General features: G+C 62.1%; 95 protein-coding genes and 2 tRNA genes (2 of these 97 only partly in view). 55 read left to right on the plus strand and 42 right to left on the minus strand.

Features of this window, described 5'->3' with window-relative positions:
* From HNQ40_RS15595 to HNQ40_RS15620, 6 genes are all read left to right on the plus strand, one after another.
* Positions 1 to 182, plus strand: the end of a protein-coding gene (locus HNQ40_RS15595) for an NADH-quinone oxidoreductase subunit J family protein (protein ID WP_184678752.1). Its footprint begins 724 nt before the window's first position; the window shows 182 of its 906 coding nt (coding positions 725-906); the start codon falls outside the window, past its left edge; the stop codon is at positions 180 to 182.
* Complete coding sequence (gene nuoK / locus HNQ40_RS15600) at positions 179 to 505, plus strand: NADH-quinone oxidoreductase subunit NuoK (protein WP_184678753.1); 327 nt, start codon at positions 179 to 181, stop codon at positions 503 to 505. Before HNQ40_RS15595 ends, nuoK begins: the two co-directional genes overlap by 4 nt.
* 122 nt (positions 506 to 627) lie before the next feature.
* Complete coding sequence (gene nuoL / locus HNQ40_RS15605) at positions 628 to 2700, plus strand: NADH-quinone oxidoreductase subunit L (RefSeq protein WP_184678754.1); 2073 nt, start codon at positions 628 to 630, stop codon at positions 2698 to 2700.
* A gap of 95 nt (positions 2701 to 2795) precedes the next feature.
* Entirely contained in the window at positions 2796 to 4604 is a 1809-nt protein-coding gene (locus tag HNQ40_RS15610) for an NADH-quinone oxidoreductase subunit M (protein ID WP_184678755.1), read from the plus strand.
* Entirely contained in the window at positions 4601 to 6226 is a 1626-nt protein-coding gene (locus HNQ40_RS15615; RefSeq protein ID WP_184678756.1) for an NADH-quinone oxidoreductase subunit N, read from the plus strand. Before HNQ40_RS15610 ends, HNQ40_RS15615 begins: the two co-directional genes overlap by 4 nt.
* 137 nt (positions 6227 to 6363) lie before the next feature.
* A complete protein-coding gene (locus HNQ40_RS15620; RefSeq protein ID WP_184678757.1) occupies positions 6364 to 7065 on the plus strand; it encodes a toxin-antitoxin system YwqK family antitoxin in 702 nt (233 codons plus the stop codon).
* Between the two features lie 42 nt (positions 7066 to 7107).
* Here HNQ40_RS15620 and HNQ40_RS15625 read toward each other — a convergent pair whose 3' ends face one another.
* Positions 7108 to 8085 (minus strand): hypothetical protein, encoded by a 978-nt coding sequence (locus HNQ40_RS15625; RefSeq protein ID WP_184678758.1) that lies wholly within the window; start codon positions 8083 to 8085, stop codon positions 7108 to 7110.
* 197 nt (positions 8086 to 8282) lie between these two features.
* The gene (locus HNQ40_RS15630) at positions 8283 to 9317 is read right to left on the minus strand and encodes a DUF4437 domain-containing protein (RefSeq protein WP_184678759.1); all 1035 of its coding nucleotides are present in this window, start codon (positions 9315 to 9317) and stop codon (positions 8283 to 8285) included.
* A 390-nt stretch (positions 9318 to 9707) separates the two neighbouring features.
* Here HNQ40_RS15630 and ilvA point away from each other — a divergent pair, with 390 nt between their 5' ends.
* Positions 9708 to 11252, plus strand: coding sequence for a threonine ammonia-lyase, biosynthetic (gene ilvA, locus HNQ40_RS15635; RefSeq protein WP_184678760.1), 1545 nt, complete (start codon positions 9708 to 9710; stop codon positions 11250 to 11252).
* A gap of 63 nt (positions 11253 to 11315) precedes the next feature.
* Here the strand turns inward: ilvA and eno are convergent, their stop codons facing one another.
* Together eno and HNQ40_RS15645 are read right to left on the minus strand one after the other, a co-directional pair.
* Positions 11316 to 12617, minus strand: a complete 1302-nt coding sequence (eno, locus tag HNQ40_RS15640; protein ID WP_184678761.1) for a phosphopyruvate hydratase — start codon at positions 12615 to 12617, stop codon at positions 11316 to 11318.
* Between the two features lie 268 nt (positions 12618 to 12885).
* Complete coding sequence (locus HNQ40_RS15645) at positions 12886 to 13101, minus strand: hypothetical protein (RefSeq protein ID WP_184678762.1); 216 nt, start codon at positions 13099 to 13101, stop codon at positions 12886 to 12888.
* Between the two features lie 128 nt (positions 13102 to 13229).
* Between HNQ40_RS15645 and HNQ40_RS15650 the strand changes: the two genes are divergently transcribed.
* Positions 13230 to 14210 carry an MBL fold metallo-hydrolase gene (locus HNQ40_RS15650; protein ID WP_184678763.1) on the plus strand — a complete coding sequence of 327 codons (981 nt, stop codon included), beginning with the start codon at positions 13230 to 13232 and terminating at the stop codon, positions 14208 to 14210.
* Here HNQ40_RS15650 and HNQ40_RS15655 read toward each other — a convergent pair.
* The 9 genes from HNQ40_RS15655 to HNQ40_RS15695 all read right to left on the minus strand — a co-directional run bounded on the left by HNQ40_RS15655 (position 14207) and on the right by HNQ40_RS15695 (position 22184).
* Positions 14207 to 14581 carry a hypothetical protein gene (locus HNQ40_RS15655; protein ID WP_184678764.1) on the minus strand — a complete coding sequence of 125 codons (375 nt, stop codon included), beginning with the start codon at positions 14579 to 14581 and terminating at the stop codon, positions 14207 to 14209. The genes HNQ40_RS15650 and HNQ40_RS15655 overlap by 4 nt on opposite strands.
* Entirely contained in the window at positions 14581 to 15927 is a 1347-nt protein-coding gene (locus tag HNQ40_RS15660; RefSeq protein WP_221435571.1) for a nucleotide pyrophosphatase/phosphodiesterase family protein, read from the minus strand. Before HNQ40_RS15660 ends, HNQ40_RS15655 begins: the two co-directional genes overlap by 1 nt.
* Positions 15928 to 16722, minus strand: a complete 795-nt coding sequence (locus HNQ40_RS15665; RefSeq protein ID WP_184678765.1) for a UbiA family prenyltransferase — start codon at positions 16720 to 16722, stop codon at positions 15928 to 15930.
* Positions 16719 to 17906, minus strand: a complete 1188-nt coding sequence (gene eboE, locus HNQ40_RS15670; protein WP_184678766.1) for a metabolite traffic protein EboE — start codon at positions 17904 to 17906, stop codon at positions 16719 to 16721. Before eboE ends, HNQ40_RS15665 begins: the two co-directional genes overlap by 4 nt.
* Before the next feature lie 190 nt (positions 17907 to 18096).
* Positions 18097 to 18897, minus strand: coding sequence for a TatD family hydrolase (locus HNQ40_RS15675; RefSeq protein WP_184678767.1), 801 nt, complete (start codon positions 18895 to 18897; stop codon positions 18097 to 18099).
* A 31-nt stretch (positions 18898 to 18928) separates the two neighbouring features.
* Positions 18929 to 19237, minus strand: a complete 309-nt coding sequence (locus tag HNQ40_RS15680) for a hypothetical protein (RefSeq protein ID WP_184678768.1) — start codon at positions 19235 to 19237, stop codon at positions 18929 to 18931.
* An 11-nt stretch (positions 19238 to 19248) separates the two neighbouring features.
* On the minus strand, positions 19249 to 20418 hold the full coding sequence (locus HNQ40_RS15685; protein ID WP_184678769.1) for a 3-dehydroquinate synthase: 1170 nt from the start codon (positions 20416 to 20418) through the stop codon (positions 19249 to 19251).
* Between the two features lie 32 nt (positions 20419 to 20450).
* Positions 20451 to 21794, minus strand: coding sequence for a 3-phosphoshikimate 1-carboxyvinyltransferase (gene aroA, locus HNQ40_RS15690; RefSeq protein WP_184678770.1), 1344 nt, complete (start codon positions 21792 to 21794; stop codon positions 20451 to 20453).
* A gap of 60 nt (positions 21795 to 21854) precedes the next feature.
* Positions 21855 to 22184: a co-chaperone GroES gene (locus tag HNQ40_RS15695; protein ID WP_184678771.1), complete on the minus strand. Its 330-nt coding sequence runs from the start codon at positions 22182 to 22184 to the stop codon at positions 21855 to 21857.
* Positions 22185 to 22373: 189 nt separating this feature from the next.
* Here HNQ40_RS15695 and HNQ40_RS15700 point away from each other — a divergent pair, with 189 nt between their 5' ends.
* The 3 genes from HNQ40_RS15700 to HNQ40_RS15710 all read left to right on the plus strand — a co-directional run bounded on the left by HNQ40_RS15700 (position 22374) and on the right by HNQ40_RS15710 (position 26460).
* Positions 22374 to 22943 (plus strand): DinB family protein, encoded by a 570-nt coding sequence (locus HNQ40_RS15700; RefSeq protein ID WP_184678772.1) that lies wholly within the window; start codon positions 22374 to 22376, stop codon positions 22941 to 22943.
* Positions 22944 to 23026: 83 nt separating this feature from the next.
* Entirely contained in the window at positions 23027 to 23770 is a 744-nt protein-coding gene (locus HNQ40_RS15705; RefSeq protein WP_184678773.1) for an NRDE family protein, read from the plus strand.
* Positions 23767 to 26460 carry an alpha/beta fold hydrolase gene (locus HNQ40_RS15710; protein WP_184678774.1) on the plus strand — a complete coding sequence of 898 codons (2694 nt, stop codon included), beginning with the start codon at positions 23767 to 23769 and terminating at the stop codon, positions 26458 to 26460. The genes HNQ40_RS15705 and HNQ40_RS15710 overlap by 4 nt, the downstream gene beginning before the upstream one ends.
* 12 nt (positions 26461 to 26472) lie before the next feature.
* Here HNQ40_RS15710 and HNQ40_RS15715 read toward each other — a convergent pair whose 3' ends face one another.
* From HNQ40_RS15715 to HNQ40_RS15730, 4 genes are read right to left on the minus strand one after another with little or no spacing between them, the layout of a single operon-like run.
* Complete coding sequence (locus HNQ40_RS15715; RefSeq protein WP_184678775.1) at positions 26473 to 27216, minus strand: hypothetical protein; 744 nt, start codon at positions 27214 to 27216, stop codon at positions 26473 to 26475.
* Positions 27206 to 28288, minus strand: a complete 1083-nt coding sequence (locus HNQ40_RS15720) for a ferric reductase-like transmembrane domain-containing protein (protein WP_184678776.1) — start codon at positions 28286 to 28288, stop codon at positions 27206 to 27208. Before HNQ40_RS15720 ends, HNQ40_RS15715 begins: the two co-directional genes overlap by 11 nt.
* The gene (locus HNQ40_RS15725; protein ID WP_184678777.1) at positions 28285 to 28470 is read right to left on the minus strand and encodes a hypothetical protein; all 186 of its coding nucleotides are present in this window, start codon (positions 28468 to 28470) and stop codon (positions 28285 to 28287) included. The genes HNQ40_RS15720 and HNQ40_RS15725 overlap by 4 nt, the downstream gene beginning before the upstream one ends.
* Positions 28467 to 28715 (minus strand): hypothetical protein, encoded by a 249-nt coding sequence (locus tag HNQ40_RS15730; RefSeq protein ID WP_221435573.1) that lies wholly within the window; start codon positions 28713 to 28715, stop codon positions 28467 to 28469. Before HNQ40_RS15730 ends, HNQ40_RS15725 begins: the two co-directional genes overlap by 4 nt.
* A gap of 73 nt (positions 28716 to 28788) precedes the next feature.
* On the opposite strand from HNQ40_RS15730, the gene HNQ40_RS15735 reads away from it, so the two are divergent.
* Positions 28789 to 29256 carry a YHS domain-containing (seleno)protein gene (locus HNQ40_RS15735; protein WP_184678778.1) on the plus strand — a complete coding sequence of 156 codons (468 nt, stop codon included), beginning with the start codon at positions 28789 to 28791 and terminating at the stop codon, positions 29254 to 29256.
* 47 nt (positions 29257 to 29303) lie between these two features.
* Here HNQ40_RS15735 and HNQ40_RS15740 read toward each other — a convergent pair whose 3' ends face one another.
* A complete protein-coding gene (locus HNQ40_RS15740; protein ID WP_184678779.1) occupies positions 29304 to 31103 on the minus strand; it encodes a lysophospholipid acyltransferase family protein in 1800 nt (599 codons plus the stop codon).
* A gap of 183 nt (positions 31104 to 31286) precedes the next feature.
* Here HNQ40_RS15740 and HNQ40_RS15745 point away from each other — a divergent pair, with 183 nt between their 5' ends.
* The 3 genes from HNQ40_RS15745 to HNQ40_RS15755 all read left to right on the plus strand — a co-directional run bounded on the left by HNQ40_RS15745 (position 31287) and on the right by HNQ40_RS15755 (position 34065).
* Positions 31287 to 32033 carry a YwaF family protein gene (locus tag HNQ40_RS15745; protein ID WP_184678780.1) on the plus strand — a complete coding sequence of 249 codons (747 nt, stop codon included), beginning with the start codon at positions 31287 to 31289 and terminating at the stop codon, positions 32031 to 32033.
* A 100-nt stretch (positions 32034 to 32133) separates the two neighbouring features.
* On the plus strand, positions 32134 to 33723 hold the full coding sequence (locus HNQ40_RS15750; protein ID WP_184678781.1) for an MFS transporter: 1590 nt from the start codon (positions 32134 to 32136) through the stop codon (positions 33721 to 33723).
* Between the two features lie 258 nt (positions 33724 to 33981).
* Positions 33982 to 34065 (plus strand) — tRNA-Leu (locus tag HNQ40_RS15755).
* 81 nt (positions 34066 to 34146) lie between these two features.
* Here the strand turns inward: HNQ40_RS15755 and HNQ40_RS15760 are convergent.
* The 3 genes from HNQ40_RS15760 to HNQ40_RS15770 form a co-directional block, all read right to left on the minus strand.
* The gene (locus HNQ40_RS15760; RefSeq protein ID WP_184678782.1) at positions 34147 to 36201 is read right to left on the minus strand and encodes a hypothetical protein; all 2055 of its coding nucleotides are present in this window, start codon (positions 36199 to 36201) and stop codon (positions 34147 to 34149) included.
* Between the two features lie 67 nt (positions 36202 to 36268).
* Entirely contained in the window at positions 36269 to 37273 is a 1005-nt protein-coding gene (locus tag HNQ40_RS15765) for a S1C family serine protease (protein ID WP_221435574.1), read from the minus strand.
* Between the two features lie 5 nt (positions 37274 to 37278).
* Positions 37279 to 39570: a hypothetical protein gene (locus tag HNQ40_RS15770; protein WP_221435575.1), complete on the minus strand. Its 2292-nt coding sequence runs from the start codon at positions 39568 to 39570 to the stop codon at positions 37279 to 37281.
* Positions 39571 to 39944: 374 nt separating this feature from the next.
* Here HNQ40_RS15770 and aroF point away from each other — a divergent pair, with 374 nt between their 5' ends.
* From aroF to HNQ40_RS15785, 3 genes are all read left to right on the plus strand, one after another.
* Positions 39945 to 40976 carry a 3-deoxy-7-phosphoheptulonate synthase gene (gene aroF / locus HNQ40_RS15775; RefSeq protein ID WP_184678785.1) on the plus strand — a complete coding sequence of 344 codons (1032 nt, stop codon included), beginning with the start codon at positions 39945 to 39947 and terminating at the stop codon, positions 40974 to 40976.
* Positions 40977 to 41051: 75 nt separating this feature from the next.
* Complete coding sequence (locus HNQ40_RS15780; protein ID WP_184678786.1) at positions 41052 to 42002, plus strand: ABC transporter ATP-binding protein; 951 nt, start codon at positions 41052 to 41054, stop codon at positions 42000 to 42002.
* Complete coding sequence (locus HNQ40_RS15785; protein WP_184678787.1) at positions 42003 to 43781, plus strand: hypothetical protein; 1779 nt, start codon at positions 42003 to 42005, stop codon at positions 43779 to 43781.
* Here the strand turns inward: HNQ40_RS15785 and HNQ40_RS15790 are convergent.
* Genes HNQ40_RS15790 through HNQ40_RS15805 form a run of 4 tightly spaced genes read right to left on the minus strand, consistent with a single transcriptional unit; the run spans position 43729 to position 46799 of the window.
* On the minus strand, positions 43729 to 44676 hold the full coding sequence (locus HNQ40_RS15790) for a UbiA-like polyprenyltransferase (RefSeq protein WP_184678788.1): 948 nt from the start codon (positions 44674 to 44676) through the stop codon (positions 43729 to 43731). The two genes, HNQ40_RS15785 and HNQ40_RS15790, sit on opposite strands and share 53 nt — an antisense overlap.
* Positions 44677 to 44691: 15 nt before the next feature.
* Positions 44692 to 45333: a UbiX family flavin prenyltransferase gene (locus HNQ40_RS15795; RefSeq protein ID WP_184678789.1), complete on the minus strand. Its 642-nt coding sequence runs from the start codon at positions 45331 to 45333 to the stop codon at positions 44692 to 44694.
* A gap of 48 nt (positions 45334 to 45381) precedes the next feature.
* The gene (locus tag HNQ40_RS15800) at positions 45382 to 46140 is read right to left on the minus strand and encodes a hypothetical protein (protein WP_184678790.1); all 759 of its coding nucleotides are present in this window, start codon (positions 46138 to 46140) and stop codon (positions 45382 to 45384) included.
* Positions 46137 to 46799, minus strand: coding sequence for a hypothetical protein (locus HNQ40_RS15805; protein WP_184678791.1), 663 nt, complete (start codon positions 46797 to 46799; stop codon positions 46137 to 46139). Before HNQ40_RS15805 ends, HNQ40_RS15800 begins: the two co-directional genes overlap by 4 nt.
* A 17-nt stretch (positions 46800 to 46816) precedes the next feature.
* Here HNQ40_RS15805 and HNQ40_RS15810 point away from each other — a divergent pair, with 17 nt between their 5' ends.
* Positions 46817 to 47623, plus strand: a complete 807-nt coding sequence (locus tag HNQ40_RS15810) for a hypothetical protein (protein ID WP_184678792.1) — start codon at positions 46817 to 46819, stop codon at positions 47621 to 47623.
* 35 nt (positions 47624 to 47658) lie between these two features.
* Here HNQ40_RS15810 and HNQ40_RS15815 read toward each other — a convergent pair whose 3' ends face one another.
* The gene (locus tag HNQ40_RS15815; RefSeq protein WP_184678793.1) at positions 47659 to 49011 is read right to left on the minus strand and encodes an aspartate kinase; all 1353 of its coding nucleotides are present in this window, start codon (positions 49009 to 49011) and stop codon (positions 47659 to 47661) included.
* A 174-nt stretch (positions 49012 to 49185) separates the two neighbouring features.
* Between HNQ40_RS15815 and HNQ40_RS15820 the strand changes: the two genes are divergently transcribed.
* Both HNQ40_RS15820 and HNQ40_RS15825 read left to right on the plus strand, forming a co-directional pair.
* Positions 49186 to 49271 (plus strand) — tRNA-Leu (locus HNQ40_RS15820).
* A gap of 142 nt (positions 49272 to 49413) precedes the next feature.
* A complete protein-coding gene (locus tag HNQ40_RS15825; RefSeq protein WP_184678794.1) occupies positions 49414 to 50433 on the plus strand; it encodes a DUF4380 domain-containing protein in 1020 nt (339 codons plus the stop codon).
* A gap of 9 nt (positions 50434 to 50442) precedes the next feature.
* Here HNQ40_RS15825 and hslU read toward each other — a convergent pair whose 3' ends face one another.
* Positions 50443 to 51846, minus strand: coding sequence for an ATP-dependent protease ATPase subunit HslU (gene hslU, locus HNQ40_RS15830; protein ID WP_184678795.1), 1404 nt, complete (start codon positions 51844 to 51846; stop codon positions 50443 to 50445).
* Positions 51847 to 52038: 192 nt separating this feature from the next.
* Here hslU and pilM point away from each other — a divergent pair, with 192 nt between their 5' ends.
* The 12 genes from pilM to HNQ40_RS15890 all read left to right on the plus strand — a co-directional run bounded on the left by pilM (position 52039) and on the right by HNQ40_RS15890 (position 67279).
* Positions 52039 to 53142 carry a pilus assembly protein PilM gene (gene pilM / locus HNQ40_RS15835; protein ID WP_184678796.1) on the plus strand — a complete coding sequence of 368 codons (1104 nt, stop codon included), beginning with the start codon at positions 52039 to 52041 and terminating at the stop codon, positions 53140 to 53142.
* Positions 53143 to 53252: 110 nt separating this feature from the next.
* Complete coding sequence (locus tag HNQ40_RS15840) at positions 53253 to 54020, plus strand: PilN domain-containing protein (RefSeq protein ID WP_221435576.1); 768 nt, start codon at positions 53253 to 53255, stop codon at positions 54018 to 54020.
* Positions 54021 to 54112: 92 nt separating this feature from the next.
* Positions 54113 to 54667 carry a type IV pilus inner membrane component PilO gene (pilO, locus tag HNQ40_RS15845; protein WP_184678798.1) on the plus strand — a complete coding sequence of 185 codons (555 nt, stop codon included), beginning with the start codon at positions 54113 to 54115 and terminating at the stop codon, positions 54665 to 54667.
* A gap of 75 nt (positions 54668 to 54742) precedes the next feature.
* A complete protein-coding gene (locus tag HNQ40_RS15850; RefSeq protein ID WP_184678799.1) occupies positions 54743 to 55492 on the plus strand; it encodes a hypothetical protein in 750 nt (249 codons plus the stop codon).
* Between the two features lie 59 nt (positions 55493 to 55551).
* On the plus strand, positions 55552 to 57342 hold the full coding sequence (locus HNQ40_RS15855) for a GspE/PulE family protein (protein ID WP_184678800.1): 1791 nt from the start codon (positions 55552 to 55554) through the stop codon (positions 57340 to 57342).
* Positions 57343 to 57895: 553 nt separating this feature from the next.
* The gene (locus HNQ40_RS15860) at positions 57896 to 59818 is read left to right on the plus strand and encodes a right-handed parallel beta-helix repeat-containing protein (protein WP_184678801.1); all 1923 of its coding nucleotides are present in this window, start codon (positions 57896 to 57898) and stop codon (positions 59816 to 59818) included.
* A gap of 92 nt (positions 59819 to 59910) precedes the next feature.
* Entirely contained in the window at positions 59911 to 60312 is a 402-nt protein-coding gene (locus tag HNQ40_RS15865; RefSeq protein ID WP_184678802.1) for an acyl-CoA thioesterase, read from the plus strand.
* 122 nt (positions 60313 to 60434) lie between these two features.
* Positions 60435 to 61244 (plus strand): cysteine peptidase family C39 domain-containing protein, encoded by an 810-nt coding sequence (locus tag HNQ40_RS15870; protein WP_184678803.1) that lies wholly within the window; start codon positions 60435 to 60437, stop codon positions 61242 to 61244.
* Positions 61245 to 61548: 304 nt separating this feature from the next.
* Positions 61549 to 64242 (plus strand): pyruvate, phosphate dikinase, encoded by a 2694-nt coding sequence (gene ppdK / locus HNQ40_RS15875; protein ID WP_184678804.1) that lies wholly within the window; start codon positions 61549 to 61551, stop codon positions 64240 to 64242.
* A 244-nt stretch (positions 64243 to 64486) separates the two neighbouring features.
* Positions 64487 to 65374 (plus strand): DUF2167 domain-containing protein, encoded by an 888-nt coding sequence (locus HNQ40_RS15880; RefSeq protein ID WP_184678805.1) that lies wholly within the window; start codon positions 64487 to 64489, stop codon positions 65372 to 65374.
* 24 nt (positions 65375 to 65398) lie between these two features.
* A complete protein-coding gene (locus HNQ40_RS15885; protein WP_184678806.1) occupies positions 65399 to 66583 on the plus strand; it encodes a hypothetical protein in 1185 nt (394 codons plus the stop codon).
* Positions 66584 to 66673: 90 nt separating this feature from the next.
* A complete protein-coding gene (locus HNQ40_RS15890) occupies positions 66674 to 67279 on the plus strand; it encodes a DnaJ domain-containing protein (RefSeq protein ID WP_184678807.1) in 606 nt (201 codons plus the stop codon).
* A gap of 68 nt (positions 67280 to 67347) precedes the next feature.
* On the opposite strand, the gene HNQ40_RS15895 is transcribed toward HNQ40_RS15890, so the two are convergent.
* A complete protein-coding gene (locus tag HNQ40_RS15895) occupies positions 67348 to 68139 on the minus strand; it encodes a rhomboid family intramembrane serine protease (protein WP_184678808.1) in 792 nt (263 codons plus the stop codon).
* A 65-nt stretch (positions 68140 to 68204) separates the two neighbouring features.
* Between HNQ40_RS15895 and mltA the strand changes: the two genes are divergently transcribed.
* The 4 genes from mltA (at position 68205) to HNQ40_RS15915 (ending at position 72704) form a co-directional block, all read left to right on the plus strand.
* Positions 68205 to 69395 carry a murein transglycosylase A gene (mltA, locus tag HNQ40_RS15900; RefSeq protein ID WP_221435577.1) on the plus strand — a complete coding sequence of 397 codons (1191 nt, stop codon included), beginning with the start codon at positions 68205 to 68207 and terminating at the stop codon, positions 69393 to 69395.
* Between the two features lie 136 nt (positions 69396 to 69531).
* Positions 69532 to 70227, plus strand: coding sequence for a (d)CMP kinase (cmk, locus tag HNQ40_RS15905; protein ID WP_184678810.1), 696 nt, complete (start codon positions 69532 to 69534; stop codon positions 70225 to 70227).
* On the plus strand, positions 70224 to 70904 hold the full coding sequence (locus HNQ40_RS15910) for a lysophospholipid acyltransferase family protein (RefSeq protein WP_184678811.1): 681 nt from the start codon (positions 70224 to 70226) through the stop codon (positions 70902 to 70904). The genes cmk and HNQ40_RS15910 overlap by 4 nt, the downstream gene beginning before the upstream one ends.
* Before the next feature lie 216 nt (positions 70905 to 71120).
* Positions 71121 to 72704, plus strand: coding sequence for a cation:proton antiporter family protein (locus HNQ40_RS15915; protein ID WP_184678812.1), 1584 nt, complete (start codon positions 71121 to 71123; stop codon positions 72702 to 72704).
* A gap of 18 nt (positions 72705 to 72722) precedes the next feature.
* Here HNQ40_RS15915 and HNQ40_RS15920 read toward each other — a convergent pair whose 3' ends face one another.
* Complete coding sequence (locus tag HNQ40_RS15920) at positions 72723 to 74402, minus strand: sulfatase family protein (RefSeq protein WP_184678813.1); 1680 nt, start codon at positions 74400 to 74402, stop codon at positions 72723 to 72725.
* 71 nt (positions 74403 to 74473) lie between these two features.
* Entirely contained in the window at positions 74474 to 76954 is a 2481-nt protein-coding gene (locus HNQ40_RS15925) for a sialidase family protein (RefSeq protein WP_221435578.1), read from the minus strand.
* A gap of 380 nt (positions 76955 to 77334) precedes the next feature.
* Between HNQ40_RS15925 and HNQ40_RS15930 the strand changes: the two genes are divergently transcribed.
* The 3 genes from HNQ40_RS15930 to HNQ40_RS15940 are packed head-to-tail and all read left to right on the plus strand — an operon-like array spanning position 77335 to position 80003.
* On the plus strand, positions 77335 to 77862 hold the full coding sequence (locus HNQ40_RS15930) for a hypothetical protein (RefSeq protein ID WP_184678815.1): 528 nt from the start codon (positions 77335 to 77337) through the stop codon (positions 77860 to 77862).
* A 33-nt stretch (positions 77863 to 77895) separates the two neighbouring features.
* Positions 77896 to 79278, plus strand: coding sequence for a Gfo/Idh/MocA family oxidoreductase (locus HNQ40_RS18665; protein WP_221435579.1), 1383 nt, complete (start codon positions 77896 to 77898; stop codon positions 79276 to 79278).
* Positions 79275 to 80003 (plus strand): discoidin domain-containing protein, encoded by a 729-nt coding sequence (locus HNQ40_RS15940; protein WP_184678816.1) that lies wholly within the window; start codon positions 79275 to 79277, stop codon positions 80001 to 80003. The genes HNQ40_RS18665 and HNQ40_RS15940 overlap by 4 nt, the downstream gene beginning before the upstream one ends.
* A gap of 79 nt (positions 80004 to 80082) precedes the next feature.
* On the opposite strand, the gene HNQ40_RS15945 is transcribed toward HNQ40_RS15940, so the two are convergent.
* A complete protein-coding gene (locus HNQ40_RS15945) occupies positions 80083 to 80832 on the minus strand; it encodes a glycosyltransferase (RefSeq protein ID WP_184678817.1) in 750 nt (249 codons plus the stop codon).
* Positions 80833 to 80879: 47 nt separating this feature from the next.
* On the opposite strand from HNQ40_RS15945, the gene HNQ40_RS15950 reads away from it, so the two are divergent.
* The 8 genes from HNQ40_RS15950 (at position 80880) to HNQ40_RS15985 (ending at position 92649) form a co-directional block, all read left to right on the plus strand.
* Positions 80880 to 82445, plus strand: coding sequence for a glycosyltransferase family 39 protein (locus HNQ40_RS15950; protein WP_184678818.1), 1566 nt, complete (start codon positions 80880 to 80882; stop codon positions 82443 to 82445).
* Positions 82438 to 83286, plus strand: a complete 849-nt coding sequence (locus HNQ40_RS15955; RefSeq protein ID WP_184678819.1) for an FAD:protein FMN transferase — start codon at positions 82438 to 82440, stop codon at positions 83284 to 83286. The genes HNQ40_RS15950 and HNQ40_RS15955 overlap by 8 nt, the downstream gene beginning before the upstream one ends.
* Positions 83287 to 83417: 131 nt before the next feature.
* Positions 83418 to 84821, plus strand: a complete 1404-nt coding sequence (locus HNQ40_RS15960) for a Gfo/Idh/MocA family protein (protein ID WP_184678820.1) — start codon at positions 83418 to 83420, stop codon at positions 84819 to 84821.
* A gap of 48 nt (positions 84822 to 84869) precedes the next feature.
* Complete coding sequence (locus HNQ40_RS15965; RefSeq protein WP_184678821.1) at positions 84870 to 85715, plus strand: 3-keto-disaccharide hydrolase; 846 nt, start codon at positions 84870 to 84872, stop codon at positions 85713 to 85715.
* Positions 85715 to 88834 carry a PSD1 and planctomycete cytochrome C domain-containing protein gene (locus HNQ40_RS15970; RefSeq protein ID WP_184678822.1) on the plus strand — a complete coding sequence of 1040 codons (3120 nt, stop codon included), beginning with the start codon at positions 85715 to 85717 and terminating at the stop codon, positions 88832 to 88834. Before HNQ40_RS15965 ends, HNQ40_RS15970 begins: the two co-directional genes overlap by 1 nt.
* Positions 88835 to 88852: 18 nt before the next feature.
* On the plus strand, positions 88853 to 90340 hold the full coding sequence (locus HNQ40_RS15975) for a DUF1501 domain-containing protein (RefSeq protein ID WP_184678823.1): 1488 nt from the start codon (positions 88853 to 88855) through the stop codon (positions 90338 to 90340).
* Positions 90340 to 91833 carry a c-type cytochrome domain-containing protein gene (locus HNQ40_RS15980; protein ID WP_184678824.1) on the plus strand — a complete coding sequence of 498 codons (1494 nt, stop codon included), beginning with the start codon at positions 90340 to 90342 and terminating at the stop codon, positions 91831 to 91833. The genes HNQ40_RS15975 and HNQ40_RS15980 overlap by 1 nt, the downstream gene beginning before the upstream one ends.
* Before the next feature lie 57 nt (positions 91834 to 91890).
* Positions 91891 to 92649 carry a 3-keto-disaccharide hydrolase gene (locus HNQ40_RS15985; protein WP_221435581.1) on the plus strand — a complete coding sequence of 253 codons (759 nt, stop codon included), beginning with the start codon at positions 91891 to 91893 and terminating at the stop codon, positions 92647 to 92649.
* Positions 92650 to 92783: 134 nt separating this feature from the next.
* On the opposite strand, the gene HNQ40_RS15990 is transcribed toward HNQ40_RS15985, so the two are convergent.
* The 8 genes from HNQ40_RS15990 to fmdA all read right to left on the minus strand — a co-directional run bounded on the left by HNQ40_RS15990 (position 92784) and on the right by fmdA (position 101561).
* The gene (locus HNQ40_RS15990) at positions 92784 to 94184 is read right to left on the minus strand and encodes a Gfo/Idh/MocA family oxidoreductase (RefSeq protein ID WP_184678825.1); all 1401 of its coding nucleotides are present in this window, start codon (positions 94182 to 94184) and stop codon (positions 92784 to 92786) included.
* 349 nt (positions 94185 to 94533) lie between these two features.
* A complete protein-coding gene (gene urtE, locus HNQ40_RS15995) occupies positions 94534 to 95226 on the minus strand; it encodes an urea ABC transporter ATP-binding subunit UrtE (protein ID WP_184678826.1) in 693 nt (230 codons plus the stop codon).
* 60 nt (positions 95227 to 95286) lie between these two features.
* On the minus strand, positions 95287 to 96033 hold the full coding sequence (urtD, locus tag HNQ40_RS16000) for an urea ABC transporter ATP-binding protein UrtD (protein WP_184678827.1): 747 nt from the start codon (positions 96031 to 96033) through the stop codon (positions 95287 to 95289).
* A 102-nt stretch (positions 96034 to 96135) separates the two neighbouring features.
* Positions 96136 to 97251: an urea ABC transporter permease subunit UrtC gene (gene urtC, locus HNQ40_RS16005; RefSeq protein ID WP_184679274.1), complete on the minus strand. Its 1116-nt coding sequence runs from the start codon at positions 97249 to 97251 to the stop codon at positions 96136 to 96138.
* A gap of 142 nt (positions 97252 to 97393) precedes the next feature.
* Positions 97394 to 98347 (minus strand): urea ABC transporter permease subunit UrtB, encoded by a 954-nt coding sequence (gene urtB / locus HNQ40_RS16010; RefSeq protein WP_246402909.1) that lies wholly within the window; start codon positions 98345 to 98347, stop codon positions 97394 to 97396.
* Positions 98348 to 98566: 219 nt separating this feature from the next.
* Positions 98567 to 99787, minus strand: a complete 1221-nt coding sequence (gene urtA / locus HNQ40_RS16015; protein ID WP_221435636.1) for an urea ABC transporter substrate-binding protein — start codon at positions 99785 to 99787, stop codon at positions 98567 to 98569.
* Between the two features lie 172 nt (positions 99788 to 99959).
* A complete protein-coding gene (locus HNQ40_RS16020) occupies positions 99960 to 100283 on the minus strand; it encodes a zinc ribbon domain-containing protein (RefSeq protein WP_184678828.1) in 324 nt (107 codons plus the stop codon).
* 57 nt (positions 100284 to 100340) lie between these two features.
* Entirely contained in the window at positions 100341 to 101561 is a 1221-nt protein-coding gene (gene fmdA, locus HNQ40_RS16025; RefSeq protein WP_184678829.1) for a formamidase, read from the minus strand.
* Positions 101562 to 102471: 910 nt separating this feature from the next.
* Here fmdA and HNQ40_RS16030 point away from each other — a divergent pair.
* Positions 102472 to 103386 carry a hypothetical protein gene (locus tag HNQ40_RS16030; RefSeq protein WP_184678830.1) on the plus strand — a complete coding sequence of 305 codons (915 nt, stop codon included), beginning with the start codon at positions 102472 to 102474 and terminating at the stop codon, positions 103384 to 103386.
* 157 nt (positions 103387 to 103543) lie between these two features.
* On the opposite strand, the gene HNQ40_RS16035 is transcribed toward HNQ40_RS16030, so the two are convergent.
* Both HNQ40_RS16035 and HNQ40_RS18425 read right to left on the minus strand, forming a co-directional pair.
* Positions 103544 to 104551, minus strand: coding sequence for a cytochrome-c peroxidase (locus HNQ40_RS16035; protein WP_221435582.1), 1008 nt, complete (start codon positions 104549 to 104551; stop codon positions 103544 to 103546).
* 192 nt (positions 104552 to 104743) lie between these two features.
* Complete coding sequence (locus HNQ40_RS18425; RefSeq protein ID WP_246402911.1) at positions 104744 to 105517, minus strand: type II secretion system protein; 774 nt, start codon at positions 105515 to 105517, stop codon at positions 104744 to 104746.
* A 375-nt stretch (positions 105518 to 105892) separates the two neighbouring features.
* Here HNQ40_RS18425 and HNQ40_RS16045 point away from each other — a divergent pair, with 375 nt between their 5' ends.
* The 3 genes from HNQ40_RS16045 (at position 105893) to HNQ40_RS16055 (ending at position 112273) form a co-directional block, all read left to right on the plus strand.
* Positions 105893 to 107458, plus strand: coding sequence for a hypothetical protein (locus HNQ40_RS16045; protein WP_184678832.1), 1566 nt, complete (start codon positions 105893 to 105895; stop codon positions 107456 to 107458).
* A gap of 166 nt (positions 107459 to 107624) precedes the next feature.
* Complete coding sequence (locus tag HNQ40_RS16050) at positions 107625 to 108578, plus strand: sulfurtransferase (RefSeq protein WP_184678833.1); 954 nt, start codon at positions 107625 to 107627, stop codon at positions 108576 to 108578.
* Between the two features lie 527 nt (positions 108579 to 109105).
* Positions 109106 to 112273 carry a sulfatase-like hydrolase/transferase gene (locus HNQ40_RS16055; RefSeq protein WP_184678834.1) on the plus strand — a complete coding sequence of 1056 codons (3168 nt, stop codon included), beginning with the start codon at positions 109106 to 109108 and terminating at the stop codon, positions 112271 to 112273.
* A 445-nt stretch (positions 112274 to 112718) separates the two neighbouring features.
* Here HNQ40_RS16055 and HNQ40_RS16060 read toward each other — a convergent pair whose 3' ends face one another.
* Positions 112719 to 112886 (minus strand): hypothetical protein, encoded by a 168-nt coding sequence (locus HNQ40_RS16060; protein ID WP_184678835.1) that lies wholly within the window; start codon positions 112884 to 112886, stop codon positions 112719 to 112721.
* Between the two features lie 189 nt (positions 112887 to 113075).
* Here HNQ40_RS16060 and HNQ40_RS16065 point away from each other — a divergent pair, with 189 nt between their 5' ends.
* The 3 genes from HNQ40_RS16065 to phnE form a co-directional block, all read left to right on the plus strand.
* Entirely contained in the window at positions 113076 to 114008 is a 933-nt protein-coding gene (locus HNQ40_RS16065) for a phosphate/phosphite/phosphonate ABC transporter substrate-binding protein (RefSeq protein ID WP_184678836.1), read from the plus strand.
* 142 nt (positions 114009 to 114150) lie between these two features.
* Positions 114151 to 114981 carry a phosphonate ABC transporter ATP-binding protein gene (gene phnC / locus HNQ40_RS16070; RefSeq protein WP_184678837.1) on the plus strand — a complete coding sequence of 277 codons (831 nt, stop codon included), beginning with the start codon at positions 114151 to 114153 and terminating at the stop codon, positions 114979 to 114981.
* On the plus strand, positions 114978 to 115343 hold the beginning of the coding sequence (gene phnE, locus HNQ40_RS18670; RefSeq protein WP_184678838.1) for a phosphonate ABC transporter, permease protein PhnE. It continues 672 nt past the right edge of the window; the window shows 366 of its 1038 coding nt (coding positions 1-366); it begins with the start codon at positions 114978 to 114980; the stop codon falls past the right edge of the window. The genes phnC and phnE overlap by 4 nt, the downstream gene beginning before the upstream one ends.

The raw sequence follows: 115343 nt of genomic DNA on the forward strand, positions 1-115343 counted from the left end.
TCGGCCTCGACCTGTTCCAAGCCCACCCGCTGGCGATCGAACTCGCTGGCGTGATCCTGCTGCTGGCCCTGGTCGGCGCCGTCGTGATCGCCAAGACGCAGATCCACGATGAGGACGAGGGCGAAGACGAACCCCAGACCGCTGATTCGTCGGCCTCGACGGAGGTGGCGGCCCAATCATGAGTTCACTGCTCGCCCTGTCCAGCCCGATGCTCTCGCACTACCTCCTGACCGGGGCGGTGTTGTTCGTGTTGGGGATGATCGGCTTCGTCAGCCGACGCAACCTGATCGTGATGTTCCTGTGCACCGAGATGATGTTCCAGGGCGTCGTGGTCACGCTGGTCGCGTTCAGCGCGTTCCACGGCAACTACACCGGGCAGACCTTTGTGATCTTTGTGCTAACCATCGCGGCGGCAGAAGCGGCTTTGGCCTTGGGCCTGGTCGTGCTGCTGTTCCGCCGGAAACAGACCCTCGACGCCTCGGCGTGGTCGAGTATGCGTGGTTAGGTATTGGGGGCTTGGAGATTGGGGGCTTAGGCTCCAAGCCATGTACTGAGAGATGACCGACCGATGGATGCATTCCGAAGTTCAACCCAAGCCCCTAACGCCCAAGCCCCTAACACCGACTAATGAGTAATCTCGCCGTCATCCTGATCCCCTGGCTCCCCGCACTCGCGGCGCTCTTGATCGCTGTGATCGCGCTGAAGGAGAAGCTGCAGAAGCTGGCGGCACCCATCTGTGCCGCGGCGATCGGGGCGTCGTTCGTGATCGCGATGATCGTCTGGTCGAACCTCGGTGGCCCCGAGACGGTCGACTTCTACAACTGGATCGCCTTCGGCGACTTCCGCCTGGGCATGTCCTACTTCCTCGACCCGCTCACGATGGTGATGCTGGGCGTGGTGTGCGGCGTGGGTTGCCTGATCGCGATCTACGCCACGGGCTACATGAAGGGCGATCCGGGGTATTGGCGTTTCTTCACGTACGTGGCGTTGTTCATCTTCTCAATGACTACGCTGGTCATGGCCGACAACCTGGTGCTGCTGTTCCTGGGTTGGGAGGGCGTGGGGGCGTGTTCGTACCTCTTGATCGGGTACTACTACGACAAGCCCTTTGCGGTCTCGGCGGCGAAGAAGGCGTTCATCGTCAACCGCGTCGGCGACTTCGGCTTCCTGCTGGGCATCTTCCTCTGCTACCAGCGCTACGACACCGTCCAGCTCAGCGTCATGCTCGAAGCGGCCCGGCACAACGTCGAGATGCTCGCGGCGGGGGCGTACAACCCGACCGCGGCGGACCTCTGGATCCCGTTCCTGCTGATGGTGGGGGCGTTCGGTAAGTCGGCCCAGATCCCGCTGTACGTCTGGCTGCCCGACGCAATGGCCGGCCCGACGCCGGTGTCCGCCCTCGTCCACGCCGCGACCATGGTCACGGCTGGCGTGTACCTGATTGCCCGCTGCATCCCGCTGTTTGAGCTGTCGCCCGCAGCGCTGCCGACCGTGGCGGTGGTGGGGGGCTGCACGGCCCTCTTCGCCGCGACCATCGCGTTGTGTTGCAACGACCTCAAGGGGGTATTCGCGTACTCGACGGTGTCCCAGCTGGGGTACATGTTTGTCGGCGTCGGGGCGCTCTCGACCGACGGGGCGGTGTTCCACCTATTTACCCACGCGTTCTTCAAAGCCCTGCTGTTCCTCACCGCGGGCAGCGTCATGCACGCCCTGGCGGGCCAGCTCGACATCCGCACGATGGGCGGGCTCCGGCACAAAATGCCCGTGACGTGTTGGCTGATGTTCATCGGCTGCCTGTCGCTGGCGGGCTTCCCCTTCATCACTGCGGGCTTCTGGTCCAAGGACCTGATCCTCGGCGACGCCCTGGCCTACGGCCTGGACCACAACCAGCTCTATCTCTTCGTCACCCTGCTTGGCGTCATCACCGCGTTCCTCACGGCGTTCTACACCTTCCGCCTGTGGTTCACCGTCTTCATGGGCGAAGAGAAGTTCGAGATGGGCGATGAGCACCATCACGAAGAGCACGAAGAAGAAGCCCACGCCGAGGGCGACGAGGCGCACGGTCACGATGATCATCACGCCCACGAGCCGCACGAGATGCCCTGGCTGCCGATGAACGCCCCACTGGTGGTGCTGGCGATCGGCGCGATCATCTTCGGTGTGCTCGGCTACAAGCTGCACTGGTTCGAGAACATCATTGGTTACTCCACCGCCAACCCCGTGACCGTACCCGTCCTCGACGTCGCCCATCACGGCGACGGCCACGGTGCCCACGGCGACAAGGCCCACCACACTTACATCATGGGCATGGACCCGCACGACTTCATGATCGTGCTGAGCTCGATCCTCGCCATCGCGGGCATCGCCCTCGCCGCGTTCTTCTTCTGGCTCAACCGCCCGCTGACCGACCGTCTGGCCAAGACGTTCGCCCCGGTGGTCCGCGTGCTCGAAAACAAGTATTACGTCGACGAGCTGTACGACATGGTGTTCGTCCAGCCGCTCAAGCGGGCCGGCGGCCTGTTCTACGTCGTCGACGCGATGATCATCAACGGCCTGGTGTCGTTTGTCGCCTGGGTCCCGGCCATGATCGGCCGGGGCGTACGGCCCGCGCAGTCCGGCCGGCTCCAGGGCTACGGCCTGGGCATAGCCATGGGCGTGGCGATCTTCGCCCTGTTGATCTTCATGGCCGTCAACCGTTAACCCCTGGCCCCCGGAAAGAAACCCGGCGGCCGCCTGACCGTTTACCGACCCCGACCTAAGCTTCGCCGAACGCGACCCCGAGAGACCCTCACCCGATGTTGGACCCCGCCTGGATCATTTCGCTGCAGCTCTACCTGCCCGTGCTTTTTGCCGCCGGGCTCCTGCTGCCGATCCCCGCCCTGAGCCAACGCAAGGTCGCTTGGATCTACTCGGCCACGACGTCCAGCATTTCGTTGCTGATGACCTGCATCGTGTTCTGGGCCTTCGACTGGTCCCGGCCCCACGAGATGCAGCTCTTCGCCGAGGTGCCCTGGCTGCCGCAGTTCGGCCTGACCTTCCAGTTCGGCGTCGACGGCGTGTCTATCTGGCTCGTCGGCCTGGCCACGTTCCTCATGCCCGTCGTCGTCCTCGGCTCGCTGCTCGAAGTCGACCACGACATGCGGGCCTTCCACTTCTGGCTGCACATCCTCGAGGCCTGCCTCATCGGTACGTTCATCGCCCGTGACGTGCTCATGTTCTACGCCTGCTTCGAGTTCAGCCTGATCCCGCTGCTGTTCCTCATCGGGATGTTCGGCCACAAGAACAAACTCAAGGCCGCGAAGGTCTACTTCTACTATTCGTTCACCGGTTCGGTCTTCCTGCTCGCGGGCATCCTGTATGTCGCGTGGTTCCACTTCGACACGCAGGGCTTCTGGTCCTTCAATATTGTCGAACTGATCGCCGCTGGCCAGGCCATGAGCGTCACCGAGCAGTGCTGGGTGCTCGCCTCGTTCCTCGCGGCGTTTGCGATCAAGACGCCCATGTGGCCGTTCCACACCTGGCTGCCCCTGGCCCACACCGAAGCCCCGACCGCCGGTTCGGTCGACCTCGCGGGCCTCGTGCTCAAGCTCGGGCCCTACGGTCTGCTGCGGATCGCCATTCCGCTGGCCCCTGCAGCGGCGGCGCTCTTCGCCCCGTACCTCGGCGTCTTTGCCGTGCTCGGCGTAATCGTCACGGCCCTGATCTGCTGGGTCCAGACCGACGCGAAGAAACTCATCGCCTACTCGTCGGTCTCGCACATGGGCTTTGTCATGCTGGGCCTCTTCGCCTTCGACGGCGGCGACATCGGCGCGACCGGGGCGATGTACTACCTGATCGCCCACGGCCTCGCGTCCGGGGGCCTGTTCCTCTGCCTCGGCATGCTCTATGACCGCTTCCACACCCGCGACCTCCGCGAGATGGGTGGCCTCGCCAAAGAGATGCCGATGTGGTCGTTCTTCTTCATCCTGTTTGCCCTGGCCGCCGTCGGCCTGCCCGGCCTCAACGGCTTCGTTGGCGAGTTCCTCACGATGATGGGCACCGCCAACTCACCCGACGGTGTGCTGGGCTGGTCCTTCGCCGTGGCCGCCGCAACGGGCGTGATCCTCGCGGCGATCTATATGCTCTACTGCGTCGGCCGGCTGTGCTTCGGCCCGCTGAAGCTGCCCGAGTACGTCCCACAGAAGGAAGTCTTCGAGACCGCGATCAGCAAGCGGACGTTCCACGGCATGTCCCGCCGTGAGGTCATGACCGTCGGCCCGATCTCGGTCGCCTGCGTCGTCCTGGGCCTCTACCCCACCCCGATGCTCAGCAGCATGGAACCCGTCGTCCAAGCCAACACCGCCGCGGTGAAGGCCGAGATCGCCAAGCTCCACGGGGCCCCAACTTCAACGGGTGAAGCTGTTGTGATTGGTACGGTTCCCACTCCGGAAGAAACTATTGCGGCTTGGGCCGAAATTATTGAAGAAGCCAATACTGATTTGGAACTCAAGCCTGTAACGGCGGATCGTAAAAGCGATATCGAAGATAACGATGATGTGAAGTCATACACCTGGTCTAAGTACGACCAGAAAGCGGAGAGTTCGTTACGGGAGGCTGCCCAGTGAACCCCTTCCTCGACAAACTCGCCACGCTCTGGCCCGAGATGATCATGCTCACCGGTGCGGTGCTCTGCCTCGTCACCGGGCTCGCCCCGCAGCTGTCGTGGCGTAAGGCCACGCCGTGGGTCGCCGGCGTCACCATGGCCGTCGCGTGGATCGCCACGCTGCTCTCGCCGGTGGAATCCCACCCCCTGGGCTTCGGCGGGATCGTGCCGTACGTCAAATGCCTCGCCCTGGCGATGGGCTTGCTGCTGCTCATGGTCAACGTCGGCGTGCCCGAACGCCTCCGCCAGAGCCTGTCCTCCGAATCCGCCGCCAAGTTCAACCCCGGCGACGCGGTCCGCGGCGAGTTCTACAGCTTCTTCCTGCTCTCGATCACCGGCGTCATGCTCACCGCCGGGGCGACCGACCTCGTCTGGCTGTTCCTCGCCCTCGAGCTCACCAGCCTGCCGACCTACGTCATGATCGCCACCAGCCGCGACCGCCTCGCGGCCCAGGAATCGGCCATCAAGTACTTCTTCCTCGGCGCCCTGTCCGCCGCAGTCTTCCTCTACGGCTTCGCCCTGATCTACGGCGCGACCGGCTTCACCGAGTTCGGCCAGATCGCCGAGGCCGTCGCCGCGATGGAACGCGGCCCGTCCTCGCTGATGATCCTGGGCATGGTGCTGGCCATCCTCGGGCTCTGCTTCAAGATCGCCGCCGTGCCGATGCACGTCTACGCCGCCGACGTCTACGAGGGCGCCGCCACCCCGGTGACCGCCTTCCTCGCGGTCGTGCCCAAGACCGCCGGCTTCGCCGCGCTGATCCTCGTCATCGGCCTGGTCGGCTGGAACCCGCTGCCCGAGCCGATCGCGTACCTGCTTGTCGGCATCGCCGTGCTCACCATGACCGTGGGCAACGTGCTCGCCTTCATCCAGACCAACATCAAGCGGGTCCTCGCCTACAGCTCGATCGCCCACTCCGGTTACCTGCTGGTCGGCCTCGTCGCCGGGTTCACCACCGAGAACGTCGCGACCAGCTCGGAAAACGTCGTCGGCGGCGCGATGGGCAACGGCGTCTCGGCCGTGCTGTTCTACCTGCTGGCCTACGGCATGGCGACGGTCGGCTCCTTCGCCGTACTCGCCTGCATCCGCGCCAAGCACCCCACCATCGAGGGCGGGGACACCGAGCACGACACCATCACCTACGACGACATCGCCGGCCTCTGGTGGAAGAACCCCGTCCTCGCCGGCATCATGCTCGTCGCCATGCTCTCGCTCGTGGGCATGCCCCCGCTCGCCGGCTTCGTCGGCAAGGTCTACCTCATCGGCGCGACCTTCACCGCCGACTACTGGCCGCTCGCCGTCGCCATCGTGATCAACTCCGCCATCTCCGCCGGCTACTACCTCCGCATCGCGATGACCTGCTTCTTCGGCCAGACCAACGAGAAGGTCCACTACCTCAAGGCCCCGACCCTCACCGTCAGCGCCGCCATCACCACCGCCGCCGCCTTCGCCCTCGGCGGCTACGCCGCCAACGGCATCATCACCAAGTCCCATGATGCGGTCGTCCCCCAATCCGCTCCTGCCGAAGCGCACGTCGAACCTCAGCCAGAAATCACCGAGACTCAACCCCAAACCCCCGCTTAGCGGGTGCTTGGGTAGAGCGATACTTCGGGTAGAATTATTAGATTGATGTTTGATTCGCTTTTCTGAATCTTTATTGATTTAGCGTTTGTGTCATTGAACTGTTCCGGTCCCATCATCCCGTTTTCCTAGGGGTACATATGAAATGTGTCCATTTACTGGCCCTTGCAGCAATTTGCTTGGGAGTCGCAAGTGGTGATGCTGAAGAAGCAAAGCGTTCAGACATCGGCACCGCAGCGCAGCCGATTCGGTGCGATCAACCCGATGGAGAGCATTGGTATCTCTCTCGACTGCGACTACCCGATGGCACCGAATTAGATTGGTGGAGACTAGGGTCGGGAGGTGATAACGACTACGACGATCACATCACCGATATTTACAAGACGGATCATGGTCAAACACTATTGATGGATATGTACCACCCTCGGTATGTGGAAATCCTAGCGCCCGAAGGCTTACGGCTTCTGACGGAATGGTCCGATTCTTATGAGTACGTCAATGGCATCATCCATGATTATCCCGAAGGCCATTTGACCGACGGTGAGCTCGAATTGATCGATGAGCACGGCTGGAAGACCCAGGTCAAAGTTGTCAAAGGCATCATCGACGGCGAAATGAGGGAGTATCACGCTAACGGCCAGCTTATGCGTGTATGTGTCTATGAAAATAACCGTCGTCACGGGAAAGAACTGTGGTTTCACGACACCGGAAAGCCATGGGCAATGTATCACTATCGAGACGGAGAGCTACATGGTGATTATGAGCTCTGCGACGAGGAGGGAGTTGTTGAGGACTCTGGTCGGTACGAAGATGGGCAGCTTGTCGTAGAAGCGAGTAATTAGACACGGGTAGCTTTGCTGACCTTATAGGAGACCGTATGTCTTCTACACCGAGCGTCGGGTGATCAACAATGTCATCAATGCGAAAACACTCGCCGTAGTGGGCTCCGGAATCGGCGTGGCGATGAAGCCGTAGTGGGTGCCGTCGGGGGCGACGGCTTCGCCGACGATTTGGCCGAGGTCGTTGAGGCCGATGGGGATGGTGGAGGTGGCGCCGATCAGGTCGAAGGGGAGGAAGGTGCCGGTGGCGTCGCGGATGAAGCCGCGGGCGGGTTGGGATTCGGGGGAGCCGAGGGCGGCGAGCCAGGCGCCGACGAGGACGCCGTCGTTGTTGATCCCGCCGACGAGGGTGCTGACCGCGGCGGGGTCGGGGTGGTCGATGGTCGTGAACGCGAGGCCGTCGTGGCTGACGTAGCCGTGCAGGGCCCCGGTGGCGTCGGCGTAGAACCCGGCGATACGTCCCGCGTCGTTGATCGCCCGGACGGTGGTCGACACGGCACCGGGTACCGTGACGGTCTGGAAGGTTCCGCTCGAGGACGGGGAGAGTTGCACGAAACCCCGCTGCACGCCGCCGGCGTCGTCGTATTCCCCGACGAAGTCGCCGGGGTTGTTAAGACCGCGGATGGTGGTGCCCTGGGTCGTGCCGGGGGCGTCGTAGGTCGTGAAGGTGGGGCCGGTGAGGACAAAGCCGTGCGAGCCCGAGTTGTTGAACGAGCCGACCACGGTGCCGGCGTCGTTGTTACCGAACGCCCGGCGGTCGGTGAGTGAGGTGGGCGGGTTGATCGTTTCGGGCACGCCGCCGACGATCCGCAGCGCGTTGGCGGTGTTGAAGTCGGCCGCGTCGGTCTGATAGTAGCCCACCACATCGCCGGCCGCGTTGATGTCACGGAACCCGGTGATCGGGGCCCCGGGGAACTGGTAAGTGGTGACGGTGTACCCCGCGATCGACATCGCCGAGGCGGGCGAACCCGCCGCGGTCAGCACGATCGCATACGCAAAGACCAGCCAGCGACGCGGTTTCATCCTCTTCTCCAGCAGGCGTGCGGAATCGGGAAGCACTCCCCGTGCATGATAAAGCGCGAGCGCTGGAGCGCAAACCATTCTTTGGCCACGGGGCTGAGTCGGCATGGGTGGGCGAGGCTCCTGCCGAGCCGTAAGGTTCAGACGACACCCGGCTCGGCGGGAGCCTCGCCCTCCCGATTAATCACGTCTACCCGTCGTTACTCGTCATCGCGCATGCTGCTGAGAATCGTGGGGGCTTCGGGCTTAACGAAACACACCGGGCAAGATTCGTGCAGGTCGCCTTCGAGGAAGACCCGGTTCTGAGCCGGGGCGGCTTGGTTTGTGGTGGTGAGTGCCGGCTCGGCAACTTCTGTCTTGGCCGCGGTGACGGGGCCGATCTCGCCGGTGACGGTGTATTTGCCTTCGATGCGCACGTAGAGGGTGGCCGCTTCGTGGCTGTTGTTCGTGAAGGCGTGGGCAGTGACGCCCTGGGAGTCGAAGCTGCTGCCGGGGGCGAGGGCCTGGGCGTCGGCCTTGCCGGGGACTTCGTGGGTGGGCTCGCCCTGGATGACCACGGCGTTCAGGGGCGCGCCGTTGGTCTGCAGGTAGCCGGTGAAGCCGGGGGGGAGTTTGAGCATGCTGGCATTAAGCTCGCCGTTGGCGGGGGTGCCCCAGAGGTGAACGAGCTCGGGGCCCTCATCCGAGATCCAGGGGGTGTTGGACGCGTCGAGCCAAACGAAGTTGCTGGGGTCGACGTTGACGGGGCGTTCGCCGTTGTCGAAAGCCTCGGCCGGCGGCATCACGAGGTAGGGCCCCTTGGCGATCTCGATGAAGGCGACGTTGGTCTGGCCGGTCGCGGAGGTGATGTGGACCTCGCCAGCGGGCTGGGTCCAGTAGGAGCCGGGGGGCATCCACATGTTGGCGGCATCGGGGTCGTCGTTGTGGACCAGGCCGTGGATGACCACGCCGCGATAAGTGACGTTGTGGATGTGCGGCGGGGAGGAGAAGCCGTCCACAAACTTCACGAGGAAGCCCGTGGGCACCTTGCCCTTGCGGTCGCCCCAGATCGTGCCGGCCTGCGGGCTCTTGTCGCCCCGCGCGGGGTTCAACGCGGTCCACGGTACCTCCGACGCGGGCAGGACGTTCACGGTGGCGTCATCCGCGGTGCGGGGGCCACTCACGTACGGGGCGGTGGAGCAGCCGGTCAGGAAGGCGGCAGAAGCGGCGAGAGCGAGCAGGGGGCGGGTGTTCATGAAAGGCTCCGGGATCGAAACGGAGGATGGGTGATGACAACAGGGTAGGCACCCAATCAGCAAGACGGGCGAAATCGCAATGATTTTAATTGAAATCACGCAGGCCAGTTGCTTGTAGCTGCTTTTGAGAAAATGAGTCAGTAGCCTCAAATATTTTTTTGGATTAAGAGCGAAAACGCTGCGAGGGTGCGCACCAGGCGGTCGCGGGGGCCCTGGGTAGCGGGGCGGTGTTCTTTGACATGTGGAGACGGCAATTGCAGGCGTGCATCATTGGAACTGGTCTGGTTTTGGTCTGATCGTGGTTGGGCGGCAGACCAGACCACCAAAACCAGACCAGTGGATGAGTAGCAGAGCGGGACGGTGCAAGAGGGTTGTGCCATACTGGCCCGCATGAGCAGCGAATCATTGCGGCAGCAACTCTTCAACGAAATCCTCCTCGCCCGGCAGCGGGTTTACGCGGTGCGGGAGCCTACGCCGTTGGAGCGGTTGGACATCGGGACGGATGCCGAGGTCTGGGTGAAGCGTGAGGACCAGCCGCCGATTCACGCCTACAAGTGGCGGGGGGCGTACAACAACATGGCCACGCTCAGCGAAGAGCAGCGGCAGCGCGGCGTCGTCTGCGCCTCGGCGGGCAACCACGCCCAGGGCGTCGCCCTCGCGGCGGCGAAGCTGGGATGCTCGGCGACGGTATTCATGCCCCGGCCCACGCCGATGATGAAACGCAAGGCCGTGGCGCTGCACGGCGGGGATCACGTGACGGTCGAGTTGGTCGGCGACACCTACGACCAGGCCTACCACGCCGCGCGGGACTACGCCGCAGAGCACGGCCTGGCGTTTGTCCACCCCTACGACGACCTGGCGACCATGGGCGGGCAGGGCACGCTTGCGGACGAGGTGGTGATGTCGGGCACCGGGCCGTTTGATGTGGCGTATGTGCAGATCGGTGGCGGGGGGATGGCGGCGGCGGTGGCGTGTTGGCTCAAGCACTACATGCCGGGCATTCGAGTGGTCGGCGTCGAAGCGGAGGGCCAGGCCTCCATGAAGGCGGCGGTCGCCCACGGCGGCCCGGTGGAGCTCGAGAGCCTCGACATCTTCTGCGACGGCACGGCGGTGCAGCGGGCGGGCGACCTGACGTTTGAGCTGTGCCGAGAGTTGATCGACGAGTTCATCACGGTGAGCAACGCCGAGGTGTGCAACGCGATCCGCCGGTTCTGGAACTGGCGGCGGCGGATCGTCGAGCCGGCCGGGGCGTTGGGCTTGGCGGGGTTGCTTTCGCAGCAGGACCGACTCAGCGGAAAACGCGCCCTGGCCATCACCTGCGGGGCGAACCTCGACTTCTCCCAGCTCGCGGTCATCGCGGCCGACACGGGCATCGGCGGGCAGGTGCGGCGTCACCTGCGGTTCCGCATCGACGAATCGCCCGGGGCGTTGCTCGGTCTGCTGCGGGACGTGCTGGGCGGGTGCAACATCGTGGAGTTTCTTTATGGCAAGGCCCGGGCCGAGTACGCCGAGCCCGTGATCGGGTTGGACGCTTCCGATGAAGTGCTGCAAACGGTGATGCAACGCTGCGCCGCAGTCGGCATGCCGGTCACGGATATCACCGACGGCGAAGACGTCGATTTCCGGGTCATCAACTACGACGCGTCGTTGTTCCATCAGCCCCTACTATTGCGTTACGAGTTCCCCGAGCGGGCAGGGGCGCTCAACGAATTCCTCGAAACCATCCAGCCGCGGGCGAACGTCTGCTACTTCAACTACCTCTACTCCGGCGAGCGGGTCGGGCGGGCGCTCGTGGGGCTGGAGTTCGACACGGACGGCGACCGCCAGGCCTTCCTTGAGTTGCTCGATGAACACCCCGTGCTGCGATTGCGGCACCGCGTACTCTCGGCGGAAACAACGCAGCGGATGCTCGGCCTCCCGACAGGCGGGCAATAAAAAACCTGCCCACGGAGGTGATCCGCGGGCAGGTGTGTTGATTCAAGAGTTGGGTTGTGGGGCTTAGCCCTTGGTCCAGGTCGTACCGCCGTAGATGGCCGAGTCGCCGAGCTCTTCGGCGATGCGGATGAGCTGGTTGTACTTGGCGTTGCGGTCCGAGCGGCAGGGGGCGCCGGTCTTGATCTGGCCGCAGTTGGTGGCGACGGCGAGGTCGGCGATGGTGCTGTCTTCGGTCTCGCCCGAGCGGTGGCTGAGGACGGCAGAGTACTTGTTACGCATGGCCAGGCCCACGGCGTCGAAGGTTTCCGACAGGGTGCCGATCTGGTTGACCTTGACGAGGATCGAGTTGCCGCAGCCGGTGTCGATGCCCTTCTTGAGGAAGTCCTTGTTGGTGACGAACAGGTCGTCGCCGACGAGTTGGACCTTCTCGCCGAGCTTGTCGGTGAGGGTCTTCCAGCCGTCCCAGTCGTTCTCGGCCAGGCCGTCTTCGATCGAGCGGATGGGGTACTTCGCACACCAGTCTGCCCAGTAGTCGGCCATCTCGGTGCTGCTGATGATTTCCTGGCTGCTGGAGAAGAACTTGTAGCCTTCCTTGCCGTCCTTCTCGGCTTCGTTCCAGAGCTCGGAGGTGGCGGGGTCGAGGGCGACGAAGATCTCTTCACCCCACTTGTAGCCGGCCTTGTCGGTGGCTTCTTCGATGAACTTCAGGGCGTCTTCGTTGCTCTTGAGGTCGGGGGCGAAGCCGCCCTCGTCGCCGACGGCGGTGGACAGGCCGTTCTTCTTCAGGACGGACTTGAGGCTGTGGTAGATCTTCACGCCGGCGTGCATGGCGTCGGCGAAGTTGTCGAAGCCCCAGGGCTGGATCATGAATTCCTGGAAGTCGACGGTGTTGTCGGCGTGCTTACCGCCGTTGAGGATGTTGAGCATGGGCACGGGCAGGACCTTGGCGCCGCTGCCGCCGAGGTAGCGGTAGAGCGGCAGGCCCGAGGCCTCGGCTGCGGCGTGGGCGACGGCCATGGAGACGCCGAGAATGGCGTTGGCGCCGAGCTTGCCCTTGTTGTTCGTGCCGTCGAGCTCGATCATCAGGCGGTCGATGTACTCCTGATCACGGGCGTCCAGACCCATCAGCTCGGGAGCGATCTCGAGGTTCACGTTGTCCACGGCCTTGACGACCGACTTGCCGAGGTAGTAGTTCTCGTCGCCGTCGCGGAGCTCGACGGCCTCGTTTTCACCGGTGGAAGCGCCCGAGGGGACCATGGCCCGGCCGGTGGTGCCGTCGGCGAGGTGGACCTCGACCTCGACGGTGGGGTTGCCGCGCGAGTCGATCACTTGGCGGCCGTGGACGATATCGATTTCGAAACTCATGGGGAGGCCTCTCAGGTAGGGGGCGTTGGGGGAGGAAACGGGCGATTTCATGGCGAAAACGACCGCTCTGGGCGGGCGAGTGTACCGGGGGCGGCGTGCCGACTCAAATGAACAGGGTTAGCCTTGAGTTTGGATTGTCGTTCCAATCCCAGGGGCGCAGCAAGGAAGCCGACGGCCGCATGCGCGACCGCCAGCCGGGGCTCGGATGAGCCCGTGGGGTGGGGCTGATTTGTGGTGGGTATCGGGCTAGGCGTCGGGCGACCGGGGGTTAGTCGTCCTGATCCACCGCAGCGAGCGATTGTCCCTCGCCGGGCAACGCGGGCCAGAGCTCGACCGCCGCCCGTGCTTCGGGGTCCTGGAGGTAGGAGTACGTCGGGGCGTGGCTGATCCGGATCGTCGGGGCGCTCGTGCAGCCCACCCCCAGTGACCCAAACAGGCCCAGGGCGAGAACGAGGCTGGCGATTTGCCCTCGGCGGCGTTTCATGGAGGTGTTCCCAAGAAGATCCCCGAGGACTGGCCGTGCTTTAGATTGGAAAAGCCCGATATGATCCATCAGTGGCAACTATGCGTTATGCCGTCCGTCACGCCAGCGAGGCCGCCGTTGAATCTCCCATGAGCCGTCCACAAGCCCTACAGATGGACTTATTCGCACAAGCGGGGGTGGGTGTGCGGGTTGTACGGCCCGAAATCGGCTCGGCGATCCCCACCCCACGCGCCGCCGCCCGGGCAGAGACCCCCCGCGTCTGCGTGCTGGGCTCGGGCTCGGGCGGCAACTCCACGGTGCTGAACCACGCGGGGCGGTCGCTCCTCATCGACGCGGGCTTCGGCCCACGCACCACCACCCAGCGCCTCGCCCAGGCGGGTCTGACGCTGTCCGACCTCAGCGCGATCTGCCTGACGCACTTCGACACCGATCACTTCCGCAAGACCTGGATCCGCCCGATGGTCGATCTGGGCATCACGCTCTACTGCCACCACTGGCACCTGCCCGACCTCCGCAAGGTGCAGAACAATCAGCAGCTGTTTGATGCGGGACTGGTCGAGCCGTTCGACGACAAGCCGTTCGAGGTGTGGGACGGCCTGGAGGCCTCCACCGTCCGCCTCCAGCACGATCGGCAGGGCACCATCGGCTACCGCTTCGACACCCGCGACTTCGCGGTCGGCCTCGCCACCGACCTCGGCCACGCGCCCGAACACCTCTGCGTCCACATGGCTGGGGTCGATGTGCTGTGCATCGAGTCGAACTACGACGAACACATGACCGTGAACTCCCCGCGCCCCGCGTGGGTGAATCGGCGGAACCTGTCGGACTCGGGCCACCTCTCCAACGAGCAGTCCCTCGCTGCGGTGCAGCGCATCGCCGAGCTCAGCCCCCACGGCAACCCGCGGCGCGTCGTGCTGCTGCACCGCTCGAGCCAGTGCAACCACCCGATGAAGGTGCAGCGCTGTTTCGAGACCGATCCCGCGATCGCCAAACGCGTCACGCTGACCGATCAACGCCGACGCACACGGTGGATCACTGCGCCGCCGCTGCGGGCGGTCCGACGCCGCCAACAAACCTTGGCCAGGGTGCGGGTGCGTGAATCGGCTTAATCCGTGTCGGACACCGATCGCAGCCGATACACCCGCTCGGCCATGCGTGACGAGATTTTCTGCCCGCATTCCGGGCAATCCCATCGCCCCGCCTGGATCGTCGGCCAGAGCTCGTATCCACACGCCAGGCACCGCCCGCGCCCCAGCACGCTCAGGACGTGCCGGTAGTTCAACACGGCCGCCCAGACGTATATCACCAAGCTGACGACCGAAAACGCCAGCAGCAGCGACGCGACGACCCACGATCGCCCGTAGATCGGTACGCCGTTGAACGCGATCGGTGTAGCCAACCAGCACAAGAGCATCGGCAGTGCCAGGTGTCGCGCTCGCGCCCAAGTCGGGTGGCGGATGGACGCCTCGAGCGAATCCATTATTCGCCTCTCGATCCGAACAACGCGTCGAGGATCACCCCACGCACATCCGTGCACGGCCGCGGCGTCTCCGACACGCCTGTGCCGATCAGAAGCGGCTGCAACTCCGATGGGTTGTTGATGCGCCCGTGTGTGCCACGCACCAGATCGGTGTCGAGCGGGGTGACGTCCATGAGTTGTCGGAAGCCGAGTTTCTTGCGCAGCAGCTTCCACGCGATCGCGGCCTTGCCTTTGTCCGCGAACAGCTCGCGCGGGTCGTAGCCTGGCTTGCGGTGGATGTCGACGGTGCGGGCGAAGTCCGGGGCCTTGCTCTCATCTAGCCAATAGTCGTAGGTGAACCACCGTCCCGGGTCCGCAACGAGCACGGTGTTGCCCGCGCGCGGGTGCTCCATCTCCACCGGCTGACATCCGGGGATGAGCGGCAGCTCCAGGCCGGGCTCGTGGTACACGTGGGCAATCTGGTGATCTGCCACCGCGAACGCCCGGCAGGCCCCGGGGTCGAGCAACTCGCCGCCGTCTTCTTCACGGACTTGAAGCAGCCCGGCCCCACGCAGCATCTGGTTGATGTTGATCGCGGCGTCCTGCGGGAGCGTGGGCTCGATGCCGTACTCGCTGAGCAGGACGACGCGGACATCACGCTTGGCGTAGTGATCGAGCAGGTCGCCCACCACCGCGTCAACCTCGGCAACATGTTGCGGGATGTCGGCGTGATCGGGGCCTAGCTTCTGCAGGCCGTAGTCGAGGTGGGGCAGGTAGACGAGGCTGAGCGAGGGCTGGTGCCACTGATCCACCCGCATCGCGGCGTCGGCGATCCACCGCGTCGAGGTGATGTCGGCCAGCGGCCCCCAGAAGCGGAACAGCGGGAAGGTGCCGAGCTCGGCTTGCAGGCGGTCACGCAGTTCGGGGAGGTTGGCGTAGCAGTCGGGGATCTTGCGCCCATCCGCTTTGTAGATCGGGCGGGCCTGCAGGACGATGTCGCACGCCGAATAGGTGTTGTGCCACCAGAACAGGTTGGCGCAAGTGAAGTTGGGGTTGCGCTTCTTTGCCGTTTCCCAAACCTTCTCGCCGTGGACGAGGTGGTCGCTGCGTTGCCAGAATCGGACTTCGCAGGTGTCGCGGTGGTACCAGCCGTTGCCGACGATGCCGTGTCCCCCGGAACCGTCAACGGGCAAACCCGTGGTCATCGACGCCTGGACGCTGCACGTTACCGCGGGGAAGACGGGTTGCAGGGGGGTGACGCCGCCGGTGGCCTCGGCGTAGGCATGGATGCGCGGCGCGTGCGGCAGCAGCGAGGGCGTGAGCCCCACCACGTTCAACACCGCGATCGTTTGCATCGACTCTGCCATTTAGCTTCCTTTGATCCATCGCTGACCTGCGAGACTCAGCACCGCACACCCCGCGCAGAACACCGACATCGGCCACAAGCCCATCAGCCCGACAAACAACGCATCGACCAGCGCCATCCCCGCGATCATGACGCCGATCCACGAGGCGAGCTTGCCCATGCTCGGCAACGCTTCGCCCCAGGCGATGAGCGTGATGATCAACGTGTAGCACGTAATTGCGAGCACACTGCCCAACACACGCGGGAGGTCGGCGTCGATTCCAACCCCCGCCATAAACGCCGAGGCCGATAGCCAGATCACCAACCCGCGACATACGGGCATGAGCACCAGCCCCGCCCAGCGCCAGCGGTGCAAAAGGTTGTAGCCCAAGATCGCCGCGACCAGAACGCCCGCCCACACCGACACGGCTTGCGGGTAGACGAGGGTGCACGCCCAGCCCAGGGCCAGCATGACCACCCCGCCGATGAATGCTTCTCGCTGCGTAACCCGTCCGCTGGGGATCGGGCGGTTGGGGCGATCCTCTTTGTCGATCGCGACATCGCACGCGTCGTTCAGCACCATTCCGGCGGTGTAGAGCAGGCTCATCCCGACGAGTAGCAGAAACGCCTGGTCAAGCAATCGGCCCAGGTCGCCCCAGCCGATCGGCGGGACCTGGCCGGGGTACTCTTGGCGGAGCGGTTCGAGGAGGGCGACGAACATGCCGACCGACAGGCCGTGCACGACGTTCGACCACACGGTGGGCAGGTTGCTGATGCGCCCGAGGTTGAGCCAGGCCTTGAGGTACTTCCCGATCATCGGCCGTGTTCCGTGAGGACCCACTGCAATTCGTCGCCGATGCCCGCGGCCAGGTCGTCGGTCTGCAGCGATTCGGGCAAGACATCCCAGGCGTAGGTCTCGACCTCGAAGTGGTGCGTCTCGTCCTCGGGTTGGATGGCGGCGAGGTAGTCGCCGATCTGGGATTGGGTCGTGTCGCTCGGGCCGAGCGTGTCGAGGTGGACCGGGACGTGGAAGTGCACCCGCCATTCGCCACGCGGCTGGGGTTGATCCGCGAGTGCATCGGGCAGGTCGAGGTAGCTGTTCACCCGGCCGTCGTCGGTGCGGATCGAGGTCTGGTGGAGGTAGCGGTTTTCGCAGAAGCCGTGGAGCTGAGTCAACGCGGCGGAGCGTGTTTCGGCATCCATCGTGTCGAAGTCGACACGGACCGCCGAGGAGAGTTGGGCCTTGCCGACTTTGATTCCCGCGTCACGGTAGTTCTGCAACGCCTCGGCCTGATCTTCGAACATGACCGCGGCGTGGCAGACGTCGTGGCACACGCGGAGGTACGACAACACGCTCAGGTCGTCCGCGCCGCCGAGCAGGAACTGTTCGAAGAACTGGACGACTCCCGCCGAGGTTTCCAGGATGCAGCCGGGCTCGGGTTCGAGGTCGATGTGGATGTGCTTGCCGGTGTCGAGCTCGATGCGGGCCAGCGTGTGGACGAGCTGCATGAGTTGGTCGGTCGCGGCCTGGGCTTGCTTAGGGTAGTCCTCCGGCCGGCCGCAGAACGACGACGGCCACCCCAAAGGCAAAGTTGAGATCGATCCTTCTTCCGCGTCGTCCGGGAGCAACTCGGCCAGGATCGACGCGAGGCCGAGCGTGTAGTCGTAGCGGTCGCGGTCGGCCCAGTGGGGTAGATACACCTTGCCCTTCATGACGGGTTGATGGAAATCGTCGTAGGGGAAGCCGTTGAACGTGTACGGCAACAGGCCATGCTCGGACAGCCAGGCGCGGAAGTCGGGGATGAGTTTTTCGGCGACGGCGTCCTGCATCGCCTGGGCCGAGAGCCAGAGCCCGACGCCCATCGGCGCATCGGGGCTGACGCGTTGCTTGACCGGCAGGGCGTAACGCTCAAGGTTGGCTTTCATCTGCGCGAACGAAGCGCCCGCGTGGACGTTGGTGCAGTAGCCGAGGATGGTGCCGGAGCCGAGGGCGTCGCGCATTGAGGTATTAAACCACGAAGCGGGGGACAACACGAAGGGTGTTAAGCTCGCGGTCGTCTTGATGGATCGGGGTGGCCGGGGATGAGGCTTGGCGAAACCCAGGAACGGTTTGCGGGGTGCTGAGCTCTTGTCTGTGGTTCCGGGGCATCGCGGACCCTGCCCCGGCCACCCAAAGTTGTGAATGCAAACGTTAGACGCTGAACCGGCCGGACTGGGAAAGGAACGCTTTGGGGTTGGCGAAGGTGATGCGATCGATGAGCTTTTGGGTGTGGCCGCGGGCCTTCATCTCGGCGATGCACTTGGGCACGCTCAGCGGGTCGGAGTGGCCCCAGTCGCCCGCGGAGTTGATCCAGAGGCGTTCGTCGCCGTAGCACTCGACGATGTCCACGGCCCGCTGGGGGGTGCATTTGCTGTCGGGGTAGAGGGTCATGCCCGCCCAGTAGCCCTGGTCAAGCACCATGCCGACGGTGTGTTCTTCGACGTGGTCGATGAGGACGCGCTCGGGGCGGATCCGACCGTCGCGTTTGAGGGCGTCGAGGATGAGCTGGGTGCCTTTGAGTTTGTCTTCGAGGTGGGGCGTGTGGACGAGGATGAGGCGATCGTGCTCGGCGGCGACGGCGATCTGCTCTTCGAGGATGGCCATCTCGTTCTTGGAGTTTTTGTTGAGGCCGATCTCGCCGACGCCCAGGACGTTGGGCTTGTCGAGGAACTCGGGCAGGAGCTGGATGACCTCACGGGCGAAGCCGGGGTCTTCGGCTTCTTTGGGGTTGATGCAGACCCAGGCGTGGTGGGCGATGCCGTGGGCGGCGGCGCGCTTGGGCTCGACCTCGGTGAGCTGGACGAAGTAGTCGTAGAACCCCTGCGGCGAAGAGCGGTCGTAGCCCGCCCAGAACGCGGGCTCGGTCACGGCGACACAGCCGGCCAACGCCATGCGCTGGTAGTCGTCGGTCGTGCGGCTGACCATGTGGATGTGGGGGTCGATGTAGGGCAAGGGCAGGGAGTAGGCAGTAGGGGAGAGCGGCTTAGGGTTGTGGGGCGCCAGAGGCGCCTTTGCCGGGGGCTTTGTCAAGGAGGTCCGTCGTTGGGTCGCTGAGTTGTTCGAGGATTTGGCGGGTGCGGTCGGGTTGGTCGCTGCTGAGTAGCTCGAGGGCGTTGCGCAGGGCGGCGAGGCGGAAGTCGGTGTCGCCTTGGGCGTTTGAACTTCCGGGGGCCCGGTCGCAGCGGTCGAGGAACGCGGCGAGGTCCAGGAGCTTGGCGCGGTACTCGAGGAAGGTGCGGTCGAGCAGGGCGTCGAGGGGCTCGGGGCAGGTTGGTTTTTTAGGTTTGGCCATGGCGGCTGGGGTCAGCGGGTGTTGGCTTGGGTGGCAGAAGTGAGTTCGTCGATGCAGCGTTGCATGAGCGCGGTGTCGATCTCGTGGAGGTCGAGGGGGTCGGCGACGCCGCGGATCATGGTGACGGTGAGTTGGCCGCCGAGGTGTTCGCGGAACTCGTTGAGACCGTCGAGCAGGGCGGGGTTGGTCAGCTCGGGGTGTGCGAGGGCGAAGCCCATGCGGGTGAGCGTGGCTTTGATATCGGTTGCGATTGCGGGAGTGAGCAGGCCGGTGTGGGCGGCGTAGGTGACGTCGAGGGCGAGGCCGATGGCGACGGCCTCGCCGTGGCGGAGCTCGTAGCCGGTGAGTTGTTCGAGTTTGTGGGCCGACCAGTGGCCGAAGTCCAGCGGGCGGGCCGAGAGGTTTTCGAACGGGTCGCCGCCGCCGCCGTCGGCTTTGGATGCGGTGATGTGGTGCAGGTGGAGCTGGGCGGAGCGTTGCCAGACGTCGTCGCTGAGCGTTGAGGTGCGGCGAGCAAGATCCTCGGCGTTGTCTCGGAGCAGCGTGTAGAACTCCGCGTCCTTGAGCAGCGCAACCTTGACCGCTTCCGCGAGGCCGCAGCGCCAGTCGCGGTCGGACAGCGTGTCGAGCAGGGCCAGGTCGTTGACCACGGCGTGGGGCACGGCGAAGGTGCCGATGAAGTTCTTCTTGCCGAACATGTTCACGCCGTTCTTCACGCCGACACCCGAGTCGCCCTGGGCGAGGGTGGTCGTGGGCATGCGGACGAGACGCACCCCGCGGTGGGTGACGGCCGCGGCAAACCCCACCATGTCGAGCAGCGCCCCGCCCCCAATCACCAGCACTGTCGATCGGCGGTCGATGCCCAAACGGTTTATCTCGCCGAGCAGGCTTTCGAGCAGCGACAGGTCGTTCTTGCCTTGTTCGCCCCCGGGCATAGCGCGGAATCCGACGAGACGCGGGAGGCGGTCGGCGTGGTAGGCGACATAACCTTTGAGGTCGCGTTGCAATGTGAGCGTGGACTCGACCAAGCCCTGATCCACCACGACCCACAGCCTCGGCTCGCCCGGCTCGTCGCGCACATCCAGCACCTGGGCGAGCGTAGGGTTACTCACGTCAAACGCTCCGCGGGTAAAACGCACGCGGTGGGGCAACTCAAGATGGACGGTGTGGTCGGTCGGCACAAAAGAATCCGAAGGGAAACCAAACCCTTAGTTTAGTCAGAAGAACCGCGGAGCCGATCCAGGAACTCGAAATAATCGGGGAAGGTTTTTTCGACGCAGCTCGGGTCGTTGATCACCACCTGGCTGCCTTCGCCGCCCGAAGCGCCTAGCCCCGCCACCGAAAACGCCATCGCCATGCGGTGGTCGTCGTAGGTGTCGATCTCGGCGCCGCCCAAACTCTCGAGCGCAGCGGCCACGCCCTCGGCGGGGGGGGTGATCGTGATGTCGTCTTCAATCGTCGTGACCGATGCGCCCAGCTTGATCAGCTCGTTCTCGAGCGCGGCGATGCGGTCGGTTTCTTTGACACGCAGGTTACCGACGTTGCGGATCGTGGTGGGGCGGTCTCCGAACAACGCGACCACGGCCAGCGTCTGGGCCATGTCGGGCATGTCGTTGAGGTCGACATCCACGCCGCGGATCTGGCCGTCCACCGGCGCGGTGATGGTGGTGGAGTCGAGCTTCTGGTCGACGCCGCATCCCATCCGCCCGAGCACATCGCAGAACTCCGCGTCGCCCTGGAGGCTGCGCGAGCCCAGGCCCTCAACGGTGCAACGGCTGCCCGGCACCACGGCCGCGGCGGCGAGGAAATAGCTGGCGTTGCTGGCGTCCGGCTCGATGGGGTAGTCGTAGTGCCGGTACCCGCCCGTTGGCACGTGCACCGCGCGGTAGCCGGTGTCGGCTTCGAACTCGGCGCCGAACTGCTTCATCAGGTTCAGCGTCATCTTGACGTAGGGTAGGCTGGTCACCGGTCCGTCGAACTCGATCTCCAGGCCACGCTGGAGGTACGGCCCGATCATCAGCATCGCCGAGATGAACTGGCTCGACAGCGTCGGCGTGAGCTCGAGGAACCCGCCGTTCATCCCCGGGGGCTCGGCGATGATCTTCAGCGGGGGGTAGCCGTCTTCGCCGAGGTACTCGATGTCGGCTCCGAGTTCGAGCAACGGCTCGACCAGTTCGCCGATGGGGCGCTGCCGCATGCGTGGGATGCCGTCGAGGGTGTACTCGCCCAGGCCCAGGCACAGCGCCGCGGTGAGGAAACGCATGGCGGTGCCCGCGTTGCCCAGGTGCAGCTCGGCCTCGGTGCTGGGGATCGTGCCGTGCTTGCCGCGGATGGTCACGGCGCGGTTGGGCTCGTCGATGTTGAGTTGGAAACCCAGGGCTTCGAGCGCTTCGAGCATCCGCCGGGTGTCGTCGGCAAACAGGACGCCGGTGAGTTTGGACGAGCCCTTGGCCAGCGCGGCGAGCAGCAGGGCGCGGTTGGTCAGGCTCTTGGAACCGGGCGGGCGCAGCGTGACATCGAAGGGATCGAGCCGGCTGATAGGCAGTGATTCAAGCATATTCACAGCAAAAGTTTACCGTTTTCGCCCAGAAGTGTTGTTGACAAAGCTCTGCGTGGATCAACCCTCCGCCTTGCGGAAGACGGCCACGACGTTGGCCACGGGCACGACAAACAGCCGGTTGTCGCCCTCGAAATCGACCGGAATCGCGTCTTTGGGGTTGAACAGCACGCGGTCGTACTGCTCGATGGGGTATTTCTCGTCGACGGCGACCTCGGCCGAGACGGTCACGACCCGGCCGGTGAGGGTGGGGATTTCGATCTTGTCGGGCAGGTGGATGCCGGACTTGGTCTGCTTCTTGTCCTGGTCCTTGCGGATCAGCACGCGCTTCCCGATGGGCTCGACGGTTTCGAGCGGCTGGGGTTTGGAGGTTGGGGTGGATTGACTCATAGCTGAGCTATTTTAGAGCTTTCCCCAGCCGACTTCTAGCGGGCACGTTGTCGCAGCGATGCGGATGTGCTGATCACGACTACATCTGGGGAACAAATTTCGTATCTTGTGCGTTGCTATAGGCACGTGCCGGTCCGTCGCCTCGAAGCGGACGGACTCCGGTTTTGATCGCGGTATCCGAGGCTCCCCATGACCGATTCGTCCCTAGCTCCCCACCAACTTTCCGAGGCGGCCCCTGTGGTGCTCGATCACGTCGGCCCGCTGCGTGAAGTCCTGGGCCAACTCGCCCGGCTCGTCGATCAACTCGACGACACCGCCTACAACACCAAGCCCGTCACAACCTACGGCGGCAGCATCGGCGGCCACGTCCGCCACTGCCTCGACCATGTGAGCGCCCTGCTCTGCGGAACCCATGGCGACCTCATCGACTACGAGGCTCGTGAACGCGGCACCGACATCGAAACCAACCCCGTCTCGGCCTGCTCCGAGCTGCAGCGCCTCGACACGGCTCTGGCCGAGCTGCCCGAAGACGTCGGCCAACTGGAGGTGACCACCTCCATCCTGCTCACCCCGTCGGGCCCCGCGCTCAAAGCCCCGTCGAGCGTGGCCCGCGAACTCGCCTTCGTGCTCAGCCACACCATCCACCACAACGCCATGATCGGCGGCATGGCCAAAGCCCTGGGCAGCGACGTCCCCGCAGACTTCGGCATGGCCCCGGGCACCCTCGAACACCAACGCAAGCGTCAAGCCCAGGCTTGAACACTCGGTCGGGTTACCCGTTCTCATGCCATCCTCCGTCCGGCTAGGATGCTTAGGCTATCCGCCCGCAGGTCTACGCCGCCATGTGCACCGCCACCCTGATTCAAACCGACCCGTCCGCCCCGGCCCTCCGCCTGGTGACCAATCGCGACGAGTTGCACACCCGCCTTCCCGCCGATCCGCCGGAGATACGCACGTTCGGGGACTACCAGACGCTGCTCCCGATCGACCCGCAGAGCGACGGCACCTGGATCGCCGTCAACGAAGCGGGGCTGGTCATCACCCTGCTGAACCTCAACCCCGAGCAAGCACCGACGCCACGGCCGGGCCTGCGTAGCCGTGGGGGCGTGGTGCCATCGTTGATGGGTTGTTCGACCGTGAAGCAAGCGATCGAGATCGCAAAAGAACTGCCCACTCAGACGATGATGCCGTTCCGCTTGCTGCTTGCGGACCGAGACAACGTCGCCACGGTGCGTGCCGACGGGCAATCCGTGGCCACCGCGGTGCACCCGATTGCCGACGCCCCGGTGATGCTGACCAGCTCCGGGCTGGGCGATCACATCGTCGAAGGGCCTCGGCGTGACCTGTTTGAGAGTGCCCCGCCCCGCGACGCCGAGGCTCAGGATGCGTTCCACCGCCACCGCTGGCCGGACCGCACGCCTGTCTCGGTCGCGATGTGCCGGGAAGACGCCCGCACCGTCAGCCGCACCGTCGTGGAGATCGACGCCCATCGGGTGCAGATGCACTACACGCCCGTCTCCATGTACGGCGGGGAAGGGGAACTCCAAGTGTTGACCTTGCCCCTGCGAGCCGAGGCCAAGGGGTGACCACGATCAAGAAGCAACCCCGCAAACCTCGCCGAGCGCGTCGGCCGTTCCTGCGTCAGCGGTGGTGGAAGGTGTATGGGCTGCTGGTCGTTTTGTCGTTTGGCGTGCAAACCTACCGCAACGCCAACACGCCATTGGATGGTGAGCCGGGAACAGCGATGGTGCAGACCCCCGCGTTCACCAAGGAGGGCGGCGGGGGCGAAGCCCGGGTGGATTTCGCGTACATCGATACGGACCTCAAAGCGGGTTCCGCCGCCTCACCAGCAGATGGTGTCGAATCCGATGAACGCCCCGTGCTGATTCTCATCCACGGCTCGCCGGGGGCGAAAAAGAATTTCAGCCTGCTGATCCCCACGCTCGAATCGCATTTCCGAGTGATCGCGCCGGACATGCCGGGCTTCGGGGATTCGTCGAAGTGGATTCCGTCCTACAGCACCCGTGCCCACGCCCGCTACGTGCTGGAGCTCATGGACCAGCTCGAGATTGAGTCGGCCCACATCCTTGGCTTCTCCATGGGCGGCGGGGTCGCGCTCAACCTTTTCGACCTTGCGCCCGAGCGCCTCGAATCGATCATCTTCTACGGCGCGATCGGCATCCAGGAAGGCGAGGGCACCGGCGACTACGGGTTCGAACACTTCAAGTACACCGTGGGCTACGGTGCTTTGGTGGCGGCGCCCGAGTTGGTTCCGCACTTCGGCTTGCTCGGGCCCCGGTGGTTCCGCCACTCGTTTATCCGCAACTTCAACGACACGGACCAGCGGCCGATGCGCGGGTACCTCGAGGCGATGAACACGGCCGACACGCCGTTCCTGATCCTGCAGGGCTACAACGACCCGCTCGTCCCCGAGTGGACCGCCCGTCAGCACCACAACATCGTCGAGCACAGCGAACTGGTGATGTTCGACCGCTCGCACTTCATGGTGTTCGATCAAAAGGGCGCGGCGATGCTGGCCGAGGAGATCGTCCCGTTTGTCGAACGGTTCAGCACGCCCGGAGCGGTGCCGACGCGGCGGACCGTGATGGGCCCGCACTTTGAAGAAGACCAGCCCAGCATCTTGCCTGTGGCTCTGGACATCCCGCGGGGCACAAACCCGTGGTGGACGGTGGCGGTGATTTCTGCGGCGAGCTATGTGCTCGAAGACCCGGTGACGATCACGGTCGGGCTGATGATCCGGGACGGGAAGATCGATGCGTTTCTCGGCGTCTTCGCGGTGTTCATCGGCATCTTCACCGGCGACTTGTTGCTCTACCTGATGGGCGTGATTTTCGGTCGGCGGGCGCTGGCGTGGGGCCCGGTCGCCAAGCGTTTGCCCGCCCGGCACGTCGAGGCGCTTGGGCACTGGTTCGACACGCACGGCTGGTCGGCCGTGTTGGCGTCGCGGTTCCTCCCGGGGACTCGGCTGCCGCTGTACGTCGGGGCGGGGGCGCTGGGCAAGAAGCCCGGGCGGTTTGCGTTGTGGACCTTCCTGGCGGTGATGATCTGGGCCCCGGTGATGTTGCTGCTGGTGGTCTTGCTGGGCGAAGCAGCGGCGAGCCCGTTCAAGCTGCTGTTTGGTGACAGCTGGATCGCCCTGATCGGCGTGGTGATGGTGCTGTTGATGGTGGTGCGGGTTGTGATGCAGCTCCCGACCAAGCGGGGGCGGCAAGGGCTTTGGGTGAAACTCAGTCGGGTCTGGCGGTGGGAGTTCTGGCCGATGTCGCTGTTCTATCTGCCGCTGGTGCCGTGGCTGGTCTGGTTGGCGCTGCGGTATCGGTCTACGACGGTGTGGACGCTGGCCAACCCGGGCCTGCCGGATGGCGGGGTGGTGGGTGAATCCAAAGCCGAGATCACCGCGGCGCTGTGCACGCCGACGGACGAGCACGTCCTGCCCGCGGTGCTGGTGCGTGATGCCGACGAGGCGCGGCGCGCGATGGCCGAGAAGGGCTGGTCGCTGCCCGTGATCGTGAAGCCCGATGCGGCGCAACGCGGAGCGGGGGTTCGGCTGATCGAGCCGGGCGAAGACTTCGATGAATACTTCGGCGACTCACAGGCGCCTGCGATTTTGCAGAAGTACCACCCCGGGCCGTTCGAGGCGGGCGTGTTCTACACCCGCACGCCCGGTGAGCCGCGTGGCCGAATCTTCTCGATCACCGACAAGCACTTCCCGCACCTCACCGGCGACGGCGAGTCGACGCTGGAAGAATTGATCTGGGCCCACCCGCGCTACCGCATGCAGGCGTCGGTCTTCCTGCAGCGGTTCGAGGACGCCAACGAACGCGTCCTGGCCGAGGGCGAAACGCTCCGTCTGGCGATGGCGGGCAACCACTGCCAGGGCACGCTGTTTGCCGATGGTGGGCATCTGATCACGCCCGAACTCGAAGCGGCTGTGGATGAGGTCGTGCAGCGGGTGGAGGGGTTCTACTTCGGCCGGCTTGATGTGCGGTACGCCGAGGTGGAGTCTTTCAAACGGGGCGAGGACTTTGCCGTGGTCGAGCTCAACGGCGTGACCAGCGAATCGACGAATATCTACGACCCCAAGTGGTCGCTATTGCGGGCGTACCGCACGCTGTTTCGCCAGTGGGCCGTCTGCTTTGCGATTGGTGATGCCAACCGAAAACGCGACGGGTTGGAGCCGCCCAAGGCCTGGGCGCTGATCAAGCGTGTGCGGCGTTACTACAAGCAGCGGCAGTTCGACCTGCACGCGGACTAGTGTCAGGGTGTGTCACTGAAGCCGCTGGATGGTGGTGGCGTCGATCTTGAACCACGCCAGGTCGCCGTGCTGTTCGATGGTTCCCTCGGCCGAGATCGGGTCGGCGATGTAGGGCTCGATGGAATCGAAAACCGCCTGGCCCTCGCTGTCGGTCAGCAGGTAGAGCTTCCGCTCATCGCCCGGGGTTTTGGTGAGAAACATCGGGGGGATGCCGCCCTTGATGCAGAGCGTCGCGCACGCCTTATGGATCTTGCCCTCGCCCGGCTTCATCGCGCCGAGGTAACACTTGGGGTCGATGATCTGCCCGATGAGTTGGAAGCGGCCCTCGGGTTCAGCATCGGGTGTTGCCACCGAGGGTTCGCCGTCTGCGGCTTCGATGCCCGACTCGTTGTCCAATAGGGTGAGCATCGCTCGGCCGTCCCGCTCGACCACGTTGCCCCGAACGGTGACGCGTTGCCCGGCGTGGCTCGCCACACGGTCGCGTACGCCGGTCTTGCCCTGCGAAACCAGGAGGATGGTTTGCAGCCCGTCGTCAGCCGCGGTGAGTACCGCGGGGTACGGTTCAGCGATCAGCAGGCCGGTGTAGGCGTCGGCCTGGCTCAGGTCCCACGAGCCGGTGCCGGGGTCGTTCTGTTGTGCGGGGATGAGGCCCGCGATGAGCACGCCCGCGACAAGCAACACGGGCAAGAGCACCAGCAACCGGCCCCGGATCCCCTTGGGCACCGGGAGGTATCCGACATAGAACTCACGCTTCATGGTTCGACTCCGGTGGGGGGGAGGCTTCGATCGTGGCGGGCTCGACCGCCGTGCCCGGCGGCAACGGCTCGGGGTTCACCAGGATGCGCGAGCCCTGAACGCTGACCCGGTAGGTCGGGATTTTCTCGGTGAACGGCGGCGGGGATTGACCGTTGTGCGGGAGGTATTGGTAGCCGTGCCACGGGCAGGTGAGGCAGCCGTCGACGACTTTGCCTTCGCCGAGTGGCCCGTGCTGGTGGGCGCAGACGTTGCTGACCGCCGAGACCTTGCCGTCGTATTTCAGGACGGCGATGCGTTCGCTTCCCGCGAGGGTGACGACCTTGCCGTAGCCATCTTCGATGTCGTTCACATCAGCGACATCGATCCATTCCTGGTCGTCGGTGTTCGGGGCGGCGGCATCTTTGCGCCACTCACGCCAACCCGTGATCAGGTGCAGGCCCGCGATCATGACAAAGCCCAGCACCAGCAGCCCGATGTACAAGACACTCGGGTTGCTCTGCAACGCGCCGAGGACGACATGCATCACCAGCAGTGCATACGCCACGTAGACCAGCGTGTGCAGCGTCTTCCAGGTGCGCGGCCCGAGGTTCGCCAACCAGAAGTCGTGGCTCGTGGCGGCCATGAGGAACAGGATCAAGAGGGCGATGAAGCCCAGCGGCTGGAAGGGGAACGCGGCGATCTGGTCGTAGTTGCCGTTGCTGGTGAAGATCGAGACGATCGGGTTGACCACCCCGAAGCCGTGGTACCACAGCGTCGCAAGGGCCGCGTGGAGGAATGCGAGGATGAACATGGTGACGCCCATATGACGCCGGTTGTACAGCAGCGGCGCGAACACCCCCGGCCAGAGCCGAGCCAAGGGGCCGATGCAGAGGATCAGGTGGAGCAGGATGATCGCCGCCGTGCCGAACGCGCGGATGAGCAGCGTCATCGGCGTGATGCCGTTGTCGCCGGACAGTGCCAGCGAACTCACGACGACAAAGACGACGAGATACAGCCCCACGCCGCCCGCGAGCAGCAGGTCGTACACCTTCTTGTGCTTGTTCCATTGCACCGCGCGGTAGGCATGGCTCATGGCTTGGCCTCCTGCGGGGGTGTTGCCTCGGCGGCAGGCGGGCTGGTTTCTTCAATCGCGATCGGCCCCTCGGAGATCGCTTCGGGTGGCCGTTGGCTTAGTCCGAGCGCGATCCCGATACCGACCAGCGGAGCAAGGAGTAACCACACCAGGACATGACGGCGGCGGGCTTGGCGCTTCATGCTTCGCTCCCCGCTGCGTTGTGATTCGAGACTAGCTTCCTTACCAGCAAAGGCCAGAGCGCGGCCGTTCCCGGCAGGATGAGCAAGCGGAAACCCCACGGCCCGTCTTTCGCGGCCGGATCGAGCCGTCCCACGCCGGTGAATACAAACCACACCGCGAACAGCAGTCCAATGCCCGCGTACGCCCCCAGGCCGATGACGATGTAATGTGCCCAACCCATGACAGACCAACCTTCAACATCCACGATTCATTCCCCCGCGGAAATATTTACCGGCCGATTCAAGTTTCATGGATGACCTCCACATTGGAACCGGATGATGATGCGATATCAAATCTTTTTCGTGTTGTGTTTACTCATGACGGCCCCTCAAGCTTTGAGCCAAGCCGACGGAAACGTCGATAAGAACGGCGTGGCGATCAAGGGCTACGACCCCGTGGCCTACTTCCCCGACCACGGCGGCGAGGCGACCAAAGGCAAGAAGGACATCACCGCCGAGTACAACGGGGCGGTCTATCGTTTTGCCAGTGAAGCCAACCGGGACGTGTTCCTGAGCGATCCCGAGGCCTACGCCCCGGCCTACGGCGGGTGGTGTGCCTACGCCATGGCCGACGGGAAACCCGTGACCGTGGACCCCAAACGCTTCGAGGTTCACGACGGCCGGTTGTTCTTGTTCTACCGCGACTGGTTTACCGACACGCTCAAGCCCTGGCAGAAAGACCGCGACACTCTTCGGGACCGGGCAGACCGGGCGTGGAGTGAGATCGTGGAAGAATCGGAAGGTTGAGTTGGCCGCTGCGGCGATCTGCGATCGCCCGCTAAACACGGCGGTGGTTATTCGGTCACGCCGTGGTGTTTGCGGTAGGCGTCCCATGCCTCAGCCCCGAAGTAACGCTTGCCGAGCGCCTTTGGCATGTTGGGTATGTCGATAAGCATCAGGCCGTCGAGCACGTTGCCGAATTCGGGGTCGACGTTGAAACCCAGGAACTGGGCGTTGAGCTTGAGGTACTGCCGCAGCAGCACGGGCATGGGTTTGCCGTCCGCTTCGATCTCACGGACCAGGTGGCCGACTTCTTCGAGGTTGGAGGCCACGGTCGAGAACGCCGCGCGGTCCCAGTCGCGGGTACGCCGACGCGAGGGCGGGTTCTTGGGGCGGATCTGGCTGGCGAGGTTTGGCAGGAACCGGTGCAGCTGCAGGAACGTCATCAGCAGGTTCTTCGACATCGACGTGTAGTTCGCGCTGATGCTCACCGGGCCGAAGAGGTGGCGGTACCGCGGGTGCAGCGCGGCGTAGGCGGCGATGCCTTTCCACAGCAGCTGCAACGGTTGGTAGCTGCGCTGGTAGTCGGGGTGGACGAACGACCGCCCCAGCTCGAGCGCGGGGGTGACCTGCTTGATGAGTTTTTTGCGGAAATTGAAGAGGGTGCTGGTGTAGAGCCCCTTGACGCCGAGGCTGGGCAGGATTTCGTCGGTCGGGCCCATGCGGTAGCTGCCCACGATCTCGGCGGTGTTGCGGTTCCAGACGAGCAGGTGCAGGTAGTGGTCGTCGAAGCGGTCGAGGTCACAGGCTTTGCCCGAGCCCTCGCCGACCTGGCGGAAGGTGATCTCGCGGAGTCGGCCGATCTCGCGGAGCAGGGCGGACATCTGCGGTCGTCGGGCGTAGAGCACGTCGTACTCGCCGCTCTGCATCAGGGTTTGCTGCGGGGGCAGGGCGCCGATCTCCTCGGCCAGGACCTCGGGCGATTCGGGCGGGATGATCGGGGCGTATTTGGAGTCGTCGGGCCGGGCCGATAGGTCGATCTGCCGGTGACGTGGACGCAGCAGGTACGTCCGCACCCGCAGGTAGTTGGTGAGTTGTTCACGGCCCTCGAGCTTGCTGGTACGCTCGGGCGGGATCGGGGCGCCGATGACCATGGGTACCCGTGATCGGCGGCGCTTGAGCAGTTCGTGCGGCAGCATCGCCGAACGCAGGGTGGGGTGGACGAACCCGGCGATCTGGAAGAGGTTGCTGTTGCGTCCATCGAAGAACACCGGCACCACGGTCGCGCCGGTCCGTTGGATGATCCGCGCAGTCGCGCTCTGCCAGGGCGGGTCGGCGACGTTGCGTTGACGCAGGGTCAGGTGCGAGACCGCGCCGGAGGGGAACACGCCCAGGGCGTGACCGTCTCCGACCCACGACATCGACTGCCGGATGGCCGCGGCGTTGAGCCGCTTGGCCTGGGCGTCTTCGCCGAAAACATCCACGAAGAAGAACGTGTCGCGCAGCTCGGGGATGCACGAGAGCATCTCGTTGGCCAGCAGTTTCACGTCCGGCCGAACCCGACGGAGCAGCGATGCGAGGATGATCCCCTCGATCCCGCCGAACGGGTGATTCGCCACCACAACCAACGGCCCCTCCTTCGGGATCGCCTCGAGCGTTTCTTCGTTCAGGTCCAGGACGATCCGCATCACCTCGAGCGCCTTGTCGGCGAAGTGACGCTCCTGCCCCGGGTCGTGCGCGATGATGTTGTCGTAGAGATCGTTGAGCGCGGGCAGACGCATCGCCAGTTCCATCGCGGGGCGGGCCGCCTTGATCAGCGAACGGCTCACGGGCGAACGATCCTCAGAAGGGGCGATGCGGAAGGGGTGAGTCATGCCTGCAAGTCCTGCCCAGTCGTGGTCCGGGTGCCCCGGTGGAGGCGGGGTCCGTGCTTACGTAAGGTACCTTGAAACGGGTGTGCGGTCTGTCCGTAGACTCTCACTTAAAACCCTAATCCCCCTCACATCATTCCCACGACATAAAATGCACAAGGTTGATGACTGAACGGATACGATCCTGTGAGTATTGAGTTAGCTTCGGGTTTTCAAGCATTTGCGTTGCTCCACGCGATCACGGTGCTGGTCTGCGTGGCCGGGATTGTGGGGCTGGTGCGGCTGGGGCAGCGCGAACAACGGCGGGGCCGAGAGCGGGCGTTCACGCTGAAGGTGGTGGTGGTCGGGCTGGTTTTCTGGACGTTCATGCAGGGCTATTACCTGCTGATCGAACAGGACTGGGCCGACAGCCTGCCGCTGCACGTCTGCGATCTCGCGGGCCTGCTCGGACCCGTGGCGCTGCTGACCCGCCAACGGGTGCTGCGGACGACACTTTATTTCTGGGCGATGGGGCTGACGATCTGGGGGATGATCACTCCGACGCTCACCCACGGCCCCGAGCACATCCGGTTCTGGCTGTTCTGGATCAGCCACGCCGGGGTGATCTTTTACGCGGTTTACGACTGTGTGGTGAATCGCTACCGCCCGTTCTTCGCCGACTGGGGGACGGTGTGTCTGGTCACGATGGGCTACCTCGCGGTGGTCTTGCCGATCAACCTGGCCAACGAGGGATGGAACTACGCGTACATCGGCGACGTGGAGCTCGACGCCGCGACGCCGTTAGCGCTGCTGCCGGATTGGCCGTGGCGCATCCTGGGCATCCAGGTGCTGGGCGCGACGATTTTTGCGCTGGTGTGGTTGCCTTGGGTGGTCTTGCGTTGGATCAGGCCGGATGAGTGTGGTAGGGAAACGCCCGAGTCATCTGCGATGTAACGTTTGTAAACATTGACAGCGGAGTTTGATAAACCTATTTTCGCAGAGTCTAAAACGGACTGTTGACTCCCTTTCTCCGAGACTCACCGAGACCCTAATTATGAATGACCAAGCGATTTCGAGCCGAGAGGCCAAGTGGTTGTTTGTCACCTGTTTTATCTCGCTCATCGCGACGTCTTTCGCGTTCGGCACCCGGACGTTTTTCCTGGCCGACCTCAAGGGCGAATTTAATCTCAGCGACACACAGTTCGGCGAGATCATCGGGGCGGGCCTCTGGCCGTTCGCGATCAGTATCGTGTTGTTCAGCCTGGTGATCGACCGCTTCGGCTACAAGAAGGCGTTGGTCTTCGCGTTTGTTTGCCACGCGGTGTCGGCCGTCGTCACGATCACCGCCACGGGTTACTGGGGGCTGTACGCCGGGGCGTTCATCTGTGCGCTCGCCAACGGCACCGTGGAAGCGGTGATCAACCCCGTGGTCGCGACCATGTACCCCAAGGCCAAGACCAAGTGGCTGACCATCCTCCACGCGGGCTGGCCGTTGGGCCTGGTCATCGGCGGCTTGCTGGCCATCGGCGTCGGCGAGGGCGGGCTGCTCAACGGGATGTTCCCCGAAGAAAACATCTGGAAATGGCAGGTCGCGCTGCTGCTGATCCCGACCGTGATCTACGGCGTGATGATGATCCCCAGCAAGTTCCCCGTGAACGAGCGGGTCGCGGCGGGCGTTCCCTACCGCGCCATGCTTAAGGACGTCGGAGCGCTGGGCTGCCTGATTATCACCGGCCTGATTGTCTGGGAGCTGACCCGGGTCGCGCAGGGCTCGGGCTGGACCTCTCTGAATGACGATGCGCTGCTTTGGCTGCGTATTGGTCTGACGGCGGGCATTACCATCGGGTTCACCGCCTACGCCCGTTCGCTGGGGGCGCCGATCTTCGTCTTGCTCACCGCAATGATGATCCCGCTGGCGACGACCGAGCTCGGGACCGACGGCTGGATCAAGGAACTCATGACTCCGGCGATGAAGTCGATCTTCAACGCCGACGGCGGCTGGGTGCTGATCTACACCGCGACGCTGATGATGATCCTGCGCTTCTGCGTGGGCCCGATTGTGAAGCTGCTGACGCCGCTGGGCGTGCTGATGGTCAGCTCGTTGTTCGCCGCTGCGGGCATCTACGGCCTGTCGATCGCCGACACCGCGATCGTGATCTTCATCGTCGCGACTATTTACGGTATCGGTCAGACCTTCTTCTGGCCGACGACGCTGGGTGTGGTTTCCGAACGCTTCCCCGAGGGCGGGGCGATGACGATCAACAGCATCGCGGCGGTGGGCATGCTCGGCGTGGGCATCATCGGCGGGCCGCTGCTGGGCAACCTGCAGGACCAGCAGATCGACCGCTCGCTGGCGGCTCAGCCTGCACTCTATGAAGTCGTGATGGACCCCGAACCGCAGCAGAGTGTGTTCGGCGAGTACCGCAAACGCTCGGCCGACAAGATCGAGGCTTTGCCCGAGGAAGACCAGGCGACTGTCGAGACCACCATCAACGAGGCCAAGTCCAACGCGCTGGCCTGGGCGGCGGTTCCCCCGGTTGGCCTGGCGGTGTGCTACCTGCTGCTGATCCTGTACTTCAAGGCTCGCGGCGGGTACAAGCCGGTGGAGCTTAAGAGCGGTGAGCCTGCGGAAGCGGCTCACTGACCCCGCGATAGTCGGAATCTACTGAACATGACCCCACCGCTTCGCTGAAGCGGTGGGGTTTTTATTTGGTGATGGTGATCTGCCTCGGTCTGGGGTTTGATCTCGGAAGGACAAGAAAATCCGTGCGGGAGGTCTTGGGCGATGTCGGGCGGTTCTGCCGAGGACCGTGTCTCGGTCGCGTGGTGTGATCTCTGACCCCGTATCTCCTGCGGGGATGGCGGCGTTCTGGGGTTGCGTTAAACTATCCAATCCCAATCCGCGGGCGTGGCGGAATTGGCAGACGCGCCAGATTTAGGTTCTGGTTCCTTAACCGGAGTGCAGGTTCGATTCCTGTCGCCCGCATCAAAACACCGCCCGGCTTTCATGGCCGGGCGGTGTTTCTTTGGTGACGTGTTGGATGTCGTGCGAAGCGACCGGGTTGGATCACTCGGCGGCGGGCATGGCGGAGGCGGCTTCGTAGCTTAGGCCGGAGTCGGTCATGATGACCTGACCGACCGCGACGCCGAAGGACGCCCGGATGTCTTCATCGGAGGGGATCACGGCCTTGATCTGCTCGACCAGTGCCTGATCTTCTTCCTCGGCTTGCTCTTCCATGGCCTGCACGATCTGCTTCTTGGCGTTGACCATGTCGGTCCGCCAGTCCTGGATGGCGAAGATGATGCCTTCCTGGTAGTTGAGCAGAGCGTCGCCCTCGCGGTACATCGCCGAGCCCAGCAGGCTGTCTTCCACCGCGGGCGGGTTGTTGATCGAGGTCAGCACGCGGGTGACCACGTCGGGCCCAACGCCCAGGACCAGGTTGTTCTGGCCGAGCATGAAGCCCATGGGCAACCCGGTGGTTTCCGATCGCAGGCCGGTGAAGCCTTGCTCGTCGACGAGCTGGACTTCATCTCCCATGCTGGGGGCGAAACGCTTGGCGGCGTTCATGACGTTGGTCCACACGTCGGCGTCGGCGAGGTCCCAAACGAACGCGACGGGCTGCATGGTCATCGTGGTTTCGACGGTCTTGAACGACTCGGTCTCGAAGTCGTATTCCTCGGTCTCGATGGTGATTTCCTGGGATTCAGTGGCGACGATGCTGTGCCGGGTGCCGAACGAACGCAGCAGGCTCGGGATGTCGGTCTGGATCTGGCTCTGGACGATCATGTTGCCCATCATGACCTGCTGGGCTGCTTCGGGGCCGGCCATCTGCTGGACCGTGTCGAGGATGACGTCGTACAGCTTGCCCAGGTCGTAGGCGAGGTGGAAGTAGGACGCACCGGCGGGCACCCAGGCGGGGGGCTCGGCGGGCAGCGTCTGGCCGTCGAGCGTGCTGAGCAGGCCGCGGCGGGGCGAGGGCATCGCGGCGAAGAAGTCCCAGCGGAGAGCGCCGTCGGCGAGGAAGGTCGAACCCGCCATCACCCCGAGGCTGTCGAAGCCCAGGACTTCCATGAGCTTGGTGTACTCCTCGGCGCTTTCTTCGCCTTCGTCGATCGCGATCGCCACACCGATGAGGTCCAGGAGTTTCTGGCCGTCGGCGTAGAACTCAACCAGGCTGTTCTCGCCGTCCACCGCTGCGGCGGCTTCCGGCACCGATAGGATGTTGGCGGCGAACGAGTTGTCGTTTCCGCCTTCGAGGCTCCCGAGGAAGTTGGCGAAGACCTCCTGGACCGAAGCCACGTCGGTCGCCTCGTCCCAGTCGATGTCGCTGTCCGCGGCGATGAGTTCGCGGACCGCGTCGCCGGACTGCGGGAAGCCAATCGCCATGGCCATACGGCCCGGCGCTCGGGTCATGAGCAGGTGGGTCTCGTCGATCTTGACGTACTGGGCCTCGTCTTCCATTTTTTGGAGCTTGTCCCAGTGGGCTTCCTGTTGCTCGTCGGTCCATTCGTAGAAGTCATCGGGGGTGTCCCAGGTGACCTCGATGTCCATGCCTTCTTCCGAGGACGAGTATTGACGCACGGGCATGCCCGCGAGTTCGTAATCCAGACGGCGGGTGTCGTCGGCATCCTCGTTTTCTTCTTCGGCCTTGTCGATCGCGGCGTAGATCCGATCGATGTCGGCTTCTTCCATGTCGGCCCAGCCCAGCAGGACCATGCGGGGCAGTTCACCCTCACCACGCGGGTTGGCGACGAAGCCCATGCCCCAGCTGTTTTGAGCGATGGCAAGCAGGTCGTCGAGTGTGAAGCCGAACTCTTCGAGTTCCTCGACCATCTCGTTCCAGTCTTCCTGGTTGTTTTCTTCGATCAGCTGCATGACCTGGTCGAACTTCTCCTCGGAGAAGATGCGTTGGCCGGCGACGGTGTTGGCCCGCAGGTGTTCGAGGAACGCCTGGGTCTGGGGCATGCGCACCGCGAAGACGGTCTCGGCGGGCAGGGCTTCCCAGCCCGAGCCGGGCTCGGCCAGTGCGGGGGTGCTCAGAAACCCGGAAGCCGTCAGCGAAAACGCGAGCGCTCCGGCAGAGGCGCGACGGAAGGAGGTACGGAGGGGGTTGCGGATCATGGGAGTTCCGGGGTTAGAGGTGTGCCCGCGTGGGGTACTTCGAGAAACGCGGGCCTGATCGAGTGCGTCAGTCGGTTACTTCAGATTCACCGCCGGGTTGATAGGGCGGTTCCAGATACTTTACGCCGTTTTGCGGCTGGCTGGGGTCGTAGAGGTAGGCGTCGTGGTGAACCAGGAAGTCGCGCAGGTCTTGGGCGGGGATGCCGAAGGCCAAGCCGTTGAAGAACGTGAACCCCGCGCAAGCCACCCCCACAACTTCGCCCCGGGCGTTGAACAACGGCCCGCCGGAGTTACCGGGGTTGATGCTCGCGTCGGTCTGCACAAATCGCAGGTGTCCGAGTGTGCGGGTGGTCGAGCTGACGATGCCCTGGGTCACGGTGCGTTCCAGCCCCAGCGGGTTGCCGACCGCGAAGACCAGGTCGCCCACCGCGAGATCGTCGGCGTCGCTGATCACCACGTGCGGCGGTATCGGGCCGAGCTCGTCTTCATCCCATTCCATCTGCAGCAAGGCGAGGTCACGCAGCGGCTGCAGCGCTACCAGCCGGACGTCTTTCACCTCGGCCTTCTCGCGGCCCCGCTCGGTGGTGGTGGAGACGGTGACGGAGATGCGGGTCGCGCCCTCGACGACGTGGTAGTTGGTGATGAGGTGGCCCCGGTCGCTGATGACGAAGCCGGTGCCCAGGCCCGCGGCGGTGCGGACCAGGACGACGCCGTCGCCGAAGCGGTCGACGAGGGCGGGGATCGGCGCGGCCTCAAGTCGGCCGGTGGTAAAGAGCTCGCCTTCGCTGGCGGGGGCGGGCGCAGCCGAGGCGTCCTGGGCGACCAGGTCGAGCACCTGGTCGGCGGGGAAGTTTAGTACTTCGAACTGAAGGTCAATCGCGATGCCGTTGTCGGTCTGACGCAACAGTGTGCCGGTGACCTGCCCGCCGCCGACAAGTGTGGCGGTGACCACCTGCCCGAGCAGCAGGTCGTCCGTTGGCTCGGCGTGAATAGGTGCTGTCGCGGTCAGAACCGCGGAGAGACACAGCAGAGCGAGCGAGGAACGCAGCCGGGGTTGTTTGAGAGTGGTCAAGAACTTCAAGGCTGGTCCTCCGGGAGGGTGTCGTTGGCAAGGTAGATCAGCAGGCGGTCGTGGCAGAGCATGGCGAAGTCCTGCCCGCCGTCGCCGTCGAGATCCAGGGAGATCACGCCGCGTGGCTCGCGGACGACTTCGTCGCCCCCGCCGCCGTAGGGGTAGGCGATGTCTTCGAACACCGGCCAGGAGAGCATCGGCTCGAGTTGACCTTCGCCGCTCAGGCCAAGGGCGGTGAGTTGATGCCGGATGTCGTCGGTGAACAAGGCGTCGTCACGGCCGTCGCCGTCGATATCCATCGTCGTGACGCGGTGTACCGTGGCGTCGCTCACGCCCTCGGGGCGGCCGGCGCGGGAGTCGAGGCTCTGCACGACTTCGAGCTCCTGCGGCTGCCCCTCGGTAAGTCTTGTCACGCCCGATGAAGTCGTTAGCAGCAGGCCCAGGTGTTTGTCCAGCGTCAACGACCGGCCGTAGGTTTCCAGGCGGGTGGTCGACGCCACACGGAGGACGCCGCCGTCGTCGGGTTCGAGGCGGTGGATCGCTCCGCCGCCTTGTTCGAGCGCGAGGGCCGAGCCGTCGTCAAGCAGGAGCAGGTCGGCGATGCGTTTGCCGTGAGGCAGCATGATTTGGTCCTGAGCAAACATCTGATCGCCGAGCCATTGGACGACGCCGTCGGTCTGCCACGCGATGCGGGGGGACGGGTCTTCCGCGTCGGCTGCGGGGTAGAACACGCGGAAATCCTCGAGCGATGCTTTGGACAGCCGGCTGGGGCTGGTGTCCTGGGCTTCTCCGGAAGCGCCATCGATCGAGTTGACCAGACGTAATCCCTTGGTGAACTTGTCTGCGACGAGTAGCCGTTGGTGATCGAGCGCGATCACCTGTTCCGCTTTGCCGGCTTTGTCTGCGAAAGCAACGACTTCTAGTTGTTCAACGGGGAGTCGGCTGTCGTCGTTCAGGTCCTGGCCGACGGTTTGGATGCGGTGGAAGAATAAATCCTTGCCTGCTTTTTGCACGCACCAGACGGCATCGGGAGTCGTGCCGAGCCCGAGGATCGAGTATTCACCGCCATCGTCCGGTAGCGCGACGGGCTGGGGGAAAGTCAGTCGGCCGCCGGTCCAGTGCGAGGCGTAGAGGTCGTTGCTGTCTTCGGGCCAGAGCACCAGCGTGCCGGGTTGGCCGGGGAGTTCGTAGAGGGCCTTGATCTTGCCGCTCACGGGGTAGCTGTCGCCCGGCAGCCAGCCCGACGGTGTGTGGGCGTAGAGCGTGACACGCGGCTGGTTGGGGTCCGCCACCACGAGCGTTGGCTGGCCCTCCAGTGCCATCGAGGCCCACACCGCTTTTTCACCCCCGGGCAAGACCAGCGGTTCCTGTTTACCGAAGTCGGCCGTGTCGCCCTGCCCGATGCGGTAACGCCGCACCACGCCCTGCGGCGATGATTCGAGCACCAACAGCTCGTCCGCCGTATCGGGTCGGGCCAGCAACGACACCATGCTGACCCCGCGGTCGTGCAGGACCGAGGCGGGGCGGAACCCCTGGTCCGAGCCGGGGTACCAGCGGATGCTCTGGTTGCTTTGGCTGGTCCATTCGACGAGGTCGAGGTGGCCGTCTTCGTCGAGGTCGCCGAGCCACCAGTTCATCCGGCCGCCCGATTCGCGCGGCTCAAGCCATTGCGTGTCTTGCGTGACCGGCTCGTCCGGGTCGGCTTGGAGCGTCAGGGTTTGGATGCCCTCTTCGAAACTCACCAGGACCGTGGTCGAGCCGTACGTGGAGTGGGGGATGAGTTGCAACAGGTCGCCGACGCCCGAGACGCGTCCCGAGAGCAAATCCCATCGGCGGGCCGTCTTCCATGAAGACTCTTCCGTGTCCCAGGCGATCTCCACGAGTTGGTTCGGGTCGGAAACCAGCACGAGCAGGCTCGCGTGTTGGTCGCTGCCGTCGGGCGCAGCCAAGACCGCAACATCGATCGGGGGTTGGCGTACGGGGATTTCGACCAGGTCCAACTCCGGGGCCATGGGCAGGTCGTTGGCCTTGCCCAGGTCGTCCGTGGGGGTAGACGTGTTGTCGTCAGCGGCCGAGTCTTTGTCTTTCCATCCGTAAACATCCAGGCGAGCGTTGCGGATGTTGACGATCACGAGTTCTTCATCGCCGTCGCCATCCAGGTCGGCGGCCTGCATCCGGTAGGGCGTTCCCTTCTGCTCGATCACCCGCATGCCCTGCCAACCCGCGAAGTCCTGGGCCTGAGTATTTCCCGGGGATAGGCCGATCGAAGCAGCCGCGAGGTAAGAAGACAACATCACCGCCTGAAGTCGAAGGGTTCGATGCACGAAAGGCTCCCGAGAAGGATTTGCAGAACAGATAGACACGCACAGATTAAACCAATCGGGCGCTTGCGGTGACGTGGGTGAATCGATTTTTTTGCGATTCGGTATTGACCTCGTCGCGTTTCGGGTAATACTTATGCCATGCGACACGCGTCCTACTTCTATTTTGCAGGCTTTTGGTTTGCCCGGCCCCCGGCCGTGTTGGACGTCGTGTAGCGTTTCTCAATAACGAGAACATCCCCCGACTAAACCAGCCCGGCCACCCGCCGGGTTTTTTGTTGTTTGTGCTTTATTTGTTTCTGGATTGACGATGAAACCCCATTCCCCTCGAATCTGTTTGGAGCTTTGCCATGATCGTTGTGATGCGCCCCGATGCCACCCAAGCGCAGGTGGACCACGTGACTAATCTTGTCCGCGAGATGGGCCTGAAGGACCACCCGATCGTGGGCACCGACCTCACCGTCGTGGCCGTGATCGGCGACGAACGCAAGGTGGACGGCGATGTCCTCGAGCGAGCGCCGGGCGTCAACAAAGTGATGCGCGTGCTCGCCCCGTACAAGATGGCGGCCCGCACCGACCACACCGAGACCACCCGCGTCACCATCGGCGAGGGCGACGGCTGCGTGTTCGGCGGGACGCAGGTGCCGGTCATCGCCGGGCCGTGCAGCGTGGAGGGTGAGCAGGAAATCCTCGCCGCGGCCGAGGCGGTCAAGGCCGCCGGGGCCCACGCCCTGCGCGGCGGGGCGTTCAAGCCCCGCACCAACCCCTACGCCTTCCAGGGCCACGGCGAAGACGGCCTGAAGATGCTCGCCGCCGCCCGCGACGCCACGGGCCTGCCCATCGTCACCGAAGTGTTGACGCCCTCGGACGTCGAACTCGTCAGCAAGTACGCCGACTGCCTGCAGATCGGCACGCGTAACAGCCAGAACTTCAAGCTCCTTGAAGCCTGCGGCAAGCAGTCCAAGCCCGTGCTGATGAAGCGTGGGATGTCGATGACCTTGGACGAATACCTCCAGGCGGCCGAGTACATCCTCGCCGCGGGCAACGGCAACGTGATCCTCTGCGAACGCGGCATCCGCACCTTCGAAGACCACACCCGCAACACGCTGTCGCTTTCGGTCGTCCCCGAGCTGCACGAACGCACGCACCTGCCCATCGTCATCGACCCCAGCCACGGCACGGGCAAGGCCCACCTGGTCCCGGCCATGTCCAAGGCCGCCATGGCCTGCGGCTGCGACGGCCTGGCGATCGAGATGCACATCGACCCCGAGCACGCCCTGACCGACGGCGCTCAGTCGATCACGCCCGCGGTGTTGTCCGATCTGATGGAAGACCTGGCCCGCGTCGCCGTCGCGGTGGATCGGACGTGTGTTCCCGGGTGACGGCATTCCCGTGTTTGAGGAAATTGCGGATCGATCCGTAACGTTGCGTACGGCTCAAACGTATGATTGGCGTACATGTCTGAGCTGGGCCGGGACATCTTGATTCATACCGCCGATATGCGGGTCGACTACGGCGACACCACGGCGGTCCACGGGTTGAACCTCGACATCGCCGCGGGTGAGGTCTATGGCCTGATCGGTCCTAACGGCGCGGGCAAGACGAGTACGATCAAGGTGCTGGCAACGCTGCTCGAGCCGACCTACGGCGAGGTATTCATCGGCGGGCACGACACGGCGACCCATGCGGCGGAAGCGCGGGCGGTGTTGGGCTACATGCCCGACCTGGCTCCGGTCTGGGAAGACCTGAAGGTGTGGGAGTTCCTGGATGTGTTTGCCCGGGCGTACGCCGTGAGTCATGCGGACCGTCGTCGGCGGGTGGATGAGGTGCTGGACGTCGTCAGCCTCGAGAGCAAACGCCACGCGATGTCGGGTTCGTTGTCGCGGGGGATGACCCAGCGGCTCGTTCTGGCCAAGACGCTGTTGCACAAGCCCCGGGTGCTATTGCTGGATGAACCGGCGAGCGGGCTGGACCCGATCGCGCGGATCGAGATGCGCGACCTGCTCAAGCGGCTTGCGGCCGAGGGGCGGACGGTGCTGGTGTCGTCGCACATCCTGACGGAGTTGTCGGACTTCTGCAGTTCGATCGGGATCATGGAAAAGGGCCGCATGGTCGTGAACGGGCCGATCGATGAATTGGTTGCGGCCCGACAGACCCACCGGCGGTTTGTCGTGGAGTTGCTGGAGCCCGCGATCCAGTACGAAGGCCCGCTGGCGGAGTTGGACGGCGTGGCAGCGGTCGCATCGTCCGGCGACAACCTCGACCTGGACTTTGCGGGAGACGACCGCGAAGCGTCGCAGCTGTTGGCGGGTTTGGTGGCGAAAGGATTGCCGGTGAAGGGGTTCTACGAGAAGAAACGCGGGGTGGAAGACATCATGCTGGAAGTCGGCGCGAAGGAGGTGTCGTAGATGTCGATGACGACGGCTTCAACTCCCCTGGATGTGGTGCCGCAGCGCGGGGCACGCTTTTCGTTGATGCAGCGGCTGGCTTTGTTCAACGTTGCGTGCAACCCGATCTGCATCCAGCACGCCCGCATGCGGCTGCGCCCGATGCCGACGATCACCTGGTGTGTGATCACGATCTCGGTGGTGGGGTTTATCTTTGCGTTGACGTTGTTTGGATTGACCGAGCGTGGCGAAGTGGACCGCGTCGAGGCGGCGAAGACGGCGCTGCTCCCGCTTATCGTGGTGCAGGGGGTGCTGCTCATGGGCATGGGCACCCAGGCGGTCGCCACGGGGATCGCGCGCGAGCGTGACAAGGAATTGCTGGACTACCACCGCATGTCGCCCATGCCGCCGTCGGCCAAGATCGTGGGCTACCTCTTCGGACTCCCGGCGCGGGAGTACCTGCTGTTTGGGCTGACGCTGCCGTTTGTGGCGTACGCGGTCTGGGTGTCGCAGGTTGAGGTGCTGACGGTGTTGCACTTCTACGCGGCGTTTTTCAGTTCGGTACTGCTATATCACATGGCCGGGCTGATGGCGGGTATGGTGAGTCGGCGGGCGTGGCACTCGAGCTTCATGGCGTTGGGGACGGTGGTGGTGCTGTACCTCGTCTTGCCGATCATGTTCGGGCGGGTCGGGTTGCTGTTCTTCGACTACCTGACGGTCCGGCCGACGTTCTACGGCATGGTCTATGAGGAATTGCAACGCCAGCAACACGGTGAATGGGTTTCGAGTCAGATGGAGCTGGCCGAGCGGTATAGGCTTGTGCCTTTCTTCGGGTTGTTGGTGAACCCGACGCTGTTCTCGATCGCGGTGCAGGCCTTCGGCTTTGTCACGCTGTACCACGTGGTGCGTCGCAAGTGGGTGGACGCGTCGTGGCACCCGTTCTCTAAGCGTTTCGGTGGGGTGTTTGTGTTGGGGTTGTTGGTGTTGACCGTCGGCAGCCTCTGGCCATTGATGACCGACCCGGGGCAGTTTGACGACTTCCGTGAGCGGCTCGGAGAGATCGGCTGGGCGGCGGCGTTCTCGTTGATGATCGGGATCTTCCTGGTGGTGGCGGCGTTGTCGATCTTCTTGTCGGTCAGCCTGACTTCGCCGACGGGGCACACAGCTTCACGCGGACTGCGGCGGGCTTGGAAGGCGGGGCGGGATCGGCCGCCGATGTCGTGGGACGCGGCGACGGGTTGGCCCGTGATGCTGGTGATGCTGATCTTTGCCGAGGCCGGGCTGGGCTTGTTGTTGCTCGGGGTGCACCAGGGCCAAGCGATCGAGCTCCCCGCGGAGACGACGCGGTGGCTGGTGGCCCTGGCGGTTTTGGGGCCCCTGGTCGTGATCGCGTTTCAGGGGTTCTACGAACGGTTCGGTCAGCGGCTGACCATTCTGGGACTGTTTGTGTTGTGGGCGGTGCCCGCGATGGTGGCCGTGCTGGTGGGCGGCGTGTTCGACCACTGGAAAGCGGCGCTCTACATCGCATCGCCCTGCCCGGCGTTGTCGGGGTTCTTCTCGATCGGCTTCATTATGGACACGGCGGCGGGGACGACGCGGCGATCGGAGTATCTCCTGAAGGGCACGCCCGTGGATGCCCATGCTGTGAACATTATTTGGATCGCGCTGGCGTTCTACGCCTTCCTCGCGGTGCTTGGACAGTGGCTACGTTGGCAGCACCTGCGGGCCACGCGGAAGCAGGAAACCCTCAGGCTGCAAGCCCGGCGTCAAGCAAGCCCGCCAGCCCCAGCAGCAGGCTGATGATCCCGTTCACGGTGAAGAACGCCATGTGGATGTGGTTCGTGGCCGACCGCCAGACCAAGGCGTGCTCGAGGATGAGCAGGGCGGACGTGAGCACGACGGCAAAGCCGAAGAGTACGCCGAGCTGCGGGCTGATCCACCACGCCCCGGCCAGGCACGCCAGCGCGAGTACGTGTAGCGTTCGGCTGATCCACAACGCGGGTTCCACGCCCAGCGAGGCGGGCATGGAAAACAGCCCGAGTTCACGGTCGACCCCCACATCCTGCAACGCGTAGATCACATCGAACCCCGCCACCCAGCACAGCACCATCCCCGCGATCAGCCAAAGCGTCGCGGATGCTTGGAGGTAGCCCGGCTCGATCGCGATCGCCGCCGCCAGCGGGCTGATCGCCAGAGCAAATCCGAGCACCAGGTGGCACAGCCAGGTGAACCGCTTGGTCACGCTGTACAGCGCTAACACCCCCAGCACCGGGACCGCGAGAGCCGTCGGCCAGAAGTTGTCGTGCAACAACCAGAACCCCGCTGTCGCCGCGATAAACCCCAGGCCCGTCACGGCGATGGTCCCCGCCGCGAACCCCCGCGTTAGACGCCCGCTCGCCACCGCCCGTTGCTCGGTGCGCGGGTTCTTCGCATCGATCCCCGCGTCGGCCAGCCGGTTCACGCACATCGCAAACGTCCGGGCCAGCACCATGCAAACCAGCACCAACACAACCTCACTCACCCGCGGCAACCGCTGGGCCCACCCGCAAGCCAGCCCGGCCCCGAGCAACGCAAACGGCAACGCGAAGACGGTGTGAGACAGCTTGATATCCGCGGCGAGCAAGCTCAACTTGCTCGCAAAGCCGGTCGGCGACTCAGGCGGTGACGTGAGGGGTGGGGCGGTCGGCGTGGCCATCGCGGATAGTGTAGATCAAGCCGTGGTCGTGTCGCGGAGGCGCTTGGCGATCCGGCCCGACCAGCGGATGTCCAGATCGTGATCCACGCCCACCAGGTCCAGGCACCGGCCCACGACAAAGTCGGCGATGTCTTCGATGGTCTTGGGCAGCATGTAGAAGCCCGGGTTCGCTGGTGCGAGGATCCCGCCCGCCTCGGTCACGGTCTGCATGTTCCGTATGTCGATCAGCGACAACGGCATCTCGCGGTGGACCAGCACAAGCTTTCGGCGTTCCTTAAGCGTGACGTGGGCCGCGCGGTGGATGAGGTTTTGCGCTGAACCCGAGGCGATGGAGCCGAGGGTGTTGGACGAGCAGGGGCAGATGATCATGCCGTCGTGCTGGAAGCTGCCCGAGGCGATAGTCGCGCCGACGTCCTTGAAGTGGTGGTAGATCAGGTTGTCCGGGGCTGCTTGTTCCGGCTCGAAGCCCGCGAGGGCGGCAAGGTCCACGCCTTCCATGCCCAGTTCGTCTTGCAACAGGCGTTGGCCCAGGGGTGAAACCACCAGATGAGTCTGGACGTCTGCCGCGACGAGCAGTTGCACCAGCCGTGCGGCGTAGACCGCTCCGCTGGCTCCGGTGATGCCGACGACAACGCGTTGGGGACGGTTTTGAGCCATACTCAAGTCTAGGCGTTTATTGAGCGTTTGGAAGAAGAAGTGGGCCGACTATTCGTCTTCGTGGAAAGCGACCTGGATGGTCAGGTCGATGCCCTCGGGCTGGATATCGATATCCAGGATCGTGGCGCTGCGGTTGTCGTCCACCGGGATAGGCGGAAGGGGGACGAGCTTCTTCTGCCCGAGGCGAGCGAGCGTCTTCTGGGTTTGTTCGTCTGAGAATCTTGGCTGCTTCGAGAGCCGGTGGATCAGGTGCTTCACCAAGAGCGGCTGTTCGCCCGCCTTGGCCGAGGCGATCGCCGCCGAGAGCGGTTGGCCGTTCTCCGATTCGAAGCGGAAGTAGAAACTGGCGATCCGGGTGCCGAGCGTTCCGGACTGGTAATCGAAGGCCAGCACGAGGTCGCCGCTGCGTTGGGTCAGCATGACCTCGCCGATCTCATCGGGCATCGCGATGTTCTGGTTCTTCATCAGGGGCCGGAGGCGGGTCGCCAGCCATGCGTTGATCTCGTCGAAGTTGTAACGGACGGTGCGGAGGCCGTCGCCCTCGCCGATGGGGTAGGACCACTCACGTAGGGTCTTGGACTGGATGTCTGCCGCGAGGTTTTGCAGGTCCTGCTCGGGGGTCTCGATGAGAAACGCCTGATGGTCTTGCCAGTATGCGGGGGTCGCGCGGACCAGCCAGGCCATGCGGATCAACGCCACGCCCAGCACCAGAATCAACCCGAGCAATACGTACCCGCGCCAGCTGCGGCGTCGGGCCGCGCGGGTCTGCGACGGGGTGGGTTCGGGTTGCTTGGCCTGGTCGTTCACGTGGGTTGGCCCAGAGGCATCGCGCGGGCCGCGTCGGCCAGACGCTGGTGCAGGATTTCGTGATCGCCCACCATCGCGAGCATGGCCTCGAGCTGCTCGACCCGGTCGAGACTGCCCAGCGGCGCTTCGATTTGATGCAGCGCCGCGTCGCCGAGCGCTTCGGACGCGGCGATGAACCAGTGCCCCGCCGCGGCGAAACCATCGTCGCCCGGTGACAGGCGCTGGTTCACCCAGTCGGCATCCGGTGCCGGGACGGAGCAGCGAACCTGAATATCGCCGAGGGTCGCGAGCGTCCAGGTGTCTTCGCGGGTTTCGTTGTCGCACCACAGGACTTCGACCTGTCGCTTGTATTCGAGGGCGGAACGCGCAATACCTTCGGCGGCGGAGCGGTCCAGCGGCTTGGTCACCGCGACACACCCGTCCCGCGGGTCGTTCCAGCAGGCGTTGGTCCCGAGCTGCACCGCGGTGTCGGCCGCGGTCAATCGACGCTGGCGACGGCACTCCTGCAACGGCAACACGATGCGGGCGTAGGCCGTCCAGTCTCCAGCCTCTTTGGCCAACGCCAAGGCTTCCAGGCACAGCGCTTCGCTGCCGAGGTAGTCCATGTCGGTCAGCAACTGACTGGCGTTTTGCATCAGGTCGTCTAAGGACTGGTTCATGCCTGGATTGTAATCGCGTGACGCAGACCGTGGAGGAAAATGGGGCGTGGTTGAAACAATCCGCTTGCTCCGGCGTCCTACTCTATGGCTATGGTCTGTTTCACCACGAAAGGGCGAAGATGAAATACGGTTATTGGGGCGCCGTGCTTGTTTTAGCTGTCCTTCCCGCTGTTTGTAGTTGGGCGTTGGCGGGAACCAGCCGAGTGGTTGGTCCCGGTCAGGCACTGAACGAGCAGATGCAAGAGCACTATGCCTGGCCGATGGGGACTTGGGGACTGGTTAACGCGCCGTGTAGGCAGAACGCCTGGCAGCCTTGGTTCAGCGAACGTGTCAGCGACGTGATCCACTTTGAGCTCGCACCCACCAATCTTGATGAGGTTAATGGCTTGCTTGCTCAGTTGTCGGCGATCGATATCCGCGTCAAGCAGGTCATCCTGAATCCCGGGAAGGAACCGTACGCCCTTGGCTTCGTCACTGCTTTAGAAGAGGGTAACGGGTTGCCCATGATCTTCTCGATCGGCAGCCAGTTGCAGAATGACCTCTGGTTTGACCGGCTGGAAGATGGGAAGTTCGGCGTTTACGAATACCACGAGGCGCCGCGTGCGTTGCCACCAACGATGGCGATTTATGTCGGCCACGACTTGATCGATCTCAACAAACTACAGATATCACCGAACGTCAGGGTGTCAGTGGCTGAGTTGGGGCCGGAACAGGTAGCTGAGTGGGGTGAACGATTGGCTCCGCTGCGCGAGTTCGTTGCGGCGCATGAGGCGAGGCAAGCCGAGCATCAGTTGATACCCGAGGCGGTACGCCGTCGGGACTGATATGCCGGTTTAGATTGTGAAGCCTTGCCGTGGACTCACTTAACGTACGCGGCGTAGATCGCGTTGAGGGCGGTGTCGAAGTCGTTGACGTTGACGCCGACGATGATATTCAGCTCGCTGCTGCCCTGATCGATCATCCGGATGTTCACGCTCGCCTCGGCCAGGGCGCTGAACAGCGTGGCGGCCATGCCGGGCTTGGTCTTCATGTTTCGGCCGACGGTGGCGATCAGTGCGAGATCGGGGTCGACGCTGAGGGTGTCCGGCTCGATGTCACGCCGCAAGTCTTCCAGCACGCGGTCGAGCTTGCCCGTCAACTCGTCGTCGGCGACAACGATCGAGAGCGTGTCGATGCCCGAAGGCATGTGCTCGAAACTCACGCCGTTGCGGCGGAGGATCCCCAGGACCTGTTCGCCGTAGCCGATGACTTCGTTCATCAGCGTCTTTTCGAGGTGGATGATGGTGAAGTCTTTCCGGCCCGCGATGCCGGTAATGGGGTAGCGGGTGGGCTGCTCGGTGTCGCTGCCGACGATGAGCGTGCCGGGGTGTTCGGGGTCGTTGGTGTTGCGGATGTTGACCGGGATGCCCGCGTGCCGAACGGGGAAGACCGCTTCGGGGTGGAGCACGGTGGCGCCCATGTAGGACAGCTCGCGCAGCTCGCGGTAGGTCAGCGTCTCGATGGTCTGCGGTTGGTTGACGACGCGCGGGTCGGTCATGAGAAGGCCGGAGACATCGGTCCAGTTTTCGTAGACCTTGGCTCCCGTGGCGCGGGCAACGATGGCGCCGGTGACGTCCGAGCCGCCGCGGCTGAAGGTCTTGATGTGGCCCTCGGGCGTGCTGCCGTAGAACCCGGGGACGACGGCCCGGCCGAGCTCCTGAAGCTTATCGCCGAGCGTGCGGTAGGTGCGTTCCTCGTCCAGACGGCCAAGCGAGTTGAAGAAGATCACCTCGGCCGAGTCGACGAAGGCGATGCCCAACCGCTCGGCGAGGATGCGGCCGTTGAGGTATTCGCCACGGCTGGCGGCGTAATCGGGGCCGCGACCCGTCTGGGCGTTTTCGGCGATCTTGGCCTTGACCTCGCCCAGCAGCGCATCCATGTCCAACTCGACGCCGAGCTCCTCTGCGATGCCTCGGAAACGCTTCTCGATGATGCCGAAGGCCTCGTCAAACGCCACGCCCTGGCCGGCCGACTCGTGACAGAGGTAGAGCAGGTCGGTGACCTTGCGGTCGTCGGCCGAGCGTTTGCCCGGGGCCGAGGGCACGACGAATCGGCGGTCGGGGTCGGCGTCGATGATCGCGTGGGCCTTGGCGATCTGCTCGGACGAAGCCAGGGAGGAGCCGCCGAACTTGGCGACTTTCACGGTCGATGGCGTGGAGGGGGAGGCGTTCATGGGGCGGATACGTTAACCGCCCGGGTTCGGGGCCGCCATTTGGGACGGTGGATTGGCGTGGGCGCGCGGGGCCAAGCCCCGCGGCTAACGGGGACAAATTCGGCGGTTTTACATGCGATTCGGGCTGGCTCGACAGGGCAGCGGGTTTGGCTATACTGTGCGACTCCCCATCTCGCCCGGATGGCGGAATTGGCAGACGCGCCGCGTTGAGGTCGCGGTGGAGGTAAAACTCCTTGCAGGTTCGACTCCTGTTCCGGGCATTGACGCTCCGCAGCCGCGGGGCGTTTTTTTGTGGCGGGGCGGCCACGGCGGAAACTCCTTTTCAGGCTACGGAATCAGCGATAGGCTGTAACCACTGTCGATCGTGGTGGGGAACCCGATCTCCCGTGGAAGAGGAACGACATGCAGACGACAAAGATGCGGAAGTGGGTGGGGGCGTTGGCCCTCGTGGCGGTGGGGTGCGTGGGGCTGACGGGTTGCCAGAGCGCCCCGCCTCAGGAGAAGGCCCCCGAACCGGTGGTGCCCGCGGGGAAAATCACCTTTGAAGACGCGGTGAAGATCGACAACGGCGTGGTCCGCCTCGCGGTGTCGCCCAGCGTGGGCCGGGTCGTCGAGTTTGGCTACGTCGGACAGCCGAATCTTCTTTGGGTCAACACCCAGGACATCTTCGACACCCCGCCCGGCCCCGATACCTACTACAACATCGGCGGCGACAAGCTCTGGGTTGCGCCCCAGCCGCTTTGGAAGAACGCCTTCGGCCACGACAACTGGCCTCCCGAAGGCGTGATCGACGGCGCGGCTTGGACGCTGGTCGAACAGAAACGCGATTCGATCACAATCCAGAGCCCCGAGAGCCCGGATTACGGCGTGGTGGTACGACGGACGTTCCAACTTCCGGCGTCCAAATCCCAGGCCGTGATCACCAACCAAATCGTGCGGCTCCGAGCCAACCCGCACCCGTTGCAGCTCTGGACGGTGACGCAGATCAAAGAGCCCGACACGGCCGTGCTCGACATCGCCAAGGACGGGCCGGAGATGCCCACGCCGTTCGTCAAGATGACCGATGAGACCCCGGTGAAAGTCGAGGGGTACGTACGGTTGATCGGGGAGGGCGGGGCGGTGGCGTGGACCCAGCAAGGCGACGTCCACGCCAAGCTCGGAACACTTGGCCGATGGGTCGCCGGGGTGTACGACGGCGTGGTCTTCCGCCAGTCCACCAAGTTCGACGCCAACGCGGCCTACCCCGAAGCGTCGTCGGTGCAGGTCTACCGGGCCGGGGACTACACCGAGCTCGAACTGCTCAGCCCGCTCATCCAGCTCGCCCCCGGCGAATCGATGAGCAACACGGTCACATGGGCACTCATCGAAGTCAGCAAGCAATACGACCCGACCGATTTCCTTCTGGCGTCCGACCCGAAGTAACCGCTCGCATCACAGCACGAAGTTCGAAAGGTCTGCGTCTTCCACGACGGGGGCGACCTGTTGCTTTACGAACTCGGCGGTGATCGAGAGCTTGGTCTCGCCACCGGCGACGCGCTCGGGCGCGTCGAAGTTCACCTGATCGAAGACCTTCTCGATGATCGTGGTGAGTCGGCGGGCGCCGATGTTCTCCAGCGTGGTGTTGGCCTGGGCGGCGAGCTCGGCCATCGCTTCGATCGCCTCGGGCTCGAACTCCACCTCCAACCCTTCGACGCCCAAGAGCGCCTGCTGCTGTTTGGTGAGCGCGTTCTTGGGCTCGGTCAGGATGCGGATGAAGTCGGCCTTGCCCAGAGCCTGCAACTCAACGCGGATCGGGAAGCGGCCCTGAAGCTCGGGCATCAGGTCGCTCACCGCGGCGACGTGGAACGCGCCCGCTGCGATGAAGAGGATGTGGTCGGTGTGAACGGTGCCGTACTTGGTCGAGACCGCCGAGCCCTCGACGATCGGCAGCAGGTCGCGCTGCACGCCCTGCCGGCTGACATCGGGCGAGCCGGACCCGCCGCCCGAAGAACTCTGAGCCCCGCTGGGCGTGGCGATCTTGTCGATCTCGTCGAGGAAAATGATGCCATCGTTCTGTGCCCGCTCGACCGCCTCGGCCTGGATCTTCTCTTTGTTGAGCAGCTTCTCGGTCTCCTGCTCGATGAGCACGACCCGGGCGTCCTTCACGGTCAGCTTGCGGGAGGCGGTCTGCTCGGGGATGAGCTTCTCGAACATGTTGGACATGTCCGGGTCCATCTGGTCCAGCCCCATGTTGGCGAACATGACGTTGGTCTGCGGGCGCTTGGTGACGGTGAGTTCGACTTCGCGTTCGTCGAGCGTGCCCGCTTCGAGTTGTTTGCGGAGCGCGTCCCGGAGGCGTTGGCGGTTTTCGCCGGAGTCTTCGGTCGAAACGAATCCTCCCGCGGAGTCGCCGGGTGAGACGGCGGGCCGCGGCTTGGGCGTGTCGGGGAGCAGCAGGTCCAATAAACGCTCTTCGGCAGCGGATTTGGCTTTTTCCTCGACGATCTTGGACTGCTCGGCCCGGACGAGGCCGACGGACTGGTCCACCAGGTCGCGGACCATGGATTCGACATCGCGGCCGTGGTAGCCGACCTCGGTGAACTTGCTCGCCTCGACCTTGATGAACGGGGCGGAGGCGAGCTTGGCCAGGCGGCGGGCGATCTCGGTCTTACCCACGCCGGTGGGACCGGCCATGATGATGTTCTTGGGGTACACCTCGCGGGAGAGCTCGGCCTCGAGCTGACGCCGACGCCAGCGGTTGCGGATGGCCACGGCGACGGCCCGTTTGGCGTCGGACTGCCCGATAACGTGTCGGTCCAGGGCGTCAACAATCTGGCGGGGGGTCAGGTCATGCATGGAGCAACGATCATAGCGGTTAGGCGATGCAAAGCATTGGTCAGAGAAGCCTAAACCGGCGTGTGGCTTGTGTCGATGGAAGGGCGAGGGCTGACCCGGTCACCACGTGGCGGGAGAAAGCCTAGGGCCGTACCCGTCGCGTCACGGGGCACCGATAGGCCCGGTCCGTATTCGTTGATCCAGGCACCGCTCATGGCCTTTGGCAAAACCAAATCTCGACTCTCGCCCATCGGCATCGATTTCGGGGCCGACAGCCTGAAGCTGCTGCAGATCGTCCCCGGCGATCCGCCCGAATTGGTCGCGCTGGGCTCGGCCACCGTGCCCGAAGAAGCCCGCACCGACCTCAACGCCCGCCAGGCCTTCCTCGAAGAAGCCCTGCCCGCACTGCTGCGTCGTCACGACTTCAAGCAGAAACGCGTCATGCTCTCCACCCCGGCGTTCCAGACGCTGGTCAACAACCTGGTGATCAACCGGGTGGACAACAAGGAAATCGACAGCCAGGTCGATCTCGCGCTGCAGACCCGCCTGGGTGTCGAGCCCAGCCGCATGGTGATCCGCAACTACCCCGGGGCCGAGATCTACCGAGACGGCCACCCGAAACAGGAAGTCATCACCTTCGCCGCCGGGCGTGACATCGTGATGCGTTACGTCGAACTCGCCAACCGCCTCAAGCTCGAGGTCGTGGGCATGCACTGCGAAGCCCCCTGCGTGCTTCGCGCGTTTTCACACGTCGGCCAAGTCGATGCGAGCGACCGCGACCGTGCGGTGGCGTTCATCGACCTCGGTGCCGCGACCACGAAGATCGTCGTCGCCCGTGGTGGGCAGATGATGCTCGCCAAGACGGTTCACGCCGGGGGCGATCAGTGGACCCGGAAGCTCGCCGCGGACCAGAGCATGGAATTCGCCGAGGCTCGGCTGGCCCGCGTGGCCCAAGCCAACGGGCAAAGTTCGGCGGTCGCCACCGCTGAACCCGCCACGGCTAACGCCAGCGAGCCATTGGACTGCGAAACCACCGAGTGCCTCATCGATGAGCTGCGGATGACCTTCCGCCACTACGAGTCGCGCTACCCCGAACAGCCGATCGAGAAGCTGATTTTCATCGGCGGCGAGGCCAACCGCATCCAGACCTGCCAGCAACTCGCCCGCAGCGTCCGCGTAGCCGCACAGCTGGGCGATCCGTTTGCCCGGCTGTCGCGGATGAACGCGAGCGGTTCGCCGATGGAAGTCGATCTGTCCCAGCCCCAGCCCGGATGGGCCGTGGCCCTGGGCCTCTGCCTCAGCGAGGCCAACCTGTAACCCCGGCATTGCCTACCCCGATCTCGGAAGTATCCGAGTGATTGCCTCGAACCCTGATTCCGACCCCCAGACCCCGACACCCGAAACTGGAGCCAGCCATGGCTGAGAACATGAGTTTCCTTCCCGAAGACTACCTGGAAAAGAAGATCGCGCGTCGCACGAACGTGATCTTCGTCAGCCTGTTTGCCGTGGTGCTCACGGCCGTGGCCGCGACCGATTTCGTCGGCCGACGCCAGGACTCGGTGCAACTCGCCGAACTCGCCGCCCGCCACGCGGAGTTCGAAGAGATGCGTCGGACGTTTGAGCAGATCGAAGAGCTCAACGCCAAGAAGCAAGAGATGAAGAACAAGGCCAACGTCACCGCGACGCTGAAGGACAACGTCCTGAAGTCGATGGTCTTCGCCGAGCTGATCAACAACATGCCCGCGACGCTGCGTCTGACCGACCTGGAGCTGCAAACCAAGGTCGCCAAGAACGGCGCCCCGCCGCCGCGTACCGCCATCCAACGCGAAAAGATGCGTCAGAAGGGCACCGGCCAGAAGGAAGTCCAGGTCGTTCCGACCGTCGTGGACATCACGCTGATCGGCATGGCCCCGACCGACGTCGAAATCTCCGACTACATCGGCAACCTCAACGCCCACGAGCTTTTCCGCGGCGTTAGCTTGGCCTTCGTCGAAGAGGCGAAGAAGGAAGACAACGTGATGCGTAAGTTCCGCATCGAGCTGTCGCTGGACCGCGAATTCGACACCGCCGATTTCGAACCCACCTTGGCCGATCGTGAGCTGGAAGTCGACCCCACCGGCGAGACCCTGCAGATCAACCCCGAAGGCGAGTTTGTCCGTCCCACCGAGTCGCTCGGTGTGGTTGAAACCGATTAAGACCCCCGAGATTTTCCGAGACACGTCCCACGGGCGTGTGCGTCACCCGAGCCCCGATACACGCCACACGGCGAAACCGCCGGAGAAACACCATGCGATTTGGCATCCGAGAAATCCTGTTCGTCCTCATCCTGCTGGCCATCCCCGGTGGGTGGTACATGGCCGTGGCCCAGCCACGCCTTGAAAAGAAGCTCCAGCGCACCGCAGACATCGCGAAGGTCGAGTCCAAGATCAAGTCGGTCGAGAAAGCGACCGCCGGGATCGAAGATGTCCAGGCCGAGATCGAGAAGCTGCAGAACGCCATTAACCATTTCCAGAGCATGCTGCCCAGCGACCGCGAAGTCGAGACGCTGCTGCGTGAGGTCTGGGAGCTGGCCGGTGAGCATGATCTCAACGCCAAGAGCGTGCGTCCGGACAAGATCGTCCCCGCCGCCCAGTACGCCGAGCTGCCCATCATGATGGAGATCGTCGGCGACTTCGACGGCTTCTACGACTTTATCCGTGACATCGAGAAGCTTCCCCGGATCACCCGGATGCCCCGCATCAAGATCAAGCGTGACTCGAAGGAAGACGGCGGCGTGGTGAAGGCCGAGATGACCCTGAGCATCTTCTTCGAGGGCGACGACGCCCGCGACATCCGCTCGTAATCAAGCCGACCTCCACGTAATTCGAACCGAACCAACCGCGGCCCGGCCGCCAAACGACCCGACAAGGGAAATCAGATGAGTGAATTTGAAGACTTCGACAACCCGGTGAACGAAAGCTTCGAGGAAGAGCCGCAGACCATGTCCCTGATGGGGGGCATCGCCGGTGGCGGCGCCCTGCCCGGCGACGAGTTCGCCATCGGTGGCAACGAAAGCAAAAAGCTCACCCAGCAGTCGATCCTCATCGGCTTGACCGTCACGGTGGTGGCATTCGGGGCGCTCACGCTCATGCGTGTGACCCAGAAGGACGCCAGCGCCGCGGACGTCTCGGCCGAGACGATGCAGTTCATGACCGAGCTCGATATCCGGATCGCGAACATGGACAAGATGTCCGAAAACGATCCGCTCAACCCGGTCAACATCAAGCGGCTGTTCCAAGACACGGACGAGATCGTCGCCGCAATCGAGGACGACCCCACCGAGAAGCAGGTCCCGCTGGAGCTGGTTCAGATGAACCCGTTCACCCTGGTGCAGCAAAAGACTGCTGAGGTTACCGAAGCGGTCGACAGCGAAGCGATGCGTGAAGCCGAACGTTCGGCCGAATTGCAGAACCTGTACGGCGAGTTGGCCCGCATTGAGATCCAGAGTCTGGTCGGTGGCAAACGGCCCGCGGCCTTCATCGGCGGCGACCTGTTCAAGGTCGGCGACAAGATCGGCAGCTTCGTCATCACTCAGATCGACAACCGCCGCATCGTCTTCGACGCCCCGGGCTTTGAACTGCGTGACGGTGAGACCTCGTTTGCTCTGGGGATCAAGACCGACCGTTAAGACCCGACGCAGGCCCGAACGGCCCGCCCGTATGTATCGAAGCGCAGGGGAGAAGCGCCATGGACCAATTTGAACACGACAGCAACGCGCTGCCCGTGCCCGCCGATCAGGTCGGGCTGAAAGACCTCTGGGCCCCGTCGACGACCGCACTGGTGGCTGTCCGGGACCTGGGCAAGTCGCTTGAGGCCAACGGCATCATCAGCGCCGCGCAGCTCGCGACCGCACGCGGCGTGGCCGAGAAGACCCCGGGCAAGCCCCTGGCGGACATCTTCTTCGACATGGGCGTGGATGAGGTGGAGCTGCAGCAGACGCTGGCCAGCATCTCGCACATGGCCTTCGAGCGGATCGATCCGCAGAACCTAGAGGCCGCGAAGTTCATCAACCGCCTGACCCTGTCCTACTGCCAGGAACACGGCGTGATGCCGCTGCGTTACGCGGGCTCCCGTCTGGTGGTCGGTGTGGTTCACGTGGACGACCTGGTCCTGCTCGACGAACTGCGTCACAAGATTGGTCAATCGATCAAGCCCGTGGTGGTTACCCGTAGCGACATCGACGCCGTTGCCGAGGCCTTGAAGTCCGACGAGTCGGAAGACAACAGCGTGTCGATGGACGACGTGCTGGAAGGTATCGACGAAGACGACGTCGAGGTGGTCGAAGAGAACAACGACGACCTGGACCTCGAGAAGATGGCGGGCGAGTCGCCGGTCATCCGCTACGTCAACTACTTGATCTTCAACGCGGTCAAGGAAGGCGCCTCGGACATCCACATCGAGCCTCAGGAAAAGAAGATCCGCGTGCGCTACCGCATCGACGGTGTGATGTTCGACGCGACCAATCCACCCAACCAGATGCGGTCCGCGATCATCTCGCGGATCAAGATCATGGCCAACCTCGACATCGCCGAGCGGCGGCTGCCCCAGGACGGCCGGATCCGCGCGATGGTTCACGGCCGAAAGCTCGACCTGCGGGTCTCGACTCTGCCCATGGTTCAGGGTGAGAAGTGCGTGATGCGTATCCTCGATACGCGGTCGATTCAGGTCGACCTCGACGACCTGGGCATGGACCAGGACAGCCTGCAGATCTGGAAGCACCAGATCAGCCAGCCCCACGGCATCGTACTGGTCACCGGCCCAACCGGTTCGGGTAAAACAACCACGCTCTACGCCTCGCTGGGCAAGATGGACCGTGACAAGCTGAACATTTCCACGGCCGAAGACCCCGTGGAATACCACCTGTCGGGCATCAACCAGACCCAGACCCACGCCAGCATCGGTATGACCTTCGCCGCGGCCCTTCGGGCGCTGCTGCGTCAGGACCCCGACGTCATCATGGTGGGTGAAGTTCGGGACGTCGAAACCGCCAAGACCGCAATCGAGGCGTCACTGACCGGTCACTTGGTGCTGTCGACCCTGCACACGAATGATGCGCCGTCGGCGATCACGCGTCTGATCAACATCGGCGTTGAGCCTTACCTCATCGGTTCGGCGGTCAACGGCGTGTTGGCTCAGCGTCTGGTGCGGAAGATCTGCAGCAACTGCAAGACCCAGACCGTGCCGGACGATGTCATCGCGGAACACCTGGCGATGCAAGGCATCGCGATGGACCAGGTCTGGACCGGCGCGGGCTGCGACAAGTGCCGCGGGACGGGGTACTCGGGGCGTCTGGGTATCTACGAGATGCTCGTGCTCAACGACAACCTCCGCGACCGCGTGGCGGGTAACCCGAATGTCACCGAGTTCCGCCGGATGTGCGTCGAGGGCGGCATGGTCACCCTGCGTGAGGACGGCTTCCGCAAGGTGGCTAACGGCCTGACCACGGTTGACGAAGTGCTCCGGGTCACGGAATCCTGAGTCAAAACTAAAAAACACTGCTAGCTGAACCCTAAAGTTCTTTTGAAAAAGACTTTAGGGTTTTTCTTGGGTAGGCTGTGGCCGAAAGGGCGGCACCGCCTGATCATTTCTAATCCCATTAGGGCCATCCCCCCGATGTGACATCAGGCGAAATGCAAACGCCTGTGGCTTCTCAGACCAAAGTTTAACTTTACATTATCCATATGATTGTTAGTATTTACCCAGTTTACCCCGTGAGCTAGCCGCTGAGTGTGCTCACACCGGAGGGGGTAACCTGTTGGGTATCAGGGCTTCGCACGATGCGTTGCTGGGAATCAGTCGACAAGGAATCGTCATTTCAAGGTTCCCTCAAGTATTGACCCTCCATCCTGCCAATTGTTGTTTCCACGGCAGACCCTCAGTTTCTTGACCGCCCCTGTCAAGACGAACCATCAAGACCCCTTACCAAGTTCATGCACAAACGCCTCGGCAAGATGCCGTCGCAAAGTTGGTTAGCAAAGACCCGCAGGGCCCGCTTGTTATCGGGCCTGCGAGGTGACGAAAGGCCCGCTCCATGCATAAGACCCTCGCGACCCTACTGATGTTTGCCCTGCTGGTGGTGACCGGCGTGGCCCAAGGGCAAGAAATCACCATCAAGGTGACGCCTGAGAACACGGTGCACGTTACCCAGGGTTTCGAGACCGAAGAAGTCTCGAACATAGACGGGCTGGCCGACGATCAGGGCGACGCCCGGATGACGGTGTTGTTCCCCGAGCAGAAGCCCGCGGTGTACGAGCTGGAGTCCGAGGAAGACTACCTGCTGATCACCGACGGCTACCTCCCCGCGGGTGGCGAGATCCTTCTGCAGGCCACGGTCGATCACACCGGTGATCCGGTCCCGGCCTTCGAACACGTGATCCGCGGCGGTGATTGGCTGATCGACGCCAAGTACATGGAACAACTGCCCCTGGGCGAAGTGACCATCTCGGCGACGCTCCGCACGCCCGGCCGCAACGACGCGGTCGCCAGCCACCCGTTCTACATCCTTGAGCCCGGCGTCATCGATCCCGATTCCGACACCGACTGGTTCGACTGGGAAGGCCAAACCCCCGCTGATACTCCCTTCACCCCCGGCGAAGGTTTTGTGGAGTTTGAACCCGCCGCCGACGCCCGCATCTACTACGTCAGCGCCACCGGCAGCGACAGCAACGACGGCCTGAGCCAGGCACGTCCGCTCCGCACCGCCAAGGCCGCCTACAGCAAGCTCCGCAACGGCTCGAGCGACTGGATCCTCTTCAAGGCGGGCGAAGTTTTCGACGGCGGTTTCGGCACCTGGACCAAGTCCGGCGCCTCGGCTGAAGCACCGCTCCACGTCGGCGTGTACGGCGAAGGCGACCGGCCGATCATCCACACCAACGGCGGCGAGTTCTGGAAGGCCTGGGGCTCGGTTTCGAACATCCGTATGGAAGGTATCCACGCCTTCGCCAACAAGCGGCTCGGCACCAGCAAGGACCAGCTCGCTTGGGGTGAGTACGGCGTGTTCCTCTTCGGCAAGGGCGAGAACTTCTTCTTCCAGGACTGCAAGTTCGAAGGTTTCAAGTTCAACCTGGCTTTCCAAGGCTACAGCGAAGGTTCGATCCGGAACCTGATGGTTTACCGCTGCATCGTCAACAACGCCTTCGGCCACTGGGACCACGAAGTCGCGGGCCACTCCTCGGGCGTGTTCCTCAAGAGCGTCGCCAACGCCGAATTTGTTGAATGCACCTTCGACCGCAACGGCTGGAACCCGCAGGTCAGCGGAGCCAACCGCACCAAGTTCAACCACAACATGTACATCCAGTACAACAGCGACAATGTCAACGTCCGCCAGAGCATCATCACCCGTGGCGCTTCCCACGGCCTGCAGCTCCGCTGCGGCGGCGACATCGTTGAAAACCTCTTCGTCCGCAACGCTCTGGCTTGCTTCGTTCAGCTCGACCCCAGCAACATCGTGGACAACGTCATTATCGAAAGTGACGACATCGACGACAAGGAAATCCGCGGTCAGGGCATCACCGTGAACCCGACCGAGGAGGCGCTGGTATCCAACAACATCGTCACCCGCAAGGCGGGGCGTGCGGGTTGGATGACCGGTATCCAAACCGCTTGGACCAGCGACGTCAGCAAGATCCCGACCTACAACGTCAGCATCCACGACAACATCGTCTGGAACTGGTGGATGAACGAGCCCAACCTCCCGATCAAAACCCGGGAAGGCAACGTCACCCGCTACAACAACACGATCGACGGCGTCGTGTCCGAGACCGGCCAGCGTGTGGTCTACAAAGACCCGACCGTCGGCTTCGACGGCTACATCGACGGCGGCTTCTCCGAGTTCCTTCGTCAGGCGGTTCAACGTCGCCGAGGCGAGTGGAACCCGGAAGTGTCCGCGGCCGCGTTCAACGCTTACATGCGTGACGGCTTTACGCCCGCCGTCTCGACCGCTCAGAACTTCTAATCTTCGCAGCGGCGAAGCTCGCAACCTCGAATCAACAGCCCCTCCCACTGAGGGGTTTTTTATGCGCGATGCCGGGAGACTATGCTATGGCGATGAGTGAAAAGCTTCACCAGATCACCGTGCCGATCCGCGTGCGATACCAGGAGTGTGACCCGATGAATGTCGCGCACCACTCGGTGTATCCGGTGTGGCTGGAGATCGCACGCACCGAGTTGTTGAGGTCGATGGGGCAGACCTACCGTGACCTGGAAGCGGCGGGGGTGTTCCTGGTTGTGGCCAAGCTGTCGCTTCGTTACCGCCGCCCGGCGATGTACGACGACGAGCTGGAGGTCTCGGTGACGGCGCTGCCGACGGTGGGCGTGAAGCTGGAGCACCGCTACGAGATCCGCCGGGGCAAGGACTTGATCGCGGCGGCGGAGACGACCCTGGCGTGTGTGGATGGGGACGGGAAGCTCCGCCCGGTACCCGAAAAGGTACTCAATCCGGGTCCGTAACGGGTTACACCCCAAGCGGCTCCGGGATTTTCCCGAAATATCAGATGGTTACTTTTGATTCACGCCCCGCTGTCTTGGGGTGCGGTGATTCGTAGGCCCAGGGAGAGGGCGATCATTTCGTTATGAGTGGTACCGAGTCGGTCATTTGGTTCATCGGGATAGCGCTCTTCACCGTGTTCGCGTGGTGGGGCGGTGTGTGTCTGGGCCGAGGCCATGCCTGGGTGGGCCGGCTAACGATTGTGGCGGGGATCGGCCTGATCCTGGCGTGGGGGTGGTTGATCCGTCATCCGGCCACGGCGGTCAGTTTGATTCCGGTTGGGATCCTCAGCCGAATCGAGGGGGTTGGTGGGGTGCCGTTGTTCATGATGGTGCTGGGGGCGGCGTGGGCGCGATGTGAGGTGGCTCGGCAGCGGGTCGTGATCGGCTGGGCGATGATGTTCGGTGCGATCTACTTCGTGAATGGGGGGATGTGGATGCTGCAGGAGACGCCCGCCTCGGTCATGGGGCAGACGGTGTCCGCGCACGATATCCGACAGAGCCAGGACTACTCCTGTGTCCCCGCGGCCTGTGCCACGGCATTGAATCTTCTGGAGATCCCCTCGACCGAGAAGGAGATGGCGGAGCTGACCCAGACCCGGCCGGGAACGGGGGCTACGATGATCCGCGCCCTCGACGGGCTTGAGCGCCGTTTACGCGGAGGCGAATTGCGGCCGATCCTGAGCGCTCCACGCTACGAAGAGCTGAGTGACTTGCCCATGCCTCTGCTGACGCCGTTGCAGTTCGAGGCGACACGACAGCACATGGTGGTCATCGTCAAGGTAACGGACGACGGTGTCTGGTTCATGGACCCGATGGATGGCTACCAGTACTTCGTCCACGAGGAGTTCTCCCGCCTGTACCGCAATCAGGTCATCGAGTTCCGTTCATTCTGAGCTGAGATGGTGTTATTCACTGGCTTTAGGAGACATCATGTCGGTCCGGCGGGGGACTGGAACAGTTCCATCTCGGGCCTATGGCGATGGAAAGTCGTACTTGTCATGTTGCCTTTGGCGGGTGTTTTGAAAGTGGCGGTATTCAAAGTCGGTGAAAAACGCTGGTTTTCGGGCGTCGGGTTTTGACGCGACACACAAAACCCCTAGAATCTTCGCTCTTTCATAACCCCAGCGCGGTATAGCCGCGCGCTACCCCCGAGCTCCCGGACGCCTCCGGGACCCCCGACAAACGGAGTTGCACCGCATGGCCACCAAGAAGACCTCTCGCCGATCGACCGCCAAGACCTCTAAGATGGTCTACTACTTCGGTAAGACCAAGACCGACGGCAACGCCAAGCAGCGCGAGCTGCTCGGCGGCAAAGGCGCCAACCTCGCCGACATGACCAGCATCGGCCTCCCCGTGCCTCCCGGCTTCACCTGCACCACCGAGTGCTGCGACCAGTACTACAAGCAAGGCCGCAAGCTGCCCAAGGGCCTGATGGACCAAGTCCACAAGGCCGTCAAGCTCCTCGAAAAAGAAAACGGCAAGAAGTTCGGCAGCAACACCGACCCGCTGCTCATGTCCGTCCGCTCGGGTGCTGCCCAGTCGATGCCCGGCATGATGGACACCGTCCTCAACCTCGGCCTCAACGACCAGGCCGTCGTCGGTCTGGCCAACGCCACCGGCAACGAACGCTTCGCTTACGACTCGTACCGCCGTCTGCTCAACATGTACGGCGACGTCGTCATGGGCGTTGACCACCACGCCTTCGAAGCCGAATTCGACAAGATCAAAGCCGAGCAAGGCGTTGACCTCGACACCGACGTCGACACCGCTGGCCTTATCAAGCTCTGCGGCCTCTACAAGAAGGTCATCAAGAAGCACACCGGCCAGAACTTCCCGCAAGACCCCATGAAGCAGCTGGAGATGGGCATCACCGCCGTGTTCAGCTCGTGGATGGTCCCCCGTGCGATCCGCTACCGTCAGATCAACGAGATGACCGGCCTGCTCGGCACCGCCGTGAACGTCCAGACCATGGTCTACGGCAACATGGGTGATGACTGCGGCACCGGCGTCGCCTTCACCCGTAACCCGTCGACGGGTGCCAACAAGTTCTACGGCGAGTTCCTCGTCAACTCGCAAGGCGAAGACGTCGTCGCGGGTATCCGCACCCCGCTGCCCTGCGAATCGATGCCCAAGTGGAAGGCCCCCAACAACAAGACCATCGGCAAGCAGATGCACGCCGAGCTCATGAAGATGAAGGGCATCCTCGAGAAGCACTACAAGGATGTTCAAGACATCGAGTTCACCATCGAGCGTGGCAAGCTTTTCATGCTGCAAACGCGTAACGGTAAGCGTACCGGTGCCGCGGCCGTGAAGATCGCCTGCGACATGGTCAAGGAGAAGCTGATCACCGAGAAGACGGCCGTGAAGCGTATCCCCGCCAACGACCTGACCCAGCTGCTGCTGCCCTCGTTCGACCCCAAAGCCAAGAAGTCGGCCTCGCCGCTGACCGTCGGCCTGCCCGCGTCGCCCGGTGCGTCGTTCGGTGCCCTGGCGTTCACCGCCGAGGAAGCCGTCGAGCGGACCCACGCCGGTGAGCGTGTCCTGCTGGTCCGTCAGGAAACCAGCCCCGAAGACGTCGACGGCATGCACAGCGCCGACGGCATCCTCACCTCGACCGGCGGCATGACCAGCCACGCGGCGGTTGTCGCTCGTGGTTGGGGCAAGTGCTGCGTCGCCGGTGCCGGTGAGATCCAGATCGACGCCAAGGCCGGCAAGATCAAGGTCGCGGGCAAGACCTACGGCCGTAAGGACGTGCTGTCGATCGACGGCACCACCGGCGAAGTCTTCGCCGGTGAAATGGACACCGTCTCGCCCAAGCTGTCGGGTGACTTCGCCACCGTCATGAAGTGGGCCGACAAGTACCGCAAGCTCGCGGTCCGCACCAACGCCGACTCGCCCGCCGACTCGAAGCGTGCCCGTGACTTCGGTGCCGAAGGTATCGGCCTCTGCCGCACCGAGCACATGTTCTTCGAAGGCGACCGCATCACCGCCATGCGGGAGATGATCCTGGCCGAGACCGAAGGCGACCGTAAGAAGGCGCTGAAGAAGCTCCTTCCTTACCAGCGCAAGGACTTCGTCGGTATCTTCACCGCCATGAAGGGCCTGCCCGTGACCGTGCGTCTGCTCGACCCGCCGCTGCACGAGTTCGTCCCCCACGACGCCAAGGGCCAGAAGGAAGTCGCCAAGGCGCTGGGCATCTCACCCGCCAAGGTGAAGGCTCGCGTGGCCATGCTGCACGAAGCCAACCCGATGCTGGGTCACCGCGGCTGCCGCCTGTCGATCACCTACCCCGAGATCCTGACCATGCAGGTCACCGCGATCGTCGAGGCCGCCATCGCCTGCAAGAAGAAGCGTGTCGAAGCTAAGCCCGAGATCATGATCCCGCTGGTCGGCACCAAGGCCGAGCTCGCCCTGCTGCGTGCTAAGGCCGAGGAAACCATCGCCGATGTGCTGGCCGCCAAGAAGTTCAAGGGCAAGCTGGACATCACCATCGGCACCATGATCGAGATCCCGCGTGCGGCCCTGACCGCCGACGAGGTCGCCGAGGAAGCCGACTTCTTCAGCTTCGGCACCAACGACCTGACGCAGATGACCTTCGGCTACAGCCGTGACGACGTCAACAGCTTCCTGCCGGACTACATCGGCCACGAGATCCTCGAGAAGGACCCGTTCCAGTCGCTGGACACCACCGGCGTCGGTCAGCTGGTCGCCATGGGCGTCGCCAAGGGCCGTTCGACCAAGAAGAAGCTCAAGGTCGGCATCTGTGGTGAGCACGGCGGCGACCCCGCCTCGATCCAGTTCTGCCACGACACCGGCCTGGACTACGTGTCCTGCTCGCCGTTCCGTGTGCCGATCGCCCGCCTCGCCGCGGCACAGGCCGCTCTGGCCTAAGCCGTGTGCCGCACACCCCGCGAGGTCGTACACGATCAACCGTGATGGCTTCGCCTTGGGGAGTGCACGGTTCCAGAAAGGACCCACAAGCACTTCGTGTGACAGCAACCAATCATCCAGCCCGCAGGCCGTTTATACGGCCTGCGGGTTTTTCGTTGTGCCGCTTCGGGGGTGGGGGTATAGTCCGTTTGCTGGCTGCCGAGGGTGGCCGTTGTTCTCACTGCCACGTATCCCGGGAGTATCCATGTTTAATTCGTCATTGCCCGTTTGCCGTGTGTTCCTCGCGGCGGCGTTGTCGCTGTTTTTGTTTACGCCCAGCGTGTCTTCCCAAGAAGTAGCGGAAGCAGATGTTTGGAGCCTCCAAGACTACCGCGACATCGGCATCAACTTTCAAAGCGGCCCGATGAACGGTGACTTGGGTAACGCCGAAATCAAAGTTAAATCGGGCTGGGCATTCCTTGGCACGGGCGACACCAAGAAGCTGATGGAATTGTACGGCAACCAGCTCACCGGCATGGAGCGGGGGACACTCGTTAGGGCCGATGAGCCCGACTCGTGGTTTGCCGTGTTTGAGTTCGACCCGATCGGGTACATCGCCGACGCCGAGAGTGAAGACCTTGATGCCAAGGCCATGCTCAAAGCGTTTAAGAAAAGCGATGGCCCCGCCAATGAGTGGCGGCAGCAGAACGGCCAGGCGCCGCTCAATACCGTCGGCTGGAAGACCGAGCCGTTCTACGATCCGCAGACCAACAACCTCGAGTGGTGCCTCGAGCTCGAGAGCGAGGGCTACCCGGTGCTGAACCACAACATCCGCATCCTCGGCCGGCGTGGCGTGATGCAGGTGACGCTGGTGTGTGACCCCGCCGACCTCGACGCGGCGCTGATGCACGTACAGTCGGCCTTGACGGCGTTCTCGTTCAAGAGTGGCGAAAGCTACGCCGAATACCGCAGCGGCGACAAGATCGCCAAGTATGGCCTGGCGGCGCTGGTCACCGGCGGGGCGGTCGCGGTGGCGGCCAAGAGCGGGGTGCTGAGCAAGCTAATCAAGCCCATCATCATTGGTGTTGTGGTCCTCGGCGGCGTGTTCGCCAAGTTTTTCAAGGGCCTCTTCGGCGGCTTTGCCAAGGAATAGGGCCGCCTCGCGGCGCCGTGTGTCATGAGCCTGTTTCTTGAGTTTGAGTTGGTCATGCTCGTGCTCTACGGCATCGAAAGTCTGGCGTACGCGCCGGGCGATGCGGTGCTGACGGTGAGGACGACCTTGGCACGGGTGCGGCTGGCCCGGCCGTGGCAGATTATGGCGACGCGGCGCGGCCGAGTCCTGGTTGCGGGCTGGGCCCCGTGGGACGTGGGCATGGTTGCCGCGCCCTGGCCGATCAGCATCCATGGCGACCGCGTGACGAACCGCCCCAGTCACGCCTTGTTCGATACCCGAGCGGTTGAAACGCTGCCCGCTGAGGTGTTGTCTGCCAGCCAACTCGACGCGGTGACTTGTCACGATTCGGAGCTGTGGGTTAATGGCCGCAAGTTCGCGTTATGCGCGAGCCGCGAGCAGGCCCGACTCATGGTTCGGCTGCTTCGGCGGTGGCGCGATAGCTCTGAATCCGACCGTCAGGCAGTTGTGAAACGGGAGATGCGCCGACACCTGAGCGTCCGCCGTGCTACGCGTCGCTGGACGATGTTTCGCCGGGAGGCAAGGTTGGCGGTGTGTGTCAGCGTGGCGCTGGCGGTGTTGATCTTCGTGGTGCTGCCGCTGATCTACGTCAATCTGGGACTCGAGCGTTACTGGCGGTTCTTGATCCCTATGTACGGTCTGCTGGTCGTCATGGGCGGGATGGAGATGGATCGGCTCTACCGCTGCCTGTATCCGCAAAGCACCGGCGAGCGGTGGAAGCAAGTGGTGCTAACGATTATCGCGCCGACACATGCCATGCGGCTGGCCAACCACGTTGGGCACGACCTGCTTTCGGGTTTTCACCCTGTGGTCGTCGCGCAGGTGGCGGGCAACCCGCAGCAGGCCCGTGATGCGGCCCGGGAGACGTGGCTGAGCCTGCACCACGCCCGGCTGAGCACGGAACCCGACCCCGCTGAGGTCGAAGCCATGGTCCGGGCGGCGAGGGAGCATGATCAGCGAGAACTCGACGCATGGATCGCTCAGCAGGGGCACCAATCGGCCGACTGGTCCAAGCCGCCGACGCGCACCAGCGATTCTTGCGTGGCGTTTTGCCCACGTTGCGCTTCCCAATACACCGAGGTGGATGCGGGCTGTCGCCTGTGTGGGGGGCTCAAGCTGACACCGTTCGCGGATGAGGGGGCAGCAGTGGCCGATAATGCCGCGGTATAGGCCGTTTGCTCTGCGGAATTTTTCCTGCACCAGCACATTGCCGCCCGGCCCCGGATTAAGCCGCTGTGAATGATGGCCGATATTCGAGGTATGAAGGTGCCACGTGAGGCCTCCCATAACGACCCCCGCCGACGGATGCCGCGTCATGAGACCGACGCGGTGAGCTGTGGGCTTGGGAGCGTGCTGGACCTCTCGGGCACGGGCATGCGATTGGGGATATCCGGCCGGTGCTCGATCAAGATCGGGCAGATCGTTCCGGTGAAACTCAAGACCCCGCACGGGTCGGTCGCGGTTGCGGCACGGGCTGTTTGGCGTCGCCGCACCGGGCTCCTGGGCGGTTGTCAGATCGGCTTCAACTTCGACGGCATCAAGCCCAGCCAGGCCGTCGCCCTGGCGACGATCGCTCGCTTCGGCTTCATCGCTCCCGATGGCGTTCAGCAGGCGGGTGCGGGTGAGGGCGTCGAATCTGTCGGGCAATCGCCCAGCGCCATCGAAGCCAATATCATCATGGCCGAGTATTACGAACGCCTAGGCCTCGATCCCGAAGCCACGGCCCAGGACATCAAGCACGCCTACCGGCAGCTCGCCCGCAAGTATCACCCCGACGTGGCCCCCGGCGAAGACAATCAGCGGAAGTTCGTCGAGCTGCGTGAAGCCTACGACTTGCTCAATGACCACCTGCGTCGCGCGGGTTAATCTGCTTAGCCGCTTGCGGCTTAGCCCCAAAAAACATTCAGATTGAATCTCGCCAAGCCGTAAGCGGCTTATTTTTCGTCGCCACCGGGCAGGTGGTCCAAGCAGTAACAAACCGTTCCGTTGGCCTCGGCGTTGTAGCGAAACTCCGCCTGCGGGTGAGAGATATCGGTGATTCCACACACCGAGCAGCGGTGGAACGGCTCGTTGGCTTCGGCGATCGCGTCGCGCTGGCGCTTCATTTGGTTGTGGCCACGTTTGATCCGGCGTAGCAACTCCGGGCCGAAGAAAATCATGAAGTTCAGCGTCGCGGCAAAGACCATGGCCGGCCCCGCCCAAGCTCCGACCGCGATCCTGCTGATCGCGATGTAGACGAAGATCCCCCCCGAAAACATCCCCAGCCACTTCATCTTCACCGGCAAGATGAAGAACAGCAGAATCTCAAAGTCGGGATAGAGCACCGCGAAGGCGAGGAAGACCGACGTCGCCAGAAAGGCGTTGGAGACCGGCGCTCCGGGGACGGCAAAGGCCACTGCAACGCTCGCCAAATAGCCAATCAGCCAATACAGGTTGTATTTAGGCGTCCCGATCGCGTTTTCTAAACCCGCCCCGGTGAAATACAGGATGTACCAGGCGATCACGGCGAAGAGGAAGAAGCCCGACGGCGGCACCATCATGAAGGTAAAGATCCGCCACCACTCGCCTTGGCGGACGAGCTGGGTGTCGAGCACCATGCCCGCGGCGATATCCGGGTTGGATACCCCGGCTAAGAACGACATGATCTGGACGCCGATGATCCCCAGGGTCAGGTGGGGAACGGCGAAACCCGCGAGTTTGTGTTCGAGTTGTCGGGTCCACTTCATGCCGGTGATTCCTTGCGGTGCCAATACGTTATCTTGTCGGGGTACCTTTGTCTTTTGGGTCATGGATGATGCCAATGAAAACGCTGCTGATCGATCGTTGGGCCTGGGGCCTGCTTCTTGTCGCGCTGTGCCTTCCGGGCTGCCGGAAGCCGGAGGTTGAGCCGCCCGACTATGCCCGGCCGCTCCCGCCCGGGGCTTCGGCTCTCCGCGAAGTCGACGGCACTTGGCGCGACCAGATTATCGAAGAGGCCGCATCGCAGATGACCGATGCCGCCTTCGTGAAGGCGCTGGGCCGAAGCTACGACTGGTTCCGGATCGAATCCACCAAGCAACACTTCCCCATCGAGGGTGTCACCCACGCCCGGGCCCGCGCCTCGGTTGAGAAGCTGATGGAGATCGCCGAGGCCACCGACGCCCGGGTCCGGGCCGACCGCCTCGATGCGCTGTTCAACGTCTACGAATCCGTCGGCTACGACGGCAGCGGCATCGTGCTGTTCACCGGCTACTACAGCCCGGAGTACACCGCGTCGAAGACCCGCACCGGCAAGTTCCAGTACCCGCTCTACGCCCGGCCTGCCGACCTGGTCAGCGACCCCGCCACGGGAGCGATCCTCGGGCAACAGCAGTCTAGCGGGCAGGTCACGCCGTACCCCACCCGTCAACAGATCGAGTCGGGCAACCTCCTGGCCGGGCAAGAGCTCGTTTACTTGCCCAGTCGGCTCGACGCCTACTCCATCGAAGTCAACGGCAGCGCCAAGCTCCAGCTCACCACCGGCGGCACGATGTACGTCGGCTACTCCGGGACCAACGGCCGGGACTACACCAGCATCGGCCGCCTCCTCGTCGCCGACGGCGTGCTCGACCCCAACACCGTGACCATGCCCTCCATCCGGCAGTACTTCCAGCAGAACCCCCGCAAGCTCGACGATTACATCCGCCAGAATCAACGGTTCGTCTTCTTCGAGGAGTACCCCGCCACCGATTGGCCAGCCGGCTCGCTGGGCTTCCGTGTCACCCCCCGACGCAGCCTCGCCACGGACAAACGCATCTTCCCCCGCGGCGGCGTGGTGCTCGTCTCAACGACGCTGCCCGGCGGACAGGATTTCCGCCAACTCATGCTCGACCAGGACACCGGCGGTGCTATCCGGGCTCCGGGGCGGGCCGACCTGTACTTCGGTATCGGGCCGACCGCCGAGCGTTTGAGCGGCGCTCAGGCCGCGGAAGGGCGGCTGTTTTATCTCTTCCTGAAGCAGTGATCATGCACTGGTTCTCCCGTTCGCCTCGGGCTTCGTCCGGGGGAACGCGCCGTACCGCCCCCGGGCAGAGCCCGGGGCTAAGGGGCGAGCGTCACGCGACCTAAACTTTCCCGTTGGCTCTGCTACACTCCCCGCCATGGATCGTCTCATCGTCACCCTCGACGGGCCCGCAGGTTCGGGCAAATCCACCGTCGCCCGCCGCCTCGCCCATCGTCTGGGGCTCGATTTCCTCGACACCGGGGCGATGTACCGCGGCATCACGGCCAAGGCCCTGGACCGGGGGATCGACATCGAAGACGAGGCGTACGCCGTGGTCGAGCTGGCCCGCAACGCTCAGATCCGTTTCGACTGGGAGACCGATCCCCCGACCCTTTACATCAACGACATCAACGTCACGCCACGCCTGCGGGACAAGGATGTCGTGCGTCGGGTGTCGGATGTGGCGGCGATGGACGCGGTCCGGCAGGTCCTCGTGAAGGCCCAGCAACGCATCGGTGAAGCCCACCCCGGTCTGGTCACAGAAGGGCGGGACCAGGGCTCGGTCGTCTTCCCCGACGCCGAGGCCAAGTTCTACCTCGACGCCAGCCCGCAGATCCGGGCCGAGCGCCGGGCCGCGCAGGTCCGCGAGATGGGGCGGCACGTCGACCTGGAAGCCATCCGCAACTCGATCATCCTCCGCGACCGCAAGGACTCCAGCCGGAAGACCGGCCCGCTGCTGTGCCCCGAGGATGCCGAGAAGATCGACACCAGCGCGATGACCCTCGACGAGGTGGTTGATCTGCTTGAAGGCAAGGTCCGCGTGGTCAAGGACCAGCTGGAGGGCGGGGCATGACCTGGTTCCGCGACCTGCGCAAACGCCAACCCAACCGCCCGCTCTGGCGCATCGCGATCTGGCAGTTCATGCAGTCGATGTCTTGGCTTTACCTGCTGGTGCTCTATCGCACCCGGTCCTGGGGCGTACGCAACATCCCCGACGAGGGGCCGGTGCTGCTCTTGAGCAACCACCAGAGCTTCTACGACCCGATCCTCATCGGCTTCGGTTGCAGCAAGCGCCACTTCTATTCCCTGGCCCGCCACACGCTGTTCACCACACCGATCGCCAAGCTCTTCCAGCGAGTCTCCAACGCCATCCCCGTTGAGCAGGGAGCAGGCGACACCAAGGCGATTAAGAAGTGCATCGAGGTGCTCAAAGACGACCAGACGCTGATGCTCTTCCCCGAAGGCGCTCGGACGATGACCGGGGACGTCGAGAAGTTTGAGACCGGCGCCATGCTCATCATCAAACGGGCCAAGCCCACGGTTGTTCCGGTCGCGCTCGAAGGCGTCTACGATGTCTGGCCCCGGGGTCAGAGCAAACCCAAGTGGTCGGGGCGTCTCGGGGTGATGTTCGGCGAGCCGATCCCCGCCGAAGAGCTGCTGGCGATGAAAGCCGATGCCGCGATGGATATGGTCCGAGACCGCGTGGATGCCATGCGGTCCGAGATCGCCGAACGCATCGGTAAAAAATAAATTGCGACGTTAGCTTTTCATGGCGATCGGGTCTTAGCGCGTTGTTGCGATATCGATACCGCGCTCCGAGAGTTGCATCGTTTGGCTGGCTGCCGTATGGATAGCCTTACGGGCCTGCGATCCCGATACGACCGATAAGCCGTGAGGCGTCAAAACACTGAACGATTTGGTCGATATTCAACTGTCGTGATTTGAAGTACGGCATCGGAGTCGCTTATGGATCCGCTTTGGGTTGTCATTGCTTTCCTCGTGGGCCTGGCCATCAAACAGTTTGGCTTGCCGCCCATGGTGGGTTTTCTCGGAGCGGGTTTTGTTCTCTCGGCGATGGGGGTCGAGCAATCGGACGCGCTGGATTACATGGCCGACCTGGGGGTCAACTTACTGTTGTTTAGTATCGGGCTGAAGCTGGACCTGCGCAGCTTGGCCAAGCCGGAGGTCTGGGGGGTTGCATCGATCCACATGCTGGTGACCACCCTCGGGGTGGGCGGCGGCGTGTTCGCGCTGTCGATGATCGGGCTGGGCATGTTTGCCGAGCTCTCGCTGGCGACGTCGCTGCTGATCGCGTTTGCGTTCAGTTTTTCCAGCACCGTTTTCGCGGTGAAAGTGCTTGAACAGAAATCGGAGATGAAGAGCCGGCACGGCAGCGAGGCCATCGGCGTCCTCATCGTGCAGGACATCTTTGCGATCGTGTTCCTCACCGTTTCGCTCGGTAAGGTGCCATCGGTATGGGCGTTTGGTCTGCTGCTCCTGCCCCTGATCCGGCCGCTGCTGGGGCAACTCATGGACCGCGTCGGTCACGGCGAATTGCTGATTCTGGCGGGGCTCGTTCTCGTCTATTGTTTCACCACGGTATTCGGGCTGGTACAACTCAAGCCCGACCTCGGCGCACTGATCGCGGGTCTGCTCCTGGGCAGCCACCCCAAGGCCAGCGAACTGGCCAAGAGTCTGCTGAGTCTCAAAGACCTGCTGCTGGTGGCCTTCTTCCTGAGCATCGGGCTGAACGGCCTGCCGGGAATCGAGCAGCTCTTGATCGCGGTCGGCCTCGTGGCCTTGGTGCCGCTCAAGGTCATCGGTTTCTTCTGGCTGATGACCCGTTTCCGGCTGCGGGCCCGTACCGCGATGCTCAGCTCGCTCGCTTTGGCCAACGCCAGCGAGTTCGGGCTGATTGTTGGAGACTTGGGGGTATCCAAAGGCTGGATCAGCAGCGAATGGCTGGTGGTTCTGGCGATCACGGTGAGCCTCAGCTTCATCCTCGCCGCGCCCTTCAACGCCCACGCTCACGGCCTGTTCGGCCGTTTCGTCAAGTACCTGATGCACTTTGAATCCCACACCCGGTTGCCCGACGACCAGCACATCGAGTTTGATAAACCGCCCCGTGCCATTGTCATCGCGTTGGGGCGGACGGGAACCGCGGCCTACGACGCGTTGCGTGAACACTTTGGCGACGACGTGGTGGGGCTTGATGCCGACCCCACCTCGGCCGAACGCCACCGCGAGGCCGGCCGAACCGTCATCGTGGGTGACGCCACCGACCCGGACTTCTACGAACGCCTCAACACCACCTGCGGGTGTGAGTTGATCGTCATCGGTCTGCAATCGAAGTCCGAAGCGGGCACCATCACCCGTCTGCTCCGAGCCAGCGGCTTCACCGGGCACATCGTCGCCATGGCGCGGTTCCGCGACGAAATCGAGCAGCTGCGTGAGGCCGGGGTCGATACGCCTTGCTACCTGCACGACGAAATGGGCATCGGCCTCGCCAGCTCCGCGCTGGAGTGTCTTGAGCAAGACAAAGCCGCGTAACGCAATCGCCTCGCGAGCTCACTGGTTGTTGCGGTAATTGGTCTTGGTTTCGTTCTTGGTGACGGGGATCGTCAGCGGCGGGGTATCGACGTCGCCTTTGGCCTCAGCAACAAGTTCGATGCAGCGGGCGCGCAGGTCTTCCAAGACCTCGGCATACTCGGGGTCGTTTGCGAGGTTGTTGACCTCATACGGGTCCGAGGCGATGTGGAACAGCTCTTCGTAAACCACGGGATCACCTTTGATCGACGCGGTCAGCCAGCCCTCATACCGCCCGGCAATCTCGGGGGTGACGGTGTAGAGCATGTTGTTGGGGGTGCGTTCCCGCAGCTCGCGGTTATCGTTGGCGAAGTAACGGATGTAGCGGTACTCCTGGGTGCGGACGGTTTCGCAGCGGGGGTTGCCGAAGATGGTCGACCAGAGATTTTCGCCGAAGGCGGCGTCGCGCCACGGCACGTCCTGCCCGCGGGTGATCGGCGAGAGGTCCATGCCCTGCATCGAATCGGGGGCGCTTACGCCCGCCATACTCAGGATGGTCGGGGCGATGTCGATCGACAACGCCAGGTCGTCGCTGCGTCGGCCCTGCGTCACGCGGGGGTCGTAGATGACCATCGGGACGCGGAGGTTGGTCTCGTAGCAGAGCGACTTGCCGCCCAGGCCGTGCTCGCCGTTGAACAGGCCGTGGTCGGAGGTGAAGATCAGGATGGTGTTGTCGGCGATGCCGAGCTCTTCGAGTTTTTCGCGGAGTTCGCCGACCATGCGGTCGATGCCGGTGACGGCCTGCAGGACGCGGATCATGCGTTCACGGGCGGTGTCGGGCTGGTCGACCCAGTCGTATCCGGTCTGGCGGAGGTCGGCGAGCAAGACGTCGGCGGGCAGCTTGGGGCTTTGAATGTCTTCACGCGCGATGTAGGAATCGGGCAGCGGGAGGTTGCTCTGCCATTCGCGGTAGGCGGTGCGGTAGAGCTCGTCGTCGGTGGGGCGTTGCTCCATGGACTGCGTGCTGAAGCCGTGGGGCAGGTTGAGACAGACCGAGAGCATGAACGGTTGGCCGTCCGGGCGCTTTTCGAGGAAGCGGATGGCGTTGTTCATGAAGGCTTCGTTCGACTCGGGATCGAGGAAGGCCTGGATGCCTTCGGAGACGACCTCGGCCTGGGTATCTAGCTCGGCGTTGTCGAAGATCTCGTGGCGGTCTTTGGGGTAGAAGCCGATGTGATGGTGCCCGGCGTACCAATAGTCGAAGCTCTTTTCCATGAGCCCGGTGTAGTAACCCTTTTCGCCGATGGGAAGGTGGTTCTTGCCGACGTAGCCGGTGAAGTAGCCCGCATTGCGGAGGAGCACGGGGTAGGAGTTGGCCCAGGCTTCGGGGGCCATGGAGGTGCCGGAGTTGAAGTTGATGCCGTGCATGCGCTCGTATTGCCCGAGCATGTAGCTGGCCCGGCTGGGCGTGCAGATGGCCGAGGTGACAAAGGCCTGATTAAACGTGTGGCCCTCGGCGGCGAGGCGGTCTAGGTTCGGCGTCTGGGCGATGGGGTGGCCCATGAAGCCGACCGAGTCCCAACGCTGGTCGTCGGTGAGGATGAAGATGATGTTCGGCTTGCTCGTTTCGGCGGCGGGTTTGTCCGCGGCTTGTGGGGTTTCGCAAGCGGAGAGCGTGGCGATCAGCAGGGCGAGAGTGAGCAGGCGGGCGGCGGTATGCATAGTGAGGGTTGAGAATTGAGGGAAGAGGGATGAGGGATGAGGGATGAGGGGTGGCTATCACGAAGTTGGGGTTACTCGGTGGGTTCGCGGATGATGCCTTTGAACCAGCCGCTGCCCCAGGCGGCGGACCACAGGATGTTTTCGTCGTAGGGGTCGGGCTTGATGTCGGTCATGCGATCGGGTTGGCCCAGGCCACGGTTGATCTTCAGCCAGCGTCTGCCGCCGTCACGCGACAGGTAGATCCCGGGGTTGCGGAAGTTGTCGAGTAGCTTGGTGCTCTGGCCCGCGACGCTGATCGCGATGATCTTCGGGTTCACCGGTGAGGGCTCGGCTTGCCAAACGTACGGTGCTTTGAAGATCACCTTCCACGTTTTGCCGTTGTCGGTGCTGCGCCAGACGCCGCCTTCTTCGGGCTTGCCGGTGGCGGTCCCCGCGCTTACGAGGATGTGCTTGTTGTGGCGGTCGATCGAGACGTGGTTGATCGCCTTGATGGGCTCAGGGAGCGGCACCCGCTTCCAGTTTTTCCCGCCGTTTGTGGTGCGGTAGAGGCCGCCGTTCTTGTCGTTGAGGGCGGCGTAGAGGACTCTGGGGTTGCCGGGGTGCATGGCCAGGCGTCGGACGCTGAAGCCTTGGTGGAATCCTTGGTTGCTGGGCGTCCAGGTGTAGCCGCCGTCTTCGGAGCGGTAGAAGCCGTACTCACCTTTGGTGAGCTTGGGGCCACGCCCGCCGGAGATTTCACCGTTGCGGATGTAGGTGGCACAAAAGAACATGTTGTCGGGGTTCTGCGGATCGATCAGCAGCGAGTTCTGATTGGCCAACGCCTCCCAGGAGTTGTTGGCACATTCGAAGATCGTCGCGATGTTCTCCCAGGTCTTGCCGCCATCGGTCGTCCGGCGGAGCTTTCCGCGGTTGGTCTGGCGCCAGGACATGATGTAGATCGTCTTGGGATCGTTGGGGTGGACGGCCACGGTGGCGATCGACTCGGTGCCGTGGACATGGACCTGGCCTTCGATCTGCTCCACCGCCACGGCGTCCTTGTTGGGCCAATTGCCGAGGGCGGCGGTCTGCCACAAGCCGTGCTCGCCGCTGGACAGCAGGTAGCGATCCTTGATGCCGGTCTCCAGCAGCATGAACCGCCCGGGCAGGTTGCTGCCGCCCCGGCCGATCCACCGGCCGCTACCGGGCGGCGATTCGTCGTCGTCGATCTGCTTCCAGCTCTTGCCCTTGTTGGTGGACTTGAGGGTCTGTTGGTCGACGCCGATGAAGACCTCGCCGAGGGAGTTGATGGCGAGCTTACGGTTGCCCGAGTGTTCGGTGCCTTGGTCCATGTAGGGCTGGAGGTGGGCGAACTCGATGTTGGGGTTGGTGGGGTTCTTTCGGCTGCGCCAGTACCGCTTGTCGTTGTTGCCGATCCAGTACTTGCCGTGGCGTGCGACGGTGAGCCAGTTCTTCCCGCCGTTGGGGGACATCCAGAGATCACCGGGCCCGAAGGTGCGGTCGTGTTTTTTGTTGAGCGCGAGGTAGATCTCGTTCTTGTTGAGCGGGTTGACCTCGATGCGGTTGAAAACAGGCAACACCTCACTTGGCATCCGCGTGATCGTTTTTGCTGCCTGCTGCTTGGAGATGCCCAACCAAAAACCCACGGCCCGGTGGAAGCGGTCGGTGGTCGCGGGAAAGTTGATCTCCGCCATGTCGATGGGCAGGTTACCGGTTATATCTTCCCAGGAAGCCCCGCCGTCAACACTTCTAAACACGCCGCCTTCGCAATGAATGGTCATCTTGCTTGGCGAATAGACCGTTTGCTCAACCGCATACAACACAAACTCGCCCGACGCGGCGTCGTAGTACGACGTCAGGTCGCGCGGCAGGTTGTTGGGTAATCCTTTCGAGATGTCTTTCCACGACAGCCCGCCGTCGTCGCTGATCATCATGCCGTGGCTGGTCGCCATGACGACGCTCTGGGGGTTGGTGGGGTTGACGATGATTTTGCCGACTTCCATGTCGTCGGGGAGGCCGTCGGTGATCTTCTTCCAGCTCTTGCCGCCGTTTGTGGTCTTGAGGACGAAGCCGTAGGCACCGAAGGCGAAGCGGTTGCCGTGGGGCTTGGCGGCGGAGCGGTGGTTGGCCTTGACGTTCCAGAAGTCGCCCGCGCCGACGTACCACACCTGGTCGTCCGTTGGGTCTACCGCGAGTTCGCCCATACGCGACTGCCAGTAGCCCTGCATCATCCCTCCGGGGCGCTGCTCAGCCGGGGTCCCAGGCTTCACCAGCACCGCGCCGAGCTCTTTGATCTTGGTCCACGACCGTCCGCGGTCGGTTGAGCGGTAGGCCCAGCCGTTCCAGTCGATCGCCAATCCGAAATCCGGGTCCTGCCGCGAGAACTCGATATCGAGCACGCGCTTCATCTCGTGACCCAGTCCGTCGTGGTCCTTGAGGGAGTGCCACGACTTTCCGCCGTCCCACGTCCCGTAGCTCACGTACATATCCGGACCCATGAACATGACATCCGGGTCGGTGGGGTGGCACCAGAACTCTTCGCAGTAACCGGACATGCCCGGTCCGAAATTGACCCACTCGACGAGGGGGCTGGATTTGACGGTTTGCGTGGTCAGGCGATCAAAAAAGCGATCGCCCCCGCTCTGCGCGTTTGACGGTACAATGAGCGAAAGCATCAAAAGGCAAAATACGCCGAGACTCAAGACGCGAGCGGGGCATTCGTTCATGAATCGATCCACCAAGAGTTGAAAATGCAAGCCGATGAGGCATCGCAGAGAATCACAAGTTGATAAAATTGAATGAATCCAACCGACTGTGCCGAATTTCTACAGCAACTACCTGATGGCCGTTTTGGTGCAACGCTAAGCCGACTATCAAACCGTCCGACATTCGTTAAATAGTTTACCTCGTTTCTTTTTCCTTGTCCGGCAGACCCATGAAACAGCAACAAGAATCAGATGTTCCTCAAGCCGACTCCGGTTTGTCTCTTGCCTTTATCACCCTACGGCTTTGGCTGGCGGCGCGTGCCCTGGTGACGGGCCTGGAGAAATTCAGCGGCTCCAAAGTCAGCGATGCCGCGGTCACGATCGACGGCGAAGTCAACAGCTACGGCCTGACGGCTTCGGACAGCGAAAAGGTCTACGGCCTGGAGTACTACCAAGGCGTGCCCGAAGCGCTATATAGCAAATTCGTCTCCGAACCGCTGATCCCCGAGTTTGCGCTTTCGCTCTACGATAAGGTCCTCGGGCCGGCCCTCCTGATCCTCGGCGTGACGCTGTTGCTCGGGGTGTTCACCCGCCTATCGTTATTCCTGATGGGGCTGCTCTATACCAGCCTCACGCTGGGCCTGATCCTGATCAAGCAGGACGCCGGGGTGGCCTGGCTGGGTATCCACGTGCTGATGGTCGCGGTCGCGCTGATGAATGTGAAGCACAACCGTTTGGCCCTGATCAAGAAGTGGTAACGCCTCGAGGCGCTTACATCTCGGAGAATAGCTGTGACAGACACTTCGCCTAACAACACAACCACCAACACTGAGCAGGTCGGCATCAGCCGCCGTTCGTTCCTTCGTACAGGCAGCGCCGCGGGCGCGGGCCTGGTGCTGGGGGCTCCGGCCGTCCTGAGCGCCGCGGCCACCAACGCGCCTTCCGACGAGCTGCGTGTCGGCTTCATCGGCTGCGGCAAGCAGCAAGAGGTCCTCTTCAACTCGATGAAGAACATCCCGGGCATCCACTACGCCGCGGTGTGCGACATCATGAAAGACCGCGTCGGCCGGGCCTTCGGGCAGATCCGCTCCGGATTCGATTACAGCCCCAAGCGCTATCTCGACGCGGAGGATATGCTCGCCAAAGAGAAAGACCTCGACGCGGTGTTCGTCGCCACGCCGGACTTCTGGCACGCCCCGCACACAGTGATGTGCCTCGAGGCGGGCATCAACGTCTACTGCGAAAAGATGATGTCCAACACCATTGATGGTGCACGCTCTATGGTCCGCGCCGCCGAGGCTTCGGGCAAGCTCTGTCAGATCGGCCACCAACGCCGGTCGAACCCGCGATACCGCTACACCCTGGATCAGCTTATTCACGGCCAGCAGATCTGCGGCCCGATCGTGAACATCAACGGCCAGTGGAACCGCGGCGTCGGCGCTTCGCAAGACATCAAGGTCAAAGAATCGACCCTGCCCGACTTGGCGACCCTCAACAAGTACGGCTTCAAGGACAACCACCAGTACCTCAACTGGCGTTGGTACCGCGACCTTTCGGGCGGGCCCATTTCCGACCTCGGTGCCCACCAGATCGACATCTTCAACTGGTTCCTGGGCAAGAGTCCGAAGTCGGTCATGGCCTCGGGCGGCAGCAACTTCTTCAAGCACCGCGAGCACTTCGACAACGTCATGTGCGTGTTTGAGTACGACACCCCCACCGGCGGGGCCCGTGCGTTCTACCAGGTGCTCACCACCACCAGTGCCGGCGGCGGGTACTACGAGTCGTTCATGGGGACCGAAGCGACGGTCCAGATCTCTGAACGCAACGTGTTCACCAAGATCTACCGCGAATCGGACGCCCCCAGCTGGGACCCGCTGGTCGCCAAGGGATTCCTCAAGCGCTCGACCGCGGCCGCGGCGGCGCCGAGCTCCGATGGCGGGGCGGTTGCGTCCTACGCCTCGGCGGCCCCCGAGGCCTACGAACTGCCCGGCGACCTCAACAAGCCGCCGCACCAACCCCACATCGAAAACTTCTTCAACGCCGTCCGCGGCAAAGAAAAGCTAACCTGTGACGCTCGTCACGCCTTTGAATCCGAAGCGCCGATCTACTGGGTCAACCCGGCCGCGGATAACCATGAAACCATCCAATTGACTGAGGAACACCTGAGCGTATGAAACTCACCACCACCCTGACCGCATCGTCACTGATTCTTTCGGCCTGCTTGCTCTCGGCTTGCGGTGACAGCTCCTCCACGGCCGACGCCGAGGGCGGAAGCGACTCGGCTTCCGCCTCCACGTCTGCATCCGGCGGCATGATCCTGACCACCGACCTGCCCGAAGAACGCCTCGAAGGCACCCCGATCCCCAACAAGGTGCCCAACCTCGTCCAGCCGCCCACCGAAGCCCCGAAGATCACGGTGCCCGAGGGCAGCACGCTCCTCTCGGCGGGCAAGCCCGTCACCGCCAGCGACGACTTCACCATCGTCGGCGACATCGCCTACATCACCGACGGCGACAAGCAGGCCGGTGAAGGCTACTACGTCGAAGTGATCGACGGCCTGCAGTGGGTCCAGATCGACCTCGAAGCGACGCACAACATCGACGCGGTTTGGGTTTGGCACTTCCACAGCCAACGCCGTGCGTACCACGACGTGATTATCCAGATTTCCGACGACGAATCATTCGAGTCTGGCGTGACCACGATCTACAACAACGACTACGACAACTCCGCTGAAATGGGCCAAGGCAAAGACGCGCCGTACATCGAGAGCCGTTTCGGCCTGCTCGTGGACGCCAAGGGTCAGGCCGGCCGGTATGTCCGTCTGTACAGCAACGGCAGCACCGCCAACGAAATGAACCACTACACCGAAGTCGAAGTCTTCGGCCGCCCGGTCGAGTAGTTCCGAGAGCTTCGGATCAATATCAATCTAATTGATTTTCAGCAAAAACCCGCTCTCGTGAGCGGGTTTTTGCGTTGCGTCAGGTCTTGCGAAGCTCGCCCCTGCGACTACGCCATGCAATCTTGAGCAGCGCAGCGAACATCGGCCACGCGTCACGAAATGGCTTCACCTGCCCGCCGGGCTTCTCGACCCAATCGATCGGGGTTTCGATGAGTTGGATGCCGTGCTGTTTCAGGGCGACCAGGAGTTCGGAGTCGAAGGACAGGCCGTCTTCAATGAGCAGGGGGGCGATGGCGGTAAAGTCGTCCTGGCCGATGGTCTTGACGCCGCACTGCGGGTCGCGGCAGGCGATCCCGAGGCAAAGCCTGACGAGCAGCGAAAAACTGCGGTTGACGATTTTGCGGAAGGCGCGTTGCTCGATGTGGGTATCGGGGTTTTCTAAACGCGCACCGAGCAACGCGTGCCCCGACCCGAGTTCGTGGGCCTGGAGCATCAGGGCGAGAACAGTTTCGGCGGTGATACTGCCGTCGGCATCCACGAACATCAGCCAGGTTTGCGGGGGGAACGCCTTCCACGCCTCACGCACCGCCGCGCCTTTGCCGCGGTGAGTGGGGAGTTTGAAGACTTCGATGTGCGGGTAGGTCTCGCGGTAGGTCTGCGCCTGGGCTTGCAGCTTGGCAAGCTGTTCCTCCCCCGAGCCGTCGTCAGAAATCACCCACCGCACCGGAAGCTTCGCCTGCGACAACGCCTCGGCCAAGGTCGGCCCGTAAACCGCCAGGCGGTCCGCGTCTTTATACACCGGGGTGACGAGAGTAAAATCAAAATCCATCTGGTTAGGGTGAGTATACCCTGCCGACCTCAAGGCCAAGCCACTCGATGAGCTTATCTTCACAGGACGACCGCCCTGAACCACCCCGGTGGATCGTTTGCGTGTTGGTGCTGGTCACGTTGGGCGCGGCCGTCTACGGCGGGTGGCTGCGGGTGTCGTCACTCGACTCGGCCCCGCTCCACGCCGACGAAGCGGCGACGGGGGCAAAGGTGCTGAGCATGCGCCTCGAGGGCGAGGGCTATGTCTTCGATCCCCGTCACTACCACGGCCCGTTGTTGACCTCCGCCACGATTCCGTTGGCGCGTTGGCGGGGCGAGACGACGTGGGAAGATCTGACGAAGCAGACCCTGCGCATCGTGCCGGTGGTTTTCAGCGGGTTAACGGTGTTGTTGATCCTCCTGATGTGGCCCTCGCTCCGATGGGGCGCGGTGGTGGCGGTGGCGTGGGTGGCGACCTCGCCGTTCCTGGTTTACTACAGCCGGGTCTACATCCATGAACCTCTGCAGGTTTTCGCGGCGGTGATGTGGCTCGCATGCGCGCTCGGTTATGCGGCCAAGCCGTCGTGGAGCAAGGCTGTACTTGGCGGATTGGCCTTGGGGGTGATGGCCAGCAACAAGGAGACCGCGGCGATCAGTGTGTTCTCGTGGTGTCTGGCGGGCGTAATTTTGGCGATGGTGTTTTGCAGATCGCGCGAACAATTGGCTCAGCAGATCCGACATCACGCACCACGAGCCCTAGTGGCGATCGGCACGGCGCTCGTCGTGATGACAGCGTTCTACACCGATTTCGGCCGGCACCCCGCGGGGATCATCGAGTTCTTCAAGACCTACTTCGTCTATGAGACCCAGGCAGATCACAGCAAGCCGTTCAGTTATTACGGCTGGTTGCTGGCTTGGCCCAAGCACCGCGGCGGGTTCTGGTGGTGCGAAGGCCTGATCGTCTTGTCCGCGATTCTCGGGGCGATACTCGCGTGTCGGGATAGGCGGGCGGCTGCCATCCGTTATATCGCGTTGTCGGCGTTGATTGAGGTGGGGGTGTATTCGTGCATCGGCTACAAAACACCTTGGTTGATGATGGTCGCCTGGATTCAGATCTGCCTGGTTGCGGGTTATGGCGTGACAGCGCTGGCCTCCCGCCGTCATTCCATGGGTTGGCAGCTGGCGTCGGTGCTTATGCTCTGCGGCGCTCTCTCGTGGCAGACGGTGCAGGCCCAGCGGGCGGCTCACCGCTTCCCCGTGGATGAGCGGAACCCGTATGCGTATGTGCCCACTTCCAAGGACGTGGAGAAGCTGGAGCGGTGGCTGGTTGGACTGGCCGAGGCGTATCCGGTCATGCGTGAAAAACCATTGGCCGTGGTGGGAGATCAGTACTGGCCGCTGCCCTGGTATCTGCGGGGGTTCGAAAACGTTGGCTATTGGGCGGATTTGCCTGAAGGGGTGAGCGGATTCCCGTTGGTCATCACGCTGCCCGACCAGGGCGATGCCGCTTTGGCGGAGTTGGCCGAGAGTCACGACGCGGTGCCCCGGAGTCTACGTGCAGACACGTTACTGCTGGTGCATATTCGGCGGGATATCTGGCTGGACTACCTCGATCCGGAGCGTGACGATGATTGACCTTCAGGGCAAAGAAGGTATCCATCGCTTCGAGCATCAGGCCATGAACACATTGTTTTCGGTCTTGGTCGACCAAGCCGACGCGGCAATGGCTTCGGACGCCGCGATCGCGAGTTTTGAACGGCTGGATCGCCTGGAGGATGCGCTGAGTCGGTACCGCGAAGGCAGCGATATCAGCCAGATTAACGCGATGCAGTCGGGGGAGTCTTTGTTGATCCAAGAAGACACCCATCGATGCATGATTGAGGCGATGCGGGTCGCGGAGGTGACCGGGGGCTTGTTCGATATCACCCTGGGCTCTCAGATCGAGCACCTCAAAAATGCCGAAGCGGGAATGGCTCCCCCGGTGGCTGGGCAGCTGAGTCTCGACGACAAACGTCCCGTGGTTCACTGTATTGAGGCCGGTCGGCAACTCGATCTGGGGGGGATCGGCAAGGGGTATGCCTTGGATCGCATGGCTGAGCTGGTGCGCGACTGGGGGGTCGAATCTGCTCTGCTCTGCAGCGGGGCGAGTACGTTCCGGGTGATTGGAAGCGAGGCTTGGCCGATTGACCTGAGTGGAGAGAAGCAGAGTCGGCGGCTGATGCTGGTCGAGGGAGCGCTGAGCGCGTCCGGGCACGCTATCCAGGGGGCGCACCTCGTGCGTCCGGATGCTTCGGGCGAGCTGTTTGCGGGCTACCGCCACCTCTGGCTGAGGGCCCATGACGCGACCTGGGCGGATGCACTATCGACCGCCTGCATGCTGATGTCGCCCGAGCAGATCCGGGAGTGGCGAAAGGGCTATGCAGCGGCCGATGAAATTTATTTTGAGTCGCCCCGGGGCGATATCGACACAATCTGATGATGTGCGAAAAAGCCAAATAAATCATCTGTATTTGGCAATTTTGACCAAACTGTTTGGATGGCGTTGATTTATTGTGTTAAAATCCTACACTCTCCTCGCCACCCGTTTGTATCTCTCAGGGCCTGTCTATGAATCCCTCGCTTAATCGCCGTACGTTCTTGAAAACAACAGCTGCCGGGGCTGCGGGCGCAATGATGCCTGCCCCGTTTTCGATCGGCCAGCCGGGCCCATCCGCAAACAGCAAGCTGAACATCGCCATGATCGGCGCGGGCAACATTGCCGCGATGGCCTACGGGCCGTGCAGCAGCGAAAACATCGTCGCCTTGGCGGATGTCGACGAGGGCATGTTCCTCCAACACGCCGAGAAGTATCCTCAGCTCCACGACGCGAAGAAGTACACCGACTTCCGCGTGATGCTCGACGAGATGGACGGCGAGATCGACGCGGTGTGCATCAACACGCCCGACCACACCCACTTCGTCGCCACGATCGCCGCCATGGAGCGCGGGATGCACGTCATCACGCAGAAGCCGCTGACCTACAACATCTGGGAAGCGCAGACACTCCAGAAAGCCAAGCAGAAGTACGGAGTCGTGACCAACATGGCCGCTCAGGGCCACACGTTCGACGGTATCCGCCAGATGCGAGAATGGTACGAGGCTGATGTCTTTGGCCAGATCACCGAAGTCCACTCCTGGCGTGGCGGCCCGCAATGGAAAGAAGACGATGGCAGCGCCAACGGCTATTGGATGAAGCCTTCGACCTTTCCCCCGTCCGCCGAAACTGTACCGGAGGGCTTCGACTGGGATTTGTGGAAGGGGCCGGTGGTTACCGATCTGCCGTACAGCCGCTTCTACCACCCCAAGGGTTGGCGTGGCCACTTCGCGTTTGCCAACGGCCTGGTCGGCGATTGGCTGGTCCACGTCGCTGATGCCCCGATCTGGATTCTCGACCTGTTCGATCCCGTAGCGGTCGAGCTAGAGGACGTTGAAGGCGGCAACGAATGGATCGTGCCAGACGGCAACCGCGTCCGGTGGGACTTCGAACGCCGCGGCGACAAGAAGCCCTGCACGTTCTACTGGCACAACGGCAATTCCAAGCGGTTCCGCCCCGAGAAACCCGAGGCCTGGACCTGGGACGAGGAAACCCCTTGGCACGGCACGTTCTACTACGGCGAGAAACAGCTCGGCTACACCGATCACCGCTCGAATAAGCCACGCTTGGCCAGCCTCGAAGCCTCCCGCGCATTCAAAGAAGCGGGCTACCCCGAGGAGGTCTACCCCCGGGTGAAGGGCGGCCCGTTCAATGAGTGGATCCGCGCGATCAAGGGCGAGGGCCCCGAGCCCGGTGCAAACTTTGAATACGCGGCTCCGTTCACTGTGACCGCGCTGCTGGGTGCCCTGGCGATGCGGTTCGGCGGCCGTATCGAGTGGGACGCCAAGGAAGGCCGGATTACCAACCGTCCCGAGCTCAACGCCTATGTCAAACCCGAAGTGCGTTCCGGTTGGGAGTACGGCCAGGACCTGTGGTGAGTCCGCGACCCTCTTCCCCTTCGTATCTAAGTGCTCAAGGATTCCACGATGAAGTTTTCTGTGTTGGTGATTTGCCTCGCGGCTGGCTCGACAAGCTATGCCGTGGCCCAGTCAGCCCCCGAAGCCGAGTACGAGTCATTGTTTGACGGCGAGACGCTCGACGGCTGGCAGATCATGCAGGTCCCCGAGGATCACAAGTATTTTGCGGTGGATGAGAATTTCTTTGTGAGAGACGGTGCGATCCACTGCTATCAGCTACCCAACAAGAATGGCGGACTCATTCTTTCCGAGCGAAAGTTCGGTGACTTCGAATTGGAACTGGAGTTTCAAAGCGACTGGGGCTGCGATTCGGGCATCTTCCTTCGTTGTACCCACGACGGGCGGGGAATCCAGATCCTGAACGACTACCTCAAGGACGGGAACATCGGCTTCGTATTCGGCCAGGGGACAGGCGGTTATCTCTCGCGGCCGATCCTGCTCAACGAGCAAGACGGCGAGATCGTCGCGGCCGACAGTTACGACGGCGTTGAGATCGATCGGCTTACATACGCCATGGACGCGGCGACGTGGAACGCCACCTTTAAGCCCGGTGAGTGGAACACGATCCGCATCCGTTGCGTGGGCAGCGAACCGATGATCACCACTTGGCTGAACGGCGTGAAAATGATGGAGATGGACGGTTCGGTGTATGCCGGGCGTCAGCTGCGTGATTCGGTCGACCACAACTGGGAAGCCAAGCCCGCCTGGGATAGCGAGAAGGTCCAGCAGATCACCGGCAACCGCGGTTCGATCGCGCTGCAGATCCACCCCGGCGGCCGATGGGAACCCGGCGGCTCGGCCCGGTATCGCAACATCCGCATCTTGGAACTCGACGCTCAATCAACCGAACAATGATGAACAGGCGACTGAAAGTCATGCGACGCATCGAATCTATCGTTCGGGGGACACCGCTTCTGGTTGGCGTGTTGCTGGTCGGGGGGTGGCTGTTTGTCGGATGCAGCGAAGACGCAGAAGTGTCAACGCTGCCTCAAGAACCGCTGCCCGAAACCGTGGGCTTCAACGAACACATCCGCCCGATTCTCGCCAGCAACTGCTCCGCTTGTCACGGCGGGGTTAAGAAATCGGGTGGCCTTTCTTTTGTTTTCCGAGACGAAGCGATCGACCAGGGTGAGTCCGGTAACATCTCCATTGTGCCCGGTGATGTGTCGGCGTCGTACCTCGTCGAGAAGATCACCTCCGACGACCCCATCATCCGCATGCCCCCGCCCGATCACGGCCCCGCGCTCTCCGACCGCCAGATCGCGTTGGTGAAAAAATGGATCGAGCAGGGCGCGGAGTGGGAAGAGCACTGGGCCTTTGTGAAGCCCAAACGTCAAGAGATTCCCGTTCTGGAAAACGACACCTGGTCGCGAAACAGCATCGATCGATTCGTACTCGCGAAACTCCGTGATGAAGGCCTGACGCCCTCGAAAGAAGCGGAGAAGGGGGCCTTGCTCCGCCGGGTCACGTTAGACCTGACCGGCCTTCCGCCTACGATCGAAGAACTCGATGCGTTCCTGGCCGACGAGTCGGAGCATGCCTACGAAAAAGCGGTTGATCGGCTCCTGGAGTCTCCTCGGTTCGGAGAGCGTTGGGCGACGCTTTGGTTGGACCTGGCCCGCTATGCCGACTCCAAAGGGCTCGGGCGCGACCGCCGCCGCAACACGATCTATATGTACCGCGACTGGGTGATCCGGGCGTTCAACCGCGACATGCCGTTTGATGAGTTCACCATCCGGCAGATCGCCGGGGACTTGCTGCCCGATGCGACGCTCGACGACTACCTCGCGACAGCGTTCCACCGCAACAGCCCGGCCGAGGACGAGGGCGGCACGGACGATGAGGAGTTCCGCGTTGTCGCGCTGATGGACCGGGTGAATACGACCTGGCAGGTCTGGCACGGCACGACGATGGCTTGTGTCCAATGCCACTCCCACCCCTACGATCCGATCCGCCACGACGAATACTTCACATTCATGGACTTCCTGAACAACACGCAGGATGGCGACCTGTTCGATGACCGGCCCATGATGAAGTTCCCCGCTTCGGTGGAGCAGCTGGAGCAGACCGGGGAGTTGGTGAGCTGGGTGCGCGAGAAGCGGCGTGAGCTTTGGTCGGTCCCCGCAGATCTGAGCGAGCAGACGCCGTGGCGTTGGCTTTCGGGCTCGAGCTCAACCACCAACAAATCTCATCAGATCACGTATCACTTCGAAGAGCGGGACGGCCGGGAGGAGTTTTTCTTCGAAGGTACGCCCGCTCACATCCAACAGACGTTGACCTCGCCACTGCCCGAGTTGGAAACGCCGCTGCAGGCGATTCGTTTGGAAGTCTTGCCGTTTGATATCGAAGCGGCGCCGCACAAGCCGTCGCCCGGCTTCGAGGTGCAGCAGCTGGCCGCGACCTTGATCCGTGCCGACGGTTCGGAGCAGTCATTGGCGTTCGACCGAATCGATCTGGACGAACCGTTCCCGATGACCTGGGCGAACGTCAAGAAAGGCAACGGGTTTGCGGCGCTTAATCACATCTTCCATGACCGCTGGGCCGTGTACCGCCTGGCTGAGCCGGTTGAGGTTGCGCAGGGGGATCGCCTCCAGCTTGAAATCCACCACGGCCGGGGCAGCGCAAGAGACATGATGCTGATCCGCCGCGGCGCGATTGCGGTGACCGATGATGCCCGCTGGCGTGAGTTCGATTCGACCGCCGAGTACCAGGACCTGAGAACCAAGTACATCAACGAGAACAATCAGCTCGTCGAGGGCGAGCAAATCAATGTGCCGGTCATGATCGAACGGCCCGACCACCTCCGCCGGGGCACCAAGACGTTTGTGCGGGGCAATTGGACCGAGCTGGGCGAGCCGCAAACCGCAGCCACCCCCGCGTCTTTCCATCCCCTGCCCGAAAGCGACGAGCCGGATCGTCTCCGCATGGCACGTTGGTTAGTGGATAACAACAACCCGCTCAGCGCGCGGGTGCTGGTCTGCCGGTTCTGGGAGCAGCTCTTTGGCACGGGTATTGTCGAGACGCTCGAAGACTTTGGTTCGGTGGGTCTTCCGCCGTCTCACCCCGAGTTGCTCGACCACCTGGCGATGCAGCTCATGCACGAATATGACTGGAGCATGAAGGACCTGCTCCGCTACATCGTCACCTCTGCCACTTACCGCCAGGACAACGCCTCCACCCCGGAACTCAACGAACTCGACCCACGCAACCGCTTGCTGGCCCGTGGACCGCGGACCCGCCTCACCGGCGAGATGGTCCGTGACCAGGTGCTCTCGGTGGCGGGCGTGCTCAACGAGAAGATGTACGGCAAGCCGGTGATGCCCGAGATCCCCGAGGGCGGCTGGAATCCGTCGCACCCCGGCGGCGGTAGCTGGAACCAGAGCGATGAGGTCGCTTCCAACCGCCGATCAATCTACGTGCACTGGCAACGATCGAGCACGTACCCTGTGTTCGAGGCGTTCGATGCGCCGTCGCGTGACCTGGTGACCGACCGCCGCGTCACATCCAACACCCCCGTTCAGCCGTTGTTCACCCTCAACGACCCCGCGTTGTTCAAGGCGACCCGTAAGTTCGCCCGCCGTATGCAGGAGCACCCCGGCACGCTAGAAGAACAACTCGATCACGGCTACCGCATGGTGACCAGTATGCCAGCCTCATCGAACGTCCTGAGCGAGTTGACCAAGCTCTTCAGCCAGACGGAGGCGATTTATCCGGAGCAGGAACCGGCCCTGAAGGCTTCGTGGGATCAACAGGTGAACGCGTACTTCCAGAAGAAGCGTGGCGAGCAGACTTGGCGAAACAAGCAGGCGATCCGGCAGGCCGAGCAGAAGAACGAAGAGCCGCCCACCGACTTGCCCGACCCCGCGCTCATCCAGCCCGGTCCGGAGGATGCATACGATTACGACGCCCAGCGGTCGGCTTACGACGCCGTTGCCGCGGTGCTCTTGAACCTCGACGCGGCACTCAACAAGTAACCCCCAGGTAAGAACGTTATGAACATCTTCCAAGAGTTACAGCACAAACACCTCCAGCAGGTCACCCGGCGGCAGTTCCTCGCGTCCTGCACCACAGGGTTGGGCGCGATGTGGATGGGCGGGAAGCTTGGCGGCCAGGCGATGGCGGCGGGCATCCCCTACGACATCCAGCACGATCCCAACAGCCCGCTCAGTGCGTTGCCCCCGCGCTACACCGCCAAAGCCAAGAACGTCATTTTCTTGCACATGGTCGGCGGACCCAGCCAGCTGGAATTATTCGACTACCGCCCGGAGTTGGCGGAACTCGATGGCAAGCCTTGCCCCCCGAGCATGCTGGAAGGCCAGAACTTCGCGTTCATCCAAGGCACGCCTCGGATGCTCGGGCCGCAGGTGAAATTCAAGCAGCACGGCGAGTCGGGCGCGTGGGTGTCGGAACTCCTGCCGAACTTCAGCGAGATCGTCGACGATGTTTGCTTCGTCAAGAGCATGAAGACCGACCAGTTCAACCACGGCCCCGCACAGCTTGTGGTTCACACCGGCAACGCCCGGTTGGGCAACGCCTCGGCGGGGGCGTGGGTCACCTACGGCCTCGGCACGGAGAACCAGAACCTTCCGGGCTACATGGTCCTACTCTCGGGCGGCCGTCTGCCGCGAGCGGGCAAGAGCCTGTGGGGCTCGGGATACCTGCCCTCGGTCTATCAGGGGGTGCTGTGTCGGTCGGCGGGCGACCCGATCCTCAACGTGAAGAACCCGAGCCTGGTGAACCGCGATATGCGCCGGGCGGCACTCGACACGCTGAACAAGCTTAACGAGCAGGAATACGCCCACAGCCACGACGCCGAGGTCGCCACCCGCATTTCGCAATACGAGATGGCGTTCCGGATGCAGACCTCGGTCCCCGAAGCCATGGATATCAACGACGAGCCCGCGGCGATCCACGAGCTCTACGGCACCCAGCCGGGCAAGGCCAGCTTCGCCAACAACTGTCTGCTCGCCCGCAAACTTGTCGAGCGTGGGGTTCGGTACGTCCAGCTCTTCGACTGGGGCTGGGACTCGCACGGCACCAACGAAGGCGAATCGCTCGACCACGGTTTCCGGAACAAGTGCAAAGACATCGATCGCCCGATGACCGCACTGGTCAAAGACCTCAAGCAGCGCGGCATGCTCGAAGACACGCTGGTGATCTGGGGCAGCGAGTTCGGCCGAACGCCGATGCAGGAGAACCGCGGCGGAAGCGACACGAAGTTTGTCGGCCGCGACCACAGCCCCGGGTCATTCACGTTCTGGATGGCGGGGGCCGGTATCCAGCCGGGCGTGACCTACGGCGAGACCGACCCGATGGGCTATCAGGTGGCCGAGAACCCGGTCTGGCTGCGTGATTTCCACGCCACCATGCTGCACCTGCTCGGCATGGATCACCGCCGATTGTCTTACCCGTACCAAGGGCTCAACCAGAAACTCACGGGAGTTAAAGATGCCCACATCGTCGAGGGTATTCTCAGCTGATGTCTTCTGAGCCCGGCAAACAATCGCGGTGGTATCTGTTGCTGATCCCGGTGGCTTGCTCGCCCTTGGGGCTGCTGGCGCTCTACCCGTCGGTCGAGCCGTGGACGGTCTTCGTGGGGCGGTTCCACCCGGTGGTGCTGCACATGCCCATCGGCATCCTGATGCTCACGGGGTTGATGGAGACCCTGAATCGCTTGAGCTTTGGTCGGCTCAAGTTGACGACTTTCCTGCCGATCTTCCTCGGGGCGAGTAGCGCGGTTGCCGCGATGACGCTGGGTATCTTGCTGATGAGCGGGGAGGCGATGGAGGGCGACCTGGTGCGTGGCCACCTGATCTGGGGGATCGCGACGACAGTGATCGCGGTCGCGGCTCTGGCGGTGCGTTGCCTGCCGAAGTTCAAGGTGGGCAAGGCGTATTCACGCAGTTATTTTGCGCTGCTGATGATGGCGTGCTTGGTCATGACCTGGGCTAGCCACCTCGGCGCCTCGATTACCCACGGCGAAACGTATCTCACCGACCACTTGCCCTGGAAATCGGATGCGCCCAGCGAAGCCGACTTGGCCATGGCCCAAGGCTTGTCGTTGCCCGCAGACGAGCAATTGATCTATGAGCACGTGGTTGTTCCGATCTTCAGCAGCAAGTGTTATGAATGCCACCAGTCCCGGAGTTTTAAAGGCAAGCTGGTGATGGATAGTTTTGACGCGATGATCAAAGGCGGAGCGAGCGGCCCGTCCCTGATCCCGGGTGATGTCGAAAACAGCCTGATTATCTCTCGCATCCATCTGCCGATCGATGACGAAGAACACATGCCTCCACCCAACAAGCCCCAGCTGTCGGCTGAAGAGTTGGAGGTCGTGGAGTGGTGGGTCGCACGTGGTGCGCCGCTCGAGACACGGGTGGTTGACCTTGAGCCGGAAACTGGGCTCGCCATATCCATCCAAACGGTTTCCGACACGTTGTTGGCCGAGCTGGATGCGGCGGCCGAGGAAGAGCAAGACTATGAACTCTCGGCCGAGGCGGTCGCCGAGTTGCGCGAACCCTTGGCGGACCAAATGTCTTCGATCACCCAGCAATACCCCGGCATGGTGCGGTACGCCAGCGACCAATCAGATGCCGTAGTGGTTCGGGCATTGCAGGAGGCTTGGGGAGATGCCGATCTGGGCACCCTTGCCCCGATCGCGAGCAAAGTCCAACACATGGCCCTGCCCGGTAGCCAGATCACCAACGCGAGCACGCCCACGCTGAGTACGATGGTGAATCTCGAGGTGTTGGACCTCCGCGACTCGTCCGCGAATGACGAGCTCATCGCCTCGCTGGACCTACCCAATCTCAAACGGCTCAATCTCTTTGGAACCGCCGTGACCGATGGGGTGGTCGAACAACTCGCCAGCTTCCCGAGCCTCGAAACCCTCTACCTCGGCCAGAGCCAGGTCACCGCGGATTCTGTGGAACATATCAAAGCCCTTCGGCCGGAAATCGAGGTTGTGTATTAACTTCTCAATCAAAGGTGTTGTCCAAACACCGCACATGAATCAAACCCAGGAGATCGCATGAAACTTCAGATCGGGATCGCTTCTGCTCTTTGTCTTTCGATGACTACCGGCGTTCTTGCGGACAACAAGATCGATGAGAGCCAGGAAAAATTCATCGCGCAGTATGAAAAACAGAAGAACCTGCCCGACCCGGCAGACATGCTGCTCAATTCTGACCCAGAACCCGAGCTCACCGAAGGCTTCGTCGATCTCTACAACGGCGAGAACCTGGACGGGTGGGTGCCCTACGGCGGGTACTGCGAGTTCGAGGCACAGGGCGAAGCCATCGTTGGCAAGCATGTCAAAGGTTCGCCCAGCACCTATCTGTCCACGGTCAAGGACGATTACACCGATTTCGTGTTCACCGCGGAACTCAAATGGGAAGTGGACAACAACACCGGCATCATCTTCCGCGGCAATGTGCGAGACGGCCAAAAAGGCCAAGTCGTCTTCGGCCCGCAAGCCGAGATGGAAGACGAGAATCGCCAACGTTTCTGGTCGGGCGGCATCTACGGACAATCAGCGGGCGGCTGGGCGTATCCGCTGTGGCTCGAGTCACACGAAGAGGTCCGCGGCGCGATCGACTACAGCGGTTGGAACCGCATCACGATCCATGCCGAGGGCGATGTGGTGAAGACCTGGGTCAACGGCATCCCCGCGGCGCACTGGGTCAATGGGGAATTCAAGCAGGGCTTTTTCAGCCTTCAGGTGCACTCGGGGCATCAGGGCCGGATCCTGTTCCGTAACATCAAAGTCAAAGAGCTTCCAGCCCCGTGAGGCGGATTCTGCACAAGAGTCTCGATTCTTAATGGATGGGCGGTTTGAATTAGCCGCGAACGAATGGCAATTCATAGCCGCCGAGATTCTTCGCAATCTCGGCGGCTATTTGCATTGGAGTTTGGTGATCTGATTTACGCCCGGTAGTACTCTTCCCAGCCCCGACGCGGCGCCGGGTCCAGCATGGCGTTGGCCAACTCGTGGTTGGTGATCTGCTTGGTCTTCGCATCGAATTCCAGCGAACCGCCAAAGCGTTGGGCCAGCATGCCGAGGTTGAAGACCTGCGACAGTGGGGCACTGGCGCTGAACGGCGAGCGGCTTTCTTCTTCGCCCTTGCACGCAAGCAGGAAGTTGAGCCAGTGGTTGGACATCTTGGTCTCGAACTTCGGCAAAGACGCGTGGACCTCTTTGTACTTGTCACGCGGGATGACCTGCAGGACCTTGCCGTGCGATCCGCCTTGGAAAGTCAGGTCCTTGCCGTAGATGATCTTGCCGGGCGAATCGGCTTTGATTTTCAAGGGATCGCGTTCGCCGGTGGCTTCGTTGATGCGTCCGTATTCCGGCTCGACCACGGGGATGTTGTCCACGCCGTCGTACCAGGTCACCTCGCAGGCGGGCATGCCGTGGCGCTCGGGGAAGTCGAACCGGATCGTGCTGGCTTGGGGATAGACAAAATCGTTTGCGCCTTCGAGTTTCACGGCTTCGATCGTGTCGGGGTAGCCGAGCTTCAGGAAACGGTGGGCCGTGTCGAGGATGTGCGGGCCCCAGTCGCCGAAGCAGCCGCAACCGTAGTCGAACCAGCTACGCCAGTTCCCGGGGTGCAGCCTGTTGCTGAAGGGTTTCTCGACGGCGGTCGCGGTCCAGGCGTCCCAGTTCATGCCTTCGGGCATCGGGTCGGAGGGGTATCCGGTTGTGGAGGAACCCCAGCCGTGCCAGCGTCGGCCCTTGTTCATGTAGGCGGTGATGTGGGTGACATCTTTGATCACACCGGCCTCGGTCCAAGCTTGGAACTGGGTCATGTTGCCCGAGGAGTGCCCCTGGTTGCCCATCTGGGTCACGACGCCGGTCTTCTCGGCCATCTGCATCAGCCGTTCACACTGACCGAAGGTGTGGGCCAGGGGCTTCTCGCACCAGACGTGTTTGCCCAGCATCATCGCGTGCATGGTCGCGGCGAAGTGCGAGTGGTCGGGCGTCGAGACGACAACCGCGTCGATCTGGTCTTCCATCTCGTCGAACATCTTACGGAAGTCGGTGAATTGCTTCGCTCCGGGGTGCATCGCGGCCGACTCTTTGGCGTTGTCCTGGTTGAGATCAACATCGCAAAGTGCCACCACATTAAGCAGCCCGGTACTCATGAAGGCTTTGCAGTTGCGATAGCCCTTGCCCGAGCTGGCGATAAAAGCCACGTTGACTTTTTCGCTGGGAGCGACGCCGGTCGACGCGGTGTTGCCCAAGGCGATGTGTGGAGGCAGAAAAGTTGCCGCTCCGACCGCCGCGGAAGATTTCAGGAAGGTCCGTCGAGATACGTTGTTCATGGGGCAGGCTTTTGATGGTGGGGGAGTGAAAGTAGAAAATGATCAAAAACAGAGATCCGCTCACGAAGCTTAAATACTTATTCTAGCCGCAATACAATACGTAACGCAAGCGTTATTTTGCGTTTTCGCTCATTGGTTGTCTTGTGATTTCGATAATGAGCGTCTGCCCAGTGGGGCTATCAACTCCAGTCACCGCCGGAGCTTCCGACGCTAAACCCGTTGGCAGAGCCGCGATGGCCCCCATAAACACCAACCGGAGCGGCCTGCATCAGACCACTCCGGTTAGCGAGCACTATGTTTGCTTTTGAGCATCCCACCAATTGCCGAGTCAGGCGGCGCCTCGACACACTCAAACCGACAGATACTTCGCGATCGTCTCCTCCTGGACGTCTTCGCGTTTGTCTTCATGGATGAGCTTACCGGACTCAATCACGAACAACCGGTCCGCAACCTCCATGGTGAAGCTGAGTACCTGCTCAGACACCACGATGGTTAGGTCGTACATCTGTTTGATTTCGTTCAGCGCTTTGGCGATGTCCTTAATGATGGACGGTTGGATGCCTTCGGTGGGTTCGTCCAAGAGCAGGACTTTGGGTTGGCTGACCAGGGCGCGGGCGATGGCGAGCTGTTGCTGCTGGCCACCCGAGAGGTTGCCACCTTTCCGGCGACGCATGTCGTAGAGCACCGGGAACAGCGCGTAGATGTTGTCGCTGATCTTTCGCCGATCCTTAACGGTCTCTAAGCCCGTTCGGATGTTGTCCTCGACCGAGAGCGTGGAGAAGATCTGACGGCCCTGGGGAACGAACGCGAGCCCGCCTTTTACGCGTTGGTAGCTCTCTTTCTTGGAGAGCTCAACACCGTCGACCTCGATCGAACCCCCCGAATTGCCCAAGGAGCCGATGAGGCTTTTCATGAGCGTGGTCTTGCCCATCCCGTTGCGCCCCATGATGGCGATGGTTTCGCCTTTGCCGGCATTAAAACTGACGCCACGGATCACCGGGCTGGAGCCATACGCCACATTTAGTTCTCTAACATTCAGCATTAATTCATCCTTCAATACAAGAGAGCGCCGACCCGGCTGGATCAGCGTCCATGATGTCTATTAGTGTCCCAGATAGACTTCGATCACCTTCTCGTCGTTTTCGACTTTGTCCATGGACCCCTCGGCGAGGACCTTGCCCTGGTGCATCACGGTGACTTTGTCCGCGATTTCTCGGACAAAATTCATGTCGTGTTCAATGACGACCACGGATCGCCCCTGGCTGATCCGGCGGAGTAGTTCTGCCGTTTTCTTGCGTTCGCTCACACTCATCCCCGCCACGGGTTCGTCGAGGAGGATGAGTTGAGGGTTGGCGATCAGAAGCATCCCGATCTCCAGCCACTGTTTCTGGCCGTGGCTGAGGATCTCGGCTTCGGTGTCGAGGTCCTCGTCAAGATAGATTTCCTTGGCGACCTCCAAAATCCTCGACTTCACTTCTTCGGATCGAGAGAAGAAGAGCGATCCCCAAACCCCGCGGCCCTTCGGGAAAGAGACCTCAAGGTTCTCGAAAACCGTGAGCTTCGGGTAGATGGATGGCGTCTGAAATTTACGCCCCACGCCGTTGCGAACGATCTTCTGCTCGGCCATGGAGGACAGTTCGCGGTTCAAAAACTGAATACTCCCGCTGGTGGGGCGGGTCTTGCCGCAGATCAGGTCGAGCAGGGTTGTCTTGCCTGCGCCGTTGGGGCCGATGACGACGCGGAGTTCGCCTTTATCGACATACAACGACACGGCATCCACTGCTTTGAAGCCATCAAACGAAACGGTCAGGTTCTCGACCGCGAGAGCATAATCGGTGGGTAGTACCATGGTTCAATCTCAAAATGCGGCTAGGCCGCTGTTCATCAAATCAAAATAAGGACGAATTAACCCGCCGGTCTAACTGACGGGCAGACGCATAGCGCAAGTCCGTCAGGTACCCACCGCTTCAGCAGGTGGCTGCGATCCCTGTTGCTCGCCAGTCTTGGAGAACACCTTCCCGAGCCACGGCGTTGCACTTTCGACAATTCCGGCCAAACCCTTGGGAAAGATGACGGTTACCAGGATGAACACGCCGCCCAGCGCGAACAGCCAGAGTTCGGGGAACTGTTCGGAAAAGTAGGTCCGGCCGTAGGAGACCACCAGCGTGCCATAGACCGCGCCGATCAACGACATACGGCCGCCGACCGCACAGAAAATCACCATGTAGATGGAGGGCTCGATCGTGACGAGCTTGGGCGACATAAAGCCGACGTTCATCACGAACAACCCGCCGCCGAGCGCCGACATCGCCGCCGCGATACAGAAGATAAACGTCTTAAAGCTGGCCACGTCGTAACCCGAGAAGCGGACACGGTCCTCGGTATCCCGCAACGCCACCAGCAGCTTCCCGAGCTTGGAAGTTAGGATCAGCCGGCCGAGGATGATGCAGACCCCGATCATGATGACGGTGATGAAGTACACCAACCGCTGACCGGTCCAGTGTTCGCCGTTCATGAAGTCCCAGCCCAGAAGGGTGCGGAGGTCGGTGATGCCGTTGATCCCCCCGGTCCAGCCCTGGCGGGTAACAAAGAGCAGCTCCATGATCCAGCAGAGTGCCTGGGTGATGATGGCGAAGTACACCCCGCTCACCCGCCGCTTGAACATGGCCACGCCGATGATGTAGGCCAGTACCGTGGGGATTAGGAACATTAGGGCGAGGGTCAACGGGAAGTTCTTAAACGGGTACCAGAACCACGGCAGTTCGGTGATCTGGTTCCAGTCCATGAAGTCGGGCAAGCCAACGGTGGTGAGCGCGTTGATCTGGTCGGTGCCTGCTTCGTTGGCGATGTTGCGGGCGGCTTCCAACTTTAAGAACGCGGCCATGCAGTACCCGCCGAGGCCCCAGAACACGCCTTGCCCGAGGCTGAGGATGCCGCCGTAGCCCCAACAAAGCACCAAGGCGATGGCCACGAAGGCGAGGCTGAGGTACCGACCCATCAGGTTGAGACGGAAGGTGTCGAGGAAGATCGGGAAGATGATAAGCAGCAGCGCTGCCAATACGAGCATGCCGATCAAGCCGGATCGCCCGCCGAGGGCTTTTTCGTAGATTAAAGATTTCAAAGCGTAATCCTTACAGTTGGGTGGGAATCGTCGTTTCTTCAAACGTCTTAAAACGGGAGCCTTGCATCCCTACGAACTACAGGTTCATTTACGGTTTACGGATCTTGGAGACCACCAGGCCCTGCGGACGGAGCATTAGGATGCCGACCACGGTGAGCAGGATGAAGACCTTGGCCAACACGCCGTCGAGGAAGAACTCGAGGATCGATTGAGCCTGGGCGATGGAGAAGGCCGCGAGGATCGTGCCGATCAGGCTGCCCGCTCCGCCGAAGACCACGACGATGAACGTATCGACGATGTAGAGCGAACCCGCCGACGGCGACACCGACCCGATGGTGGTGAAGGCCGCCCCGGCGATACCCGCGATGCCGCAGCCCAGGGCGAACGTCATGCGGTCGGTCCGCTTGGTGTTGATGCCGGTCGCCGCAGCCATCTCACGGTTCTGTACGGTGGCACGGACCCGCAGCCCCCAGCGGGAACGCGCCATCAGCAGCCACACCAGGACCGTCATGAAGATCGATGTCCCCAGCAGAAACATGCCGTTGATCGGGATGTCGACCATATCGCTGGCCGCCCACGATCCCATCAGCCAGTCCGGCATAACCGCACTGTCTTCGCGGGCCCCGAATGTGAGTCGGAAGATCTGCTGCAGGATCATGCTCAAGCCCCAGGTCGCCAACAAGGTGTCGAGCGGACGCTTGTATAGGAAGCGGATAAAGCCGATCTCCACGAGGTACCCCATGAGGAACGCCACGCCAAACGCAGCGAGCATCGCAAACGGGAAGTAGTAGGGCAGGAACCCCGGGGCGCTTTCGACCGCCCAGTCGGAGATGAACACAGTGGTGTACGCCCCGATCGTAAGGAACTCGCCGTGGGCCATGTTGATCACCTTCATCTGGCCGAAGATGATCGCCAGCCCCAAGGCCATCAGCAGGAACACCGAGAACATGCTGAGGCCCGAGAAGCCCTGCATGATGAAGATCGCGCGGATCTCCTCGCCGGTGTAGCCCTCAAACATTGAAATAAACGCCAAAAGTTCCATCTATAGACTCCGTGAAAAGCGGGTGCGTTTCGAAAGCGGGGCGACGCGGTGGGCCTCGCCCGGCTGGGCTGGACGGATCGATAGAACACGTCGTTCTCACGATCGCTCCAGCGTGTTTCTCCCCCCAGGGCGCCCTCCCCCGTCCCAGCCGGAGGGGACGAGGAAGGACTGGTCGGTCTTACGCAAAGGCTCCATCACGCAAGACCAATTGCCTTGGATTTATTTGTAACCTTCGGGGAAGGGGTTGGGCTCGATGAGCTCGGGCGATTCGGCGATCACCTCGAACTGACCGTTGGCGAGCATCTTGCCGATACGGGCCTTCGACCAAAGGTGGTTGTTCGTATCGTGGATACGGACGTAGCCTTCGGGCGCTTCCTTGAACTCCACACCACCCGAGGCGGCGGAAATCGCATCGATGTCGAAGCTGCCTGCTTTTTCAACAGTCGCCTTCCACAGCCAGGGGCCGAGATAAGCGGCCTGGGTCACGTCACCGATGACGGAGTCGCTGCCCCACATTTCCTTGAACGCGGCAACGAACTTCTTGTTGTTTTCGTTGTCGAGGCTCTGGAAGTACTTCATGCAGGCGTAGAAGCCTTCGACGTTCGCGCCGCCGATGCCGAGGATCTCGTCTTCGGTGGTCGAAATGGTCAGGAGGATCTGTCCACGCTTCGCAAGGGAATCAGCGGTGATACCCGCCGCGTTGAGCTGCTTGTACCAGGCCACGTTCGAGCCACCCACGATGATGGAATAGATGCAGTCGGGCTTCTTCAGCTTGACTTTGTTGATCAGCGAACCGAACTGGGTGTGACCCAGGGGGTAGTACTCTTCACCGACAACCTTGCAGCCTTTCAGGAAGCGCTCGATGTGGATACGAGCGATCTTGTTGGAGGTGCGCGGCCAGATGTAGTCCGAGCCGATGAGGAAGAAGGTCTTGGCACCTTTTTCTTCGTGGGCCCAGTCCAGGCCCCAGAGGATCTGTTGGGTGGCTTCCTGGCCGGTGTAGATCACGTTCTTCGAGGCCTCGAGGCCTTCGTAGAAGGTGGGGTAGTACAGCATGCCGTTCTCTTTCTCGAAGATCGGCAGCACCGCTTTACGCGACGCCGAGGTCCAGCAGCCGAACACGGTGCCGACCTTGTCGCTGACCAGGAGTTTCCGGGCTTTTTCGGCGAAGGTGGGCCAGTCGCTGGCGCCGTCTTCCTGGATGATCTCGATCTTTCGGCCGAGCACACCGCCCATGTCGTTGATCTGTTTGATCGCAAGACGTTCGGCCTCGACCGAACCGGTCTCGGAGATCGCCATCGTGCCGGTCACAGAGTGGAGCTGACCCACGGTTACGGTGGTGTCCGTGACCATCAGGCCGGTGGTGTTGACCTTGTCGGTCGGGTACTTGTCGAGAACGGGGTTGGTCCACTCCGCCGAGGCGCCCACGGCACCCGCCATCGCAAACGCTGCCGACATTGACCAGGGGCGTAGACGCCGCCCCCACGTCTTAAGACTTGATGCGTTGATACTAATCATCGTTGATTACTCCTTTTCGTCTCCATTGACGAATGTTGAAAATGACTGCATGACACACGTGCGTCATGCCCTCTGAACACTGATGTTTGGTTGATCAGGCGTGCTCGACGACCCAGGGCCGCGGTCCCTTGTAAACCTGGGGTTTGGGCTGGCCGTTGGGTAGCTTGTCCTGTTTCCTCGCCTTGCCCGATGAGCATCCGCAGCCCGTCTTGCAGACGTGGGGCTCGTGGCGGCTCTTCTCGTTGCGTTCCATCCCGATCAGGCGTCCCTTGTCCATCTGACGCATCCGCGGGACGGTCAGGACGCGAGTCGCTTGCTCCCCACAGATGGGGCAGGCGATCGGGGCGCTGCTGTGTGAACTCGGTCGAAACTCGTCGAAACTGCCGTGGGTGGGGCAGCAATATTCGTATAGGGGCATCGTTTTTCCTTGTGTTGGAGATTGTTGGTTCGCTGGATATCCAGTACGTCTTCGAGGTCAGACCGCCTTGGCCAGGTCGATGCCTTGCGGGATCGAGACCTTCGGGCCATCCGCATTGGGTTTGATATCGAAGTCGAAGATTTCGGTTGGGAGGGCCAACGTTGCACACGCATTAGGCACGTCAACGATGCCGCTGATTCGGCCCTCGACCGGAGCGGTGCCGAGGATGGCGTAGGCCTGCTCGCCCGTGTAGCCGAACTTCTTCATGTATTCGATCGCGTTCAGGCAAGCCTGGCGGTAGGCGATCGTTGCATCCAGGAAGTGCTGCTCGCCTTGCTCGTCGACCGAGATGCCTTCGAACATGACGTAGCTGGTGTAGTTCGGCTCAAGGGGCGAAGGCATGAAGATGGGGTTCTTCACGGCATATTTGGCCATGCCGCCCTTGATGATGTTGACCCGCAGGTCGAGGTAGCCCGCCATCTCGATTGCGCCGCAGAAGGTGATCTCACCATCGCCCTGCGAGAAGTGGATGTCGCCCATCGACAGGCCGCCGCCGTCAACGTAAACGGGGAAGAACACCTTGGAACCCTTGCTCAGGTTCTTGATGTCGCAGTTGCCGCCGTGTTCACGCGGGGGAACCGTCCGGGCGGCTTCCGCGGCAGCCGCGTCGCGGGCATCACCCTTCATGCGGCCCATGTGTGCGGTGTCGGCGTAAGGCAGAGTGGCGTAGGGCGGAACCCGCGTGGGGTCGGTATCCACCAGCCCCTTTTCCCGTTTATTCCAGGTATCGAGAAGGTCCTGGCTCGGCAGGCACCCGATGAGTCCGGGGTGCATGATGCCCGCGAACTCAACGCCGGGGATGTGACGCGAGTTCGCATAGATGCCGCTAAAGTTCCAGCAAGCTTTGCGAGCATCGGGATAATGCTGATCAAGAAAGCCGCCGCCGTTTTCAAGGGCAAAGATGCCGGTGAAGCCCCATTCCGAAGTCGGCAAAACGCCGACATCAAGGATATCCACCACGAGCAGGTCGCCGGGCTCGGCACCCTCCACTGCAACCGGGCCGCTGAGGTAGTGAACCTTCGAGAGGTCCACCACTTGGATATCCATCGCCGAGTCGTCGTCTTTGATCTGACCGCCGGTCCAGTCCACGCATTCGATGCGGAACTCGTCACCGGGTTTGACCGTAGCCACCATCGGGATATCGGGGTGCCACCGGTTGTGCAGTACATCCTGCTTTTCGGGTACCTCAGAAACATCAACTTTGATCAGCGTTTCCATATCTTTCACTTTCCATCATTCACGGACGACATACTGAGCATGTGAGGCTCACAACGAGCTTCGATCCACGCGGCTTTGTTGCTGGGTTTGGCCGTACGACAGCGATATCCGCGCGGGATAGCCTCAGAGCTCTTGGCTGGAGAAATGCATAAGACAACTGCTCGCCAAACATCGAATGCATACGCTCGTAATTGCTACGTTGCAGCCGTATTGGCCATGTACACACTCGAGGCAGTTTAGATGCGCCCCACGGTCTCGAGTGATACGTAAGTTGTCGAAACGTCTGCGGTCTCCGGCTACTACTCAATCGTCTGGTCAAACACAACCAATGGAGCCTAAGACGACGCGTCGGAGGGAGTGCATCTGGTAGTTCCGGCTACAGATGCACTTGTCGGTGACGCGTGCCGTGATCTTCGGGCGTTTCCCACATCTTTGCCGCTGGCAAGATGAGCCATAGGGAACACCTTCTGACCCGCCGATGAATATGCAAGCATGGTGCCATTTCTGATGGCCTACGTTTTCAGCCGACGCAGGCGTGAACGTTTTGCGTTGTTTTTAAGGCGTTATCGGTGTCATCAAAATTTTCAACCTTCTGTCAATTCGATTCTGAGTTCACTTGCGTTGCCCAAATACTGTCGCGCATCTATTCCCGTTGTGCACGGGTGCGCCTTAACTGCGCAGTGAGTTCCCGGATAGATGCGCGCGAATGACTCATACACGTTGTCGCCTTGTCATCGATTCTTAAAGGAATGAGGCCACCTGGCTAAGGTGCTTTCGCTCTAGCTCAAGTTTCCACTGGCCGCACCACATATATGAACCAATGTTCACACCGGCATGAAACTTGCAACAACACATTTGGCTTTCAACTCCAACACGCCTTTACTTGTTTACGACTGATTGAGGTATCCCGATGAACGTTAGGTACGCTTACTTCTTCACCGCACTGCTCGCTCTGTGTGCATCCAGCTCGGCTGATATGCAGAAAGTCTCGTCTTGGAGTCAAGACCCGGCGCAGGCATTGAAGTCTGCAGCCGAACAAGACGCGCCCTTGTTTGTCCTCATCCGTATCGAAGCCAACGGCGAGATAGACCTTGCGCCCACGCTCGCTGCTCAGATCGCAGATGAAGATTTCGGCTGGCAAGGTACGGAACTCATCTATCCCGAGGAGTCGTATTCGAACGGATCGGTGGCACACCGCGTGATCACGTGGGCTAATCGTGTAGGGGCGACGCAGCTCCCCGCTCTGTCTGTCGTTTCTCCAGAAGGCCGTCCTTGCGGGATCATTCAGGGTGATAGCCTTTCTGAACCCCATTTACTCCAAGCCGAAATCGACCGCCTGAAGCAGAACTACGAAACAAGCCAATCGGCCTTTGCAAAGGCGGAGCTGGCCAAGGGATCAGAACGTGCTGAGCAACTGCACATCGCTTTGCAGGCGATCGACGCTCCCTGCCGTGACGCCTACCACGATGTGATGCAGCAGATCGTTACGCTTGACCCGAACAATGGCTTGGGCCTCCAGTCGCAATACCAGCCTGTCCTCACCGAAGTGCTGATCGATGAGGTCATCCAGGGCGAGGTCTATCCGCTGGTGGATGCCGGGGCCTACGAACAGGCTCAGAGCATCCTGGCCCGCGTGATCCGTGACCACGTGCTCACGATCGAGCAGCACCAACTGCTTCTGGCCTTCCAAGCCCAGCTGCTCCACTCGCAGGACCGCACGCAGGAAGCGATCGCGATGATTGACGAAGCCATCGCGATCGCCAACAACACCGGGCCAGCCCACGAGAAGCTCGTGACGGCGCGGCTCCAGCTCATGGCCCAGTAGGACGTTGCAACTCAGCCTGTCGATCATCCTTGCTTGCCGATATTTGGCTATAGCGAGAAGCCATGAGCTTTCGGCTTGCACGCTTTCGCGGACAACATCAATCTGCCCACAAAGTGGATCTCTGAAACTCGGCCCACAGTTTCTTCTGGCTGGATTTCTACTCTTGATCTCTGAAAGGAGGCAGTTCCGGCGGCAGGACTCGGCGATGCGGCTCTTCCAGCGATTCCAGGAAAGCGACCAGGTCATTGAGTTCCGAGTCGGTTAGATTCAACTCGTGAAGTAGGGGGGAGTTCTTGGGCAGAAGCGGATCGTTGGGGCGGTTCTTCTTGGCCCTCGGCTCGATCATGCCGCCGTTGTAGGCCCGAACGGTGACCATCAACGACTCGAACAAACCGTGGTGCATGTAGGGCCCGGTCCGTGAGATGTGGCGGAGCGGGGGCGTCTTGAACTTGCCCGAGTCCTGCGGATCAAGGGTGACGTGATACGCTCCAAGGTCTTCGCGCGGGGTGCCGTACAGCGAGAGGCCGGTGGTGTGGAGTTTGTTGTCCGACAGCAGCGGGCCGTGGTGGCAGTTCATGCACATGGCCTTGGTGCGGAACAGGTGCAGGCCACGCAACGCCGCATCAGATAGGGCATCAGGTCGGCCTTTGAGGAAGCGATCGAAATTGCTTCGGCCTCCGTTAATCGTCCGGACAAAGGTGGCGACCGCCTTGGTGATCGCATCGATGGTGACTTCGTCCTGGCCGAAGACCTCTTGGACCTTCTCGCGGTATTCGGGGATATCGTTGATGAAGCGGGCCACCTCATCGCCGACGCCGTGCATTTCGTTGGCGTTTTCGATGACCTTGAGCGTCAGGTCTTCAAGCGAATCGGCACGGCCATCCCAGAACAAGACATCCATATGACCGGAGTTCATCGCCGACGGCGCATTGCGTTGAAGCTCCAGCCGTTGCCGGCCAAACGACACGGTCCGCCCATCAGCCCAGCCCAGATCCGGGTCGTGGCAAGAAGCACACGCCATCTCGCCACTGGCTGAGAGCCTGGGGTCATAGAACAGCTGTCGGCCGAGCTCGGCCTTTTCTTTGGTGTAAGGGTTGTCTTCAGGAAACTCGACGTCCGGCAACAACCCCAGTTCCACCGCATCCACCCCCTCATCCACGATCATCACAGGCCATTCAGCGGACGGTTTGGAATAAGCTTCGCGGAGTTCTTCGGCTTCAAGAACTGCCGATGAGTCCGTAGAGTCGGAGCCACCCGCAAAGTTTACGCCGAACAGGATTATCAGAGATAATGCCGCAGGTACACTAGCTAAACGCATGTGAATTGCCCGATTCAATATTGTGACCAATAAAGATAACTATCGGAAATCCGTTACCGTTTCACGCAAAGCTGCAGAGCCATCTAAGAAAGAGGCGTTGACCGCGCCGAAATTGGAAACTTGACCATTGGTGTGTGGCTCATTGGGAGTTTCAAAGGGTGCGTATGCAACGCCTGGTGCGGCAGGTGGTAATGGGAATGGGCCGTAGCCTAGCCAGTTGGGATTGCCTGAATTGGCGTCAATCGTCATTTGATTATGAGCGGGGGCAGCTGCGGTGTCCCGGTTTCCCTGGGCATACCAATAACGACCAGGTCGATTTCTGTACTCAATCTCTTCATATGGATTTGAGCCAATATCCTGATCTCGGTTAGAGGCATTAAGATCCGCTGGACGAACCGCAGGGCGAACCAAATATGTATTCCCGTAATCTTGCATTTCTGGAATGGCAGACGGGCATATCCAAGCTTGGCCGGAACCCACCATATGGTTCCCTTTCTCCAGGGCAGCTGCAGCCCCCATAGCGTTCTCAACTCCTGTGATAAGAGGAGTTTGGTGCGAAGTGGCAGGGAAAGCTTGACCTGGAGCGATGTTATAAGAGTGGTAGCCGACCTGGACACCGCTTGGTAGGAAACCCTTGTAATCCACGGCATAGGTCGCACCGCCTTGGAAGATGCTGCGAACATTGGCAAGGCAGGCGATTTGACGTCCTTGAGCTCGGGCCTTGCCCAATGCGGGTAGAAGGATGCCTATGAGTAGTGCGATGATACTGATCACCACCAGCAACTCGATCAGAGTAAACGCACGCTGGGCCATAGGCCTACGGAATCCACGCAATATCAAAGGGGCTGGTGTCATCAATGGTGGGGTGACCTACGCTTGAAGGGGAGGTCAAAGGTAGGGGAAAGTCGTTTTTAATTGCAGGCTACGGGATAACCCCTTAGGATAAGGTGTTGGGAAATGTATGACAAGCCTAAACTTAATGAGTTGAATCAATAAATTCTTTAACGACTTAAGCGTTGCCCGCCGAACGGAATGAGAGAAAAGAAGGTTCATATGCTGATCAAGAATCGCGTTACCACTAACGTTAGGCGGTCCGGATGTCTCTCGGCCACCGTCATTGCAGGCTTATGTGCCGCTTCGGTAGAAGCTCAGTTTTTGAATAGCGGTCCGGTCTCTTCAAGTGTGCCCATGCGCCTGATCGGTGACGACGATGTCTTTCCGGAGGCCTCGGTTTCGTCACTTGGTGGGTCACCAAGGATTTCGTCCAACGGCGAGGTTGCCGTCCGAGTTCGTACTTCCTTTCTTGATACCAGTACTTTTCAGACGGTTTCGATTGACCGCTTCTACGGCGGCGACCCCGCTTCACCGGGTGTAGTCCTGCTTGAGAACACAGGAACAACCGCCACCACCGCGCTCGGCATCGGCCAGTTCAACTCAGCCGGACAACTCGGCTACAGCGCCAAGCTATCCACCGGTGCTCGTTTTGAACCCGATGGCATTTTCCTCGATGACACCCTGCTGGTCGCCGAAAGCACCGCGGTCCCCGTTTCCGCGGGCCTCAGCGCCGGGGCCAATTTCGGCGACGGCACGACCGGGCTCCGCTTTGTCGATATCGCCGACGACGGCGACGTGTTTTTCCTCGGTGAATACACCACCAACAAGACCGGCACGGTCAACTCGCCCGGCTCGACCCTCGACGGCCGCATGGGGCCGATCCTGGATCAGGCGTTGTTCCGCTACGACTTCGCCACCGGCAATTACAGCACCGTCCTGAACTCCGGCGACACCATCATCGACCCCGGTGCGTCTAACTACACCGTCGGTGCCTCCCAAATCGATAATAGCAGTGGCTATGAGGTCGAGCCGATTAACTCGGCATCCGTGTCCACCGACGGCAACAACTACGCGGTCCGGATCGATGTTAACCCGATCTCCAACGTGCTCAACGTCGACGGCATCACCGAGCGTCTTGCCGTGAACGGTACGTTTGCCACGTTCTCCGACGGCTCGCCCATCACCGAAGAAATCATCGCCCCGGTGGCGTTTGGCGGTGACGGGGTGAACGCGGTCATCGAGAGCATCAACACCTTCGACGTCAACAACAATGGCGACTACGCCGTGTCGCTGACGCTGGGTAACCCCACCCTCAACTCCTTTGAGGACCCCGATGCGACCAACGTTCTGATCGTCAATGGCGAGTTGGTCTTCAACAGCCAAAACACCTCGGCCATCGAAAACGTGACCCTCAACAACGACGGCGATATCGCGTTTACCTTCGAAGAGTCGATCGTCGTCAACGGCAGCACCGTCCTTGTCCCCGGCGACAGCACCAGCAACGGCACGCTCTTCGACCTCACCGGTGGTATCGACTTGTCCGACCGCGACGACAGCGAATCCGCCACCCTCGCGTTGCTCGGACGCAGCAACGTCACCGGCGGAACCAATCGTGCGTTCTTCACCATGGAAATCGATTGGCCCGCGATCTTGCTGGGTGATTACAACCAGAACGGCGTCGTCGACGCCGCCGACTACACCGTCTGGGCCGACAGCTTTGGTTCGATGGTCGACCTGGATGCCGACGGCAACGGAAACGGCGTCGTGGACGCGGCGGACTATACGGTTTGGCAAGACAACTTCGGCAACACGCTGAATGGGCAATCGAACACCATTGTCATCCCCGAGCCTGCGATGGGGGTGGTCTTGACCTGGGGGATTGCGTTGCTGTCCTTCCGCCGTTCGCAACGCAAGGCTTGATCGTTCAACTTGCGTGGCTTTTTACAATGGGCACGTCCCTTGCGATACCTATCCCTGGATACTCGAATTTAGCACAATTTTTGATTCAGCTGAGTCGTTCGTGATCGTCCCATATCGCGAACCGAGCTAGAATACGGGTATGCAAAGATCATATGCCCGCCCCCGAATGACCTCTCCTTCAACTGGCGGGTTGTGTTTTCTTTCACTTTTCCTGTTGCTCTCGATTTGTTTTTCATTCGGATGTGCAGCCACCGACACAAGCCACCAGAAGTCCGCATCGGGCTTGCAGGCTATCTGGGATTCCACACGGGTTTTCATCGAGCCCGATCAGCTGCAGCAGGTGTTGGATGAGCCGCAGCTCGTGTTGCTTCATGTCGGACACGGCGAACGAGGCTACCGGCTTGGGCATATCCCTGGGGCCCGCTACGTGGACTTCAAGGAGATCATAGAACTCGAGCGTGATGGATTGAAATCCGAATTGCCCAACCCTGAAGACTTCCAGAAGCGTGTCACAGCCTGGGGTATCGGCGAGGATTCGGCCGTGGTGCTTTATGGAGACGCGGCGGGCGTTTTCCCTTCACGCCTCTATGTCACCATGCAGCATTATGGTTGCGGTGACCGGGTTCGTCTGCTCAATGGCCATCTCCGCGGTTGGGTGGTCCAGGAAAGTGAATTGGATACGAGTGATTCGGCTGCTAGTGATTCGACTTTGCCCGGCGTGTCATTGACGATACTGCACGAGGGGGTTTCGGGCGTCATCGCCAGCACCGCAGACATCGACCGTGCGGTTGAAAGAGGCGAAACCACAATGCTTGATGTCCGCCCGGAAGATCAATACGCGGGGCTTAAAAGGGGGCCAGGCGTAAAGGAACCCGGACAGATCCCGGGGGCGGTGAATATGCCGTTGCAGCAAATGGTGACCGGGGTCAAGCCGCCCTGGCTCGTGAATCGAGATCAACTCAAGGCCGAGCTGTTAGCGATTGGAGTCGAACCAAACCGCCCGGTGGTGGTTTACGACGCACAGGGTATGCACTCCGCGCTCGCCTTCGCAGTGCTGAAGGAACTGGGTTATCGCGTTTCTCTTTATGACGCGGGGTATGCAGCCTGGTCCAAAAGGTAGATGTAGGCCACTATTCAACTGCGTGACGCCGTATCGATAGGCGAGATCAATATCTTGTGGCAAGATTCTCCTCGAGAATCGGTTCCACCTTGTGGGATGTGGCATGGCCATGGCATTGGAGTTCGCGAACACGAGGTTACCGGAAGTAATCACAGCCCCTGCGTGATGGCGGAGTTTGGGGCCAAAGCATTTACACCTGCCGGGGCGTAGCCCTGAAGAGTAGGGTAGGAAAGCGCAATTGTGTTGCCTCGCCAGATTGACACTATTGCTCGGCACGGTGGGTTAGGCGAAAAGGAAGTTGGATTTGCAGAGTATTTTCCGCATATCCCCTTTATTGAAAATCGCTTTGGGTGATATCTTTCCACGAGCGTGGGAATGTTACGCCGCGCCAGCCCGCAGCGGGTCGCACGTCCAGTGTTGAGTACCGCAATCAGAGGCGGGGAGAAACCTTTCGAATCTTTGTCCTGAACGGCAGTTAAACCACGTTCGCGGACCGACCTGTGCACTCAGGTCTAGCCCCGCGCAAGTTGTATGTCAGTGAAAGACTCATAACGAAACACTGTTTTTATTCATTGGCGGCGGACTTCGAGGCCGTCCTCATCCAGGTAGCATCTATGACAAAACTATGGCCCGGTTGCGTGTTCGGTTTGGTTTCCGTTCTTTCTGCGGTGGGGAACGGCGGACAGGCGGTAGCGCAACCCAATGTCATCGTGATCGTCGCCGACGACGCGGGCTATGCAGACTGGGGATTCATGGATGGCGTGGACGGCAGCAACCCGACCCCAAGCCCTATTCCGACGCCGAACCTCGATGCGTTGGCGGCCCGGGGGGTCAAATTCTCGCGGGCCTACGTTGGACAGTCCTGCCAACCAACAAGGGCGGCGATTATCACCGGTGGCTACCAGAACCGTATCGGCAACGAAGTTGTCGGGAACAACATTCAAGGTTTGCCGGCGAGCGCGACCACGCTGTGGGACCGGATGGGCGGCCAGGGCTACACGACCGGCGCGATTGGCAAGTGGCACCTCGGCAGCGTCGCAGGGCCGCAGGGCAATCGCCCCGAGACCCAGGGCGTTGATGAGTTCTACGGCATCTGGCACGGCTCGCGGAACTACAACCTTGGCAACACAAACCTGCAACCAACGCAACTGCTTCGCGAAGTCATTACCCAACCCAACGGGACTTTCACGGACACCGTGATCGAAGGCAACCATCGCGGCGAATACTTCACCAACACGATGGGCGACTTCGCCGTCGATTTCATCACCGACCACCACGATGACGCCGAGCCGTTCGTACTCTACCAGTCGTTCACGGCTCCGCATACACCGCTGCAAAATTCGCCGGATTTTAACGACCCGCGTATCGCGGGCTTGTCTGGCATCCAGAAGACCTATGCGTCGATGATGCTGACGATGGACAAAGAGATCGGCCGGATGATGGACCGTCTCGATGACCCTAACGGCGACGGCAATTCCAGCGACAGCATCAAGGATGATACGCTGGTGATCTTCGTAAACGATAACGGCGGCGCGCACTCTGGCTCATCTTCGCCCAACGGTGCAGACAATGGCCTGCTGCGGGCGGGGAAGGGGTCCTCGTTCGAGGGCGGCATCCGCGTCCCGATGATTATCGCGGGGGCCGGTGTCGACGCCGCAGTCCACGGCACGACCTACGACAAGAATGTACACGGTGTGGATATCCTGCCCACCGCATTCGCCGCCGCGGGTGGAACCTTCGGACCCGGTGACACTGGGATCGACGGCGTCAACCTACTGCCCTTCATCAATGGTACGGACACCTCCGACCCTCACGAGGTACTTGTCAACCGCCACCGTAAGCAGTTCGCCGTCATAAAAGGCGATCTCCGGCTGGTGAATAACGGCGGAAGCTCAACGAGCAATCATCAGCTATACAACGTCGCCACTGACATCGGCCAGACCAACAATATCGCCGGGTCGAACCCGGCCCTGGTCGCTGAGCTCGAGCGTGACCTCACCCATCATGAGGTCGAGTTCGACAAGCAGCGCTATGCGATCCTCGGCCAAACTGCAGAGGCCACGATCAACACCTTTGATCACTTTGTTTTTAACCCGACCCAGGGCGGCGGGGCCGGGGGCGACTTAACCATCATCGACGGCGCTACCGGTGACGGCGATTTCGAGGCCCCAGGGGCTGGATCTGGCTCGCTGAACTTTACGAACCACGCCAACTGGTTCAACGCCGGTGGGACAGAGACGATCAACTTCTCCAGCACCACCCAGACCAACGGAAGCTCGCAAGCGGGCTCACGGGCCGCGATGCCATTTCAAGACCGGACGCAGGTCAACAACACCGGGCATACCGTTGCAACGGCCGGCGAGACCTTCTCCCTGACCTACGACTTCGGGGCTGGCGGAGCCCTCGCTAACTGGAACGGAGACGAGACCATGCGGGTCTTCCTCTTCACCTCACCGGTCGCGGTAGACGGCTCGCTCGATACAGGAGACATCACCGAGATCGCGAGCACCAGCTACGCCGTTGACCGAGCCAACGATGGTCAGTGGACGACTTTCTCCGCCAACAACTTCTACACCACCACAGCGGCCGACATCGGCAAGGAGCTATTCCTTGGCATGGTATTTGAGGACCTGAGTGGAAGTACGCTCTTCCCCCGACTCGACGTTTTGTCGCTGTCCGCCACGGTGCAGAGCACACCGTCGACGGCTACCAACTGGTCGAGCAGCGAAGGATGGTTTGAAGGCGGTACGTCTAACGTCGAAACAATGTTCAACTCCGATGCCTTCGCTGGTGCGGTACTGGAATTTGGAACGACTGACGCCTTCAGCTACATCTCGAATAACGATATGGTCCGCGAGACGGGGCTGGAGTTCATGTTGAATAAGATGATCCTCAGCGGCACTTTCGGCGGCGCGTCGAACCAGACGGCGACAATCCAGGGCAACGAGCTACTCTTCACCGACGACCTCGACGGGAACGGACCGGAGATAGCAGTTAACGCAACCAACGACGGGGCCAACAGCTTCGCCTACGGCATCGATCTAGACGTGGTCATGTACGATAACCTCACTGTAGGCGGCGACGGCGACGTGTCGGTGACGATTAACGGTCAGATCCGCGACTACTACGATCCTCGGAACCTGACCAAGTCGGGAACCAGTACCGTGGTCCTTGCGGGCAGCAACGCTTACGAAGGCGATACGATCGTTGAAGGTGGTACGCTGACCATCACGTCGGCATACCTAGAGGAATCGGCTGACGTCTACCTGACCACGGGTGCGGTTTTCGACTTGGATTTCGCCGGAATCGACTCGATCGATGAACTGTTCTTTGATGGTGTGTCTCAGGCCATCGGTACCTGGGGTTCGATCGGCTCCGGGGCCGACAATGAGTCGGCCTTCTTCAACGGCACAGGTCTGCTTCTGGTCAGCACGATCGCGATCCTCGCCGGCGATTACAACGATGACGGCAGCGTGGATGCGGCGGACTATACGGTCTGGGCCGACAACTTCGGCTCAACTACGCTGCTCGATGCCGACGGCAACAATGACGGCGTGGTCGATGCGGCGGACTACACGATCTGGGCAGATAATTTCGGGGCCAGCAGAGCATCGGCCCAAGGCTTGTTGATCCCCGAGCCTTGCACGGCGATTGTGTTGTTCGCCGGTTTGTTAGGTCTATCGCGCAGACGGTAATGGCCAGCCGCCGCTGGAAATGCGTCTGCCCGCTCACGCCCAACGGTCGGCAAACCTCGGGCACCTTCAAACCTTTGCCAAATTCTACGTCGACCCGACTTAGCATCGCCGCGATCTGTTCGACAGGATGTCGCTTATTCATCCTGAGAATCCTTTCCGGCTTGCGGCCGGTGAGATTCGCTCACAACGCGTGGATCAAGATTTTAAGAGAGGTCACATACTGCCCATGTTTACCAACAAAAAAAGGACTCGCATTGCTGCAAGTCCTTTCATCAAAACGAATAGTGGGGAGTGGATTCGAACCACTGACCTCCGGGTTATGAGGGACCCTTGGAGGTATTTCGCAAATCTTTACTGCCAGAGCAATTACAGCCGTGAATGAGGGTTAGGCACTCTCAACAGCCTGTCCCATGTACACCGTGTTCTCCAAACCGCATGGGGCAGTTTATGGGGTAATTTGCGAGCAGATATGAGTCTGCTTGTAGCTTTTATTCATTCGCTCACTATAGCGACCCTTGGCGTAGCTGCTATTGGCTTGCGCAACCTCCAGCCAGCCGATCAGCACGCGTAACCAGATACTGAAATATGACTGCTGGCTGAATCCAAAATTCATCTAGACATTTCTTGGTTTGCTAACACTTGGCTCACTCTCAACAAACATCTCGGGGCTATTTTCTCATCTCAACGTTGAGCGAACAGGCTTGATCTGTCGGTAAGTCATATTTCATCGTGCGGGCTAGTCGTAACCAAATGCTCTCACTTACCTAACAAAACCAGCTAACGAGGCTGGAAAGGATACGTTATGCGGAATTTATTAAAACGAATCGCCGTCGGGGTATTGTCGCTTGGTGTAGGGATGTCTGCTGCCACCGCTGGTGAGCATCCAACGGGTACGTCGGACAAGCCGTTGCGTGTGATGTTGATCCCAGCGGATACTGGTGCGGACACGACCAAGAACGATTTTCAGCCTATTTTCAACGCGATTACCGACAACTATGGACTACACTTCGACCTGCGGGTCGGTAGCTCGTACGCTGCGGTGGTCGAAGGCATGGAGAGCGGTGTCGTGGACATCGCCTTCCTCGGTGCGGTGACCCTGCACCAGGCTAAGGAGCGTGACGCCGCGGAGCTTCTGGCTGTGTCGGTGAAGAAAGGGTCGAGCTCCTACTACTCGGGCCTGTTTGTACGTAAGGATTCGGGCATCACCACCCTCGAAGGACTCAAGGGCAAGGCGGTTTCGTTTGGCGATGTGAACTCGACTTCGAGCTTCAACTTCCCCGTGGCGATGCTTCTGGCTGGAGGCGTGGACCCGGTGAAGGATCTTTCAAACATCTATATCACTGGTAGCCACTCCAACTCCATCGCCGCTCTGGTTGAAGGTCAAGTCGATGCGTGTGCTTGCTCCTTCAACGCTTATGAGAAGGCGGTCAAGAACGGCGTTGTCGATCCGGCCGTGATTGTGCCGCTGATGAAGTCGGATCCGATCCCCAACCCGCCCCTGGCGATGCACCCCAACCTCGACCCGCAGGTCAAGGCCACGCTGATTGAAGCCTTTGAGAACATCCACGAGACCCCGGGCGTGACCCCCGAGATGATCCGCGGCTACGGCGGCAAGAAGTACGACCGCTACGACACCACCTTCCCGCAAGAATCCTTCGATGAAGCGATGACCAAGCTCGCCGCGGTCACCGACCAGCTCAAGGCTGAGATGCTTGAAAAAGCAGGCGAGAACTAATGATTGCCAATCGGCGTGTCCGCATTCGGGCATGCTCGAGTTAATCGAAAGCATCTTCTGCGGCGGGGGACCGCCGTGGAAGGTTTCCGCCTCGCCCGATGGGCATAGGCCTGCCTGAGAGAAGTACTGCGAAGGTAAAACGATGCTTGAACTCCGTGCAATCGACAAGGTGTATGAGTCGCGTCAGGGCAGGGTGACCGCGGTGGAAGGCGTGAGCCTCAAGCTAGAGAAGGGGGAGTTCTGTGTGTTACTCGGGCCTTCGGGGGCGGGTAAATCGACTGTACTCCGTGTGATCAACGGTATGACGCAAGCAACGAATGGTGAAGTGTCATTCGATGGTGAGCTAGTGACACGCCGCAATCGCCGATCGATCCAGAACCGCATCGGCACAATCCACCAGCAGTTCTTCTTGGTCCCACGTCTCAGCGTGCTGGACAACGTGTTGTCGGGCATGCTGCCGAAGCTCGGCTTCCTCCGATCGATGCTCAAGCTCTTTGCCTCGGCAGACCGAAAGCGGGCGTGTGAGCTCCTTGGGAAGGTCGAGTTGAAGGAGTCGCAGCTTTATCAGAAGGCGGGCAAGCTCTCGGGCGGCCAGCAGCAGCGGGTGGCAATCGCCCGGGCCTTCATCCGCAATCCCGATTTAGTTTTAGCCGACGAGCCGGTCGCCAGCTTGGACCCGTCGACGAGCCGTGGCATCCTTCGTCTTCTGCGTGGTGCCGCCCACGAAACCGGAGCGACGGTGTTGTGCAGCCTGCACCAGGTCGACTTGGCCCACGAGTTTGCCGACAGGATCGTGGCGATGCGTCAGGGCAAGCTGGTGTTTGACGGCAAGCCCAGCGAACTCGACGAGGCGATGCTGGCTCACATCTACGACGGGACGCCCACCTCTAGCCAGTCGGCTTCGACATCCAAGCCCCGGTCCCATGAAGAGGCGGTGGTGTCGATGCCCGGCCTGGAGGTCGCCCCCGCGTGAGCCAGGTTCCACTCCCCCATCCTGTTGCGACGAATTCGCCTACCGAGTGGAAGCTTCGTCAGCCGTACTCGAAGAAGTTTATCTTCGGCTTGCTCGTGGGTTTCGTTGTACTTGGCTGGTCGTTCCAGAACGTTGAGCTAGACCGCGGCATGAAGGAGTTGATGCAGGCTGTGGGCTACAGCGTAGGCCTCGCCGAGACTTCGCAGGTTGCGACCGGTGCGACGAATTACGTTGAAAAGGGTTGGCCCTTGGTGTTGTCCAAGGAGACGCCCGTCCTACGGCTGGAAGACTTCGACCGTAACAACTTGCCGTGGCTCAGCCATCTCGAAACGCGGACCGAGATCGAGCCGGAGTTCGACACC

This window comes from Algisphaera agarilytica (genome assembly GCF_014207595.1).
GTDB lineage: Bacteria > Planctomycetota > Phycisphaerae > Phycisphaerales > Phycisphaeraceae > Algisphaera > Algisphaera agarilytica.

What these genes read in the sequence shown, in the direction of transcription:
- HNQ40_RS15970 (WP_184678822.1), top strand. Translation starts at nt 85,715, where the DNA reads ATGAACAGGCGACTGAAAGTCATGCGACGCATCGAATCTATCGTTCGG.
- urtD (WP_184678827.1), bottom strand. Translation starts at nt 96,033, where the DNA reads ATGGTACTACCCACCGATTATGCTCTCGCGGTCGAGAACCTGACCGTT.
- eboE (WP_184678766.1), bottom strand. Translation starts at nt 17,906, where the DNA reads ATGCGCGACGCCCTCGGCTCCGGCACCATCCTCGGCTACTGCACCAAC.
- HNQ40_RS16035 (WP_221435582.1), bottom strand. Translation starts at nt 104,551, where the DNA reads ATGATCGTGGATGAGGGGGTGGATGCGGTGGAACTGGGGTTGTTGCCG.
- HNQ40_RS15975 (WP_184678823.1), top strand. Translation starts at nt 88,853, where the DNA reads ATGAACATCTTCCAAGAGTTACAGCACAAACACCTCCAGCAGGTCACC.
- HNQ40_RS15795 (WP_184678789.1), bottom strand. Translation starts at nt 45,333, where the DNA reads ATGGCTCAAAACCGTCCCCAACGCGTTGTCGTCGGCATCACCGGAGCC.
- HNQ40_RS15665 (WP_184678765.1), bottom strand. Translation starts at nt 16,722, where the DNA reads ATGATCGGGAAGTACCTCAAGGCCTGGCTCAACCTCGGGCGCATCAGC.
- HNQ40_RS15915 (WP_184678812.1), top strand. Translation starts at nt 71,121, where the DNA reads ATGGATCCGCTTTGGGTTGTCATTGCTTTCCTCGTGGGCCTGGCCATC.
- mltA (WP_221435577.1), top strand. Translation starts at nt 68,205, where the DNA reads ATGATGCCAATGAAAACGCTGCTGATCGATCGTTGGGCCTGGGGCCTG.
- HNQ40_RS15815 (WP_184678793.1), bottom strand. Translation starts at nt 49,011, where the DNA reads ATGAACGCCTCCCCCTCCACGCCATCGACCGTGAAAGTCGCCAAGTTC.
- HNQ40_RS18425 (WP_246402911.1), bottom strand. Translation starts at nt 105,517, where the DNA reads ATGGCCCAGCGTGCGTTTACTCTGATCGAGTTGCTGGTGGTGATCAGT.
- HNQ40_RS15660 (WP_221435571.1), bottom strand. Translation starts at nt 15,927, where the DNA reads ATGGCAGAGTCGATGCAAACGATCGCGGTGTTGAACGTGGTGGGGCTC.
- HNQ40_RS15610 (WP_184678755.1), top strand. Translation starts at nt 2,796, where the DNA reads ATGTTGGACCCCGCCTGGATCATTTCGCTGCAGCTCTACCTGCCCGTG.
- HNQ40_RS15655 (WP_184678764.1), bottom strand. Translation starts at nt 14,581, where the DNA reads ATGGATTCGCTCGAGGCGTCCATCCGCCACCCGACTTGGGCGCGAGCG.
- HNQ40_RS15645 (WP_184678762.1), bottom strand. Translation starts at nt 13,101, where the DNA reads ATGAAACGCCGCCGAGGGCAAATCGCCAGCCTCGTTCTCGCCCTGGGC.
- HNQ40_RS15870 (WP_184678803.1), top strand. Translation starts at nt 60,435, where the DNA reads ATGAGTGGTACCGAGTCGGTCATTTGGTTCATCGGGATAGCGCTCTTC.
- cmk (WP_184678810.1), top strand. Translation starts at nt 69,532, where the DNA reads ATGGATCGTCTCATCGTCACCCTCGACGGGCCCGCAGGTTCGGGCAAA.
- HNQ40_RS15650 (WP_184678763.1), top strand. Translation starts at nt 13,230, where the DNA reads ATGAGCCGTCCACAAGCCCTACAGATGGACTTATTCGCACAAGCGGGG.
- nuoK (WP_184678753.1), top strand. Translation starts at nt 179, where the DNA reads ATGAGTTCACTGCTCGCCCTGTCCAGCCCGATGCTCTCGCACTACCTC.
- HNQ40_RS15920 (WP_184678813.1), bottom strand. Translation starts at nt 74,402, where the DNA reads ATGCATACCGCCGCCCGCCTGCTCACTCTCGCCCTGCTGATCGCCACG.
- HNQ40_RS15715 (WP_184678775.1), bottom strand. Translation starts at nt 27,216, where the DNA reads ATGAAGCGTGAGTTCTATGTCGGATACCTCCCGGTGCCCAAGGGGATC.
- HNQ40_RS15950 (WP_184678818.1), top strand. Translation starts at nt 80,880, where the DNA reads ATGAGCTTATCTTCACAGGACGACCGCCCTGAACCACCCCGGTGGATC.
- HNQ40_RS15750 (WP_184678781.1), top strand. Translation starts at nt 32,134, where the DNA reads ATGAATGACCAAGCGATTTCGAGCCGAGAGGCCAAGTGGTTGTTTGTC.
- HNQ40_RS15725 (WP_184678777.1), bottom strand. Translation starts at nt 28,470, where the DNA reads ATGAAGCGCCAAGCCCGCCGCCGTCATGTCCTGGTGTGGTTACTCCTT.
- urtC (WP_184679274.1), bottom strand. Translation starts at nt 97,251, where the DNA reads ATGCTCGTATTGGCAGCGCTGCTGCTTATCATCTTCCCGATCTTCCTC.
- ilvA (WP_184678760.1), top strand. Translation starts at nt 9,708, where the DNA reads ATGAGCAGCGAATCATTGCGGCAGCAACTCTTCAACGAAATCCTCCTC.
- eno (WP_184678761.1), bottom strand. Translation starts at nt 12,617, where the DNA reads ATGAGTTTCGAAATCGATATCGTCCACGGCCGCCAAGTGATCGACTCG.
- HNQ40_RS15625 (WP_184678758.1), bottom strand. Translation starts at nt 8,085, where the DNA reads ATGAAACCGCGTCGCTGGCTGGTCTTTGCGTATGCGATCGTGCTGACC.
- HNQ40_RS15990 (WP_184678825.1), bottom strand. Translation starts at nt 94,184, where the DNA reads ATGAACAACGTATCTCGACGGACCTTCCTGAAATCTTCCGCGGCGGTC.
- HNQ40_RS16065 (WP_184678836.1), top strand. Translation starts at nt 113,076, where the DNA reads ATGCGGAATTTATTAAAACGAATCGCCGTCGGGGTATTGTCGCTTGGT.
- HNQ40_RS15720 (WP_184678776.1), bottom strand. Translation starts at nt 28,288, where the DNA reads ATGAGCCATGCCTACCGCGCGGTGCAATGGAACAAGCACAAGAAGGTG.
- HNQ40_RS15850 (WP_184678799.1), top strand. Translation starts at nt 54,743, where the DNA reads ATGAGTGAATTTGAAGACTTCGACAACCCGGTGAACGAAAGCTTCGAG.
- ppdK (WP_184678804.1), top strand. Translation starts at nt 61,549, where the DNA reads ATGGCCACCAAGAAGACCTCTCGCCGATCGACCGCCAAGACCTCTAAG.
- pilM (WP_184678796.1), top strand. Translation starts at nt 52,039, where the DNA reads ATGGCCTTTGGCAAAACCAAATCTCGACTCTCGCCCATCGGCATCGAT.
- HNQ40_RS15910 (WP_184678811.1), top strand. Translation starts at nt 70,224, where the DNA reads ATGACCTGGTTCCGCGACCTGCGCAAACGCCAACCCAACCGCCCGCTC.
- HNQ40_RS15940 (WP_184678816.1), top strand. Translation starts at nt 79,275, where the DNA reads ATGAAACTCACCACCACCCTGACCGCATCGTCACTGATTCTTTCGGCC.
- HNQ40_RS15895 (WP_184678808.1), bottom strand. Translation starts at nt 68,139, where the DNA reads ATGAAGTGGACCCGACAACTCGAACACAAACTCGCGGGTTTCGCCGTT.
- HNQ40_RS15865 (WP_184678802.1), top strand. Translation starts at nt 59,911, where the DNA reads ATGAGTGAAAAGCTTCACCAGATCACCGTGCCGATCCGCGTGCGATAC.
- aroF (WP_184678785.1), top strand. Translation starts at nt 39,945, where the DNA reads ATGATCGTTGTGATGCGCCCCGATGCCACCCAAGCGCAGGTGGACCAC.
- HNQ40_RS15680 (WP_184678768.1), bottom strand. Translation starts at nt 19,237, where the DNA reads ATGGCCAAACCTAAAAAACCAACCTGCCCCGAGCCCCTCGACGCCCTG.
- fmdA (WP_184678829.1), bottom strand. Translation starts at nt 101,561, where the DNA reads ATGGAAACGCTGATCAAAGTTGATGTTTCTGAGGTACCCGAAAAGCAG.
- HNQ40_RS16050 (WP_184678833.1), top strand. Translation starts at nt 107,625, where the DNA reads ATGACCTCTCCTTCAACTGGCGGGTTGTGTTTTCTTTCACTTTTCCTG.
- HNQ40_RS15860 (WP_184678801.1), top strand. Translation starts at nt 57,896, where the DNA reads ATGCATAAGACCCTCGCGACCCTACTGATGTTTGCCCTGCTGGTGGTG.
- HNQ40_RS15785 (WP_184678787.1), top strand. Translation starts at nt 42,003, where the DNA reads ATGTCGATGACGACGGCTTCAACTCCCCTGGATGTGGTGCCGCAGCGC.
- HNQ40_RS15885 (WP_184678806.1), top strand. Translation starts at nt 65,399, where the DNA reads ATGAGCCTGTTTCTTGAGTTTGAGTTGGTCATGCTCGTGCTCTACGGC.
- phnC (WP_184678837.1), top strand. Translation starts at nt 114,151, where the DNA reads ATGCTTGAACTCCGTGCAATCGACAAGGTGTATGAGTCGCGTCAGGGC.
- HNQ40_RS15855 (WP_184678800.1), top strand. Translation starts at nt 55,552, where the DNA reads ATGGACCAATTTGAACACGACAGCAACGCGCTGCCCGTGCCCGCCGAT.
- HNQ40_RS15980 (WP_184678824.1), top strand. Translation starts at nt 90,340, where the DNA reads ATGTCTTCTGAGCCCGGCAAACAATCGCGGTGGTATCTGTTGCTGATC.
- HNQ40_RS15805 (WP_184678791.1), bottom strand. Translation starts at nt 46,799, where the DNA reads ATGAACCAGTCCTTAGACGACCTGATGCAAAACGCCAGTCAGTTGCTG.
- nuoL (WP_184678754.1), top strand. Translation starts at nt 628, where the DNA reads ATGAGTAATCTCGCCGTCATCCTGATCCCCTGGCTCCCCGCACTCGCG.
- HNQ40_RS15740 (WP_184678779.1), bottom strand. Translation starts at nt 31,103, where the DNA reads ATGACTCACCCCTTCCGCATCGCCCCTTCTGAGGATCGTTCGCCCGTG.
- HNQ40_RS15880 (WP_184678805.1), top strand. Translation starts at nt 64,487, where the DNA reads ATGTTTAATTCGTCATTGCCCGTTTGCCGTGTGTTCCTCGCGGCGGCG.
- HNQ40_RS15930 (WP_184678815.1), top strand. Translation starts at nt 77,335, where the DNA reads ATGAAACAGCAACAAGAATCAGATGTTCCTCAAGCCGACTCCGGTTTG.
- hslU (WP_184678795.1), bottom strand. Translation starts at nt 51,846, where the DNA reads ATGCATGACCTGACCCCCCGCCAGATTGTTGACGCCCTGGACCGACAC.
- urtE (WP_184678826.1), bottom strand. Translation starts at nt 95,226, where the DNA reads ATGCTGAATGTTAGAGAACTAAATGTGGCGTATGGCTCCAGCCCGGTG.
- HNQ40_RS15780 (WP_184678786.1), top strand. Translation starts at nt 41,052, where the DNA reads ATGTCTGAGCTGGGCCGGGACATCTTGATTCATACCGCCGATATGCGG.
- HNQ40_RS15620 (WP_184678757.1), top strand. Translation starts at nt 6,364, where the DNA reads ATGAAATGTGTCCATTTACTGGCCCTTGCAGCAATTTGCTTGGGAGTC.
- HNQ40_RS15925 (WP_221435578.1), bottom strand. Translation starts at nt 76,954, where the DNA reads ATGTCCGGTTACTGCGAAGAGTTCTGGTGCCACCCCACCGACCCGGAT.
- HNQ40_RS15840 (WP_221435576.1), top strand. Translation starts at nt 53,253, where the DNA reads ATGAGTTTCCTTCCCGAAGACTACCTGGAAAAGAAGATCGCGCGTCGC.
- HNQ40_RS16060 (WP_184678835.1), bottom strand. Translation starts at nt 112,886, where the DNA reads ATGAATTTTGGATTCAGCCAGCAGTCATATTTCAGTATCTGGTTACGC.
- HNQ40_RS15955 (WP_184678819.1), top strand. Translation starts at nt 82,438, where the DNA reads ATGATTGACCTTCAGGGCAAAGAAGGTATCCATCGCTTCGAGCATCAG.
- HNQ40_RS15890 (WP_184678807.1), top strand. Translation starts at nt 66,674, where the DNA reads ATGAAGGTGCCACGTGAGGCCTCCCATAACGACCCCCGCCGACGGATG.
- HNQ40_RS15735 (WP_184678778.1), top strand. Translation starts at nt 28,789, where the DNA reads ATGATGCGATATCAAATCTTTTTCGTGTTGTGTTTACTCATGACGGCC.
- urtB (WP_246402909.1), bottom strand. Translation starts at nt 98,347, where the DNA reads ATGGAACTTTTGGCGTTTATTTCAATGTTTGAGGGCTACACCGGCGAG.
- HNQ40_RS15945 (WP_184678817.1), bottom strand. Translation starts at nt 80,832, where the DNA reads ATGGATTTTGATTTTACTCTCGTCACCCCGGTGTATAAAGACGCGGAC.
- HNQ40_RS16030 (WP_184678830.1), top strand. Translation starts at nt 102,472, where the DNA reads ATGAACGTTAGGTACGCTTACTTCTTCACCGCACTGCTCGCTCTGTGT.
- pilO (WP_184678798.1), top strand. Translation starts at nt 54,113, where the DNA reads ATGCGATTTGGCATCCGAGAAATCCTGTTCGTCCTCATCCTGCTGGCC.
- HNQ40_RS15965 (WP_184678821.1), top strand. Translation starts at nt 84,870, where the DNA reads ATGAAGTTTTCTGTGTTGGTGATTTGCCTCGCGGCTGGCTCGACAAGC.
- HNQ40_RS15790 (WP_184678788.1), bottom strand. Translation starts at nt 44,676, where the DNA reads ATGGCCACGCCGACCGCCCCACCCCTCACGTCACCGCCTGAGTCGCCG.
- HNQ40_RS15985 (WP_221435581.1), top strand. Translation starts at nt 91,891, where the DNA reads ATGAAACTTCAGATCGGGATCGCTTCTGCTCTTTGTCTTTCGATGACT.
- HNQ40_RS15630 (WP_184678759.1), bottom strand. Translation starts at nt 9,317, where the DNA reads ATGAACACCCGCCCCCTGCTCGCTCTCGCCGCTTCTGCCGCCTTCCTG.
- HNQ40_RS16020 (WP_184678828.1), bottom strand. Translation starts at nt 100,283, where the DNA reads ATGCCCCTATACGAATATTGCTGCCCCACCCACGGCAGTTTCGACGAG.
- aroA (WP_184678770.1), bottom strand. Translation starts at nt 21,794, where the DNA reads ATGCTTGAATCACTGCCTATCAGCCGGCTCGATCCCTTCGATGTCACG.
- HNQ40_RS16045 (WP_184678832.1), top strand. Translation starts at nt 105,893, where the DNA reads ATGCGCCTGATCGGTGACGACGATGTCTTTCCGGAGGCCTCGGTTTCG.
- HNQ40_RS15695 (WP_184678771.1), bottom strand. Translation starts at nt 22,184, where the DNA reads ATGAGTCAATCCACCCCAACCTCCAAACCCCAGCCGCTCGAAACCGTC.
- HNQ40_RS15760 (WP_184678782.1), bottom strand. Translation starts at nt 36,201, where the DNA reads ATGATCCGCAACCCCCTCCGTACCTCCTTCCGTCGCGCCTCTGCCGGA.
- urtA (WP_221435636.1), bottom strand. Translation starts at nt 99,787, where the DNA reads ATGGCGGGTGCCGTGGGCGCCTCGGCGGAGTGGACCAACCCCGTTCTC.
- HNQ40_RS15825 (WP_184678794.1), top strand. Translation starts at nt 49,414, where the DNA reads ATGCAGACGACAAAGATGCGGAAGTGGGTGGGGGCGTTGGCCCTCGTG.
- HNQ40_RS15705 (WP_184678773.1), top strand. Translation starts at nt 23,027, where the DNA reads ATGTGCACCGCCACCCTGATTCAAACCGACCCGTCCGCCCCGGCCCTC.
- HNQ40_RS15700 (WP_184678772.1), top strand. Translation starts at nt 22,374, where the DNA reads ATGACCGATTCGTCCCTAGCTCCCCACCAACTTTCCGAGGCGGCCCCT.
- HNQ40_RS15960 (WP_184678820.1), top strand. Translation starts at nt 83,418, where the DNA reads ATGAATCCCTCGCTTAATCGCCGTACGTTCTTGAAAACAACAGCTGCC.